Raw genomic sequence first — 85,773 nt, forward strand, 5'->3', positions numbered from 1 at the left:
TTCCCGAAGCGGGTCACCTGATTTCGGCGTATGCGTTCGGCGTGGTGGTCGGCGCACCGCTTTTAATAGGATATTCGGTAAAGTTTCCTCCCAAAAAAGTACTAATGGCACTGATGATGATTTTCATAATATTCAATGCCTTGTCTGCCATAGCACCGGATTATGCGACAATGATGGTGATCCGGTTCCTGTCAGGTCTTCCGCATGGGGCCTTTTTCGGAGTAGGGACGGTGGTGGCAGCCAGAATGGCACCGAAAGGGAAAGCTGCGCTTTATATTTCATTGATGTTTACGGGGCTTACGGTCGCCAATTTAATCATGGTTCCTTTAGTAACTTATATCGGCCATACTTTTCACTGGCGGTGGTATTTCGCGATTGTCGCCGTAATCGGGCTGCTGGCTCTGCTCTTTTTGAAACTCTGGCTTCCTGTGCTGGAAACCAATAAGAACACCCATTTTATGGAAGAACTTAAATTCCTTAAAAGAAAACAGGCCTGGCTGGTTCTGATGATCACAGGGATCGGCTTCGGAGGACTTTTTACCTGGTTCAGTTACATTACGCCGCTGATGACTGTGGTTTCCGGCATACAGGAAAACCAGATGGCATATGTAATGATTCTTGCCGGTGCCGGAATGGTGTTGGGAAACCTTGCCGGAGGGTATATATCCGACCGGCTGAGCCCTGAAAAAACCTGTGTCCTGCTGATGTCTTTAATGCTGGTATCACTCGCAGGGGTATTTTTTCTCTCAGAATATCAGGGCATTTCACTGGCACTTACCTTCATCTGCGGTGCTTTATCCATGTCTGTGGCGGCACCGATTAATATCATGATGATGAAAGCCGCTCCGAAAAGCGAGATGATGGCGGCAGCATTTATGCAGGCGGCTTTTAATATAGCCAATGCGATGGGGGCTTTCCTTGGAGGGATTCCTTTGGAAAAAGGTTATCCTTATAACTATCCGTCTCTGGTGGGGGTAGGGATGACCCTGATCGGGCTGGTCATCGCTTTCCGGTATAAAAGTGTATACGGTGGCGGTTCCGGAGATAAAAATAAAATAACTGCGGAAAGTATTTCGTGAGGCTAATAAAAATATCGGCGGGCTCGAAGAGCCCGCCAATATTTTTTAATATGGGTTTTGACTAAGATTCTACCTCATCTCCGTTTTTGCACCAGTATAATGCATTATAAAGGTTTTCTTTAGGAAAAGACTTGAACTCTCCCGGCATCAGCACACTGAAAATATCTGTGAAGTTCTGTACGCCTTCCTTATCGGTGACAATAGCCGCTCTGTTCCATTTGGTCAGGTTTTTCAATCCTAAAAGCACATCCTGAAGCCATGCACCCATCGTGAAATGATCAAGGTCGGTATCCAGGTACAATAAATAATTAAGCTCATTATACTGTTCTACCTTTTGCTTTACATGAGGAATGACCAAGTTTTCAAAATCTTCTTTTGTTATTTCTCCCGTTGCGCTGAAAGCGGCAACATTTTCCGGGGCTTCTGGAATAATCGTTATCATATTGTTATAGGTGTTGTGGTTTGATTTTACGTTGATAACAAAAATTAAACCATTGTAAATATGATAAAATCATTTCAGCAGTGCTACTTTCAATAAGCATCTTGAGTAATACAATACCGGACAGATAATTACATCTAAAGGATTTCGTACCTTGTTTTGATGCTGTATTTGATCTTGATATTTTCAATATTATCAAAAGAATAATCAATTCCTGTATCTGCGGCTTCCATCTGGATATTGCTTACCCGGGCAGATTTATAGGCCATGGGTAAAACCGTATCGCTGGTATAATCTTCAATCTCTGTGATTTCAAGCGGAGTCCCTGCTTTTTTGCCGATGCTTTCCATCAGATAGTCCGCTTTCTCTTTCGCTGCCTTCAGGGCATTGATTTTAACGGTTTTTCTGAATTCTGCAATTTTGGTATTTTTGATTTCCGCAATGTTGATATTAGTAACCCATTTCTGGTTAAGGTTTTCAAACAGGCCGGACATGTCTGCTTTTTTAGTGATTTTAAACTGAAAGCTTTTGGTAAATACTTTCGTCTTGGAATATAAATTCTGGTACATTGATTTGAATTTGATGTCTTCGTTTTTTATTCCGTTCTCCTTCAGAAGGTCAAATAATTTTTTCTCGTTACCGGCCAGGTCGTTTTTATTATCTCCTTTAATTCCGACATTAAAGATGATTTCATCCGGTTCTACTTCCATCTCGGCTACTCCGGTTACTTCAATGGCATTTTTCTTTACTTCCTGAGCGTTGGCAAAACCTGTCAGTGCAAAGAATCCGATCAATAAAAAATGTTTCAGTTTCATAATTTCCTTTTTTAATTCTGAAGTAAAACTATGAAATATTTACAGTGGGAAGCCGGCAGACTTGGTGAACGGGAAGTTTCACTTGGTGAAATGGTTGAAACAGCGGGATTCCTATGGAAATTTTGATCAATGGGTTAAAATAACCGATTTTCCACCTTGGGTAACCAGCTTTTTCACCTCGGTAAATAATTTCGTTTTTATGATAAGTTCATCTGCATTTTCGGAAATGGAATAGATATTTGATGTCAGGAGCGCGTAATCGGACGAGTGACCGAATAATTTAGTTGAATCCGATTGGCGGACGGAATAAAAATCAACTTTATAGTCACCGCGGCTGTCCCCGTAATATTTATAGATGATCTTTTCATTGTTATCGCTGGAAATAATCTTGGTTTCCATAAAATGAGGTTGCTCAAGGAATGAACAGCTGTGCAAAAGCATTACAGGGATCAGCAGAAGAAATAGATGGTTTTTCATGAGATGGTAGGAGATATGGTGATTGTTTTTACAAATGTAGCCTATGTTAAACCACTGATTGTTAACACAGTTTCAATTAATATTAAGGATTTGTATTCAGGTTTAGGTCCTTGACTTCTCCGTTAGGTGTAATTAAGATATAACGGCTGGTTTCTTTCGCAGGCTGAACAGTTTCCTGTTTCTTTTCTTTTCCCCGGTTTACCGTCAATTTGACTTCATACATTACCTGGATAACGGGCTCATGGATCACCGGATTGATGACAAAATCAAATTCCTTATCCAATACCGGATGGTAATAGGATGTGGTGGATTTAGCAGCCTGAGTAACATTTGTAAAATTATTTAATGCCAGTGAAGAACTGTTGTATGCTTCATAAGATGTATACATTTCCGTTGGCAGGCAAGTTCTGTACCCGTCACTGATGCTTTTGGCAGCGGCCGCAAAGTTTTCTCCCAACAGGCTCTCTGTATTTTTTATTTTTTCCTGTAAGACAAGTTTTGCTTTGTTCATCAGCTCTTTCCGTATGTTTTCCATATTGACGGCAAAATAATCGACCCGCACCAGATCATAGATTTCATTTTTCGAAAGAATGGCAATAAAATCATTGAGCTGGGACGGATCGGTAAATTTAAGATGGAGGTTTTTCTTCAGCTCAAACCCGGCAGGAACTTCGTTATATGTTTTTTTGCTGAATGTTTTTTTCTCGGCATGATACTGATAAACCGGGACGAAAGAAATCATATCCACATAGATTCCAACACTTTTATTAAGTCTTATCCGGTCTAAAGCAGAATTGATCCGCTGATCCATTAACTGGTTGACTTCCTCCGCACTCTCTCCGGTCTGTGTAACACTGAATATGGCGACATACTGTTCTGCTTTTACATTTGCGAGCCCTTTCACGCTGATAAAGTTCTCATTCGCAACAGGTGTTGCAACACTGATATTGGTATCACTGTACCGGACCTGATTCCGGTAATTGATATTTCCGGAAACCTGTGAAAACGAAAGGTTAAAAAATAGAACCGACGCGGTTAATAGAATGCTTTTCATAGTTTTATATTTAAATTATGTCGCAAACTTAGCCTCAAAAGTTCAGTAAGAAACGCAGGACTTGGTAAAAGCGCAGTTCCACTTGGTGAATAGTTTTTGGCAGACTGCAGATATATATATCTTTGTTTTATGAAAACGGGTAAATTTTTATTGTTGCTGTTATTGATGCTTGCCGGGGGTACAATGTATTCCCAGGCGATTACTGTGGTACAGGAAGTTCAGACACAGAGCAAAAAACTTCAGAAAGCCGTTGATACGAAGGACGAATCTGCCCAGGCTGATTCTTATTACCGGATTGGCGAGGCATTTTTCAATGACGGTAATTTTTCAAAAAGTGAAGGCTATTTTTCAAAAGCGAAAATCATCTATGAAAAGCTTAAAGACAATCCCAATATAGAAAAAGCAAGCCGGAGATTGGCCCAGTCCCAGGAAAAGCAGGACAAAATTTCACCTGCGATCAGCAACTACAGCAGGGCGGCAGAAGCAGAACCCGGACCTTCCAAAACCCGCTCGGTCAATTCCAATGATGCGGCAAGGCTTTCATCAGCTTCACCAGAAATTAAAGCAGAGGCCATTCAGGACAATATTCGGATCAATGAAAAGGAAAATGACCAGGCAGACCTGGCCATGAGCTACAGCCAGATGGCGGATGTGAATATCAGGAAGAAAAATATCAAAGGAGCAGAAGACAATTTAAATAATGCCTACAAAATTTCTAAAAAAGACGCTCCTCAGCAGGCTTTGGAAATCAATAGAAAGCTGACGGATTTTTACGTTAAAAATAAAAAATTCGACAAAGCCATTGAAACCAAAAAAAAGGTCTTAAAAGAAGATTTTGTTAGAGAAAATTCCCGGGAGGAAGTAGAGCAGATCCAGGAGCTGGCTGATATCTACATCAGGAAAAACGATACCCAGGGAGCCATTGATCTGTTTAAAAAGTCTTACGGTATGGCACTGAAAAAAGGGCATACCCTGGAAGCACAGAAAAGTGTCAGGAAACTGGACAGCCTTTTTGATGTTTCCGGAGATACCGGCGCTTCCGTTCAGCTATACCGGGATTTTTTCGTGAAACTGCCTGATCTGATAGCCAAAGACAGAAGCCTGGTCGATAATAAGATCCTCGAGGATACGGAACAGAGGATTATCCAGCTGGAAAAAGAAAAAGAGCTTAAGGATGAATTGATCCGCAAGAAGAGTATTTTCAATTACGGACTGATCGGTGCCTTAATCATCCTGATGATTCTGGTCCTCTTTATTTTCAGGACTTTGAAAAAGGTGCAGGTCAGGAACAAAAAAATTGCATTACAGTCGCTGCGCCGTGAGATGAATCCGCATTTTATCTTTAACAGTTTAAACAGCGTGAACCATTTTATTGCGACCAACAACGAACTGGAGGCCAACCAATATCTGACCAGGTTCTCAAAACTTATGCGTGGCGTCATGGAAAATTCTGCCGAAGATTTTATTTCTTTCCACCAGGAACTAGACCTGCTTCAGAATTACCTTGCCCTGGAAAAGACACGCTTTACCGATAAATTTGATTATGAAATTAATGTCGGTGAAAGTTTAAATACCCAAAACCTGAAAATTCCCGGCATGCTCGTGCAGCCGTTCCTGGAAAATGCCATATGGCACGGGTTACGTTACAGAACCACAAAAGGATTTTTGAAACTGAGTTTTGAAAAAGATCAACAGCATTTAAAAATCAGCATCGAAGACAATGGAATCGGGATTGAGGAAAGTAAGAAGCAAAAAACACAGCATCAGAAAACACGCGAAGGCCGCGGCATGAAAAATACACTGGAAAGGATCTCTCTTCTCAATGATCTTTACAAACAGAATATTGAATGCAGCATCACAGATAAAAAAACAGGACAGGGAGTTTTGGTAGAAATAAGTTATAAATTGTAGAAAAGCTAATTTTAACATGAATTATAAACTAATCCCTGAAATCTAAACCCTAATAGAATGAAAATACAATCCGTCATCATAGACGACGAAAAAATGGCGAGGGATGTTTTAAGGAACTATCTCACAAAATACTGCCCGCAGGTAGAGATTGCGGGCGAGGCTGAAAATATTAAAGAAGCCGTTCCTCTGATTTCCGGAAAGCGCCCGCAGCTTGTTTTCCTGGATGTGGAAATGCCCTTCGGGAATGCTTTTGACGTATTGGAAGCAACTAAAGAATTTTCATATGAAACTATTTTCATTACTGCATTTTCACAATATTCACTGCAGGCTTTAAATAAGTCTGCAAGCTATTATATTCTAAAACCGATCGACATTCAGGAACTTATTGTAGCTGTGAATAAAGCCGCGGAAAGCATTGAGAATAAAGAGGAACTTAACCGTAATAAAATCCTCCTCGAAAACCTGAAGCTGAAACCTGAAAAGCAGCAGCTGATCCTTCCTACCCTGCAGGGTTTTGATGTAGTCAAAACAGAAGATATCATCAGGCTGCAGGCAGATGGTAATTTTACGCAGGTTTACCTTACCGACGGTTCAAAGAAAATGGTCTGCCGTTTTTTAAAGCACTTCGATGACCTTCTGGAAAAACCGTTTGTCAGAGTTCACCGTTCGCATATCATCAATACCCGTTTTGTGAAATCCTATCATAAAAGCGGAACGGCAACCCTGTCAGACCATACGGAAATTGAAATATCCGGAAGTTTCAAAGAAGATTTCCTGAAAGTCTTTTCCTGAGTTCACAAAAACATTGCAAATTAATATCGTATGAAGCTTCAAATTTAAGGCACCATTTTTGAAGCTTACGGTACCACATCAACAGATCTATTATGAAAACGCTACAGAAAATCGCAATTCCCGTTTCCCTGGGTATTTTGGGGCTGGTTATCTTAAACTCATGTTCCGTAGGAATTCCCAAGGGCGCAACAGCGGTACAGGATTTCGATGCCGAACAGTATCTGGGAAAATGGTATGAAATTGCCCGTTTTGATTACAGGTTTGAAAAAGATATGGATAATGTAACGGCTACTTATTCTAAAAATGAAGACGGAACCCTACGTGTTGCCAACAGAGGCTATAATTATGTGAAAAAAGAATGGAAAGAATCCATAGGTGAGGCCAGGTTTGTAAATGATCCGTCAGAAGCAAGGCTGAAGGTCTCATTCTTCAAGCCGATCTGGGCAGGATACAATGTCATTGACATCGATGATCATTACCAGTATGCTTTGGTTGTAGGAAACAGTGTGAAATACATCTGGATCCTTTCAAGGACAAAAGAGATTCCCGAAAATATCAGACAGAGATTCCTTGAAAAGGCAAAAAGTCTTGGTTATAATACCGGCGAGCTAATCTGGGTAAAACATAATTAAGTCTTACAAAGAGCAAAGCATCTCGTACAACAATAACACGAAGTCTGTCATTCCAACTGGATCTAATGCAAAGTTGTCTTAGATTTTTATGGAATGACGGACTTTATTTTTTCAGTTTAATCGCTTATACTCTTTCCATTCCTCAAACCGGTAATCAATTACCGGTTTCATCAGATCGTAATTTTCGTATGTATCCTCGATGTGGTAAAAGGTTTCATATTCATAGTCGTTTTCTTCAGCTTTGGTATCGAAAAGGTTTACATAGTCATCAGCAAATGAGCTGAACCGGGTCCCGAAATCCGTATCATCTTTATAATAGTCTTTCGCAAAGCTGTTTCCCATCGTATTTAAATCATGCTCGGAAAACTTTCCGTCCAGGAATTCCATTACAAACTCTGCACCGGTCATTTCCCTGCGCTTTACTGTTTCTATTTCCTCTTCGGCATCTTCTTTCAGTTCATCAGAAATTAGATCCTTATGGATACACCATTTCAGGAACATACCCGTGTGAGTAGCCCCGTTTTTCTCAGGAAGCCCTTCGGGAAAATCGCCTCCGTAATGCCAGGAAGCATCGTCATATTTAGACATACTTTAATTATAGTTTTAAACAATTTCATTCAAAAATATAAAAAATCAATTTATATTGCCCGGCAAAGAGAATTTTCCGTCATTTGTAAAAGAATTTTTTCGAATACTGACATATGAAAAATGCTGTTCTGATTACCATTGGCGACGAAATCCTTTCGGGGAATACAGTAGATACCAATTCAAATTTCATTGCTGCGGAGCTTAAAAATATAGGCATACAAGTTTCACAGATCTTTACTATTTCAGATGAGGTAGAAACCATTATAAAAACGATAAAAGTTGCTTTTGAAACGGGGGATGTGATCATCACCACAGGGGGGTTGGGCCCGACCAGGGATGACAAAACCAAGAAAGCCATTGCTGAATTCTTCAATGATGAGATTGCCCTGGATGAGGTCACCTTCAATCATCTGAAAGCTTACATGGAAAAGCGCGGCCGCCTGGAAATTCTGGAGCGCAACCGCGAGCAGGCTTTTGTTCCTACACGGTCTACGGTGTTTCAGAACCATTTCGGGACAGCACCCTGTATGATGATGGAGCAGGACGGGAAACTGCTGTTCAGCCTTCCGGGAGTTCCTTATGAAGTGAAGCCACTGATCAAAGACCAGATCATCCCTTATCTGCATAATAAATTCAGCCTGCATTATATTTCGACAAGAATTGTATCGGTAGTAGGGATTCCGGAAAGTATCCTTGCCGATACCATTGAAAGCTGGGAACTGGCTTTACCTGAAAACATTGCCTTATCTTATCTTCCCTTGGGAACCCGTGTCAAGCTGAGGCTTACAGCTACCGGAGAAAATGAACCCGTTCTGGAACAGCAGCTGGAAGATGAAATTCAGAAACTGCTTCCTTTGATCAGTGGTCATGTGATCGCCACCTCCGGTGATAAAATTGAAAAGATCCTGGCGGAAATCTTGGCGGAAAGAAAGCTGACGGTTTCTACGGCAGAAAGCTGTACCGGCGGCGAGCTGGCGAAAATGCTTACTTCAAACCCCGGCAGCTCGTCCTATTATATCGGTGGCATCGTGGCGTATGCAACAGACCGGAAAATCGATATTTTAAAAGTTCAGAAGGAAACCATTGATGAGTTTACTGTTGTCAGTGAGCAGGTGGCCACAGAAATGGCGGAAGGCTGCCAAAAATTATTCGACACCCGTATTGCTTTGTCTACCACCGGAGTGGCTGGCCCCGGAAAAGGGGAAGACGGCAAAGACGTCGGAACGGTTTTTTACAGCATCAGGATTGATGATCAGGTGGTGACTTCAAAATTGTACCTGCCGCATCTCGAAAGGCCGGATTTTATGTATTTTGTTTCACAGAAAATCCTTCAGGATCTGGTATCGCTTCTCATCAGCCACTGAGAATATATAGCCGGATCCAGAGCTGAACTTGATCATATTCAACACCGGAATCAATCCTACCGGGATAACGGGAGTGAAGCAACGCAATATGAACCATAGCCTCAAAGATTAAGGTTGACTGAATAGAAACGGACAGGCAAAAGAAATCAAGTTTCCTGATATTTGTGTAAAATTGTATTTGCTAAACGTAACAAATTTTAAAAATTATATACTTATTATATAAATTGTAATTAATAATGAAAAAATTAACGCTTTCTCTGCTTTTACTGGCAGGGATCTGTTCACAGAATGTGAGCGCACAGGCTACTGACAACGGCCTGGATCTTAGCCTGATGGATAAATCGGTTCGTCCGCAGGATGATTTTTATAACTATGTAAGCGGAACATGGATGAAAACCGCTAAGATTCCTTCCGACAAGCCAACCTGGGGAAGTTTCAATAAGCTGGCAGACGATACGGACAACAACTCCATGACCATTCTGAACTCTCTTCTAAAAGATAAATTCGCAGACAAAACGGAAGGTAAGAAAATTCAGGACCTGTACGCGACGTACATGAACATGCAGAAGAGAAATGCCGACGGGATCAAGCCTATCCAGGCAAACCTGAATAAGATCGATGCCATTAAAAACCTTGCTGACCTTCAGAATTACTTGATTTCCGTAACCAAAGACGGTGAAAATACATTCTACGGATGGGGCGTGGATGCCGACCTGAAAGACTCTAAAATGAATGCGGTGTATCTGGGTAACGCATCGCTTGGATTAGGAAGAGATTATTACCAAAAGGTCAATGAAAAAAATACGGAAGCGCTTGCAGAATATACGAAGTATGTAGCTTCTATGCTTAAAGAATTAGGCTATAAAAATGCTGATGCCGCTGCAAAAGGAATCGTGGATTATGAAAAAAGCATTGCACAGACCTATCTGACAAACGAACAGAGCCGTGATAATACCCTTCAGTATAATCCTGAAACCATGGCACAGCTTTCGGCATTGGTTAAAAATATTGACCTTCCGGGCTATCTTAAAAAAGTCGGGGTAAATGAAAATAAAGTAATCATCGGGGAACTGGGGTATTACAAAAACCTGGATAAATTTATCAGTACGCAGAACCTTCCGGTTATCAAAGATTACCTTAAATTTCATATGGTTCACGGAAGCGCTTCTTACCTGAGCGAAAAGTTGGGTGACATGAAGTTTGCCTTCTACGGTAAATATCTTAGAGGCCAACAGGAGCAGAGAGCCCTGAACAAAAGAGGATATGAACTGATCAACGGGACTTTAGGGGAAGCATTCGGAAAATTATATGTTGAAAAATATTTTCCGGCAGAGGCTAAAGCGCAGATGGTGGAGTTAATTGACTATTTAAAGAAAAGCTTTGCCGTCCATATCAATGGTTTGACCTGGATGTCTTCTACAACGAAGGTAAAAGCTATGGAAAAGCTGAATAAGTTTACGGTAAAAGTAGCCTATCCGGATAAATGGAAAGATTATTCCAAACTGGATATTGTTTCAGAAGCGAAAGGAGGAAATCTGTATTCCAATCTTCAGAACATCACAGAATGGCAGTATAACAAAGACCTTGCTAAGATCGGGAAGCCGGTAGATAAAACAGAATGGGGAATGACTCCTCAGACGGTTAATGCTTACTACAATCCGGTAAACAACGAAATCGTTTTCCCTGCTGCTATCCTTCAGCCGCCGTTCTTTAACCCTAAAGCAGATGCTGCTGTTAATTTCGGAGGCATCGGAGCGGTAATCGGCCACGAAATGAGCCACGGATTTGATGATTCAGGAGCACAGTTCGATGCAGACGGAAACCTGGTAGATTGGTGGACTCCTGAGGACAAAGCCAACTTCGAAAAAGCAACAAGAGCACTGGCTTCTCAATATGACAAATATGAGCCGGTAAAAGGTACCAACGTAAACGGAACTTTTACCAACGGTGAAAATATCGCTGACTTAGGAGGCGTAAACATTGCTTACGATGCCTTACAGATGTATCTTAAAGATAAAGGGAATCCGGGATCAATCAGCGGTTATACGCAGGATCAGAGATTCTTCCTGAGCTGGGCAACCGTTTGGAGAACATTATCAAGTGAGAAATACATGGTGAACCAGGTAAAAACAGATCCGCACTCTCCGGGTTATTTCAGAAGTTTCGGTCCTTTGACCAACGTTGATGCCTTCTATAAAGCATTTGATGTGAAAGAAGGAGACAAACTGTATAAAAAACCGGCAGACAGAATCAAAATCTGGTAATATAATATCTGTCAGAAAATAATAAACCGTTCAGCAATGAGCGGTTTTTTTTGTAAAAAACAAAGGATCAAAGATTTGGCAACCTGTGTGAAAAACGATAAAATCTTTGTTTTAGATACCAGACTTTTACCATTAATCATTTATCGGTGATAACTAATCATCATATTTCGTATATTTGATAAGTTTGTGTAAATCAAAAACAGTTCAATGAAAAAGTTAAATATCGGAATACTTGCCTTTTCCGGGCTTGTATTTTTAAATTCATGTGGTACAACGAAAACTGCAGGTACTCAGAAGCCTGAACCGATGAAAGAAGCAGTTGCAGAGCCGGTGAAAAAACAAGAAACAAGAGAAGAAGGGATCAATTTATCATATATGGATAAAAGCGTTCGTCCGCAGGATGACTTCTTTAGCTATGTCAATGGAAACTGGATAAAAACCACACAGATTCCTTCCGATAAAGCAAGCTGGGGATCTTTCAATGCATTAAGGGAAAATGTGGATGATGCTTCCCTGGATATTTTAAATAAAATTTTATCTGAAAGTTATACGGCAGGTTCCGAAGGAGAGAAGATCCAGAACCTGTATGCCTCTTTTATGGATACCGGTAAAAGGAATGCAGAAGGTCTGGCTCCGATAAAAACAGACCTGGCAAAGATTGATGTGATCAAAAACCTGAACGATCTTCAGAAATATCTGCTGGAAGCCACAAAATTGGATGACAATTCATTCTACGGATGGAGAGTGGGCGCAGATATGAAAAACTCCAAAATGAATGCAGTATATCTCGGCGGTCCGGACCTTGGCCTGGGCAGGGATTACTACCAGAAAGTAAACGAGGCCAATACGAAAACCTTAGCGGAATACCAGACATATGTCGGGAAATTATTCAGGGTTTTAGGATACAAAAATCCTGATGCTGCTTCAAAGAATGTTGTTGATTTTGAAAAGCAGCTGGCTAATTATCTTCTGACGCTGGAACAGAATAGGGATGCGAACTTAAGGTACAACCCGAAAAATGTATCCGAACTTTCCGCTTTGGTTAAGAATATCAATCTGGCACAATACCTGAAGGATGCTGGTGTGAATACCGATAAGGTCATCGTCGGGGAACTGAAATACTATCAGAATATGGACTCGTTCCTGACGCAGAAGAACCTTCCTTTGCTGAAAGATTATCTGAAATACCATCTGATCAACAGGAGTGCCAGCAATCTGGATGAAAAACTGGAACAGATCAGATTTGATTTCTATTCCAAATACCTCCAGGGGCAGAAAGAGCAGCGTCCGATGAACAAAAGAGGCCTTTCTCTCGTCAACAGTGTTCTCGGGGAAGCTTTCGGAAAACTCTACGTTGAGAAATATTTCACGCCTGAAGCAAAACAGCAGATGGAAACTTATATTGACTACATCCTGAAATCATTCAAAGCCCATATAAATGATATGGACTGGATGTCTCCGGCTACCAAAGTAAAAGCGCAGGAAAAATTGTCAAAGTTCACGGTTAAAATTGCCTATCCTGACAAATGGAAAGACTACAGCAACCTGAAAGTAGATGCCCCGAAACAGGGGGGCACATTATATTCCAACCTGCAGAATGTTTCCGCATGGCAGTACCAGAGAAGCCTTGATAAAATAGGGAAACCGGTGGACAGAATAGAATGGGGCATGACACCACAAACTGTGAATGCCTATTACAACGGATCCAATAATGAGATTGTGTTCCCGGCAGCGATCCTTCAGCCTCCGTTTTATAATCCGAAAGCTGATGCTGCCGTGAATTTCGGCGGAATCGGGGCGGTGATCGGCCACGAGATCTCCCACGGTTTTGATGACAGCGGGTCAAGATTTGATGGCAACGGTAACCTCAATAACTGGTGGACCGATGAAGACCGTAAAAACTTTGATGCAAAAGTCGGCCAGCTGGCAGCACAGTACAGTGCTTATGAACCGGTAAAAGGAAGCTTTGTCAACGGTAAATTCACCAGCGGTGAAAATATCGGGGACTTGGGGGGAGTAGCCGTGGCATATGATGCGCTTCAGATGTATCTCAAAGATCACGGGAATCCGGGATTAATCAGCGGCTTCACCCAGGACCAAAGATTCTTTATGAGCTGGGCAACGGTCTGGCGCACAAAATCCACCGATCAGTACATGACCAACCAGGTAAAGACGGACCCGCATTCTCCGGGTGCATTCAGAGCTTTCGGGCCATTGGTGAATCAGGATTCGTTCATCAAAGCATTTGATATCAAGCCTGGAGACAAAATGTATAAAGCACCTCAGGACAGAATAAAAATCTGGTAAACCGGACTGAAATTTACAGAATTTAAAAACGCATCAGAAATGGTGCGTTTTTATTTTATTTTCCCTAGCTTAGTAAGAGGTAAAAATATTGATATGATTGATATTTTAACGAATTATTAAATATTTTAATAAAAACCTTGACAAAATTTTTTATGTTACAGTTTTTTTTTAAATTTAAACATTGGATTGGTCAGCTATTTGATGCTGATAAAAACAATTCACACCAACATATAACATCTCAAAATAACAATAATATGGCAATGTTTAATTATGGCGTTGGCGGAAACGAAATAAAAGTGGACGCTAATGAAGCTATTCAGAACATACAGGAAAATAAATCGCTGATTGTAAGCCAGCTTACCACCGACGAATCTTATGTACCTGAAATTGTGACCGGATTAAAAACGATGGATGACGTCTTCAGACATTTCCAGCCTTCTGTGAACGTACAGCACGAAACGGAAGACGGCAATGTGGTGCAAGAAGAATTCCGTTTTCAGAGTCTTGGCGACTTCACCCCGAAAAGTCTAACCCAGAAATCAGATTATTTACAGCAGCTCAGCATGGAACAGGAACAGTACAATAAAATTGTCCGCCAGCTGAAAACCAATAAAATTCTTCGGAATATGCTGGAAAATGATCAGACCAGGGCTGCATTTGTCGAAGTATTAAAAGAAGTGGCACAAGAACTTGAAAAATAATCTAAAGACGTTACATTAATCATGGATAGTAAATTACAGGCAGCTGAAAACCAGCAACCGCAGGGACAGCAGCAACATGCAGGTCAGCAAAAAGGTAATCCGGTTGCCGAACTCAATAAAATAGGAGGTTTCGGTTTTGTGGAATCCGTTGTAGACGGGATCGCCAATATGAATCCGACGAGAAAAGCCAGGAAAGAAATTTTCCTTACCGACAGCAATAAAACAGAAGAACGAAAGGAACTGCTTCAAAAAATAAATCTTTGGGTAAATCTTCTGGAAGGAAACGAATCTGCAGATAAAATGGCAGACCTATGCAAAAGCAAAGCACATTCCGCAGAGCAGAATTTAAAACTTAATTTAAAAAATACACTTGATACCGTTCGTGATCTGGAAACCAACTACAGAACGGTTGCTCAGTTTTACAAAAATACCGAACTGGATAAAGTTGACAACGTAAGTATTGTCAATGCAAGCCTTAATCAGGTTGCAGACCTTGATAATCCTGTTTTCATTGACGCAATCGCAGAAGAGTTTAAAAATTACTATGACCGTCTGGATCTTAGGGATAATTATTCTATTCTTGCGATTCCGGGATATCTGGGATCCAATAAAGTAATCGAAAAATGGGCGAAGATCTGTAATGAGAACAAAGTGATGATGGTCACGGATTTCGCTAATCTTGATAAGCCGGATGATGTTGTAGACTTATTCCATTCAGCAAACCTTACAGGCGGTGAACTGCACAGAAGTAATGTTATTATGACGTGTAACTGGCTGGTAGGACGTGGTAGAGCGGAGGAAATAGGAGAAGAGGAAAACGTAGAGCTTCCGCCTTCCACCTCATTGGCCGGAAAAATCCATAAAACACTGATGTCCCAGGTGGCAGCAGGTAAAAAGCACGGGAATATCAACGAAGTGGATGCTGTAAAATTTGAACTTAAAAAGAGCGAAATCTCCCAGCTTGAAAAGATGGGATTGGTCCCTATGGTGAACGAATACGGGAAGATCATGGCTTTCTCTGCGAAAACATTATTTACAGGGGATAACATCGGTCTTCAGACTTATTCCGTAGTCCGCGTATTCGATTATGTAACCAAAGTATTGCTGGACTTCCTGAACAGAAGGGCGTTCGAAAACTGGAACGCAAAAAATGAGGATGATTTAAGAAGACAGGTGGTTCAGTTCCTGGATAATATCAAAGGACCGGATAAACTGATCGAGAAATTCAAGATCGTCCGTTTCGAGCAGGACAGGGTCAACAAAGACAGAGTATGGCTGGACATCCGCCTGACCCCTTATTTTCCTACAAAAAGTTTTGTCATTAAACTTGACGGACACAAGGGAGATGACGGCAACGAATGGGATGCAGAATATACACAGGAATAAAAAAATATTTATCAATAAAAACCGATGCATTTCAACATCGGTTTTTTTCTACCAAATCATTAAGATAATCAATATGAAAAGAGGGCTATTCTTTTTACCGATGCTTTTCATGACTTTTTCAATAAGCTGTGAAGATAAGAAGCTTCAGAATGAGCACAGGATCGACCTTTTCGCAGACGAAAGACACGAAGGGACCGCTTACATTATGAATGAGCAGGAATGTTTTGATGCAAGCGATATGGTGGTTTCCGCCTCAGATGTAAAATTGGTCGACAGTTCTTCCGGGCGCGGTCCGTCTGTTTTTATCTATAAAATCAATTCGGGAGAAGTATTGAAAACAACCAGGGATTCTATTGTGGCCTTTCCGGTTCAGATACTGTCTAACCAAAGGCTGAAATTGAAAACCGGGCCCATGTATATGTATCTTAAAAAGCTGCAGGGGTATCCCTTCATTGCCAAAGAGAAGCATCTTAAATACCAATGGCTGAAAGCTGCCCCGGTTTATTCAGTAAAAGAAAAAGATTAAATTTATCTTATCTTTGCGCATATAAATGAGATGGCTTTTTGGAAAAGATAAAAGAAGATTCGGGCTTTCAGCACATAGGAAATAAACTCCTGGTATGGTATAAGACCAATGCCAGGGACCTGCCGTTCAGGCAAACCAAAGATCCTTACAAGATCTGGATCTGTGAAATTGTTTTTCAGCAGACCAGGATCAGCCATGGTCTCAGCCACTACAATAATTTCGTCGGGAGGTTCCCGGATGTGAAAACTTTGGCAGAAGCTGAGGAGGATGAGGTTCTGCTTTACTGGAAAGGCCTGGGATACTATTCAAGAGCTATTAATATTCATAAGGCTGCACAACAGATCATGAATGAGTATCATGGAACTTTTCCGGATAAGTATGAAGAGATTTTAAAACTGAAAGGCATAGGAAAATATACCGCAGCAGCGGTTTCCAGTATTTGTTTTGACAGCAGGATGCCGGCCGTTGACGGTAATTTTTACCGTGTTCTGAGCCGTGTCTTTGCCGACGATTTTGATATTTCCGGCTCACGGGCATTTACTTATTTCTCAGAATTGGCAAATCTGGTTCTTCCCGAAAATGTCGGGGACTTCAATCAGGCCATGATGGATCTGGGCTCGGAAATCTGCAAACCGAAAAACCCGCTCTGCCATGAATGCCCTTTGCAGGAAGACTGTCTGGCCTTTTCGCTGAACCGGGTTTCGGAATTTCCGGTAAAAACAAAAAAAACACAGGCCAAGGACCTTCATCTCAAATATTATTTTGTCCACAGGAACGGGCAGTTTTTGATTCAGCAGAGAAAAGATGATTTCATCTGGAAAAAGTTATTTGAATTCCTTCCTGAAATTCCGGAAGCACTGATGCCTTATATCCGGAGTGTAAGAACGCTGGGCCACAAACTGACCCATAAGAATTTAACCATCGAAATTTTTAATGTTGAAGTGGATTCTGAATCGGTCTGGGAAAATTTCATTGCCGAAAATCAGTATATCATTACCGATGATGCCGGCTCACATCAGAAGTCGTTCCCGAAACCTTTGGAAAATTACATCAGGAGTAAGAACGAGGAATTGTTTTTTTGATCATAAATCTATAATCGGTCGCTGAACTGAAAATTTATTCAGGTTTAAAAATCAGAATATAATTTTAAATGCCGGGCAAAATTTACCTTAAAACGGGGCGTGGTAACTTTGGTTTGGCATTTAAACCCCCTGAAATCCTGAAATTTGTCCCGTGAAATCTGAAATCTAATTTGTACTTTTGCAAAATGTTTAAAAATGCCCTTTTTGTTTTTGCAGCCCTATTTCTGATATCCTGCGGAAAAGATCCTGTACCGAAGCCTTACGGGGAACTTCGTCTGGAATATCCGGCACCGAAATATCAGAAATTTGACAAAAACTGTTCTTATACTTTTGAATATTCCGATTTTGCAAAAATGACAGATGCCAAAAGGCCCTGCTGGTATTACCTGAACTACCCCAAAATGAAAGCTAAGATTTTTGTAACGTATTACCCGATACAGAATGACTTTGCCGATCATATTAAGGAAGCTGAAAAGATGGTGTATGAACATACCATTAAGGCCAGTGCCATCGATACCAAATCTTTTGAATACCCTGGTAAAAAAGTCTATGGGAACTTTTACGAGCTGAAAGGGCAGAGTGCATCGAACCTGCAATTCTATATTACAGACAGCACAAAACATTTTGTGACGGCTTATTTATACTTTAATACGAGACCAAAACCTGATTCCCTGGCCCCTGCAGTAAATTATATCAAAAAAGATATGATGCACCTGCTGGATACCTTTGAATGGAAAAATTAATTTACTTTTAATATACTTTGAAAAAAATATGAAACTTTTAGTTGTAGGAAGTGTTGCATTTGATGCTATTGAAACGCCGTTCGGCAAAACAGATAAAATTTTAGGAGGTGCCGCTACGTATATCGGGATCACGTCATCCGTTTTAGGCGTAAAATCAGGAATTGTTTCCGTAGTGGGAGGGGATTTCCCGCAGGAGCACCTTGATATGTTTACAGACAGAGATATCAACATTGAAGGAATCGAGATCGTAAAAGAAGGCAAGACCTTCTTCTGGTCCGGAAAATACCACAATGATTTAAATACAAGAGATACCTTAGCGACGGAAGTGAACGTTCTGGAAAACTTCGATCCTAAAATTCCCGAATCTATGCAGGATGCGGAAATTCTGCTTTTAGGAAACCTTCATCCGGGTGTGCAGCTTTCGGTACTTGAAAAAATGCACAGCCGTCCGAAACTTGTCATCCTTGATACGATGAACTTCTGGATGGACAGTGCCTGGGATATTCTGATGGACATGATTGCCAAAACCGATGTGATCACCATCAACGATGAAGAGGCAAGGCAGCTTTCCGGAGAATATTCTCTGGTAAAAGCAGCCAAGAAGATCCACACGATGGGCCCAGAATATGTAATTATCAAGAAAGGGGAGCACGGTGCTTTGCTTTTCCATGACGGTAAGGTGTTCGCCATTCCTGCGCTTCCGCTTGAAGAAGTTTTTGATCCTACCGGGGCAGGAGATACTTTTGCCGGAGGTTTTGCCGCTTACCTGGCTAAAAAAGGGAAAACCGATTTTGCAACCATGAAGTCTGCATTAATCGTAGGTTCTGCGATGGCTTCTTTTACGGTTGAAAAATTCGGGACGGAAAGAATTCAGGAAGTTAATGAAAAGGATATGTTCGAAAGACTGAGACAGTTTAAGGAACTGACAACTTTTGATATAGAACTCCAGTAAATGCCTCTTTTTAAGAAATATTTATAATAAAAAATTTAGTGTAATTCATTAAGAATTCTAAATTTGCAACTTGTTTAAAATAGTAAAATGACAAATAAACTTAAGATCACTTTTCTTTTTGGAATTTTCATCATGATGATGGGGGCCAATACCATGAAAGCCCAGCTGAAGCAGGGAGATCTCATCGATGGTATTGCTGCAGTAATCGGTGATGAAATTGTTTTGGAATCTGATGTGAACGAGCAGATGAATTATGCAAAACAGCAGGGAGCGTCCAATATTGATAAGTGTGAGTTTCTGGAAAACCTTCTGAACAATAAGCTTCTGGTCTATGAAGCCAAAAAAGATACTTTAATTGATAACCGTTCCGCAGCAATCAAGGAACAGGCCAATGCAAAATACCAGCAGCTTCTTTCCCAGTTTCCTGATGAGAAGGCAATGCTTACTGCCTATAAGTTCAGAAACGGCTATGAAATGAAAAATGCGATCGAGAAAATCGATACCGATCAGTATTACGGCCAGGCTAAATACCAGAGGATTACCGAGAAGGCAGATGTTACGCCTAACGAAGTAACCGATTTTTACAGTCTGTATAAAGCCCAGCTTCCTGAAATCAAGGATGAAGTATCATTGTCACAGATCATGATGTTCCCGAAGCTTACGGAGGCCCATAAGCAGGACCTGATCAACAGGCTTAATAAAATCAAGAAAGACATACAGGGAGGGGAAACTTTTGAAAGCCAGGCCAGAATTTATTCTGAAGATCCGGGCTCAGCTTCCAACGGCGGACTGATGAAGAATATTTCAAAGGGGCAGATGGTAAAACCTTTCGAGGCGGCGGCACTGAACCTTCAGGAAGGGGAAATGTCCGATCCTGTAGAATCTGAATTCGGTTATCACCTTATCCAGCTGGTTAAGAAATCAGGGAAAATATACGAAGCAAGGCATATTCTTCTAATGGCAACGCCTACCGATGACGAAGTGAAAACGGCAAGAATAAAGCTTGACAGTATCAGAGGACTGGTCCAAAGCGGAAAACTAACCTTTAAAGACGCAGCCTTTAAGTTCTCCGATGATAAAAAGACGAAGTTTAACGCCGGCGTCATTCCCGGATCTGACGGCTCCAATAAGATCGAAAGAGAAACCGTTCCCGGAACCATCAGCTACGAGCTGGCGGGCTTAAATAAAGGCGATATTACCAATGCTTTTGATGATGAAGATGAAAGGAAGAGGAAAGTGGTGAAAATCGTAAAAGTTGAAGATGTGATTCCTGCCCACCAAATTACTTTGGAAACCGATTATGACAGGATCAAGCAGATGGCACTCAATAAAAAAAGGAATGAAATGGTTGAAAAGTTTGTCAGTTCAAGACTGCCAACCACCTTTGTTTCGATTGACGGCCGCTACGATTCATGCAGCTTAAAAGGAAGCTGGAAGAAAGACTCGGTTAAAAAATAAAATCATAAACCTTCAGAATATCTGGAGGTTTTTTTATGCCTGAGCGTCCCGTTACGTCGTAGTTTTTAGTATTTTTACGGCATGAGCAATTTTATAGATTTTAATTCGGCTAAAAAACTTCATGACATGCAGCACAGTCAAAATAGAATTACCCGGCTGTTCAGTATTCAATATCCGGTGATTCAGGCGGGGATGATCTGGCATTCGGGCTGGAAGCTGGCTTCATCGGTTTCCAATTGCGGGGGCCTTGGCCTGATCGGCGCAGGCAGTATGTATCCTGATATCTTAAGGGAAAACATCCGGAAATGTAAGCAGGCTACCGACAAGCCTTTCGGTGTCAATGTCCCGATGCTGTATCCCAATCTGGATGAAGTCATTCAGATCATTCTGGAAGAAGGTGTAAACATTGTTTTTACATCCGCTGGGAACCCGAAGACCTATACAGAAACTTTACAAAAAGAAGGATTAAAAGTAGCCCACGTCGTATCTTCTACCAAATTTGCCATGAAATGCGAGGAGGCAGGCGTTGATGCCATAGTTGCCGAAGGATTTGAAGCGGGCGGCCACAACGGAAGAGACGAAACCACAACGTTCTGCCTGATTCCCAATGTTAAAAAGCATATCACAAAACCACTGATTGCAGCCGGTGGAATTGCTCTCGGTTCCCAAATGAAAGCTGCCATGATTCTCGGAGCCGACGGTGTGCAGATCGGTTCCCGTTTTGCCGCAACCGTTGAAGCCAGTGCACACGATAACTGGAAACAAAAAATTACGGAACTTCAGGAAGGCGACACCCATTTAACACTAAAAGAACTCGCCCCCGTAAGAATGGTGAAAAACAAGTTCTTTAATGAACTGGAAGACATTTATACGGCAGGAAGTAATAAAGACTCCCTGATCGCTTCTTTGGGCCGGGCAAGGGCAAAGCGCGGCATGTTCGAAGGCGATATGGAAGAAGGCGAACTGGAGATCGGGCAGGTGTCTGCTTTAATTGATGAAGTGCTTCCTGTGGACACGGTATTTCGGAATTTACTGAAAGAATTTAACGAAGCAGGCAATCCCGGATTATAATAAAGAGGTACTGAATGGAAGGGAAGATCATTGAGGTCAGAGGTGAAAAATTGTATATCGAGTACAGCCATTCATTTAAAAACAGGCCGGTCCTGGTCTTCCTGCATGATTCCTTAGGATGCACGCAGCTTTGGCGTGATTTTCCTGAACAACTGTCAGCAGCAGTGCAGTGCAATATCCTGGTCTATGACCGTCTGGGCTACGGGAAATCTTATCCGATGTTTACGCATGAAAGAGAAAACAATTACATGGAACTGGAAGCGGATGTATTGAATGACCTTTTGGGTGTCCTTGGCATTGAGGAAGCTATTTTATTCGGTCACAGTGACGGCGGTACCATCGCGCTCATTACCGCAGCCAAGTACCCTGAAAAAGTAAAAGCCGTAATCTGTGAAGCCGGACATATTTTTGTAGAAGATGTTACCATAAAAGGAATAGAAGAAGCCTTGACAGCTTATCAGACCACCAACCTTCTGGAACGTTTACGAAAATACCACGGTGATAAAGTGGAAACGCTTATGAAAGCATGGACTGGAATCTGGCTGAGTGACCGCTTCCGGAACTGGAATATTGAATATCTACTAAAAGACATAAACGCACCATTGTTATTCATTCAGGGTGAACAGGATGAATACGGCACCATCGACCAGGTTGAAAAAACGGTTTCTCAGGTAAGAGGAAATGCGGAGACATTCATTATTCCGGATGTGGGGCATACGCCGCATAAAGAAATGCCGGAAATGGTTCTGAGCAGAGTAGCCGGGTTTGTCAGAAGCCAATTGAAATATTAATCAGAGCAGGCCATAGCTGATTTATTTTATTAGGCCGGTCATACTGTAAATAAAATTTAAATCACAGGCTTTCCATTTCAGCCAGCATGTTTTCCCTCGCTTTAATTTCATATATATCCATAAAATCCTGAGTCTTAAAAATACGTTCCAGTGCCAAGAAATGTTTCAGCACCTTTTTCCTTCCCGGCTGATACAGCAAATCAGGATAAATGGAGTATTCTTTCCTAATCTTTTTGGCATAATCAATGTAGGTTTCCAAATCTTTTCCGAGAATCGAAAGGTCTGCGTCCAGGAAATAATTTGTATCGCGGTCACCAGATTTCTGATGAAGCTTGGTAGCAATGATCTGATCTGAAATCCTTTTAATCGTATCCTTAGGGATATTTAGTTGCTGTAGGGCTGATGCCGCGAATTCCGCACTTTTTTCCTCATTTGATTTTGAAGTCGCATCGTAAATCACATCATGGTAAAAAACAGAGAATGAGATTTCTGTAAAGTTTCCGATTTTGCTTCTTAAGGCTTCAAGTTCGGTAAACATATTCTCAAGATGTGAGAGGTTATGATAGTGCCTGCCTTTTTCAGTATGTTTCTTGTCAATATCAGACCATAGCTGCCCAACAAGGATTTTGTCCGCTGTGAATAAAAAGCAGTTGTCTGAAAATCTTTCCTTCAGATTCATAAGTACCGGTTTTAAATAAAAAAAGGAACTTTTAAAAAGTTCCCTGATTTGCTTCGATGGCCTGTTTCAGCTCAGCCCAGCCACCGCCGTTATGGCCGTCTTTTAAACCCTGGGCGTTTAAATATTCCAGTGCTTTCCCGCTTCTGTTTCCGCTTCTGCAGAAGATCACTACCGGCTTTTCAAGCGATAGGATTTCATCCTTCCGGTCTTCCACTTCGCCTAACGGAATATTTTTAGCACCATCTATATGTCCGTCCATTTCCAATTCTATGGGTTCACGAACGTCGATTAATTCATAATTTCCTGATTTTAAAACTTCTGATAAAGACATATTGTATTAATATTTAAGGTTAAAATTTAGCTTTAAGCCATAAAAAAGAGCGATATAGCAATTCAATGATTAAAGTCTAAACAAATTTATAAAATAATCTTAGTTTTGCAAGGTAAAATAATGAATTCAAACGCTGAAAAATATTCGCACCTTATAAAGTCTACGGCCAAACGCTTTGGGTTTCAGGACTGCGGTATTTCGAAAGCAGATTTCCTTGAAGAAGAGGCGAGGCCGCTGGAAAACTGGCTGAAGAACAATTTCCATGGTGAAATGAAATACATGGAAAACCATTTTGATAAAAGGCTGGACCCGAGATTGCTGGTAGAAGGTTCAAAATCGGTAATTTCCCTGTCGTATAACTATTTCCCTGAAGAGAAAATCTCCACATTAGACAACTTCAAGATTTCAAAATATGCCTATGCAGAAGATTATCATGAAGTGATCAAAGAAATCCTGCGTGAGATGGTCACGGAACTTGAGGAAGAGATCGGCGAATTCGGTTTCCGCGTGTTTGTAGATTCCGCTCCGGTCCTGGAACGAAGCTGGGCCAGGAAATCCGGGATCGGCTGGGTAGGAAAGAATGCCAACCTGATTACCAAACAAAACGGCTCGTTCTACTTTCTGGCAGAAATTATCTGTGACCTGGAACTGGTTGCAGACCATGAAACCACAGACCACTGTGGGACCTGCCGGAAATGCATCGATGCCTGTCCTACCGGTGCCATTGTTTCAGAGAAGCTGGTCGACGGAAGCAAATGTATTTCTTACGCCACCATTGAGCTGAAAAATGAGATCCCCGGTTATTTTCAGGATAAGATGGACGACTGGATGTTCGGGTGTGACGTATGCCAGGATGTCTGCCCGTGGAACAGGTTTTCGATGCCCAACCACCAGAGCAAATTTCGTCCGAATGAAGCATTGAAGCATTTTAAAAAAGAGGAGTGGAAAGAGCTGACCCAAGAGCTGTTCTCGGAAATATTCAGAAAGTCTCCCGTAAAACGTACTAAATTTGCAGGTTTGAAACGTAATATTGAGTTTCTGGAAAAGCCTTCAGATCCAGATTAATATTTCTGAACATAAACTTTATCCAGGCTCATGGGGATAACTTAACTGTTCTTTACATTCAGCGGTAAAGAAGTAAAGCATTATACAAAATAAAAAGCCTTTTTAAAAAGGAAAAATGACGTTCAGAAGGTAATATCCAAACTGAAAATCAACGTTTTTTCTGTGTTCTTTTCGGAGCTACTTTTACCCTCACTTTAAATCTTTTGCTTGATTTGTTGTTTTTACGCATATTTGTCAATATTTTGTACTTAAATTTAAATAAATTTCTGTTCGGAAAAAATACTTTATAAAAACTATATATTAATTTATTACTCATACTTAAAAACATGACGGTGAAAAAAATGGCAATACTTATTCTTAAAGCTTTAGGAATCCTGGTAGGAATTGTTGTAGTGTATGTCTCATTAGGGTACCTTGTTCCCTTTATCGAAGTTCCGGCAAAAGATGACGGGCAGAAGAAAGAGATTCCGGTTTACATCTATACGAACGGGGTGCACACCGATATCGTGATGCCCGTAAAAAATAACCTGCAGGACTGGAGTGCCAAAATTCCGTTTGACAATACAAAATCCAGGGAAACGGATTACAACTTCGTAGGCATCGGGTGGGGCGATAAAGGTTTTTATCTGGATACTCCGACCTGGGCAGATCTTAAATTCTCCACTGCTTTCAAAGCGGCATTCTGGCTGAGCGAATCGGCGATGCACTGCAGCTATTACCGCACGATGAAGGAAGGGGACGACTGTAAAATGATGATGATCAGCAGGGAACAGTATAAAAAACTGGTGGAATTTGTTGAGAAAAAATTTGATCGGGATTCAAAAGGGAATTTTATACTGATCCCTACCAATGCGGTATATGGCAACAATGATGCTTTTTATGATGCTCAGGGGACCTACAGCTTTCTGGACACCTGTAACACCTGGACTAACAATGCTTTAAAAGCCGCCGGACAGAAAGCGGCACTCTGGACACCGACCGATTACGGAATTTTCCTTCATTATAAATAATATAAAAGTGATTTCTCATTCTCAGATAAGAATGAAATAAAATAAGATCAGGTCAGGTCTTTACATTCTCTTTATGCAGAGGTTCAAAGGCTATGTTTACCTTTGTTTTACAAAACCATTTCTCGCTGATTATGGTGATTGCGCATACTTTTATGTGTATTTAAATATGTAAAATCTACAAAATTGTCAGGAATAGTTTTAATATAAATCTTCAGAAGTTTTTCTAAAGTTTCAGTACTGAAATTTAAACCGGCTAAATAAAATACGGACAATTCTTAATGTGGTATTTTTATTGTACTTCAACGTCATAAAAAATAATGAAGCACCGCCTCTTCCGCGAACAGCAGCTCAACTGCGATCTGGATACTGCATGGAAATTTTTTTCCTCCGCCAATAACCTTTCTGAAATCACCCCGAAAGAAATGAAATTTGTTGTCTTGACCCATTTTGAAAATGATGAGATTTATGAAGGGATGATCATTGATTATTTTGTTTCCCCTCTATTAGGCATTAAAATGAAATGGAAGACAGAAATCATCCAGGTGGATTTAAAGAAAAGCTTCACCGATTTCCAGAAAAAAGGCCCGTATAAGCTCTGGCACCATCACCATGAATTCATAGAAAATGAAAACGGTGTTCTGATGAAAGATATGGTAGACTATGAGCTTCCGTTCGGGTTCCTGGGAGAAATTGCCCATACGCTTTTTGTAAAGTCTAAACTGAACCATATTTTTGATTACCGGTTTAAAATCCTCGAAGAACGTTTCAACAGATCATAAAAGATATGGCGACAACACAGAATACAGTCAATATTTTTTGGTTCCGCCGGGATTTGAGGTTGGAAGATAATACGGGCCTTCACCATGCTTTGGAATCAGGCAAGGATGTACTTCCTGTTTTTATTTTTGATAAAGAAATTCTGGATAAGCTGGATAACAAATCCGATAAAAGAGTCGATTATTTTCATCAGGTCTTAAGCGGAATCCACAAAGAACTGAAAAAACATAAAAGCGGGCTCCGTATTTTTATCGGGAAGCCTCTGGAGATATTCAGGGAAATAGTAAAAGATTATACGGTTGGTACTGTTTTTACCAATACGGATTATGAACCGGCAGCGGTGAAACGCGATAAGGAGATTAAAGATTTTCTTGAAGAAAAACATATTGGCTTTGAAAGCTTTAAGGATCAGGTGATTTTTGAAAAAGAGGAAGTCGTAAAAAAGGACGGGACACCATACACAGTGTATACACCGTTTTCCCGGAAATGGAAAGAGGTACTGGGCCCGGATACGATTAAAAGCTACAAGACAGATTTTTCACGGTTCCTGACCTATACCACCCCGAAATTCCCCGAACTTAAAGATCTTGGGTTCAAAAAAACGGATATTGAATTTAATAAGCCGGTTTTAGAGAAATCAATTATAGATGATTATGACCGGTACAGAAATTTTCCGGGCCGTGACCATACCACCCGTCTTGGCTTGGCCTTGCGTTTCGGGACCATCTCTGTTCGGAAATGTGTACAGTTTGCCCGCGAACATAATGAAACTTGGCTGAACGAACTGATCTGGCGTGAATTTTTTATGCAGATCCTCCACCATTTCCCGAAAGTAGTTAACCATCCGTTCAAAGAAAAGTATGAAAATATAGAATGGCGAAATAATGAAAAGGAATTTGCCCTGTGGTGCGAGGGAAAAACCGGTTATCCTATTGTGGATGCAGGCATGCGCCAGCTCAATGAAACCGGCTTTATGCACAACCGGGTAAGAATGGTTGTGGCCAGCTTTCTTACCAAACACCTGCTGATCGACTGGCGTTGGGGTGAGGCTTACTTTGCGGAAAAACTGCTGGATTATGAGCTGTCTTCCAACAATGGGAACTGGCAGTGGGCAGCAGGTTGCGGCTGTGATGCAGCCCCTTATTTCAGGGTATTCAATCCTTATGAACAGACTAAAAAGTTTGACAAAGACCAGAAGTACATCAACGAATGGCTCAGTGAAGAAGACCGGAATATTGAGCCGGTTGTAGAGCACGTGTTTGCCAGGAAAAGAGCACTGGAAGTATACGGCAAAGCGGTGAAACGTTAAATGGTCATCGGTTTTTCGCCATTTTATTATGTATTGGTAAGCCCGAGTTTTTTCAATGCCGTATCGTTCAGGTAGATTTCATCAAAGTAGGTGAGTGACTCCACATCTTTAAATTTCTGGAACAGCCGCTCGTTTTTATTGAAGGAAAGCTCAATGGATTCATCGTATGCAGCAGTGATCCTGACTACGGAATACCCGTTGTAGGCAATCCTGAATCCTTCGAAAAGGCATTTCTGCTCTGCTTTCTGATATAACTTGTATTCGTCAAAAGAGAGGCTGCTCGCAGGCTGCTCAGACTTTTTTCTGTTATGCTCAAGGGATTTCCAGGAAATATAATTTTTAGGTTCCTTCAGGATATTTCCCTTTTGATCTACCGGCACAAACATTCCCAGAGTCAGCGGTTTTTTCAGGAAATTGGCATAATTGTTCATCAGTTTTAAGGTCTGAAGATCGGCATATCCTTCATGTGAATAATATTCAATAACAAAATCCGTCATCGGAATCAGTCTGTGAGAGGCATTGATGGACATACGTGCTTTTCTTGAGGAAATTAATGATAATCTTTTAAAAAAAACGAAGATAAGTAAATTGTTAAAAAGGATAAAATTATTTTAGGGTTCCTGACCGGCGGCCGGCTGAAATCTTCAAAACAGGCTGCATAAAAAAGTAAACATAATTTGTTACGCAGTGCCATTTTAAAAAGCTTTTGAAAAAATATCTTATTTTCCTGCTATTAATTATACTCTGCTATAATATCATCCACATAACAATACATCCATCGCTCACCGGTCTCTGATGAGATGACAACAGGGTGTAATTCTTTTTTACAATGGTGTGACATATGCTGCATAGGAGAGGAGTCACAACATAATGTTAACCCACAAGTTTGGCAGGTACGTAAATGAACCCATTGAGTACCTTCTTCTACACAGCTACTGCACACCTGTTCCTGAGCTGTCTTCAGCTTTTCTATTGCTGTGATATGATTACATACATTATTATTTTCCATAACTATAGTTTTGATAAGTATTGGTGCACCTGTGTTACTGCCATTGCTCCTTCCCCGACGGCGGAAGCAACCCTTTTTACTGAATTAAACCGTACATCACCTGCAGCAAATGATCCCGGAACACTTGTTTCCAAATGGTAAGGATGCCTTTCTTCTTTCCAGCAATCGGTAAATTGATCAAGTCCAATAAGATCACTGCCGGTGTAAAGATAACCATTGGGATCCCGACAGATAGCGGTTTCGGAAGCCCATTCCGTATTTGGTCTGCCTCCAATACAGATAAATAATTTGGACGTTTCATGCCACTGCTCTGTTTCTTCTTTGGAATTGGCAATTTTGATTCGCTGCAGATAATCATCACCATCCAGTTCAATAACCTGAGAGTGATATAAAACATGTATATTACCCACAGTAGAAATTCTCTTAATAAGGTAGTCTGATAAGGTGTCTGAAAGATTGCCTTTTCTGATGACCATGAATACACGTTTTGCAAAACCTGAGAAATAAACGGCAGCCTGACCTGCGGAATTGCCTCCTCCTACAATATACAGATCTTTATCCTGACAAAAATAGGCTTCGCTGGCACCGGCACCATAATAAACACCCTTGTGAAAAAACCGGTTCTCATCCTGAAGATTTAGCCGGGCATATTCCACTCCCGTAGCACAGATATTGGTCTTGGCAACAAGCTTTTCACCTGTAGCAAAATCTACGTGGATTTTTTTATCGTAAAATGAACCTTTAACACCTTCTTTCAGAAGCAGTATTTCTACACCGAACTTTAAAGCCTGCTGCCTTGCGCGCTCCGCTAAGTTTGCGCCTGATATGCCGTCAGGGAAACCTAAATAATTTTCAATCATCGAACTTGTCCCGGCCTGCCCGCCGACTGCCTCTCGTTCTATCAAAATCGTTTTAAGGCCTTCGGAAGCGGCATAAACGGCAGCACTTAAACCAGCAGGCCCTGCACCGTAAATCGAAAGGTCGTATTCTTTGTATTTTGGTTTAGTAATCCACCCAAGAATGTTGGCAATCTCCTCCAGTGACGGGTTGACAATCACTTTTCCATCAGGAAATTCTATCATGGGATGTGCCTCGGGATTTAAGGCCGACATCTTTATCTGTCCAGAATGATCAGGTGTTAGGTCAACCCATTCAAAGTCGACAACACTTCGGTTTAAAAAGTCTCTTATTGGATAAATTTCCGATGAGTCTGGCCGACCGTACAATTTTAATTTATTCATACGTTAATTTATTTAATAGGCTCGGATACCGTTAATTTATAAAAATTAACCGGATTTAAACCTCATTTATACTGATAAAGGATCACAATATTTCCTTCGCATGAAATGCTTCTGTCATGTATTATTTTATAACGGCTGACTTTTTTAATGATATGGACTATTATCGTCAGCGCTGATATATTTTTTCAGCATTTCCAGAAGGTCTGCCTGCCTGAGAGGTTTGGGAAGGAAGTCAGTCATGCCGGAGGCCAGGCATTTTTCTTTTTCACCCAGTACATTTCCGGCTGTAACCCCTATGATGGGTACATTTTCATATCCCGGCAGAATCCGTATCTGTTGCGTCGCTTCGATACCGCTCATGACAGGCATCTGTACATCCATAAGGATAATGGAAAACTGTTTTTTCCGGCATTGTTCCAAAGCTTCCAGACCATTGACCGCTTCTGTTAAATGTGCATCGGGAGTAAGGGATTTCATCATCCTGTTATTCAATACCATATTTACCGGATTGTCATCCACCAAAAGGACTTCAAGTTCCGAAGCAAGTGAATAAGAAGCTTTCCCGGGCTGGTCCTGAGTAATTTCCACTACATTACTTTGGGCTGCCATTTGCAGGGTTTTATACAAATCATCTGATGTAATGGGCTTCAGCAGTAAATAGGCATTTTCTCTTTCGCGAATTGAGGTAATGACATCTAATTCTTCCGAAGAAGAAGAAAGCATGATAACCGGTGAATTACCTTGTTGCTTATCAAACAATTTTCTGATTTTATCCAGTGTTTCCAATCCTGAAATAAGCGGCATATGATAATCCATCAGGATTACATCGAACCGCCCTCCTGTCAGCAGGATCTGCAAAGCTTCCATTCCGTTGGCAGCCAGCGTGGATTCGATATTTTTATAGGCAAGCATGTGCTGGAGGATGATCCTGTTGCTTTCATTATCATCCACCACCAAAGCTTTTTTAATGGCCATATCGTTGTCTTCCCCCGACTCAGAAATTTCATAAGGAATTTCAATATCGAAGAAAAATACGGAGCCTTTTTCCGGTGCGCTGGTCAGCGAAAGGTGACTATTCATATATTTCAGGATATTGTTTGAGATGGTAAGTCCGAGACCTGTTCCGCCATATCGTTTGCTGATTGAACTGTTCTCCTGGGTGAAAGCATTAAAAATATATTTCTGTTTTTCGACAGGAATACCAATTCCCGTATCTCTTACAGAGAAGCGCAGGGCAATATTTTTATCATCCATCCGTAATTTTTCCACTTTCAGCTCAATCTCACCCTTTTCTGTGAATTTCACAGCATTACCCAGGAGATTGATCAGGATCTGTTTTAATCTTGATTCATCGGTGATAAGCGTTTTCGGAAGCCCCGATTCGATATTGAGAAGAAGCTCTATATTTTTTTTCTGGGACTGATAGAGAATGACATTAATGACCTGGCTCAGCATGTCATAGAGATCGCTTTTTTCAATTAAAAGCTCCATTTTTCCGGATTCTATCTTTGAAAAATCCAATATATCATTGATGATAATCAGCAGGTTCTCCCCGGATTCATTGATATATTTCAGGTACTGTGTCTGTATTTCATTTAGCGGTGTCCTGAGGAGAAGATCCGAAAATCCTATGACTCCGTTCAAAGGAGTACGGATCTCATGACTCATATTGGCCAGAAATTCTGATTTTGCCTTGTTTGCCATAACGGCTGTTTCCTTGGCGGTTTTCAGTTCCTCATTTACCCGTACGGCATTGGTAATATTCTGTACGGTAATAATGACACCTCCTACTTCATCTTCTGTGAGATACCAGGGTCCGACTTTAAGGTCGTAATGCTGAATTTCTTCCTGACTGTCCACCTTCATCGCAAAATCCCCATTTATATAAGTTTTCCCCAGCAGGGCATTGTTATAGATTTCTGTTCTTGCTTCGGGAATATCCGGGGAGATCGTAAACAGATTATTTCCGATAAGATCTACATCATTCATATTGAATTCCTCTCTCCATCTGCTGCTTACAGAAACATAATTAAGGTCTTTATCAAACATGGCCAGAGCAATAGGAACATCGGTTACGAAAGATTGCATCATGGCTTCTTTCCTGGTTATTTCAAGAAACATTTTTTTGAAGGCATCAATATCCTGAATGATTCCGAAAACCCTGTTGCAGACCTCGCCTTCAAATTCCGGAATTCCTTTTACCCTTACCCAGATCGTAACGCCGTCATAACGGACAAGCTGCAATTCTTCATCAAACGAAATTCCTTCTGTTACGGCCCTGTCGAAAAGATATTTCATTCTTTCCCTGCTTTCTTCTTTATAGAATCCGATGGCATTTTCGAAATCCGGCTGGAAATCATTTTTTATTTTATGAATTTCTTTTGTACTCTGAGACCAGAAAAGTTTGCCGGTCTCCATGTTGGCTTCCCAGCCTCCGACCTGTGCTACCGTGCTCGTTTCTTCAAGAATTTCTTTAGTGTAAAACAGATCTTTTTCTAATTTATCCCTGCGGATAAGGTCAGATTTTAGTTGTTTATAGAAAAAAACGGTAACCACAATGGCTGTAACGGCAGAGAAAATGATGAATAGAACAGTCCATTTGGAAGACCGGTTCAGATCTTTATTTTTCACAGCCAGCTGAACTTCCTCATATTTTACAAATTCCTGAACCAGTATACGGCACCTGTCCATAGCGGTCTTGTTTTGTACAAGTTCTTTTGGGGTCATTAATATTCCCTTTCTACGCTTCTCAATCAGCAAGACATCCCCTTTCATCATCATGTCCGAAGTACGCAAGAGTTCATTGAGAAGTCCCAGTTGATGCTTATCTTTAATATCCAGCCTGTTCTTATTGGAAATAAGCGACGGGTATTTCCTCAAGCTTTTATTGAAGGGTTCAAGAAAATTTTCCTGACCTGTAAGCTGATAGCCCCGGTTGGCTGTTTCTGCATCCAGGAGAGAATTTAAAACATCTTTCACCAAACTGATAGATTCCTTACTTTTTAAAAGGCTTTCCCTGTTTTCCATCTGCCTCTGTATGCTCACATAGGATGCTATAGAACTCACAATCAGCAGTAATAAAGAAAGTACCACTCCAATCTGAAGATTTCTTATAATTTTTTTCGGCATTGAAAATTAGTTTAATGGTAATGTAAAATAAAAGTAAGTCGTTTTTACTTTACTAAAATACTAATATTTCCCGCATTCTGTTTGATAATTTCTGAATAGATAAACAAGACTATGATGATTTATTGAACAGAAAAAGAAAATTTCTCCATATGGTAAAATTATAAAAACCCTTTAAATCCAATTTGGCAGGTTTATAATCAGTCCTGCCTTATAAGCTTTCTCTATATAACTTTGTTAATTGATTTTCCCAGGATACAGACCACTCGAGCAGAGCCATCAGAGGATTTGCCGTGCTTCTCCCAAATTCAGTTAATTGGTATTCTACCCTTGGCGGTACCTCCGGAAATGCTTTGCGCGTTACCATCCCATAGCCAATTAAAGTTTTAAGAGTCTGGGTGAGCATCTTGGGTGATACCCCGTTGATTTGTTTTTGCAGTTCACTATTCCGTTTGGTCCCCTGCATCAATGCCATTAAAATAAGCAAAGTCCATTTATTGGCGATCAAAGTTAGAGACTGATTAAGGATGCAGCTTTCATCCAGATTGGATTTTAAATGCAGTGCCTGCTGAAGTTTAAAATAATTATCCTCTGTTTCTACGGGTTTCTTAATCATTGGGTCCATTTCTAACTTTTAAGTGGCTACAGCACTTTAGGGTGCCTTATTGCAAATATATAGAAATGATCATAGATTTGTTATTAATAAAAGGATAATCACAATGGAAAATAACGAAGGTTTTACTATTTTAAAGAATTTGCTGAATGCATTCAATAAGGATGCAGAGACGGTATTGGAACTATTTACTCAGGAATCAAATGTTGAGTTTCCTTATGCAAAGGATCTGGGTCTTCCTTACCAAATGAACAAAGAGGATTATGGTAAACACCTTAATAATATGTTGGGACAGATGCCCGATATCCTGTTCACCGGCATTAAAGTGAATGCCTTACATGAAGCAGACTGGTATTGGGGTGAGTTTCAAGGTGAGACCACAGTACCCCGAACAGGCGCAGCATATAAGCAAAATTACGTCGTCAATTTTAAACTGGAAAATGGAAAGTTCAGTTTCTATAAGGAGTATTGGAATGTCCTGCCGGTCTTACAATCACTGATGGCAAAAGAAGAAGCTCACCGTATCATCGATAACCCTATAAAATAATAGTATGAAGAAAATAGCAGTTGCCACCGCGACAGGAAATATAGGTCGGAGAGTAGTACAGCAGATTGCTCTGAAAGGAGCAGAAACAGTCTTGCTTGGTCAGAACCATGAAAGGTTGACTAATTTAAATATCAGTAATTCAATCCCGATGGTTGCAGATATTGGCAATAAGGAACAGATGATCGAAGCTACGAAGGGAGTGGATGCATTATTTTTACTCGTCCCGCCTGTTACTGGCGCACCCAGTTTGGAAGAATGGTATCAGCAAGTCACTAATGCCGGTATTGCCGCCGTGAATGAAAACAAAATCAAGAGGGTTGTTCTCATTTCATCTCTTGGGGCTTCAACGGCTCCAACCCTTGGAACTGTGAGTTATTGTGGAGCTATGGAAATAGCATTTGATAATCTCAATGCCAATGTACTGGCATTAAGGCCGGGATACTTTATGGAAAATTTTGTACAACAGGCGAAGGATATCAGGGAAAATGGGAAATTCAGCTTCCCTTTCGACAGCAAACATGACATTCCGTTTATCAGTACGGATGATATTGGTGATGCAGCAGCCCGTTACTTGTTGGATGAAACCTGGGCAGGACATTGGAAACTGAATCTGATGGGTCCTGAGAATATTACCCTGGAGGATGTGGCAGCGCGGCTGTCAACTTTAATCAGTAAACCTATAAAGTATGTACAACAATCCTTTGATGAATTAAAGATTCAATTGAGTACCTTGGGAATTACAGGGAAAGTGCAACAGGAATTAGTGGATTTACATCATGCTCTGGGAGATCCAAATGGCGCCTATGCAACACCACGTACACCAGAAGTTTCAACGTCTACAGGCTTTGAACAGTTTGTAAAACAAAAACTTTTACCTTTAATGTAGGGTTGTAGAATCCGATACAATTAACAGTAAATAAAATTAATCGGAATCTTTAAAAATTTTCACTGATACCTGCATTTAGAATTGATTGAAGATAATATACCAAATAAATACCTATATTTAATAATGAAGAATACCACTGCACTTATACTCTGCCTATCATGCGCCGTTGTGGCTTTTCTGGTCTTGGGTTTCAATTATTTTGCCTTATATCAGTTACTTCCGATCGCTGTTTTTTACATTTTTCAACTGATGGTTTTTAAGAAAATAAAGCGTTCAGACACAGCATCTTTTATCTGCTATATTCTCGCCATATTAATATTGCTGATATTTCCGCTAACAGCACAGGTTATGTGGTATTTTGATATTAATAATCTGGCTTCAAAGTCTTCTACCAGCGGCTTGCTTTTCGTCTGGCTGCCAATCTATGCAATTCTTCCCGGAATACTAACATGTTCAGTGGCCTGGATCATTAACCGAAAACTTAAAAAATAAATTAGCATTCAAAAGATCCGGTATTTTGATGAATATTTGCAAGGCAAAATTATTTTTTTAAAGATTTCATTAATTTAAAATTATCGTCACATAAGCTTAAGAAAGCTTTTAAAGCAGGAGATAAAGGGACATCCTTCTTATAAATCAAAACGGTAGTCATCATGCCTAGTTCTTTAGGTAAGGCAAATGTTTTTATTTTTCGGTTACTGTAAAATTTGGAAATAATTTCTTTGGGAAGAAAGCTGAATCCGATACCCGATTCTATAAAATTAACCACTCCCTCAATTGAATTCATTTCAGTTTTGTGATATTTTGATATCCCTTTACTGACCAACCAAGAATCTAATCTCGCTCTGTAAACACAGCCTTGATCAAAAACAATGGCCTTCAACGGAATCTTTAAGAGTAAGTCATCCAGCTTTTTATGATTTGAAGGAACAACGGCAACTATTTCTTCTGTCTTTATTTGATATTGTTCCAGTTCGGGGATATCAATCGGTGAAGGAACAAAAGCAGCATCGAGTCTGTAGTTCAATACCGCGTGTATAAGATTTTCCCTGGTATCGGATTTGAAATCCAGATCAATATACGGAAATTGGTTTGCAAGTTCATTGACCAAATTTGGACCTTGTAAAGCAATCATGGTTTCCAAAGCACCGACTTTTATCTGACCTTTCACAACTTCATTTACGCCAATTGCTTGCTTTGCTTCCTCAATGATATGATTCATTTTTTTACTGTACATCATTAGCGTTTTTCCTGCCTGCGTTAATTCTACTTTACGCGAAGATCTGGAAAAAAGGGTTGCCTCAAATTCTTTTTCAAGATTTTTAATACGGGCGGTTACATTGGATTGTACAGTAAACATGGCTTCTGCTGCCTTTGTGAAGCTTTCATGAACAGCAACGGCTTCAAAAATTTTAAAATCATTTAAATTCATTAATCATTATTTATGATTATTAGTATTAGTTTAAATCGTTTTTACAGAACAAATATATGAGTTAATTTTGACAAAAAAAGAAATGAAGAGCATTAAATTACTGACAGCGATGTTGGTCTTAACTTTAACAAATTCAATTATGTCACAATCAAAATCAAATCTTAATAGTGAGATAGAACAATCAACTTCTCAAATTCACTTTCGTAAAATCAAAGCTAACGATCAAAATATTTTTTATCGTGAAGCCGGTCCCAAAGATGCGCCAACCATTCTCCTTTTACATGGATATCCCACTTCATCACATATGTTTCGAAATCTCATTCCCATTTTGAGTGATAAGTATCATGTCATAGCACCCGATCTTCCGGGTTTTGGATACAGCGACGCACCTGATAGAAAGCATTTTGACTACACCTTTGCTAATATGACGAAGACTATGCAGTGTTTTATTGATACATTACATTTAAAGCGTTTCGCTATCTATGTATTCGATTACGGAGCACCTACCGGTTACAGATTAGCACTCAACAATCCCGAAAAAATAACCGGAATTATTTCACAAAACGGAAATGCTTACGTAGAAGGTTTGAGCACAGGCTGGAATCCTATTAAAAAATACTGGGAAAATGATACTGAAGAAAACCGGGATGCCTTAAGGTCATCATTCGTCAGTTTTGAAGCAACGAAATTTCAGTATTTCGAAGGAGTATCCGACCCTTCACTAATTGCTCCGGAATCTTTTACTTTAGATCAATATTTTCTTGATCGCCCGGAGTCGAAAGAAAAACAGCTGGATCTATTGAGAGATTATAAATCGAATGTTGAACTCTATCCCAAGTTTCAGGAATATTTCAGAAAATACAAACCTAAATTTTTAGCAGTATGGGGAAATAAAGATCCATTCTTTTTACCTGCAGGCGCAGAAGCTTACAAAAAAGATCTTCCGGATGCTACCATAAAATTTTATGATACCGGGCATTTTGCATTGGAAACCCATGTAGAGGAAATAGGATACGAAATCATAGCGTTTTTAAACACACTTCCTAAGTAGATCTAAATGAAAACAGGAAATAATTTTTTTAACATTATAAGTAAAACCCATAATTTTAAATTGTGGGTTTTACTTAATGTTACATGCTTAATTTTTTAATAATTCGATTAAGAATATTTATTACAACGTTGCCAGGCATAGAGATGGTTCGAACTTCATACCTAAATACTATTCTTTTTAAGATGATAATCAATTTATATTTTACGTGTAAAAAATTAATTTCGTAATTATACCAGACTTTTGAAAAACTTCTTAATGTCATTTGCTAATAATTCTGGCTGTTCCATTGCTGCAAAATGTCCTCCCAGTGGCATTTCCGTCCAATGAGCAATATTAAAACCTTTCTCAACATAAGAGCGGGGTGGAGTAGGCAGTTCTTTAGGGAATTTTACGAATCCGACAGGAACTGTTACAAAGCTGTTTTCTCCGAATTGTAACGGATGTTTGCTGTTTTCACTGTACATCCGGATCGATGAATGAATAGTTTGGGTAATCCAATATAAGGTTACGTTCGCAAGCAGTTCGTCTTTTGAAAAAACATCATAGATATTGCCATCATGATCGCTCCAGGCATTAAATTTTTCGATAATCCAGGAGCACAATCCAATCGGCGAATCATTTAGACCATAAGCCAAAGTTTGAGGTTTTGTGCTTTGAATACTGGAATAAGCGCCTTCTTTGCAAGCCCAGATCTGAAAAAGTTTTTGAAATTCCAGGACTTCAGAAGTAAGTTGTTCCCCTTCTTTTAAATAAGGTTTGTAAGAACCTGGAATGTAATTCAGATGCAAACCAATTACGTTTTCAGGATATTTTAAAGCCAGCCATGTGCTTATTCCTGAACCGATATCTCCGCCCTGTGCTCCGTACTGTTGATAACCCAATTCCAGCATTAGTTTCTGCCAAAGACCGGCAACAAACTCAGAATTGCATCCGTCAACAGTACTTGCACTGGAATATCCAAAACCAATTATCGATGGTATGACCAGATCAAAAGAGAAGTTTTTATCTTCCGTTAACAAAGGGATCAGTTTTATCATTTCAATAAATGATCCCGGCCAACCATGGGTAATAATCAGTGGAATACAATTTTCGCTTTTCCCTTTTACGTGTATAAAATGAATGTCGTGATCATCAATATTTGCAATAAAATTTGGAAACGAATTTATCTCTGCCTCCACTTTTCTCCAGTCAAAACTGTTAAGCCAGTAATGGCATAATTCTTTTAAAAAAGATTGACGGGTTCCATATCTCCAATCAGAATCAGTTATCTCGTCTGTCCAGCGTGCGTTTTTAATTCTTGTCTTTAAATCGTCAAGAATATCTTCGGAAATATGTGCTGAAAATGGTTTTATCATTGTAATTTTGATCAAAATTTTATTGTTTTGCTCAAACGGCAGTGCGCACTATTTTAAAATTCCATTACACTGTCAAGCCCTCTTTTTAATCCTTTGAAAGTTCCCACTTTTTCAATTGCTAAAAGTCCGCCTTTTACGTAAGGTTCCGCACTTGCTCCGGAATCGTGACGAATGGACAGCTTTTCATCTTTTAGTCCGAAGATCGTTTCTATGGAAATAACATGACCCGGAAGTCTGACGGAATGTACCTGAACCTCATTTAGGTTTGCGCCACGACTTGCTTTTTCGCCGATCAGTTCTTCTTCGGTCACATATTGATTTGGTTTTTGAACTTTTGAAAGTCGATAGGCCAATTCTCTTGCGGTTCCACTCGGTGCATCGATTTTGTCTTCATAGGCATAATCTATAATCTCAAAGTTCGGGATGTATTTTGCTGCCATTTCAGAAAACTTTTGCAGCAGCACGACCGTAATGGCAAAGTTTCCCACAGCCAAAACAGAAGTATTGTTTTCCTCTGCTGTTTTTTCTATTTCCGAATAATCTTCATCGGTAAGTCCCGAAGTGCCGATCACTACATTTTTACCTTTTTTAAGAGTAGAAATGATATTCTTCATGGCAATGTCCGGCTTTGTATAATCCACCAATACATCAAAATCAACTTCTTTTAATGCTGTTTCGATATCACCAAAGATTGGAATGTTTGCTGAACCTAAATTTAGAACATCATCCAAAAATTCTCCCTTATGTTTTCTTGAAAGTGCGCCGACCAATTTCATATTGGGGTGGTTAAAAACGCCTTTGCTCAATTCAGAACCTGCCCAACCGGTGCCGCCTGCTATACATACTTTGATCATAATAGCTGTGTTTTGTTATTGTTATCTTTTTTAAATTTACTCAAATGATTCTTATGAATGATGCAGAACAGAATTCCTGCAGTAATTAAAATGTGAAACTGTTGAATGTCAGGTGTCAAAAATAAATAAAATATTCAAAAGAGGATAAATCCAAAATTAAGTTAGCAATGCCATTTGCCGGTTCTGTGTCATGGTCTGGCTTTATTTTATTTTAGAAACTAAATTTTCAATCATCCACTCTTTAATTGTTGTCGGTGTTGCGGTGGTCTCTGTTCTCGTTTCTGTGTCATAAAGGCCGTTACCAATTGCAGTCAACATCTCTGTCAAAGAGTTTGCAAATGCTTCGCTGGTATGATGTTCCCCCAAAAGCGTTTTTATGTAGTCCTTTTTTGAAACCTGTTGAAAACGAATAGGCTTTCCCGTTAATTCACTCATTTGTAGTGCAATTTCATTGTAGCTTATGTCTTCCGGACCTTGAACCGCAAATCCTTCAACGCCTGTCCAGGTTTTATCAATTAGAAACTCTGCCGCTTTTGATGCAATGTCTTTTACTGCGATTTGTGGCGATTTGTAATTTCCGTCAATGGGCAAAGAGAACATTCCCGTTTTTTTTAGTGATCCGATTTGGTACAAAAGGGTTTCGTAAAATACAGGGCAGCGCAATGCCCTTACCGATGCACCTGATCGGTTGATGATGTCTTCACTTTTGTGAAGTGCTGTTATAAGACCTGCCTGCAAATTGCTTTCTTTACCACTGCTTGACAAATAAACAACTCTTTCTGTACCTGCATTTTTAATTGCGTTTGAAGCCACGTTAGCAAAGCTTTCATAATAGGCATTTACGTCTTCTTGTGTGTTGCTCTGGGGCACACAAAAATAGAGCGTGTCGCATTCTTGCAGTGCTTCTGTAAATTCAGATTCATTAAGCAGAGAGCCCGTGGCGACTTCTACTTTTTCTAACATGCCGGCTGATATTTTTTCAGGGTCTCTGACAAAAATTCTAACCTGTTCTCCCTGCTCTACCAATTGTCGGAGAATCATTGCACCGGTGTTGCCTGTTGGCGTGGTTACTAAAATCATAATTGAACTTTTTTATTGTTTATTGAAGTACAAAGATGATAAGAGTATATTTTGTAAACATTGTCCTATGTTCACATTTTTAGAGCTTTGATTTTAATCTGCTTAACGTTTGAGGCGTGAGCCCCAGATAAGATGCAACCATTTTATTGGATAGTCTGGTCAGCCATTTTGATTGATTTGTCAAAACCCAGCGGACCTTTTCTATTGCTTCTAAACCTTGAAAACAATAAATACGTTCCTGGGATTTAATATAAGCTGATTCTAAAATTTGTCTGTAAACAAAAGCAAACTCTGGAACTGTGTCAACCAGATGAAAGTAGTCGTCACGGTTGATGACTAACAATTCCGAAGGTTCAATAGTCTGCATAAATTCAAATGATGCTTTTTGATTGATCAGACTTGGCAATGCGGTTCCGAAAGCATCCTCAAAATGAAAATACCTTGTTCCTTCTTCTCCGTCCTTATTAATGTTAAAAAGTCGTATGCAACCTTTATTCACAAAATAGAAATGTTTGCAAATTTCGCCTTCTTTCAACAGAAATTCGTTTCGCCTGGTCTTTTTAAATTTGAAATATGAGGAAATATAAGAAAGGGTCTTATCGTCAATTTCAGTCCTTGCCTTAAGATATTTTTCTAATGGTCTAAACACTTTATTTTTTCAGGGTTTCGTTAAAATGGCAGGTTAAGTTCCAAATTTACACCTTGCGTCAATTTGATTTATTTCAGTTTACGTGGATTGATCAAATATAATAATGGTAATCTATAACAAATTGTATGATACCGTAAATCTCCAAATAAAAAGAAATTTATAAATTCAGAAGTTCTGCTGCTGCACAATCTTCAAATCTTCAGGTTTTAAATTAATTTCTTCAGGAAGCGGTAAATTCTATTATACTTTTAATTTTTTATGCCGCTCTCCCCATTGTTCCATCTGAAGGATGATGGGCTTAAGTTCATAGCCTATTTCAGTTAATTCATAGATAACTTTAGGAGGAACTTCCGCATAAACAGTCCTTGTAATAATCTTATGTTCTTCAAGTTTGCGCAACTGTACGGTCAGCATGCGTTCAGTAATATTGGGAATTGATTTTCTTAATTCTCCAAACCGCATTTTACCATTTGTTAACCAGGAACAAATGACAAGTGACCATTGTCCGCCGATAATGCCTGCTGCATATACTTCAGAACATTCATCAGCCAAAACTTTTTTATTTTCAAAATTTGTTGACGTTTCCTTTATTTTTCCCATTACTTACCTTTTTTATAGTACCATACAATTAGCTGCTAATATACAAAACCGTATGTTAATACCCTACTTTTGTATACGAATTTAAAGAAATCGTCATATGAAAATTAAGAATTTAAATGAAAATAAGGTTCACCTAATGATCGAAAAACAGGTAAGAATTAATGAACATTCTTTTCGGATATTAGAACAGGGCAGGGGGCCTGCCGTATTATTTCTTCACGGTTTTCCGGACACCGCAGAAACCTGGAAATACCAAATGAACAGTCTCGCGGATGCAGGTTATCATACCATAGCTTTGGATTTACGGGGATTTGGGGACAGTTATGCACCTTTGGACTATCAGCTTTACAGTGCTCGGCATATTGTTGATGATCTGACAGGGCTTTTAGATTCTTTAGGGATTGAATCGGCGGTTTTAGTAGGGCATGACTGGGGAGCAGATCATGCACAACGAGCCATGTTGCTACAACCGGAACGTTTCAAAGGTTTAGTGAGTCTAAGCATTCCATTTTCCCCCAGGGCAGAAATGAGTCAATGGGATCTTTTACGTAAAAATGGTTTTGGTGAAAAATATTATGCCATGGAAATGATGGATAATGATCGGGAAGAGGATTATTTACCTGCTGAAAAAACAATTAAAAATGTTTTTTATTGGCTTTCTGCAAGTCCGGCAAAAGGCACCGGCTGGGATCCTGTTGATGCCACAAGAAATATGTTTAGATCTTCGCCCGTTGAAATTCCAGAATGGACGACGAAAGAATATATAGAAAAGACGGTAGGCTGGTTTGAAAAGACGGGTTTTCAAACAGGAATCAATCATTACAGAGCTAATCAGACCACATTTGATGAAACCTTGTATCTGAAGGGTAGAAAGATTGAACATCCAAGCCTTTATATCTGGGGCAGAGAAGATGGTTTATGCAAATTTTTTCATCCTGAAGTTTTGACACTTGAAGAACTTCAAAAAAATCATCCGGGGTTATTAAAACAGGTAGCGCTAGAGAACGTCGGGCATTGGCCGCAACATGAAGCTTCACAGGTTGTAAGTGACGAAATACTGGACTTCTTATATAAAATAGATTTTACCAAATAACCAACATGTTCCGATTATTTAGCACGATAGTATTCATTATAATGACTTCCATCATGTATGGACAAAAGAAAAATTACCAAATAAAAAAACAAATCAAAATGGACAATGCAACCATATTACACAAAGCCAACGAATTTGTAAAAAGGGGAGAATATGAAAGTTTTCTGGCTTATTGTACAGAAGATACCCAGTGGGTTTTTATAGGAGAGCGTACTCTTAAAGGAAAAGGGGAAGTACGGGAGTATATGAAAGAGTTCTATTGGGAACCGCCTTTTTTTACCGTCGAAACGACGATCGAAGACGGTAATTTTGTAACCGTGACAGGTGAAATAAGCTTGAAAACCAAAAATGGAATCCTTAACCATTATGAGTATTGTGATATCTGGCGGTTCGAAAATGGAAAGATTGCCGCTTTGAAAGCCTATGTTGTAGAAAAGAAGGTACCCACTGATCACTCTTTGCATCAAACCGGATTTAATTTGGAAGATGCTATTTATAAAAATGACTTACGTTTGGTTGAAGCGCTTTTAAAAAATGGTAACAATGCAGAGGTACCCAATTCTAAAAGACTTACGCCACTGATGATAGCTTCCGGTCTCGGACACCTTGAAATAGTTAAGCTTTTAACGGCCCATGGAGTGAATATCTTAGCCGTTGATCCTGACATGGGATCTACGGCTTTACATAAAGCGGCTCAATCAGGACATCCGAAAATTATCCAATGGTTATTGGAGAAAGGGGCTTTTATTGATTTTCAGAGCCCTGTCATTGGAAATTCACCGTTGATGGATGCGATACTTTATAAACAGGAAGCAGCTGTTAAAATATTGTTGGAACATAAGGCCAGAATTGAACTTCGGAATAATTTTAATGAATGTGCTCTGGATATTGCCCACCAAATTAATCATGCTTCAATGATCAGCATCATTAATAACCACAAGAATAATTTAGAAAAAGAAATCCAATCTCAAAAATTAGTCCGGGCCATTAAAGATCATGATATTAAGACGGTAAAAGATCTTATCGATAGAGGAGGAGCCCATATCAATGAGCGGATACCAAGGACGGGGAATTATAATGATGATTTTACGCCGCTCAGTATGGCAGCAAGTATGGGCCATGAGGAAATTGTTCTTTTATTACTCGGTGCCGGAGCCGATATCACAATGCTCAGCGGATTAATGGGAGCTACCGTATTGCACGAAGCGGCGTACGCGGGTCATGCAAAAGTAATTGATGTATTGATGCAGTATACAGAAGAAAAATCATTGGAAGGCTTAGATATAAATGCGCAGGGTCTGTATAATGGAATGACTGCCCTTCACGATGCAGTATGGCAAAATAAACCGGAAGCAGTAAAAATCTTAGTTGATAAGGGAGCCGATGTAAACTTAACTTCCCATTCCGGACTAAAGCCTTTGGAGCTTGCAGAACTTTTTAACTACAGCGGAATCATCCGTCTTTTAAAAGATGCTGAGAAAAATAACCATAGTGAAGTGCCTGATTCTGTATAGGAAATATTTTTTAAAGAACACTTTAATAAAACTCATGTTACCCACATACAATGACAAAAGCAGGGAACCGAAAAAAAAATGAATTTAAAATTAATATTCTATCTCCTGTTAAATTATTTTTTTTATACTGTAGCGGAGGCAGAGCTTATTTAGTGCTGGAAGTCAATACTGCCGTTTATTCGCAATAATTGAAAATATACAGTTGGTTTAAATACAATATGGTATCGCTTTTAATTATATAATTTATCTTTTCGCTGATTGATTTCAGGATAAGCCGGTGATATATTTATAGTGATTTATTAAAAAAATGAAGTTTTTAACAATAGGAAAATCATTTTTTATGCAGGTGAAAGATGATTTAATTTTTCAAAGCTTGAAATAAACACGACACGTGTTGTCGTTGTAGAGTTTGGTTTACCTACTTTAGCATACAACCTAAGAAAGAAAGTTAACTTTTTCTATGTCAATTGAGCCTAAATAAAAATCCGCCTCACCAATTTCCTGTGAGACGGATTTTTAATCTTGATAAAGCAGATCCGGAAAAGCGGTTAAAAATCTATTTTAAGTACTTTCCGATATACAATTTAAAACTTATAAACAAGTGCATTAATGTTCATCCCTGCACCTACAGAAGCAAACAATACGACATCATTCTTCTTGATGTTATGATGTTCCAGTTCATCCTTCAGGATCATGGTCAGTAAAGTAGGGATTGTGGCTACGCTGCTGTTTCCGAGCTTGCTGATGACCATAGGCATGATGTTTTCAGGCGTGGGAACATCATAAAGCTGGTAAAACCTGTCAACAATCGCTTCGTCCATCTTTTCATTGGCCTGGTGGATGATGATCTTACTCAGGTCATTGATCGAGTATCCGCTGCTGTCGAGGCATCTCTTCATTGCATCCGGCACATTAATCAGTGCGAATTCATATATTTTTCTCCCGTCCATCTTAATATATTTGGTGTCTGGGCAGCTTTCAGTATTATAGGATTTTGCAAAAAACAGGTAATCCTTTTCATTAAGGGTATGGGAAGCCGACAAATGGGACCTGATCCCGGAATCATCGTCAGGATTGGCCTCCAGGACTACGGCACCGGCACCATCAGCATAAATCATGCTGTCTCTGTCATGCGGGTCTACCACACGGGACAGGGTTTCTGCACCGATCACCAGGCATTTTTTGGCAATACCCGACCGGATGAAAGCATTGGCCTGGATCACGCCTTCAAGCCATCCCGGGCAGCCGAACAGTACATCATAAGCCACACAGAAATTATTCTTTATTTTCAGCATATGCTTCACTCTTGAGGCAAGGCTGGGAACCGCGTCCGACTGGATCGTACCGAAACGGACATCTCCGAAATTATGGGCGAAGATAATATAGTCCAGGGTTTCAGGATCCACTCCCGAATCTTCTATGGCAGCCCGGGCTGCTATAAGGCCGAGGTCTGAAGTTACCTGGGTATTGTCTGCATACCTTCTCTCCTCTATGCCGGTAATTTTCTGTAATTTGCTCGTAATAGTAGCGTTGTCATCTTTTAACACAACTCCCTGTTCATTTAGGAAAATATGGTTGTCAAAAAATAAACTGGTGATGGTTTCTGAGGGTATGTAATTTCCTACACCTGTGATTTTGCTTGTCATGTTCAAATAAGATCTAATCTTTTTCTGTAAAATAAAATAGCTGAATATGAGTTCAGCATGATGTCAGTAAATCTCCTTCATATAAAAAAACAAAAGCACATTAATGATATCGGTACGGCAGAATAAGCCATTCATGATATCATCAGATTCTGATTATATTTCACCAATTCGTACTGTTTCTGAAATTAAATAACAGATCCTTAAGAATGATAAAATATCAGAAATTTTTGTGTTTTCGCAATTCCCGATAAAGGTAATCATTAAAAATAAATAAATTCCATAAAAAGCCGGTATCATAAAAAAATTAACATAATTAACAAGGGAATGAATACAATAATAGAATCCGGATGTAATTTCAGAATAGATAGGAATACATTCTGTTGCAGAACCGATTAATAAACATCAACAAATATATATGACCAGTAATTACCTGAAAATATCATGTTATTGGAGTGGAGTTCGATAGAAACCGAAGAATGCCTTCCCCACAGAATTGATCCTGAAGCCAATTGATATTTTGTAAATATCAGCATCGATTAAATGCCTGTTTAAATTTAATATAGGAATTTTAAAAAACTTTTAAAGCTGTTTCCAAATCTTCTTCCGCTGATTTTTAGATTTTGGATATGAGTGAAAATTGTGTAATCACCATCATCTGCGGGAAATTAATTATGAAATAAATTTAACAGGCTCTGAGACATCACCAACTTAGCCTTTAAAAAATAAAAGACGTTTTGCAATCCGGTATAGGGTGCTTATGTACACTATATTAAATACAGAGGTCCTGCCTTCCGTCAGTATTAAAAATAAAAACCAATGGCAGTAAATGATATTTTCCCTCTGCCTGTATACAATGCAATTATCCACCGTTTTCATTGGTATCCGGACAAACGGTATCTGAACTTACAGCTCTTTTTCCAGAATCGCTATAATCCTGTCGATGACATCACGTTTTTTGGATTTCTTAGTGTATTCGGCTTTGGGTTCAGAAACAATAGGCTGTTGTTCTTTACTGAAGAGGGCATACAGATCGATATCCGGATGCGTTTCAATATACCATGACAGAAAATTAAGAGGCATCGCGTTCTTTCCTGAAAAATAAAGCTGGATGGATTGTGGTGTAACCCCGTAAGCGTCGGCTATATACTTCATGGTTTCTCCTCTTTCCCTACTGTACTCCCGTATCTTCTCGTAAATTTTCATTATGAATAAAGGTTTTTCTCTCGTTATTAAAAAAATAAAACAATAATTTATTGTAAAATATGCAACAATATGTTGTTTTTCAAATATATAATCGTATATTTGCTTTACTATTGTGTTAAGAAACACAGACACAAAATTACGAAAAAAGGTTTAACAAAATTATTCATTTATATGAGCAAATTGTCGACCCCAAAAAATCAGAAGGTGAACGATGAAAAATTTGATTTCATTGATCAGTGGTTACCGGCGCGTTACACAAGTTCAGTAAATTTGATCCTAAAAGAAGATAAGAAAGACCCTGCCTACATAAGGCAGGTAAAAAAAACAAGAACTGATGACAAGAAAACGATAGATGCGCTTTACAGAGTGGCACAGCTCAATAAGCTACAGGTAGAAGACTGAAATCCTATATTAAATACAAATTTTACAGACCAGGAATGACCGCACGGGCAAATCTGCCATCTGCCGATCAATGCAGTGCGGCCATCAGGCAACAGTACAGCTCAGTTTCTGAGTGTGGTTATTAGTTTTTAACCGGCCGGCACCTGGCCGGCCGGTTTTTCTGCAACACAATATGAATTATGGAAAAAAATGACATCATGATCACGGAATGCTTCAAATGTGGAGCCCGTTATGAAAACTATTTCAGAGCATCACCCTGCTGCAGGTCCATCATCCTGAAAGTGGATGAACAGGGAAACCGCACCACCATAACTTTTCTGAGCGCCCTTTCCCTGCCCGGATCAGACTTTGTTAAGCTGGAAAAGACGAAAGCCGAAGTTTCCTAAACCCCTGTAATCCGGATACTATTGGCTTTTCAGCTCATCGATCAGTAAGGTTCGCCAGTCAGCAGGATATTGGCGTTGAAGTGAGATGCCCAATGTACCGCTATATTGATTCAAGAGATAACATAGCTGTAATGACAGAAGGGTAGTGCTGGGATCATAGGCCATCAGAACTGGTTGAAATTTAATTATGAAATTAAGATCCGTTTCAATATATCGGTCTCAGTAAGTATTCCTGCGGATAGGAAAAGTATGCGTTGTTAACAAATCAACAGCAGCCTATATTCGCCGTCATTTTCATCCGGTGCCCGGTGGATACAGGGCAAAACCGTCTGGTTGGGATGGTCCACGGCCAATCTCCAGAGATGGCCCCGTCCTAAATTAAGCGGCTGTGCATCGGGCTTGGCCTGATAATGCAGGTCGAAATAATTTTCCTGCAGAAAGGTGTCGAAATCTGATTCCGGGCCGTTATGCAGCTCTTTAAGCTTTTCCCGTATTTCAGGAATCAGGATTTTCTGCGTTGCCTGTGCGTTAGGCAGGATATCACTGGCAGCACCATGGTAGGTGCATAAAAAAGTATCCGCTCCAACAGGCGAGCGGTCAACATGATAGGAATACACATCGGTGGAAATGAAACCCAACTCCTCATCCCGCTCATAGTTCTTGAGTAAATTGAGTGAAGGCGATGCTCCGGAATCCGCTAACAGCTCTAAATCATTCAATATAATTTCCCTCGCTATATTTCCTTGTTCCGATAACTCCAGTCCTGAAAGGTCTTCAACAGAAACTTCTGTGATGTTCTCTTTTAACCGGAGCTTACTCACAATTTCTTTGAAATCCCCGGCTAAGTTCCGTTCCCAGCACAGGGCATTCACCGTTTCCTGAAAACGGGTGCTGACAAGTTCGGAAAATGTAGAAACCGTTCCGGTTTGGGAGGTGGCAGAAAATCTATGGCTCATTTAGTAACGGATATTCGGGTCTGTTTATTATGTAACGCTATGCAAAAATAATGAACAAGCGGGAGATTTGCAGGGAGACCGGAATTTTTTTTCACAAAATACCATGAATGCATCCTGTGCCTCTTTTCTACCTTAATCAAAACGGCATATCTCTCCCGACTGCTGCAAAGTCTAAATTCCCTCATTTTTCTGCTTTTTTAAGATAGTATCGGGAAATATAACCTATTTTCTCCGGGTGTTCTTCGGGTCTTGTTCGGTAGTTCTTCGGAAAAATCCCCTGTTTTCCGAAGCCGATCCGTAGAAAACCCGAAGCAGACTCGAAGAAATGCAGGTTAATACCGGTCATAGGCTGCCAAAACCTGCCAAAACCGGACACAAGCTGCCAAAACCTGTGCAGGCTATTGAAAATTAAAAATCCTGTGATACCTTTGTTCCGTTAACCCAAAAAAACAATACCATGGCAAGAATCACAAAAGAAATCCTTTGGCGGTCTCAGGCAAAGCAGGAACGGTAGAGCAGGTACCTATTGGCAAGGCAGGATATCATCGGAAACAGTCCAGGTAACTGCGGTTTTCATACCATTTGAAGAATAGATTATAAGATACAAATACCTGACATACCTATTTTGCCGTTCATTTTCTAATCCATTTTGAAGTTCAGCTGATCTTCGGTTAAGGTAATGGGATCAGTCATTATCTGTCGCAGTTTTGCGTCGGTTGCCGCTCTGAAAGAATTGACGAATTGGTTAAGCCGGTCCTCATTTTCAGGAATAAAAGAGGCCGCATTATTTTTTGCATTGTCCTGGAATTTTTTAATGACCGGTTGCATTAATGAATTGTAATTTCTGCAGGCGAGCTTTAAGTTGTGAGGCGTTTTACCGATGAAATGTGCCAGTGCTTTCGCTCCATAGATTGATAAGGAAGCGCCCATACCTGATAAAGCGGTCGGACAATAGCCTGCATCACCCAATAAAACAAGATTTCCATTCACCAGGTCAGGCGAATTGACCATCCCCATTTTATCAACGAACATGATTCCTTTATCAGCAAAACGGATCAGCAGCTCCTGTACGTCGTGGCTGTATTGAGTGAAAGAATCCTGTAGCATGCTTTGGGCATTCTTTTTTACGGTCGTTAGGTCACCGGTATGATGGATATAGCATTGAATAGCGATTTCATTATGCGCGACCGGATATATGGAAAGCATTTTATTGACATCAATATAGATTTTGAAAGAACCGACTTCATACGGGTGCTCCAAATGTAATTTTCCACCCATATACAACGTATTGAAATCTTCCAACCGGGAATCTTTAAAATACCGTTCACGGCTTGAAGAACGCAGCCCTTCCGATATGATCACCAGGTCAGCCTCCATCTCTTTTCCATCTGACAATGTGGCGATGGCGGTATCTTCTTTTTGAACAATACCGGAGACCGTTGTATCGAAAATCAAGTTCACGTCATCTTTAATATCTTCATACAGGACATAGTGAAGTGCGCCTCGGGAAATCAGTAGCGAAGGATCGATATGTTCATTCATTTTTTCATAGCTTATGCACTGAATAATCTTATCGTTCTTTTCCATGAAACTTACCAATTTAGACGGAGAAGATGTTTCTCTGAGTTTTGCCGTAAGCCCCAGCTCATCCATAATCCAGACCCCAAAACTTTTAAGTGAAATAAGAAAGCCCGCCTTGGTAAAGGATGATACCCGGTCGGTCACTGTGACATCAAACCCTTGTCTGGAAAGACACTTTGCTGCTGTTAATCCTGCAATGCCGCCTCCTGATATAAGAATCTTTTTTTTCATTATAATTTTTTTTTAGGTTATGCTGCAAATTTATTTATACATTTAGGGATAAAATAGTTTCATAAATAGTAAAAATAGTCCATAAAGAAATGAGTGCATCAGAAAACAAGCAGCAAATGCTTCATCTGGCGGGCAAGCTGGGAATCCCTGTGTCTGAATTTGACAAAGAATTTCATTTTTTGCAGCTCAACGAAATCCATATCGTTGATATGCTTCCTGAAATGCTGGTCATGGTCCGGTCACTGGTAGCAGATAAAACCTTTTCTTACAAAAGAAAGCCAATTGATGCCGTTGAAAAAGGACTGATGTTTTCTTTTCAGAACATTATTAATCTACCTATGTCTGAGAAAACACAGGAAGAAAAGCCCTTACAGGCTCGTCCGCATGTCCGCATAACACCTCTTGACTTGGAAAGCGAAGTCTTATTTACAAAAGGGATCAACATTACCCAGATCACGATTTTGATCGAACTCAATTATCTCAAAAATTTCATTGGTAACAGCCAGAACAAGTTCGGCTATCTTTTTAATGATGAAAAAACATTTTTCATTGAGGAATTTATGTCGCCGGAAATGGCGGAGGTCGTCAATGAGATCGCAGATACGTCATCAGTGGCAATCCTTCCTGAAGCCTATTATAAGTTAAAGGTCTTACAGCTGCTCTATTTGCTTTTTAAAAATCTTTCGGAGAGGCAGGATATGACCCATCAGAGCCTGCGGGGTGATGAAATAGAAGCGGTGTACAGGGTACGTGACAGAATCGCTTTGTCTTTGGACCATCCGTTACAACAGAATGAACTGGTTGCTATTAGCGGAATGAATTCCCTCAAGCTCCGAAAGCTCTTTACACAGGTTTTCGGAAAAGGGATTTACGAGTATTACCAGCATTTGCGCATGCAGGAAGCAGCCCGACTGATACAACAGGAACACCTGTCTGTCTCAGAAGCCGGATATCAGTTAGGATTTTCAAATCTCAGTTATTTCGGAAGGCTGTTTGAAAAGCATTTCGGGCTGAAACCCAAAAAGTGGAGTGCGCAATATAGATTAAATAAAACTTAGGATCTGTGATAGTATACATAGCGGCCATCTAATTTTTGTGACATCCGATTCCCGTTAAAGGGTCGTTTTTAAAATTTGTTTTTTATCAATGTTTTGGGGCTTTGCGATGGGTGTGTAATCGAAGTATAAATATTCAATTTCGTATGAAAGTTCACTATGGAGAAACTCCTGTTGAATTTGGTATTAAATCCGCCATTTTGCCAAACTGCTGTTGTATGCTGGCTTTCTGTCTATTTCTGTAATATCAGGTCTTTTAAATTAATACGGCCGCAATTGATTTCTTTATCACCTGATTTACTATGGCTTTTTGAGCCATCAGCTTTTATTCTGTAGAAAAGATTTTGTACATTTAAACTCAGTTCTGTTCTCATCGTTCCGTGTGCCCCTTCCGTTAAGCAAAGTATAACCGTATAAAAGCCATTTGATTCTTTTGGCTTGATTGTCCTGTGTAAAGATGCCGGTTTGTGAATGTTGTTATCTAAATAAGATTCTACATTCGTCAGACCGTAAAGAAATAACGGAAATTTCTCAAAAGTCATCGTCTCATCAGGAACTAAAACTTCGTAATATTTACCGGGTAAAGACGGAATTTCATACGACTTTAAAGGAAAATCTATTGTTAATTCGAGTGGATGATCTGTTTCATTTATGATTTGTGTCCAAAAAACAGCATAATTATAATGATCGCCATTTTTGTCCGTATATTTTAATCCGCCTCTTGGAAAACCATTCTTTATTATAACGTTCTTACCATCACGGTCAACATATTTATATCCGGTGTAGAGGTCTTTGTCATTAAATGTATTTTTATTGTGGATCTTTTTGATCGGATCTAAAGCTTTGGTTTCGATAATATCACTTTTTGAATGGTCAGATTGTTTACAGGAAAAAAGTCCCGCTGTTGCTATAATAAACGTTAATATAATTTTTTTCATCTTCAGTATTTTTCCTACGGTTGAAAGCTGAGCTTTCGTACAGCATGCAAATTTATATATGGTGTTAATATAAACCGGCTTAAACTTTTTTGAGAAAAAGAGTTCCGTGAAAATCAGCATTTATAGGCTAACGATGATAGAAAAACGAATTGTAATCTTCAATTTTGCATTCAGGTTTATTGGGATACAGCCGTTGATGTTTACAGTTTCACCATACTTTTGTAACCTCTTTAGCCGTAATTTATTTTATTTTTACGAAAGTGATTATATTTTCATTTTTGGAATGGTCTGAAAAACCAATTTTTATAGTATCAAGTTTATTCCGCACCGCATAATTCCCATAATCAATGGACAGATTGCTGCTTTCAATTCCTCCGTTTTCAGAATAAAAATTAATATAGTCGTAAAAATCATCTTTAAAATCATATTCAAATTCTTTTCCTGTTTTAGAATTTTTCAATTTAAATATAAAATTAAAGACATTTTTATTAAAGGTTTTGTCCCTTTTTGAATTGAATTTTGTTGAAGTGAATGCTTCATCAATGATGTATTCAGTATTATTTACCAGTACGGTCTTTTTATCTGGTTTGTAGATGTCAAATAAAAGCCGGCCGGCTTTAGCTTCAGCAATAGTCTGTGGTAAAAAGGAAGTATCTGACCCAGCACAAGATATTAAGACTGATAAAGACGAAATATAAAAAAGTATGTATTTAATTTTCATATCGTTTTTTGGGAATTATTCTTTACCGTTTGAATTTTTTGACGGTCAGGGAACGTATGGTCTTTAGTATTTAACAGTCATTTTGAAGACCTTTATCTTCTCACCATTTTCAGATGTTACTTCTAACAGATAGTTCCCGATGACCAGCTTGCCCTGTAAGTTAAAGTGATTGGTTTTCTTCTTTTCAAAGGGAGCCTGATACACTAATTTTCCGGACATATCAAACACGGAAAGGACTGTCTTCTGCTTTTCCAGAACGCTTCCTGAAACAGCAAAATTGCCGTTATTAGGGTTATCGTACAATTGGAGATCTCTGTTTTTAATGGCATCATCAGAGGCCGATAATTCACGTTTCGAACTGAATTTGGCAATAAAGCCGAAAGGTAATGACGGATAAGGATTAGTCATATTCGGGTAGGCAGCGCCATTGGTGCCTATTCCGGTAGGTGATCCCGTAACTCCCCACAAAATAAGGGCGCCGTTGCTTAAGAATCTTGCATTGATGTATTCTCCAAGATTACTACTTCCGGCCCCGCCATAATAGGAAGCCCATTGCCTGTTTCCGTTACCATCAAATTCTGCGAAATACATATTGGTAAGCGCCGGGGAAATATTGGGAACTGTAGTGAGAAAAGCCCCGGGAGTTGAGATATTACTGCCAGCGCCATAATGAGTTCCTGTAATGACAATTCTATTGTCTAGTATGGTTAAGTTGTCAGTTCCGTTAATCAAATCATACCCGTTACTGCCAAAGTAGGTACTCCAGACACGGTTTCCGGTTAAATCAAACTTGCTTAAAAATAAATCTCCGTTGGCTACCTGCCCTTTAAATGCACCCGGAGTGGCAAAATAGGTAGGGTAATCATCATCTTCATTTTGTCCGCTGACATAGATGCCTGTAGCATTGACTTCAATAGCACTGATGCCTGAACCGGTATACCACATTGGGTTAAGCGGGGTCCCGTAAAACGTTCCCCAGACTTTTTTACCGGTATTCGCATTCCATTTCATGATCATATTCTGCGCCGGTGAATCAGGCTGAAATGTACCCGGATTGGTAAAGTTCCCCTGCATAAAAGAAGCATACTGAGCAGCAAGATACAATTCGCCATTGTAAAATTTAAAGTCAAGGATTCCCGGGGTTGAAAACGTGCCCCATAATTTTTGTCCTGAGGAATTTAATTTAACAACATAGGAATTATTCTGCAAAATTCCCGAGATGAGGTAGGGCTCGAAATTTTCCTGAAAAACACCAGGTGTCCCCAATCCCGGAATATCATATTGTGTTTGACCCAGCAGATAAATATTCTGATTTGAGTCAAATCTCATACTTAGCGCTTCATTATTACTATTATTGGGAAGATAAGTAACCCAGATCACATTATTATTTGAATCCCGTTTTGTAAGAATCCGGGTCAGATTACCAACTGTATCCGTGTTTTGTGTAAGCCATACGCCGGGAGTCGCTAAATTTGAAACCTGTGCCGGTATATTTTTCAAAGTATAGACATTATCGAGTGCATCAATTCCCACGACACGCTCAAAATTATTTATAAGCCCATTATAGTCTCCCCTAAGCATCTGACCGGCAGATGAAAACTTGGCCGAATAATAATTTGACGGTCCTGTAAGCACTACCGGATTGCCTCCGCCTGAAACAAACTGATTATAGTATGATGCGCTGTAACCGCTTTCAAATGTTGTCTGGCCTATGACATGGATATTGTTTTGAGAGTCTTTAAATAAAGAGGTTCCGATTAAAGAAAAATCTCCCAGGTAGGTGCCGGAGCCTCCTACATAAGTTCCCCAGTCTCTTTCATAAGGAAAAGTGGACTGTGCCTGATGATAGCTGCCAAAACAGATCGCCGATAATAATATTAAGAGTTTTAATTTCATGGTATGATTAATTTTTTCAAATATACTTAAAAATTTTACGGCCTGAAAACTTGAATCAACCCCGCAAACTGACATATATTATATCCCAGTATTGGTTGTTGTTGTTGTTGTTGTTGTTGTTGTTGTTGTTGTTGTTGTTGTTGTTGTTGTTGTTGTTGTTGTTGTTGTTGTTGGGGAATTTAACTATGATTCGACAAAAGATCATTCTGGAATTTAATTGTCCACTTTATGTTACAGGGTTATTTTCCGCATAAATTCAGGAATCTATCGTATCATTTTTTAACTTTATTGATTTCAGTAATGTTAAAATCTAAAGATTGGATAAGCTATATTCAACCCTTTAATTTTATTGATTTATAAATTTTACAGTGAAACTTTCTTATTCAAGGGATATTTTCAGAAAATGGATTACAGGTTCCTTTGATGAAATTTTAGCTGATAATCTTTTACTTCAGATAGGAAAAAATAAATATTTTAACCATGAATTAATAAAAGACTGGAAAAAATTATATCATTTGTTTCTTCACTTTTTTATTTTATAAATCATACCTTCTTAAGCACAAATAAGATGATGAATTTACATTTCTATGCTGCCAATTATATTTGTATCTTTTATTGAGATTCAGCTTTTATTAATGTTTTGAGGCTTTGCAATGGAGAAGCAGTCGAAGTATGGATCTTTAATTTTTCACAAAATTCAATAAAGGAACTACCGTTAAATTTAGTATTGAACCTGACATTTTTTCAAGTTGATGTTATATGCCCTCTTTGTGTTTATTTCTGTAATATCAGGTTTTTAAATTAATATTCCGCAATTGATTCGTTTATGGCTTGACTTACTATTGCTTCTTGAACCGTCAACTTTTATTTCATGAAAAGATTCTGTCTTTTTAACTAAGCTCTGTTTTCATCGTTCCGTGTGTTCCTTCAGTTAAACAAAGAATTATTGTATAAAAGCCATTAAATTCTTTAGATTTGAAATGTTGATTTATGAATGTTGTTAGGTTAAACTGTAAATATAACTTGGAGAGATCTACATTATTTGGCTTTTACTGTTTTATCTCAGGAAAATAAAATTTTAAACAAGTTTTTTATTTAACAATTAATTTTTCAGTATAATTTCCCCCATTTCCGGTATAGGTTTTTACAAAATATACTCCTTTGACCAGATTCTCAATATTGATTTCCTGAGTATTTCCTTTTTTCAAAATCAAACTTCCTTTAGCATCATAAACTTCAACTTTCTGAGCGGTATCACTCAAATAAACCACAGAGGTTGCCGGGTTAGGGTAAATTGATTTTTTCCTGTCCTTAAAATTTTCAGAAGTGCCCAGCTGGAACGGAGTGGTACTGATTTTAAAAAGCCCTTTCTGTGTTGCTGTTTCAGCATGAATATACAAATGGTTGTTATACGCGATCATAGGAGCCCCATATTGATTGATTTCGGTGAATGTATTATCCGGCAGAATAGGGATTGTATTGGCAGATGTTCCATCCGAAGTATAAATATTCAAGTCCCAGTTACCCGGATTGTTATTGTTCACTTTCACAGAATAGATAGTATTGTTGAATACAATAGGAGACCAGCGGCTTATTCCTTCAGGTCCCGGGTTGATATCTTTCAGCAGGCTTGTTCCAGCAACGGTTCCGTCTGTTTTCCATACTTCGCCTCCATAAGCTGAAGTATATACAATATCATATGCTGCATTATTATATACTAACGGAGATGAAGAAATAAAGGGAATACTGGTTAAGGTCGGTGCATTGGTTCCGTTTGATACATGCAGGCCATTGGTATTGGCCATATAGATATTCCCGTTCAGTACAAAAGGTAATCTTACCTGAGAATTGTAAGTGGTAAGGGCATCAAACAGAAAACCTGCATTGGCAGTATTTGAGGTCAGGTTTACAGAAGCGAATTTAAAAGTATTATTGGCTACCAGAAGATAAACCAGGTTATCATTGATTTTTGTAACGTTATGGATGAATATGCTTACATTAATCGGTGTGTAAGGGGCTGTATATAAATTCGTACTCACAGCAGGATCGGTAAGCTTTTCAATCCTTCTGTAATTGGCTAAGAAATATAACTCGTTATTGTATTCATAAAAACCTCCCATATCATAAACGTCAATGGTATTGCCTGCTCCGATTTTGAACTCGCTGACTACTCCTGTTGTTAAATTCTTCACATACGTTTTTGATGAATTGTAATTATAGAACAGATAATTTTTGAATATATAAAAATTCTCACAATAAGGAGCTTCGGCAGTAGTAATATTGGTGGTAAGATCAAGCTTAAACAAAGAGCTACCGCAATTGAAATAAATAAAGTTCTGGTAAAACATCAGATTACGCGGTCTTGCGAAAAAATAGCTAGAAGATGCCATTGCTGAAGACGTAAATACAAACACCTCATTATTATCAAGATTTACCCTTGTCAGCTGGTACCTTTGGATACCGTTGATTACCTTTGTGGTATAACAGTATAGAAAATTATCTTTCTTCAAAATAGGAATCATAGCCTGGTCTGTTCCGTCAAGTCCGGAGTCTGCAGGTGAAGGTATCCAAGTTATGGATTGAGCAAAAATATTCAGTGAAAAAATAATCAATAAAAGGAATAATTTTTTCTTCATTTTTTTTAGTTTTATCGTTATATTATATAGAATCAGCTAATTTATACATTTTCACGAAAAAACAAACCCGAATAGGTATTTCATTATTTTTTATCGTTTTTTGAAATTTTTTATAATTACATAGATGAGATATTTAATTAATTTTATTGCTTTGCGTTAATTACCACTCAGACATTCAGTAGTTTATTTTAATAAAAAAGGAATCTGACTATTCAATCAATAATAAAACGCGAATGAACTGAGAAGGAAGATTTTAAAATTTATATTTTTGATTCATCTCAATTCGTAATATACACAGCCGCTTGAAATTTGCGAGGGGGTATACATAGTTTAAATTATAAGCCCGGAAACAAAAGCTCCAAAGCCACGGGACTTTGGAGTGCGTTTTTAAAAACTGACCCTGATGTCGGCAGGCGTTTCCATCCTGATGGTAATCCTCGTAGACTCGTCAATAAGCTCAGGGTTTGCTGCCGCAAAGGTACCGTCTTCTTTCTTTTCCTGTACTTTAATGTCCCCGAAGTCGACTTCGTCTTTGGGAATCTCGATGAAGTAAGCATTTGTTTCCTCATCATGGGTAAAATGTTCTTTTTTGAAATCAATAAATTGCATAGTGATAGGGTTTGTTTAAAATTAATGTTAGCAATAATTGTGACATTCTGTAATATCCATGATATAAAGAGTTTTTAGCCGGATCTGTTTTTACACAAATTTTCCTGCTCTATCATTATCTAAAATGTATTCAGTACCGGTTTAGTATATGGCGTGATGTCGTTGCCTGTATACAGAATTAAACAAAGAGAAGAACATCTGCATAAATGCATCAAAGCACCTTTACAGGATTTCATTAAAGAGGCAGTGCTGCTGAAAATATTAAATTTTTATGATATGCTTATAAAGTTTTAATACGTTCTTGATCCGGCGTTTTACCATCATCCTGTGGTTGGCCTTAAGGATTCTGGTGAAACAGTATTCAGAAGCAATCCCTGAAAGCAAAGCATATTCAGAAGCTATGATTTTAATGGTTTCCGGATCATGGGTCAGCCTTGCAAAATTTTTAAGACGCTTATCGTTCTCAATATGCTCGTAAAAATTCATCCGGTTTAAATCTACAAGATAGATATGGTAGTCAGTGTTTTCCTTTATGATTAAAAAATTACCGGGGGAATTATCAATAAATTCTATGCCACCGTTGTGCAGGCGGTACATCACTGAAACATATTCTTTAATGATTTTTTCCCGGTCAGGAAAAGAATAGTCCCCGAGGACGTCAGCTAAAGTGAATGCATCTTTTAACTGTTCGCTGATGTAATAGCTGGATGTCAGGCCGATAAAATCATGGTTTTCAACATATGCTATGGGTTTCGGGGTATGGAAATTCTTACTGATCAGCATCTGTGCATATTCAAAAGACCGCCTGGCTTTGGATTTCCGGTAGAATTTATAAACATGCCGGTTGATGATATTGTGCTGCTTGAATGACTTGAAATTTAACGTAAAACCGTTGACCTCAAAAAATTTGATCACATTCCTGGTGCCGGTGCCTATTAAGGTCCCGTCATTTTTAAACCGGTTTAAAATAGCCATGATGTCTTGTCTGTATTGCGGTACGTCTCCGGCAAAAATCACTTTCATAACGCTTCTTATTTAAGGTTTAGGATCATTAAGGCTTTTAAGGATCAGTTCTGTGATACCTTGATGATCAACCCTGTTGGTATTGACCGAAAAGCTTTTATGGTTATAGGGTTGATAGCCTTTTTCATCCGTTACTGAAAACAAGCCGACGGTAGGCGTTCCCGAAGCGCTTGCCAGGTGCATGACCCCGTTGTCAGCAGCAATAAAAAGTGAGCAGGCTGCAATAAATGCGCCCATCTCACGGATATCCGTGCTGTAGAAAGAAGAGATGGTGAAATTGAGTCTGGATATGTTTTCCACCGGCAAGAGTTCAATAATATTATAATCGGGGAAAGCCTGTGCCAGCTTTCCGTAAAATCCTGCCCACCAGTCTTCCGGGTAGCATTTGTCTCCGGTAGCATTCGTAAACAGGCAGATTGTTTTTTTGTCGTTTTTTACCAGGTTGAATAATTTTTCCCTGCCGGCTTTTATTTCTTCATGATCCAGTTTAAGGTCAAGAGAGGGGAGCTGATGGGTAGGGCCATTGATTCCCAGCTGTACCAGATATTGTCTCAGGTTATAGATTGAATTTTTGGCAATATGCTGGTAATCGGCATGCCCTGAAGACAAGCTTTCATCAAAATCTCCGAACATCTTGTATTTTGAACGGGCAAAAAGGGTGGACAGTCTTCCGGATGACGACCCGTAATTGGCATTAATCACCAGATCGTAATTTCTGGTCTTGATCACTGCCCAGCCTTTGACATAGTTGAAAATATTTTTAAACGGCTTTTTGGGAAGCTGGATGATTTTGTTGATATGGGTATAGTTTTTATAGATGTCAGGAGTGATCCCGCCTTTTACGAAAAGATCAATCTCACTGTCGGGGAACGTCGCAATCACTTCCTGTACCAGCGGCGTCAGCAATACTAAGTTACCTAACCGGTGATTAGGCCGGGTAATTAATATTCTCCTGATCGCAGTGTTTCCTCCATTACCTGCTTCTTCATTCGATTTTCCTATGTTTTTAGTCAGATTGCGCATTACGGATCTTCTGACCCCGTTAATTCTCTTGTGAATGTTCATGAACTGCAGGTTGATTTAAAGCTTATTATCAGGGAGTAAATTTAATCTTAAAATGGCAAAAATTAATCAATCGATTGATTATAACCATTTATGATGATGATAGATGAAAGCAATAATACAATAAGTTTCAATCTATAAAATATAGCTCAGAATTTTTGGTCTTACAGAACATAGGATAATTGATTATCCGTAATTCGTCATCTCTATTAACTTGACGACACATAGAGCCCGGCTTGCATTTTTGATAATTGTTGAAAGTCATTCGTTTATTATTTTAAATGAATAATATCAGACCGGTTTGACCGGCAGATCCTGGAAACTCCGAGTGGCAATTCCGGGCTGAGCTATGCTGAGATTGGCCGGATGATTTCCCTTTCGCCATCTGTAACAAAAGAGAGGATCCGGAATCTGACCGATGTGGGTAATCAAAAAGATTCGGTATAGAAGCAGATTACCGGAAACTGGGCTGCGGCTTACACGTGGTTATTAACCTGATGTTCATTCATGATGCTTTAAAGGTTCATCAATAACCTGCCAAAATTCCCGGAGATCATACACGGTAAAAAAATGACCGGTGGGTATTGCATTATGACAGACTGTGCTGCGGGACAGTACCCATCTGGCCGAAATGATCGACCGCCTGATCCTGTACGGAATACCGAGTATTTTCATTCAGCTGTCAGAAATAGAAGCCGGGAATTCTTTAAGGATTGAAAATCATCATTTAATGGAAGGCGAGTTTTTCAGTTAAGGATACTTCTGAGCTGTGCGACATCGGTCCTATGAAATTCATGTATGATCATATCGGCTTCATGGGCACAGATCCCTGTATTCCCAGGTGCATAGGCTGCGACTTTCATTCCTGCCGATCTGGCAGCAGCCATTCCCGAAGAAGAATCTTCAATGGCCAGGCATGCCGGATGGGCTACCCCGAGTTTTTCTGCAGCCAGAAGATAGACTGCCGGGTCAGGTTTTCCTGCGCCTACCTCATCTGCAGATGTTACCGCATCGAAATAATGGGCAATTCCCAATTTATTTAAAACCACCGGAATAATCCTGGCCGGAGAATTTGTTGCCAGGCCGATTTTGATGCCGGATTGCTTTAGCGAGTCTATAAATACTTTAACGCCTGTTATTTCGGAATGTCCGGTATTGATGAGTTCAATCACCCTGTCAATGACCTGATCTTCTACCGCCTGATGATCGGCCTCATTCCATGGGAATTTCTCATACCAGAATGCGGTAACTTCCTTGGTCGTCATCTGCTGGGTCAATGCGGTGAATTCTGCCGAAACCCGTACACCCAGTGATCCGAATACTTCTGATTCTGCCTGTTTCCAGAATTTTTCAGAATCTATCAGGACACCGTCCATATCGAATATGACCGCTTTAAGATGTTTCATTGTTTCCAGATTTTTAAATGGTAAGCCGCTTCCCAAAATGAGTATTCCATTCGTGAAGAAGTTATGAATGCTTCCGTCATTCGCTCTCTTATGGCAGGAGTGGTCTCTGAAGCAACCCGGTCACAGATGCTGACTGCCTGCTCTACGGCATTGGCAAAGTCTTCCCCTCCGTACGTGTCAATCCATTTCTGGTATGGGTTATTACCAGACTGATGGCGGCGGCAGATATGGTCTCCCACTTTTTTATAGATCCAGAAGCAGGGGAGCAGGGCTGCCATAGCAATCTCTACGGCGTCCAAAGCCGCTGTACTCTTGAGGAAATGGACATAATGATGGCAGGCAGGCTGCATAGTTCCTTTATCAGTTAAGCCGAAATCCCTGAAATAGGATTCATGGAGCGCATTTTCAACGATTATGGCAGTTTCAGCATACTTCAGGTAGTTTAATGTATCCTTTACATCGTGTGCCCTTGCTGCAATTAATGCCAATGCCCTTCCGAAATGCTCAAGGTATAAAGAATCTTGGCCCATATAAAAACGGAATTTTTCTTCAGGCAGGGTGCCGTCAGCCAGTTCTTCAATAAAAGGCATCTGAAGGATAGATTGGTAGGTACCTTCAATGGGTTTCCAGGCAGATTCAGACCAGTTCATTTTTAATTAGTTTTTGCGGGTTAAAAAAGTGGTTCAGCGGGCCGTTTCCTTTTCCGGTCACGACATCTTTTCCGGTGCTGATGGCTTCAAATACGTAGTCCTGTGCAAGCGCAACCGCATTGTATAATGCTTCACCTCTGGCAAGATAGGCAGCGATCGCTGAGGAAAGCGTACAGCCGGAACCATGGGTATTGACGGTTGCCAGTTTTTCAGTTTCAAAAGAATACTGCTTTCCGTTTTCGTCAAAAAGTAAAGAAGTAACGGTGGATGAGTCCTGATGCCCGCCTTTCAGCAGTATATTTTTGCATCCGTATGCTAAGATCTTGTCTCCTGCCGTCCGCATTTCTTCAAGGGTCTTTACATTCATGCCGGCCAGTATGGAAGCTTCGTCCATGTTAGGCGTGATGATGTCGGCAATGGGGAATAATTTTTCGGTAATGGCAATGATGGTTTCCTCTACGATCAGCCGGTCACCGCTGGTCGCCACCATCACGGGATCGAAAACAACGGGGATTTTCGGATATTTGCTTAAGGTCATTACAATGGTTTCTACCAGTTGCGGGGTATGCACCATCCCGATCTTGACGGCCTGCGGGAAAATATCATCCAGCACAGCTTCGATCTGATCGGAAACGGCTTCGACCGGGATAGGGTATATCTTTCTTACGCCCGTTGTGTTCTGGACCGGAAGCGCGGTAAGTACCGAGGTGGCATAACATCCAAGCGCCGAAAATGTCTTGATGTCGGCCTGAATTCCGGCACCGCCGCTGCCGTCAAAACCGGCAATCGTCATGACGGAAGGATAGGTATATTTTTTCATTTCAGTATTTCATTTTTAAGTTCGTACGCTGCTTTCTCAGGATTTTCTGCACCGCAGACCGCCGAAACCACAGCTAAGGTGTCGGCTCCCGCTCTGATGATGGCCGCCGCATTGGAAGAATTGATATTTCCGATGGCCACCAGCGGCTTATGGGTGAGGGAGCGTATTTTCGACAGGCCGTCCAGTCCCCATTCCGTAACGGTATCTCTTTTGGTATCCGTACTGAATACGGGGCTGATGCCCAAATAATCTGATACGGCTGTATTTTCATTTTCCAGCTGGCTGAGGTATTCAATGGAATACCCGATCATTTTATCTTTAAAATACGGCTGGTTCCTCAGTATATGCGGTGCCGTATCATGATTTCCGACATGAATCCCCTTACATCCGGCTTCCCAGGCAACTTCAGCATGATCATTAATGATCAGCGGGATATTGTATTTGTCCGTTACCTCTTTTAACTTTAAGGCTTTATAGAGAAACGCGGCAGTCGAGTCATTTTTTTCGCGCAGCTGAATCACATCCACGCCTCCTGCAATCGATTGTTCCGCAACCTTGAGAAAATCTTTCCCCCGGCAGTCTTTTTCTGAAATCACCAGATACAACAGGTAAGGAAATTAAGAGTTAACCTTCATGGTTATCCAGTTTTAAACGGTCAGAAAACTCTTCCTGCGTAATGGAATACAGATGATCAAGAAGGTAAACCTGCAGGCTTCCGGGGCCATTGCTTTGTTCAGCTGCCAGTTCTCCTGCAATGCCCAAGAGGCTCATAGCAGCCACCACCGCTTCCGTTTTATTTCCGGTAACGCCGAGAAAAGCGCCGATCATTGCTGATGCCGTACAGCCGAGCCCGGTTACTTTTGTCATCATAGGATGGCCGTTTTTTAAAGAGATCTTTTGGCCTTTGCTGATAACGATGTCGGTTTCCCCTGAAATGCAGACCACCGAATGATGCTTTTCTGCAAGAGATTGTGCCGCCTCAACGGCTTCATTGCTTACGGCTGTACTGTCAACGCCTTTGGTAACGGCCCTGTTTGCTTTTGTCAGGGCGATAATTTCAGAAGCATTCCCGCGGATTACCGGAGGGTCTAAAGACAGCAGCCTGCTCAGGACCTGATCCCGGTAAGGGGTTGCGCCTGCCCCTACAGGATCCAATACCCAGGGTTTTTGCAGGTCGTTGGCCTTTTCTGCAGCAAGCAGCATGGCTTCTTCCCAGTATTCATCCACTGTGCCGATGTTGATGACCGATGCATTTGCAATAGCTGTCATATCTTTTACCTCTGATTTTGCATGGGCCATTATCGGGGATGCACCAATCGCCAGCAGTGAATTGGCGGTGGTATTCATCACCACATAGTTGGTGATATTGTGAACGAGGGGAGCTGTACTCCTTACGCGGAGTATATGTTGCCAGAGTATAGTTTTCATTTCTTATATTGTATGAATAAAAGCTTTAGGATACATCCGGAACAACGGCCACAGCGAATGTATGGCATGTTGCTTTTCCCTACGCCGGTGTAAGCCGTATCAGGTTCAAAGGGACTGTCTCAATTCTTTTTCAGAATACCCCTAAAGCGTCATGTAAAAGTATTGAAAAATTTTCACCTGATCGGTAAAGCACGTTTAAATTTAGCATTGAAGCATATAAAATTTTTTAAAGGTTGTTTTTTTGAGTTTAAACGGGTTAAATGAAGGTAAGATCTGAGCGATTAAGTAATCTTCAGAAAATTATTTTTAAAGTAAAGTTGAACAGGCTCTTAAAGTGATGCAAATCACAAATTATCACTGAATTTAAAGACCTAAATTAATTCCCGAAACGGTTATTAATCTTCTATTATTATAGAATTGTTGTAAAAATCGTATGTTACAATATTTTGATTGTCAGTGTTTTGTGAATTTTTATTTCTTGTGGTATGGGTACCACAAGATGGTCCGTGGCATAAACTTTGCGAACTTAAATCAATATGACACCAACCACAACCACACAAAATACAGATCAGGCACTGATCGCAGAAGATGCTTTTAAGGCATTTGTAGATGATGCGTCTTTTCCCTGTGTAGCTGCCAAGGCTGCATTGAATAAAGATCAGATGAAATTGTTTGTAGCAGGTCATATTGCCTGTCCGAAAGACGACCGGCAGATTCTGGATTTCATTTACGAATTTGTAGACGGATACCGCAATGCAGATAATCATTTCCATACCGTATGTATTATCTTTCCGGAAGCGGAGGGGCTTAATGAAGCTTTATTTGAACAGTTCATGTGGATGCGCCTTCAGGCATTATCTGACCTGGATGCTAAAGATTACCCTTATGACCGCAGGGTAAGCGCAGATCCCCAATCCGATCTGTTCAGCTTCAGCTTAAAGGAAGAGGCTTTTTTTATCATCGGCCTCAACCCGGACAGCAGCCGGCCGGCACGCCGTTTTAAATATCCCGCTCTTGTATTCAATCCCCATGCCCAGTTTGAGGAGTTAAGGGAGCTGAAGCGTTATGACAAGATGAAAAATATAGTCCGCAAAAAAGATGTTGCCCTGAGTGGCTCCATCAATCCGATGCTCCAGGATTTCGGTGCGGCCTCGGAAGTATACCAGTACAGCGGCATGCAGTATGACAACAGCTGGAAATGTCCTTTTAAACCTAAAAATATATGAATACCATACCACCGCGCAGCGGGGCTGCATTTACCCTGAAGAAAGGGGAGCGACTCATGATTACCGATATTCAGGGAGAGCAGGTCTCCGATTTTATCTGCTTCAATCTCCATGATACCAAAGAATATCTTTCCTCCGGAAGAACCATTGATTATGCCGAAACCATTTTCCTGACGAAAGGAAATCCATTTTATTCTAACCGCAGCAATATCATGTTCGATATCGTAGAAGATACCGTGGGGCGTCATGATTTTTTACTGACACCCTGTAGTGCCGATACCTTCCGGATCATTTATGGCGATACCAACCCGCACCGGGGCTGTTTCGGAAATCTTTGTGAAGCACTGGAACCTTACGGAATTACACCGGATGAAATACCGATCTGCTTCAATGTATTCATGCATGTGGCGGTAGACGGGGAAACCGGTAAAATCAGTGTGCTGCCGCCAAAAAGCAGGGCCGGCGACCATATTGTAATTGAAGCTAAAATGGACCTGATTGTAGGCATGACCGCATGTTCCGCAGAAATGTCCAATAATTATTCTTTCAAGCCCATCGGTTATGCGGTGGAATCCGATATTTAAGTAGCAGGATGCTAAACGATATTTGAAAATAAATTAAGTCTAAAAATCTTAATCTTACAACGGTGTCAAAGTTGAGTTCGAGGTTCAAGATCATTAATATAAAATAAGGTGTTGCAGATGCAACACCTTATTTTTTTGTCCGACGGTTTGTTAATGCTAAGAACCTTCTTTATCGTTTTGTTTTGATTTACAACCGGGAGGAGATCCTGATGGATATATTTCTACTGCAGGAAAGTCTTTAAATAATCCGTACCTGAAGTCCATGAAATTCCTTCATACCGGTCATTGGCCAACTCATCATGCTGTGCCTTAAACATCGAATACATATATTGTCCCTGCTGGAATTTAGCATACAGTTCATTTTCACCGGCCGGATCTTCCGCTCTCTGCTTTTTTATAGCTTCGGCAAAATGTTCCAGGCTCGATAGCTGATAGATTTTAAATTCCTGTCCGCTCACTTCTTTTACCTCTTCCAACAGCATGTTCGGGCTGATCTGAAAGCTGGCGATCTGCAGATTCCTCGGCGCCTGATCGCCCAGTGCTGCTTCCGCCGTAAAGGATGCGGTATTATCCATAGTGGTGAAATCCAGTTTCCAGTCGGCCTTATCTCCCCAGTAACCGATGCTTTTGTCTTTTATATTCAGGATCGGGGTATTGTATTTTAAAATATCCGCGAAACAGCCGTTAAAAACAGAAGAAACCTGTATGGGCAGTCCGTCGATGTATGTTCTGAAAGTCCTTCTAAGGTCGAAATTCCTGTTTTCGCCTTCCTTCAGTAACGTATAATCCGTACAGAAATCAGAAGTGATAAATCTCGGCACGCCTGCGGTTACAGCGGCGTCTGCAATTTTTTTCTGCAGGTCGATAATAACATCTCCTAAGCCTGCCAGTACGGACACGACACAGTGTACTCCTCTGCATGCTTCTACAATGGCTTGTGTATCATTAAAGTCAATACATTTAATTTCCACTCCCATTTTTTCAAGGGCGTCTGTCTTATCTGGGTCAGAGGAAGTGCGCACAATGGCCCGCACTTTGGCACCGCGCTGTATTAACTCCCTGCAGATCCTGTATCCCAGGTTTCCGGTTGCACCGGCAACTAAAATTGTTTTTTTCATTCTGATATTTTTTTAAGAGGCTAAAAAGGGCAATACGATATCCAGTACCTGTTGAGGCTGCTCTTCAAACAGGTAATGCCCGCTTTCTGTAATCCCGAAGACTTTAACATCGGCAGCTACGTAAGGCAGCCCCATATTCATATAATTGTAACTCATGTAACTGCCGATTCCCAATACTGGCATTGTCAATTGCTCGTAGTGTTTCGAATCCTCAATATCCTGATTAAAGGTCTGGTACCACGCGTTCGATGCCCTGATGCTTGCTTTGTCGTTATAGGCAGCTGCATACACGGCTCTTTCGAGGCCGGTCATTTTGCTTTCGTCGATCATGACATACTTAAAAAGCCATTCCTGCAACAGATGGAAACGCCCTTCCAGTATCTGTTCGGGCAGTCCTTTTACCTGGTTGAAACCCATCCACCAGGTGTACGGCATATCAGCATCCATCTTTTCGCTGAAAGTTCCAGGTGCAGGGATCAACGGCATCTGAAGCATCTCTGCACTTGGGTGTGAACCGTCCAGGACAATAAGCTTTTCGGTCATTTCAGGATAATTGAAGGCGAAGCTCATGGCCACCATTCCGCCGATATCATGACCCATGATATTAACTTTTTCGAGCCCGAGTTGAATGGCCAGCTCACGGATATCAGCAGCCATCGTTTTTTTATCATATCCCGATTCCGGCTTTTCAGAAGTCCCCATCCCCCTCAGATCCGCTATGATTACCCGGTGTTTTTCGGCAAGCTGCATGGCGACAGGCCGTAAAGAATACCAAGTCTGGGGCCAGCCGGGGAGGCATATCAGAGGCTTTCCGATGCCGCCTTCAACATAATGGATTTTCACCCCGTTGACGCGGATGTATTTATTTTCAAACCCGGGAAATTTTTTAATCAGTTCCTCATCGGAATAATCATGTAATGTAACGTCTGTATTTTCTTGCATGCCGTTCTTTGTTTTATAATACAAAGGTAAACGGCATTTGATGCGGCAAAACTACCATCTGGTAGAAAATATGTTTTACCGGATATTTTTTCTGATCCTGCTCAGCGCATTGGGGGTAATGCCCAGCACGCTTGCCAGCTGCTTCACCGGAATTTTCTGAAGGATTTCAGGAGTATTGATGAATTCCATGTACCGTTCTTCGGCCGTAAGCGTCTGAAACTTTAAGATCTGATCAATCATCCTCACGCACGTTTCTTCCCAGATTTTCCGGCCGAACTCATGCCATACCGGGACATAGCCATACAGGAAATCCATGTCCTTCTTATCGATGACGATAAGTTCGGTATCTTCTATGGCCATGATATTGAACCGGGTCGGTTTCTGTGGATTCAGGCTGGATATTTCCGTAAAAAATTCATTCTCGAAAACCACCCAGGTCGTGTTTTCACCATTCTCTGCTTCATAGAAAAACCGAAGGCCTCCTGACAGAATAAAAAAATACTGGCCGGCGATCTGCCCCTTTTTCAGGACCAGTTTTCCTTTCGGTACCGTTTTCTCCCTGCATTTTGAAAGGACCATGTTCAGTTCGGTTTCGTCAATACCGATCATTGTTTTAATAAACGTTACGAATTTTTCCACGGGTAATTTAGAATATTTTATTTTAAAAACATATCTGCCTGTTTCTGAGTAGTCCATTTGCAGGATCTCAGATCCTTTGAGCACTCCGCTACATCAGGATTAATAATAACTCTAAGGTAGAGGTTTCTTTTTATCTGCAGAAATTATATTCCTGATTATTGATGATCATCAAGGCTGATCTGACTAAATATGACAATGAAATAGGGTGATCTTCATTCAGGTTACAAAGTCCCGCGATTCCGTTATTTTATTCCCCGTGCTGTTTCACACCTTTGCCGTATAAATATACAGACATATGAATATTGTACTTACAGGATCTTTAGGAAACATCGGAAAGCCGTTAGCGGCAGAATTATTACAAAAAGGGCATCACGTAAAAGTCATAAGCAGCACACCGGAAAGAAGAGCAGACATTGAGGCATTGGGCGCTGAAGCAGCCATCGGGACCATGCAGGACGGCGTTTTTCTGACCGAAGCTTTCAGAGGGGCGGATATTGTATACCTGATGGAAGCCTGGGAAGGCATAGGCAGCATCTTTGATAACAGCGTTGATTTTGTGGCGGGGTTTGAGAATATCGGACACAATTACAAGCTTGCAGTAGAAGAATCGGGGGTTAAAAAAATAATACACCTCAGCAGCATCGGGGCACATACGGATCACGGCACCGGCAGCCTCTATCTTCACCACAAGGTGGAAAAGATCTTGGGCCAGCTTCCTGATAATGTATCGATTAAATTTATGCGGCCTGTCGGGTTCTATACCAATATTTTCAGGTATGCACAGACGATAAAGAAACAGGGAGCGATTATCCAGGGGTATGGAGGCGATCAGAAAGAGCCATGGGTTTCGCCGGTTGATATTGCAGCAGCAATCGCCGGAGAAACGGAGCAGCCGTTTGAAGGCAGAACTGTGCGTTACCTTGCCAGCGATGAAGTTTCTCCCAACGAAATTGCTGCTATGATCGGTGAAGCAATAGGCAACCCTGATTTAATGTGGAAGGGAGTCTCTGATGAGGAAATGCTCAGCGGAATGCTTGCCGCAGGAATGAACGAATGGATTGCCAAAGGCTTTGTGGAAATGCAGGCCGCCCAGCGAAACGGGAGCTTGTATGAAGATTACTACCGCAACCGGCCGGTTTTAGGAAAAACCAAAATGAAGGATTTCGCCAAAGAATTTGCACTCATTTATCATTCATTAAATTAATAAGATATGAAAAAAGTATTGATCACCGGAGCGAATAAAGGCATCGGTCTAGAAACGGCCCGTCAGATGCTTCGTCACGGATATTATGTTTTTATCGGATCCCGTACGATAGAGAACGGAAATGCTTCTGTGGAACAGCTTAAAGCGGAAGGTTTTGAAAATACCGAAGCCGTTCAGCTGGATGTTACGGATATTGAGTCGGTACAATCAGCCCGTGAAGTTATCGGGGGAAAGACAGCGGTGCTTGATGTCCTGATCAACAATGCCGGGATCAACGGCGGATGGCCGCAGTCTCCGTTTGACGCCACCATTGATCAGTTTAAATCGGTCTTTGATACCAATGTCTACGGTGTGGTACGGGTAACCCAGGCATTTATGGACCTGCTGAGAAATGCTGAACAGCCGAGGATTGTCAATGTATCGTCCAGCGGATGTTCATTAACGTTAAACAGTGATCCCGACTGGAAATATTATACGCACAAAGCTGCGGTGTATCCTGCATCAAAAGCTGCCCTGAATATGTATACCATAGATCTGGCATACGAATTACGGGATACGCCGTTTAAAGTAAATGCCGTCTGCCCCGGTTTCGTCGGTACCGATTTCAATAATTACCAGGGTACCGGAACGGCAGCGGAAGGCGGAGCACGTATTGCCAGATATGCTATGATAGGGGATGACGGGCCTACCGGAAAATTCATCAGTGAAGAACATAATCCGGAAACAGGGGATTGTCCCTGGTAGAAAACTTAACAAGCAGATAGATGGGAAGCTTCTCCGAAAGGGGAGCTTCCCATCTATCTGCGAATTGCTTACATTTACGCTATGAAAAAGGAAGAAACTGCCTTCTATAAATTTGAATCTTTAACGGACTTTCACCGTGTTTTCGGCTTGCCCAAACCATTGCACCCGCTGGTCAGTTATATTGATATCAAAGATATGACGATAGAAGAGGGGAAACTGCCGCCGTCCATTGTACTGCCTTTTTATAAGATCGTATACAAGACGCTTCTTTGCGGAAAAGCAAAGTACGGACAGAATCATTATGATTTCGGTGAAGGCGGGCTGGTATTTACAGCACCCAACCAGCTGTTTGAATCGCCTGCAGGCCAGCCGGGTTCCGGCCATCTGCTGCTGATCCATCCGGATTTTTTGCTCTCTTATCCGCTGGCGAAGAAGATCAGGGAATTCGGGTTCTTTTCATACGCGGCCAATGAGGCACTCCATCTGTCTGAAAAAGAAAAGTCAACTGTTTTTTCAATTTTCGGTATCATTGACGACGAATTAAACGGCAGGATCGACGATTTCAGCCAGGATGTCATTGTTTCCCAGATCGAGCTGCTGCTGAATTACAGCAACCGTTTCTACAAGCGCCAGTTCATCACCAGGAAAGCGGCCAACAGCGATCTGCTGCAGAAGCTGGAAGATATCATCGATGGGTATTTCATTGCCGGAACCCCGATGGCGGAAGGCACGCTGAGTGTTCAGAACCTTTCGGAGCAGCTGAATGTTTCGCCGGGTTACCTGAGTGATATGCTGCGTTCTTACACCGGGCAAAACGCCCAGCAGCTGATTCACGGTAAGATGATTGAAAAAGCCAAGGAAATATTGTCAACGTCCAATGCTTCTGTTGCTGAAATCGCCTACCAGCTGGGATTTGAGCATCCGCAGTCGTTCAGCCGCCTTTTCAAAATAAAAACAAGCCTTTCCCCTTTAGAATTCAGGAAATCGTTTAATTAATCAGTTATTACTATTGTGTTGGTGTCATCTTATTAATTTTAATTACGTCCTGTTTTACAAGAAATTTCTATGTTTTTTTGCATAAAAAACAGCATTCTCCTGTCTCGATCATAAGTTTTTAATCATATCTTTTCATTAAAGCGTTTCTTCGGGAATTACGGCATCCCGATTGATAATCAAAAAGGTATGGCAACGAATTATACAATAGAAAACCTGGATTCATATGATACCCCTCTTCTGGCAGTGTACCCTGAAAAAATAAGCAGGAATATTGATTTGATAATCAGTATGTTCGAAAGTAAAAACCAGATCCGGCCGCATGTAAAGACACATAAATGCCCTGAGGTCGTCAGGCTTCTTTTAGCCGCAGGGATTACCAAATTCAAATGTGCCACTGTTGCAGAAGCAGAAATGCTTGCCGCAACCGATGCTGAAGATATTTTAATAGCCTATCAGCCCGTCGGGCCAAAAGTAGGCCGGTTTATTAATTTAATGCTTGAATATCCTGCCAGCCGTTTTTCCTGTCTGGTTGATAATCTAACCTCTGCCACCCGGATCTCAGATGCTGCTTCTGCTTCCGGAGTGATAGCAGAGGTATGGATCGATTTGAATGTAGGGATGGACCGGACTGGTATTATTCCGGGAGATGAGACGGTAAAGCTGTTTCATAGGTGCAGCAGTTTAAATAATATTAAGATTTTGGGTTTGCATGCCTATGACGGCCATTTGACAGAACCCGATGAAAAGGTACGCCTGGCAAAGGCAGAGGCAAGTTTCAATGCAGTCCGTAAACTGGTATCGGAACTTGAACATGCCGGATATGATACCCCGTGTATTGTGGCGGGAAGCACACCTACCCTCAGGTTTTACGCCGGACATCCCGATGTAGAATGTAGCCCGGGAACATTTATCTACTGGGACCGGCATTATCAGGATTCTTTTCCTGAACTCGGTTTTGAAGCCGCTGCCGCTGTTGTCACCAGGGTCATTTCAAAGCCCTATTCAGGAACAGCCTGCCTGGATTTAGGCTATAAGTCAGTTTCCTCGGAAGGAAAACCGGATGAAAGGATATGGATGCCTGAGCTTCCTGAAGCAGAGGTTGTTTCACAGAGTGAAGAACATCTTTTAGTTTCCGGTACGCCGACGCTTCAGGTAGGCGATGCAGTGTACGGGTTTCCTTATCATATAGGACGTACCTGCAATTTGTATGAAGGCTGTGCTGTTGTGGAACAAGGACATATTGTTTCCCACTGGAACCATACCGCACGTTCCCGTCAAATCAATATTTAGCTGACTGTATTCCGGAAAATATATAAAGCTGCGTTCAAAATTACTGTAAGCCTTTATTTATTTTCAGTATTCGCATCGTTAAATTCTGAATCAGTTACCGGTTTCAGCCATGTGACCTGTACTTCATCTTTAAAATTGGTGATCGCAATATGTGTCATCATGGCATTTGCGGTGGCTCCGTGCCAGTGTTCCGTGTTTTCCGGGATATTGACCACGTCGCCCCTCCTGATAGCCTTCGCAGGTTTTCCTTTTTCCTGATAAAGTCCTGATCCCTCCGTTACTAGCAGAACCTGGCCCTTCGGATGCGTATGCCAGTTTGTTCTTGCGCCTTTTTCAAAGGTAACGGCTCCGGCGGAGAATCCGTTATTTTTATCTTTCGCTACCAAAGGCGATAAAAAAGCGTTACCGGTAAACCAGTCATTCGATAATTTTTCTCCTTTCGGGAAAAGAGAAGCTGTAGGTTCTTTGTCCATGATTTCTGAATTTTTATTATTGCACGATAGAAGGGCTATTGATAAGACGGAGATGGCCCATGCTCCGCTTAGGTTTTGTCTAAGCTTTTTCATTTTTAATCTTTCTGATGATTTTTGCAGGAATTCCGCCCACGACAGTATGATCGGGAACATCTTTTGAGACAACTGCTCCGGCAGCTACAATTGCATTTTCACCAACCGTGACGCCGGGAAGAACGGTGGCTCCGGCACCGATCCATGCTCCTTTCCTGATGACAATGGGTTTGGTAATTAATGCCTGCCTTTCATCAGGATTCACCGGATGGTTTTCTGTGATAAGATTGACCTTCGGACCGATCAGGACCTGGTCTTCAATGGTAATTCCACCCATATCCAGAAACGAACAGGCGTGGTTGATGAACACATTTTTCCCGATGGCGGTGAACTTCCCGAAATTGGTATAAAACGGAGGGAATATAGTAGTACTTTCGTCAATCGCATGTCCCGTAATTTCAGATAAAAACTGCCTGACATCTTTAACGTTACCAGAAGAATTTAACAGTTGGGAAAGCTGCAGCGTTCTTGTCACGATTTCATTGATTTTATCATAGCCGGGATCGGAAGCATACAATGCTCCACCTGATTTCAATCTTTCAAAAATATCTTTTTCAGGTAAGCCGGCAATGGTATTGTTTTGTGAATCCTTCATCTTGATTGGGTTTAATCATCGGGTACAAAGGTATAACCGCCTGAAGAGAAAGCAGTAATGATTATCAAACCAAAAATTAAGAAATTCAAACTTCAGTAACCCGGAATGATTTAGGATTGGTCCCTGTTGATTTTTTAAAGAAATTATTGAAATAGGTAGGATATTCATAGCCCAGTGCATAAGCGATTTCTGAAATACTCCAGTCCGTATGCTGAAGCAGCGCTTTCGCTTCCGTAATGATGCGTTCGGTAATGTGGGCGGTGGTGGATTTTCCCGTCACTTCTTTCACGGCACGGTTCAGGTAATTGGTATGCACGTTCAGATGCTGCGCGTACTGCTGTGCTGTTCTTAAGATAAGCGGGTTTCCGGCGGTCTCTATCGGGAACTGCCTTTCCAGCAGTTCAAGGAAAACGGATGATAATCTGGAAGCTGCATTCCTGTTCCGTTCATACTGTTCAGAAGGTTCCATCTTTAGGGATTCATGAATGATAAGGCTGATGTAATTACGGATCAGTTCATCTTTAAATACATAATCGCTTTCCTGCTCGGCAATCATCTTCTGAAAAACAGTATTGAGAAAAGCCCGCTGTTCTTCCGTGATTTTTAAAACCGGCGTGCCTCCTATTTTAAAGAAAGAAGATTGCTGCAGGCTTTCGGAACGTTCTGAATTTTTAAAGAATTCTTCCGAAAAAAGGATGGTATATCCTGCATACGAAGTAGAAATGGTTTCCCACGAATAGGGAATATACGGGTTGCCGAAGAAGAGAATGGTGCCTTCCTGTTCAAATGTCTTATCCGAATAGTGAATTTTGCTTTTACCGGTGGTGAGGCATATTTTATAAAATTCTTTCCTGCTGTAGATACGCGTGTCATGGCTGTCATTTTCAATTTGAAATGCCTTGAATCCCCGGAGCTTCAGCTCACTGTTAAATTCGGAAATGACCCGTGCTGCCTTTTCTTTCATGAGGTAAAGTTAAGAATTTCAAATTTCTATGGTTCATATTGTCTTAAAGGCGGTAAGAAGCCCCTATAAAATAATGTTTTTCCGCCGTGTGCTGTATCCCGTAATTGAGTCCTGCATCAAGCTTAAAATCCTTTGCTACTTCCATCTGAACGGCTGCATTGATAAAATTAGAAAACTGGTGGGCTTTAAAATCATATGTATAATACGTTTCTGCTATCCCTTCAATATCTTTCAACAGAGGATGGCTGACGGTCAGCGATTGTAAAAATTCAGTATGCATGGCGTGCTGGTCTTTGTCTTTCAGCCGGTCTGCCTCCACCTGAAATCCAAGTTTCCATTCCCCGGGGAATTTGTACAGCATAGGGACAATCAGTCCGCCTTCAAAGCGACTGTCATCTTCATATTTCGAAGTCGGAAACTTTACATAAGGCAGCAACGCCAGCACAAAATTCCCATGATCATTGCCTATCAGGTTCTGCTTAATCCTGATGTTCATATCACCATAGCCGTCCTGGGTTGTTTTGCTTCCGGAAGCCGGTTCTTTTTCTTCCTGCCTGCCGTAGGTTTGAAACCCGATTTGTATAGCCGTACTGCCGGTAAGCCCGATTTTAAGGTTGAACTGGTTGATCAGCAGGGTATGGGTCTGTTTTGATTCACTTGTTTCTCTGATCAGCCTCACCAGGTCGGTTTCAAACTGAAAATGACCGGCATCCACCGTGAAAGGAGATTCCGTAACGTCGGGGCGGTCCGTTTCCATTTCCCGCATCTGGCCCTGCGGAACAGGGTGGAATAAAGAATAGTTTTCCTGATGTGCCTGCTGTCCGGAGCATAAGGAAGAAAGGAATACTGTACAAAAAACGGGTATAGAAAAATTAAAATAACGGGTCATAGATCTGCTGGGTGTTTGCCTGTAAAAGTACTTAAAGATAGCATAAAAATACCTGTCGATAAAAGAAATTTACCAACAATATGGAACGGAACAGACCAAATTGAGAGATCAATATATTGCTGATCAACCAGTTCAAGACTAAAATTTAAACCGGCTTTAAAATAGAGATGATCCCGATTCCATTCGTTTTCTACCGGATAACAGAATTGCCCAGACATTCGGTGGGAGCCATGCCGAACTTCTTTTTAAAAGAATAAGAGAAATGTGACTGGCTTTGAAAGCCCAAGTCTAAATATATTGCTGAAGGCTTCTGCTGTTTTGTTTCTATAAGATATTTTGCGGTGCTCAGCCGTTTGTCCTGCAGCCATTGGCGTGGCGGTGAACCGAAGGTCTTTTGAAAATCCCGCTTGAAGCCTGCCAGGCTGCGGCCGGTAAGCTGCGCAAATTTTTCGACAGGGATATTGAAATGAAAGTTACTCAACATGAATTTTTCCAGGTCGATTTTATAAGGTTCTGAAAAGTCGAACAGGAAGTCCCGGAGCTCAGGCAGGGCAAGCAGCAGCAGCTTAACGATTTCTTTTACTTTCAGGATGCCCATTTCATCTGTTACAGCAGTCCCCGATCGGCGGGCATACGGAACAACGGACTGAAAATACCCCTGCAGGAATTCATTGGATGGGATTAACATATTCATAGGACCGGTATATTTCCGGTATGCCTCCAGTTTTTCCTCTAACGCGATCTTACGCAGCAGGTCTTCCTGAAGCGATATGACGATTGTCTCATAGGTGCCTCCCGGCAGCGGTGTTTTGCTAAGCTTGCCCAGCTGGTTCCTGCCGATCAGCAGCAGTTCCCCTCCGCTCATCGCGATGGTCTGCTTGGAAGTTTCCAGGATAAGCCGACCTGAAACCTGCAGGATCAGGGTGTGATGGTTCCAGATACAGGTTTTCTCTTTCCGCTCTTCGGAGAGGTAAGAATAAAAAATGACTCCCGGAAGGATTTCTGCTGGACTGGTATTATTCATTTATCGCTCTAGATAAGTGCTTCCTTGTATGGCACCTATGGCAAAGGTAGTGTTTAATGTATTCATTTCTTCCGAAGTCAGTGCGATATCCATTGCTGCAATATTTTCAGGTAACCGCGATCTGCGGCTCATGCTTACCAGAGGCATAATATAATCGCCCTGTTGTTTTACCCAAGCGATGGCAAGCTGTGCGGGCGTACAGCCTTTATGGTCGGCTAATGCTTTTAATACCTCCACTTTTTTAAGGTTATTGATTAAGTTTTCATCCTGAAAACGTGAAAAATGATTACGGTAATCGTTTTCGGCAAGCGGTGCTCTCATTTCGCCGGTGAGTAAACCTTCTGCCGTGTTGGCAAAAGCCACTACCGCAATGCCTAATTCTCTTGCTGTAGGCAAAAGTTCATTTTCTATCTGGCGATCGGCAAGCGAATAACCGATTTCAAGGGCGCTGATGGGGTGGATACTGGCAGCTTTCTGAAGCTGGTCAGCCGAAACCTCCGATACGCCGATGTGGCGGACTTTACCTTCTTTAACCAGGTCGGCTACCGTTCCGATAATATCTTCCAGCGGTACGCTGTTGTCCATACGGCTCGGCTGGTAAAGGTCGATGGTTTCTATACCGATGCGTGTGAGCGAGTAATTGATGAAATTCTTGATTGAAGCAGGGCGCAGATCCATACCCAGCCATTGGCCGTTATGGAAGATGGCCCCGAACTTTAAACTGATAAAAGCATCATCACGCCTGCCTTTGACGGCTTTGCCTATAAGCATCTCATTATGGCCCGCGCCGTAAAAATCTCCGGTATTTAAAAAATTAATGCCCTGGTCCAGTGCCTCACGGATAGTTGCTATACTTTCTGCTTCATCGGGAGTAGGGCCGCCCCAGATCGAAGACATGCGCATGCAGCCTAAACCAAGCCCTGACACGAACGGGCCGTTAGGGCCCAACTGAATTTTTTTACTGTTTTTCATTATACAAAAGTACACGTTGATAAAAGATAAACGTTTCTCCCACGGCTCAAAAATATGGCCTGTACGGCTCAAATTGTGAGATCATTTTGTTGTAATAATTCCAATAGGAGTTTCGCTGGCACATCTGAAAATAGTTTTTTAGCTCCTTGTTTTGAAAATAATTAAAGATGATTAACCTAGATTTCCGTTCTATTGCAAGAGTGTTTTTTCTCTGTACGGTACAGGGATAATGCCTGTAATCCTTAAAAAGCGTTGTCAAGCAGGAAGTTCTCTCAAAACCCAGATCGTAGGCAATGCCGGATACGTTATTTTATGAGCTTAATAACAGGTTTTCAGCTTCTTTGATTAAGAATATGAATATGATGATCTCTTCAGATGCTGCCCGGAAAATAACAGGATGAAAGAAATAAACGGTAAAGCCGGGCCCAGTTTCGTTAATAAGTTCATTGCATCATGCAGGTATTGAAGACTATTCTATTGCAATATAACCACGCAGATTGCATGTTACTATAGAACAATTTATGCAATCTGCAGTCTATTACTTTCTCATTTTGAGCAATAAATATTTTTTGCATTAATTAAACTAGTTAAATGTGTGGCACTTCAAACTGCTGTAATTTAGCATCAAAATAAAACAACATGCAAAACAGAATTTTAGGATTGCACCACATTACCGCAATCGCAGACAACGCAAAAAGAAATTTAGATTTTTATACTCAGGTTTTAGGCGTAAGACTGGTAAAGAAAACCGTGAATTTTGATGATCTGGGAACGTATCATTTCTATTTCGGGAACGAAACCGGAACGCCGGGAACCATTCTGACCTTCTTTCCGTGGGAAGGAATCGGGCAGGGAACCAACGGAACAGGGCTGGCCACCCACATCGGATATTCGGTACCGAAAGGAAGCCTTGAATTCTGGAAACTCCGTTTGCAGCAGTTCAGCATAGCTGTTGAAGAAGGCGAAATATTCGGGGAGAAAATGATTTCTTTTAAAGATCCGGACGGGCTTCAGTTACAGTTTATAGAATCATCAACCCCTGACAACCGGAAAGTCTGGACTACCGATGATATTAAAGATGAAAATGCTTTGAAAGGTTTCCACAACGTCACTTTAACGCTGAAAAAAGCGGAGCCGACAATTAAGGTTCTGACGGATATTTTAGGATACGATCTTCAGAAGCAGGAAGAAGGCCGTTACCGGTTTGCTACGGATGCCATTGATACCGCCAACCTGATTGACATCATCGAAAATGATAAAATCCCGGCAGGAAGGAATGCGGCAGGAACCAATCACCATATTGCTTTCCGCGTAGAAAATGATGATATTTTAATGGAATACCGTGAAAAAGTAATGTCAGCGGGATTAAGCATTACCCCTAAAGTGGACAGGGATTATTTTTATTCCTTATATTTCCGGGAGCCGGGCGGCGTTCTATTTGAGATTGCAACCGATAATCCTGGGTTTACAGTGGATGAACCGTTGAACGAACTGGGACAAAACCTGAAACTTCCGAAACAGTACGAAGCCATGCGCAGCCAGATAGAGGGAGCATTGCCGAAATTATCATAGATCATTCATTTTAACTAAAGAATATTTTAATTTAGATCATTAAAACCAACGTCCAACAATTTTCAAACAACACATTATGGCACTTATCACAGGACTTCATCATGTTACCGCCATGACAGGCGATGCACAGGGAAATATAGACTTTTACACAGGTGTTTTAGGGCTCAGGCTCATTAAAAAAACCGTCAATTTTGATTATTCCGATGTCTATCATTTCTATTTCGGGGACGAAACCGGAACTCCCGGAACTATTATGACCACTTTTCCGTATGGAAAAGGGCTGGCCAACGGGCGTCACGGAAAAGGAATGCTGAACACCACCGCTTTTTCAGTTTCCATGGAAGCACTGGATTACTGGCTGGAACGCCTGACGCAGTTCAATATCCCTTACAAGCAGCCGCAGCAAAGGTTTTCAGGCGAGGTGTTTATTTATCTTGAAGATTTTGACGGGCTTGGCCTTGAGCTGGTGTTCAATGATAAAGATGACAGAAAAGGATACAGCAACGGATTGATCCCGAAAGAGTATACGGTCAAAGGGTTTCATCATGTGGAGATCTGGCTGGATGCCTATGAAAGGACAGCAGCTTTGCTGACCACGAAAATGGATCATCAGCTCATTGCGGAAAGTTCGGACAGGTTCAGGTTCGGGACGGAAAACCAACCGGGAAAATATGTGGATCTCGTATGCGCCCCCAATGCGCTGAAAGGACTGGCGGGGAAAGGGACCGTTCACCATGTGGCATTTGCAACGCCTGATGTGCAGTCGCAACTGGAAATGATCGACCGGCTGAACGCTTTCGGATTGCAGCATACTGAAGTGAAAGACCGTAAGTATTTTACGTCCATTTATTTCAGAGAGCCGGGCGGTGTCCTGTTTGAGATTGCCACTTCAGGCCCGGGATTCGATGTGGATGAAGAACGGGCATCGCTCGGGGAAGATTTAATGCTGCCTGAACAGTTTGAAGAAAACAGGGAACATCTGATCGATGTTCTTCCGAAAATTAATTATCCAACAGAAAAATTCAGATAAAATGACTCATACCTTAGATATAAAAACTTCCGGAACCCCAATTGACAAAGCCGAAAAAGCGTTGATCATGATCCACGGAAGAGGCGGAAGTGCAGAAGATATTCTGAGCTTATCCCAACATCTGAATGTGAAAGACTATGCTTTGCTGGCACCCCAGGCAACAAACGGAAGCTGGTATCCTTTATCTTTCACTGCTCCTGCCGCGCAGAACGAGCCCTGGCTGTCATCAGCCATTGAAACCATCGGGAAAACAGTAAAAACCGTTTTGGATGCAGGAATTAAGGCTGAAGATATTTACTTTTTCGGATTTTCTCAGGGAGCCTGTCTTACGGTGGAGTTTCTGGCAAGGAATGCCCGGAAATTCGGCGGGGCGGCGGCTATTATCGGCGGCGTTATCGGAGAAAAAATCAACCGTGACCATTACAGTGGGGATTTTGCACAGACGCCGGTTTTACTGGCCACCAGCAATCCGGATTTCCATGTGCCGGTAGAACGGGTCTATGCTACCGCCAATATTTTCAGAGAAATGAATGCCGATGTTACGGAAAAAGTATATGAAAACTTCGGGCATTCCATCAATCAGGAGGAAATCGAACTGGCGAATACTTTGATTTTTAAATAAAAACCTGATGAAGATTACAAAAATACTCAGTGACGAAAACGGCGAATCTCATTTTGAAGATCTTGAGATTCCATTAGTCAACCAGGGTGAGATCGGCTTCCTGTCAGAAGATATCCAGGTTAAAAAATTACAGTTCAGAACGGTCTCTGCAGATTATGACTACAATTTTCATTGTGCTCCGCAAAAACAGTATATTGTTCTTCTGGACGGCGGTGTTGAAATAGAAACTTCGTCCGGTGAAATCCGAAAATTCCAGACCGGAGAAATCCTTTTGGTAGAAGACACTTCAGGAAAAGGCCATAAAACAAAAAATCTCGAAAAGAAAAAACGGACCTCCCTGTTTATTCATATTTAAAATGAAATGGGTATCTGACACTTTAATGTACAACCTTAAATATCAATATGTATGAAAACGCTAAACTTCCTGGTTATCGGAAAAAATCAGGAAATCCTTGATGTTTTAAAGAGGATCATCGAAAATAACGAAGGCTGGAAAGCGGAAATCCGGACTGATGAAAGCTCATGTTACATGTATATAGAAGAAAATCAGGTGGATATTGTTCTTTTAAGTTCCGGTCTGGAAGACCGGTTTGAAAAAGAGATCAAAGCCTTTTGCGGAAATTTGGATAAGGAAGTGAAGGTCATTGATCATTATGGCGGCGGAAGCGGATTGCTGAAGAACGAAGTTTACAGTCTTTTTCCTAATTTGCAGCCGTAAATTTATTGTATGTTTGAAAATATCATCAGAAATGTAACCCGGTTTATCAGCCTTACCCAGAAAGAAGAAAAATTTTTCACGGATCTCCTGGTCTGTGAATCGGTGCCCAGGAAAACAGTTTTATTGCGGGAAGGCGAGGTCTGCCATTTTGAAGGCTATATCCATAAAGGCTGCATACGGGTGTATTATCTTGATGATAATGGTTTTGAAGTTACCATCCTGTTTGCCATTGAGGACTGGTGGATAAGTGACATTGCCTCATTTCAGGATCAGAAGCCTTCCAATTTATACATAGAAACCATTGAAGATTCAGAAATATTCATGCTGAATCCTATTACCAAAGAACAGCTGCTGAAGGAAATCCCGAAATTTGAGCGGGTGTTCAGAATGCTGGTGCAGAGAAACCTGTTCACCTTACAGAACCGCCTGGTCAATACCATTTCAAAGAGTGCCTCAGACCGGTATCTTGAATTTATAAAGGTTTACCCTACGATTCCGCAGCGGGTGGCGCAGTATTATATTGCTTCCTATCTGGGGGTCTCAAAGGAATTTGTGAGCACCATCAGGAAACGTCTGGCCTCTAAAGAAAAATAATTTACGAATAAAAAATATAAGATTCCTCTCCCAGAAACGGGGCGAAAATTCAAAGATTTTTGACAGGTGTGGTTAACGATCAATGCCGGATATGAAAATATGCGGCATTTTTTTTTTCCGAAAGTCATTTATTAAACCAGTTAAATGAACAGCGGTTTCTATCACCATACATTTGTCTTATTAATAACAAACAGATAAATAAAAATATGGACAGAAAAGATTTTTTAAAGAAAGGATTGCTGGGAACCGGAATGTTTGTAGCATCGTCAGCATTAGGCAATACCCTGAAAAATGATATCGACGAAATCGAACCGCTAGAACCGATCGGATACAATCATCTACCCAATCCTGAATCGAAAATTAAAGATAATTCAGTTATTCACAAAGCAGATTCAAGAGGGAAAGCAGACCATGGCTGGCTGGTAAGCAATCATACCTTCAGCTTTGCCAATTACCATAATCCCGAAAGAATGCATTTCGGCGTTTTAAGAGTTCTTAATGATGACATCGTAGAAGCCGGAAGAGGTTTCGGTACCCATCCGCACGATAATATGGAGATTATCAGCATTCCTCTCGAAGGTGATCTGGAACATAAAGACAGTTTGGGGAATTCGGCGGTTATCCGAAGCGGGGACATTCAGGTCATGAGTGCCGGGACCGGGGTTATGCACAGCGAATTCAACAAAAACAGCGACAGCATCGTAAAATTCCTTCAGATCTGGGTGTATCCGAATAAAAGAAACGTAGCACCGAGATACGACCAGATTACTTTAGACAAAACAAAAAGCAAAAACAGGTTTCAGCAGATACTTTCCCCGAATGCTGATGACGAAGGGGTCTGGATTCATCAGGATGTATGGTTTCACCTGGGGAATTTTGATAACCTAACCGAAACGCATTATCAGATCAGGAAAAAAGGGAACGGCGTATATGCTTTTGTTTTAAAAGGAAGCGCTGAAATCGGAGGCCAGGCCCTGGAAACAAGAGACGGGTTTGGAGTCTGGAATGTTGCAGATCTGGAAATCAAGACCACTGCTGCCGATACAGAGATTCTTCTGATGGAAGTTCCGATGACGCTGTCTTAATACTATTGTTTTCCCTAAGAGCCTGTTTGTATTTATTTCAAAAATAATTCTTTACAGATGATTGCAATCGCAGGTTTTTCTGTGTATTTAAACCTGCTGAATCTGAAAAATCGGTATAAATAGAGCTACAACAGGCTTTTAAAACTTCTTGTATTTTATCAAAATTCATATAATTTATTATAATGCTTTCATAAAATTACGAAATACCGTAACTAAAATAAATCGATTTATTTATTAAGTAATTGAAAGTTAATTAATTGTGTTTTTGGGTGGATTTTTGAAATTAATGTTATGAATTTAAATATTAATTAAATAAAATCTACAACAATGAGTACACTGCAATTAAAAGACGGAACCGAAATTTTTTACAAAGATCAGGGAAAAGGACCGATATTGATGTTCCACCACGGATGGCCGTTGTCATCAGACGACTGGGATGCCCAGGTCATTTTCTTCTTACAAAAAGGGTACCGAGTAATCACGCATGATAGAAGAGGTCACGGAAGATCAAGCCAGGATATCTACGGCCATACCATTGAACAATACGCTTCTGACGCTGCGGAACTGGTAGAATTCCTGGACCTGAAAGACGTAGTTCACATCGGGCACTCAACAGGAGGTGGCGAAGTGATCCGTTATGTAAATAAGTATGCCAACGGAAGAGCTAAAAAAGCCGTATTGATCAGCGCCGTTCCACCCGTTATGGTGGCAAGCGAAAGCAATCCGGATGGGGTACCGATGGAAGTTTTTGACAACATCAGAGACCAGACGCTGAACAACAGGCAGCAGTTTTATATCGATTTGACTTTCCCTTTCTATGGCTACAACAGAGAGGGTGCCAATGTGAAAGAAGGGATACAGAGAAACTGGTGGAGACAGGGAATGATGGGCGGAATCGTTGCGCATTACGAAGGCATCAAAGCGTTTTCTGAAACTGATTTCAGAGAAGACCTGAAAGCAGTTGATATTCCTGTTCTGGTTCTTCACGGGGAAGATGACCAGATCGTGCCTTACCAGAATGCCGCATTAAAATCAATTAAACTACTGAAAAACGGGACGATAAAAACCTATCAGGGTTTCCCACACGGAATGCCGAC

The 85,773-nt window shown here is 40.7% G+C and carries 88 protein-coding genes and 1 riboswitch (1 of these 89 cut by a window edge); of the genes, 45 read left to right on the top strand and 43 right to left on the bottom strand.

Annotated features, from left to right (window positions below; translation table 11 throughout):
* Positions 1–1,079, top strand: partial view of an MFS transporter gene (locus H561_RS0114935; RefSeq protein WP_027387748.1) — the 3' portion only. 115 nt of this gene lie to the left of the window's left edge; the window shows 1,079 of its 1,194 coding nt (coding positions 116–1,194); its start codon lies off the left edge, out of view; it ends in the stop codon at positions 1,077–1,079.
* A gap of 61 nt (positions 1,080–1,140) precedes the next feature.
* Here the strand turns inward: H561_RS0114935 and H561_RS0114940 are convergent, their stop codons facing one another.
* The 4 genes from H561_RS0114940 to H561_RS0114960 form a co-directional block, all read right to left on the bottom strand.
* Complete coding sequence (locus tag H561_RS0114940) at positions 1,141–1,521, bottom strand: SpoIIAA family protein (protein WP_027387749.1); 381 nt, start codon at positions 1,519–1,521, stop codon at positions 1,141–1,143.
* Positions 1,522–1,655: 134 nt separating this feature from the next.
* Positions 1,656–2,333, bottom strand: a complete 678-nt coding sequence (locus H561_RS0114945; protein WP_027387750.1) for an SIMPL domain-containing protein — start codon at positions 2,331–2,333, stop codon at positions 1,656–1,658.
* Between the two features lie 126 nt (positions 2,334–2,459).
* Positions 2,460–2,810: a hypothetical protein gene (locus H561_RS0114955; RefSeq protein ID WP_027387751.1), complete on the bottom strand. Its 351-nt coding sequence runs from the start codon at positions 2,808–2,810 to the stop codon at positions 2,460–2,462.
* Positions 2,811–2,892: 82 nt separating this feature from the next.
* Positions 2,893–3,864, bottom strand: coding sequence for an SIMPL domain-containing protein (locus H561_RS0114960; protein WP_027387752.1), 972 nt, complete (start codon positions 3,862–3,864; stop codon positions 2,893–2,895).
* Positions 3,865–3,993: 129 nt separating this feature from the next.
* Between H561_RS0114960 and H561_RS0114965 the strand changes: the two genes are divergently transcribed.
* The 3 genes from H561_RS0114965 (at position 3,994) to H561_RS0114975 (ending at position 7,199) form a co-directional block, all read left to right on the top strand.
* A complete protein-coding gene (locus H561_RS0114965; protein WP_027387753.1) occupies positions 3,994–5,775 on the top strand; it encodes a histidine kinase in 1,782 nt (593 codons plus the stop codon).
* Positions 5,776–5,832: 57 nt separating this feature from the next.
* Positions 5,833–6,567 carry a LytR/AlgR family response regulator transcription factor gene (locus tag H561_RS0114970; protein ID WP_027387754.1) on the top strand — a complete coding sequence of 245 codons (735 nt, stop codon included), beginning with the start codon at positions 5,833–5,835 and terminating at the stop codon, positions 6,565–6,567.
* 92 nt (positions 6,568–6,659) lie between these two features.
* Entirely contained in the window at positions 6,660–7,199 is a 540-nt protein-coding gene (locus tag H561_RS0114975; protein WP_027387755.1) for a lipocalin family protein, read from the top strand.
* 111 nt (positions 7,200–7,310) lie between these two features.
* On the opposite strand, the gene H561_RS0114980 is transcribed toward H561_RS0114975, so the two are convergent.
* A complete protein-coding gene (locus H561_RS0114980) occupies positions 7,311–7,787 on the bottom strand; it encodes a DUF7832 domain-containing protein (protein ID WP_027387756.1) in 477 nt (158 codons plus the stop codon).
* 113 nt (positions 7,788–7,900) lie between these two features.
* Here H561_RS0114980 and H561_RS0114985 point away from each other — a divergent pair, with 113 nt between their 5' ends.
* The 12 genes from H561_RS0114985 to H561_RS0115040 all read left to right on the top strand — a co-directional run bounded on the left by H561_RS0114985 (position 7,901) and on the right by H561_RS0115040 (position 22,432).
* Complete coding sequence (locus H561_RS0114985; RefSeq protein ID WP_027387757.1) at positions 7,901–9,151, top strand: CinA family nicotinamide mononucleotide deamidase-related protein; 1,251 nt, start codon at positions 7,901–7,903, stop codon at positions 9,149–9,151.
* 236 nt (positions 9,152–9,387) lie between these two features.
* Complete coding sequence (locus tag H561_RS0114990) at positions 9,388–11,415, top strand: M13 family metallopeptidase (RefSeq protein ID WP_027387758.1); 2,028 nt, start codon at positions 9,388–9,390, stop codon at positions 11,413–11,415.
* 207 nt (positions 11,416–11,622) lie between these two features.
* A complete protein-coding gene (locus tag H561_RS0114995) occupies positions 11,623–13,722 on the top strand; it encodes a M13 family metallopeptidase (RefSeq protein ID WP_027387759.1) in 2,100 nt (699 codons plus the stop codon).
* A gap of 254 nt (positions 13,723–13,976) precedes the next feature.
* Positions 13,977–14,423: a type VI secretion system contractile sheath small subunit gene (locus H561_RS0115000; protein WP_027387760.1), complete on the top strand. Its 447-nt coding sequence runs from the start codon at positions 13,977–13,979 to the stop codon at positions 14,421–14,423.
* A 21-nt stretch (positions 14,424–14,444) separates the two neighbouring features.
* Entirely contained in the window at positions 14,445–15,809 is a 1,365-nt protein-coding gene (locus H561_RS0115005) for a DUF5458 family protein (RefSeq protein ID WP_027387761.1), read from the top strand.
* A 73-nt stretch (positions 15,810–15,882) separates the two neighbouring features.
* Positions 15,883–16,335, top strand: a complete 453-nt coding sequence (locus H561_RS0115010; RefSeq protein WP_228372279.1) for a hypothetical protein — start codon at positions 15,883–15,885, stop codon at positions 16,333–16,335.
* Positions 16,336–16,373: 38 nt separating this feature from the next.
* On the top strand, positions 16,374–17,417 hold the full coding sequence (gene mutY, locus H561_RS0115015) for an A/G-specific adenine glycosylase (RefSeq protein ID WP_027387763.1): 1,044 nt from the start codon (positions 16,374–16,376) through the stop codon (positions 17,415–17,417).
* Positions 17,418–17,602: 185 nt separating this feature from the next.
* Positions 17,603–18,160, top strand: coding sequence for a gliding motility lipoprotein GldD (gene gldD / locus H561_RS0115020; RefSeq protein ID WP_027387764.1), 558 nt, complete (start codon positions 17,603–17,605; stop codon positions 18,158–18,160).
* 28 nt (positions 18,161–18,188) lie between these two features.
* Positions 18,189–19,112 (top strand): PfkB family carbohydrate kinase, encoded by a 924-nt coding sequence (locus tag H561_RS0115025; protein ID WP_027387765.1) that lies wholly within the window; start codon positions 18,189–18,191, stop codon positions 19,110–19,112.
* Positions 19,113–19,199: 87 nt separating this feature from the next.
* A complete protein-coding gene (locus tag H561_RS0115030; protein WP_027387766.1) occupies positions 19,200–20,570 on the top strand; it encodes a peptidylprolyl isomerase in 1,371 nt (456 codons plus the stop codon).
* An 81-nt stretch (positions 20,571–20,651) separates the two neighbouring features.
* Complete coding sequence (locus H561_RS0115035) at positions 20,652–21,641, top strand: NAD(P)H-dependent flavin oxidoreductase (RefSeq protein ID WP_228372280.1); 990 nt, start codon at positions 20,652–20,654, stop codon at positions 21,639–21,641.
* Between the two features lie 14 nt (positions 21,642–21,655).
* Positions 21,656–22,432, top strand: a complete 777-nt coding sequence (locus tag H561_RS0115040) for an alpha/beta fold hydrolase (protein ID WP_027387768.1) — start codon at positions 21,656–21,658, stop codon at positions 22,430–22,432.
* A 61-nt stretch (positions 22,433–22,493) separates the two neighbouring features.
* On the opposite strand, the gene H561_RS0115045 is transcribed toward H561_RS0115040, so the two are convergent.
* Complete coding sequence (locus tag H561_RS0115045; protein ID WP_027387769.1) at positions 22,494–23,111, bottom strand: HD domain-containing protein; 618 nt, start codon at positions 23,109–23,111, stop codon at positions 22,494–22,496.
* Positions 23,112–23,142: 31 nt separating this feature from the next.
* On the bottom strand, positions 23,143–23,442 hold the full coding sequence (locus H561_RS0115050) for a rhodanese-like domain-containing protein (RefSeq protein WP_027387770.1): 300 nt from the start codon (positions 23,440–23,442) through the stop codon (positions 23,143–23,145).
* A gap of 120 nt (positions 23,443–23,562) precedes the next feature.
* On the opposite strand from H561_RS0115050, the gene queG reads away from it, so the two are divergent.
* From queG to H561_RS0115075, 4 genes are all read left to right on the top strand, one after another.
* Positions 23,563–24,507, top strand: coding sequence for a tRNA epoxyqueuosine(34) reductase QueG (gene queG, locus H561_RS0115055; RefSeq protein ID WP_027387771.1), 945 nt, complete (start codon positions 23,563–23,565; stop codon positions 24,505–24,507).
* A gap of 332 nt (positions 24,508–24,839) precedes the next feature.
* On the top strand, positions 24,840–25,517 hold the full coding sequence (locus tag H561_RS0115065; protein ID WP_027387773.1) for a TIGR02117 family protein: 678 nt from the start codon (positions 24,840–24,842) through the stop codon (positions 25,515–25,517).
* 317 nt (positions 25,518–25,834) lie between these two features.
* Positions 25,835–26,296 carry an SRPBCC family protein gene (locus tag H561_RS0115070; protein ID WP_027387774.1) on the top strand — a complete coding sequence of 154 codons (462 nt, stop codon included), beginning with the start codon at positions 25,835–25,837 and terminating at the stop codon, positions 26,294–26,296.
* A gap of 5 nt (positions 26,297–26,301) precedes the next feature.
* Positions 26,302–27,603, top strand: coding sequence for a cryptochrome/photolyase family protein (locus H561_RS0115075; RefSeq protein ID WP_034762391.1), 1,302 nt, complete (start codon positions 26,302–26,304; stop codon positions 27,601–27,603).
* A 26-nt stretch (positions 27,604–27,629) separates the two neighbouring features.
* On the opposite strand, the gene H561_RS0115080 is transcribed toward H561_RS0115075, so the two are convergent.
* The 5 genes from H561_RS0115080 to H561_RS0115100 all read right to left on the bottom strand — a co-directional run bounded on the left by H561_RS0115080 (position 27,630) and on the right by H561_RS0115100 (position 33,604).
* Positions 27,630–28,133, bottom strand: coding sequence for a hypothetical protein (locus tag H561_RS0115080; RefSeq protein WP_027387776.1), 504 nt, complete (start codon positions 28,131–28,133; stop codon positions 27,630–27,632).
* 203 nt (positions 28,134–28,336) lie between these two features.
* Entirely contained in the window at positions 28,337–28,612 is a 276-nt protein-coding gene (locus H561_RS23675) for a UBP-type zinc finger domain-containing protein (RefSeq protein ID WP_081411670.1), read from the bottom strand.
* Positions 28,613–28,614: 2 nt separating this feature from the next.
* Positions 28,615–29,694: an NAD(P)/FAD-dependent oxidoreductase gene (locus H561_RS0115090; protein WP_228372281.1), complete on the bottom strand. Its 1,080-nt coding sequence runs from the start codon at positions 29,692–29,694 to the stop codon at positions 28,615–28,617.
* A gap of 303 nt (positions 29,695–29,997) precedes the next feature.
* The gene (locus H561_RS22575) at positions 29,998–32,982 is read right to left on the bottom strand and encodes a response regulator (RefSeq protein ID WP_228372282.1); all 2,985 of its coding nucleotides are present in this window, start codon (positions 32,980–32,982) and stop codon (positions 29,998–30,000) included.
* A gap of 208 nt (positions 32,983–33,190) precedes the next feature.
* Positions 33,191–33,604: a winged helix-turn-helix transcriptional regulator gene (locus H561_RS0115100; RefSeq protein WP_155845802.1), complete on the bottom strand. Its 414-nt coding sequence runs from the start codon at positions 33,602–33,604 to the stop codon at positions 33,191–33,193.
* Between the two features lie 94 nt (positions 33,605–33,698).
* Between H561_RS0115100 and H561_RS0115105 the strand changes: the two genes are divergently transcribed.
* Together H561_RS0115105 and H561_RS0115110 are read left to right on the top strand one after the other, a co-directional pair.
* Positions 33,699–34,139, top strand: coding sequence for a nuclear transport factor 2 family protein (locus H561_RS0115105; RefSeq protein ID WP_027387779.1), 441 nt, complete (start codon positions 33,699–33,701; stop codon positions 34,137–34,139).
* A gap of 4 nt (positions 34,140–34,143) precedes the next feature.
* Positions 34,144–35,025 (top strand): NmrA family NAD(P)-binding protein, encoded by an 882-nt coding sequence (locus H561_RS0115110; protein WP_027387780.1) that lies wholly within the window; start codon positions 34,144–34,146, stop codon positions 35,023–35,025.
* Positions 35,026–35,566: 541 nt separating this feature from the next.
* Here H561_RS0115110 and H561_RS0115120 read toward each other — a convergent pair.
* Positions 35,567–36,457, bottom strand: coding sequence for a LysR family transcriptional regulator (locus tag H561_RS0115120; protein ID WP_027387782.1), 891 nt, complete (start codon positions 36,455–36,457; stop codon positions 35,567–35,569).
* Between the two features lie 82 nt (positions 36,458–36,539).
* Between H561_RS0115120 and H561_RS0115125 the strand changes: the two genes are divergently transcribed.
* Entirely contained in the window at positions 36,540–37,508 is a 969-nt protein-coding gene (locus H561_RS0115125) for an alpha/beta fold hydrolase (RefSeq protein ID WP_027387783.1), read from the top strand.
* Between the two features lie 227 nt (positions 37,509–37,735).
* On the opposite strand, the gene H561_RS0115130 is transcribed toward H561_RS0115125, so the two are convergent.
* From H561_RS0115130 to H561_RS0115150, 5 genes are all read right to left on the bottom strand, one after another.
* On the bottom strand, positions 37,736–38,863 hold the full coding sequence (locus H561_RS0115130) for an epoxide hydrolase family protein (protein WP_034762395.1): 1,128 nt from the start codon (positions 38,861–38,863) through the stop codon (positions 37,736–37,738).
* Between the two features lie 53 nt (positions 38,864–38,916).
* Entirely contained in the window at positions 38,917–39,717 is an 801-nt protein-coding gene (dapB, locus tag H561_RS0115135; protein WP_155845803.1) for a 4-hydroxy-tetrahydrodipicolinate reductase, read from the bottom strand.
* 201 nt (positions 39,718–39,918) lie between these two features.
* On the bottom strand, positions 39,919–40,797 hold the full coding sequence (locus tag H561_RS0115140; RefSeq protein ID WP_027387786.1) for an NmrA family NAD(P)-binding protein: 879 nt from the start codon (positions 40,795–40,797) through the stop codon (positions 39,919–39,921).
* 79 nt (positions 40,798–40,876) lie between these two features.
* Complete coding sequence (locus H561_RS0115145; RefSeq protein ID WP_027387787.1) at positions 40,877–41,446, bottom strand: Crp/Fnr family transcriptional regulator; 570 nt, start codon at positions 41,444–41,446, stop codon at positions 40,877–40,879.
* A 240-nt stretch (positions 41,447–41,686) separates the two neighbouring features.
* A complete protein-coding gene (locus tag H561_RS0115150; protein WP_027387788.1) occupies positions 41,687–42,046 on the bottom strand; it encodes a winged helix-turn-helix transcriptional regulator in 360 nt (119 codons plus the stop codon).
* Between the two features lie 97 nt (positions 42,047–42,143).
* Between H561_RS0115150 and H561_RS0115155 the strand changes: the two genes are divergently transcribed.
* Together H561_RS0115155 and H561_RS23680 are read left to right on the top strand one after the other, a co-directional pair.
* Positions 42,144–43,139: an alpha/beta fold hydrolase gene (locus H561_RS0115155; protein ID WP_027387789.1), complete on the top strand. Its 996-nt coding sequence runs from the start codon at positions 42,144–42,146 to the stop codon at positions 43,137–43,139.
* 98 nt (positions 43,140–43,237) lie between these two features.
* The gene (locus tag H561_RS23680; protein ID WP_155845804.1) at positions 43,238–44,653 is read left to right on the top strand and encodes an ankyrin repeat domain-containing protein; all 1,416 of its coding nucleotides are present in this window, start codon (positions 43,238–43,240) and stop codon (positions 44,651–44,653) included.
* 584 nt (positions 44,654–45,237) lie between these two features.
* Here the strand turns inward: H561_RS23680 and H561_RS0115175 are convergent.
* Together H561_RS0115175 and H561_RS0115180 are read right to left on the bottom strand one after the other, a co-directional pair.
* On the bottom strand, positions 45,238–46,299 hold the full coding sequence (locus H561_RS0115175; protein ID WP_027387790.1) for a 3-oxoacyl-ACP synthase III family protein: 1,062 nt from the start codon (positions 46,297–46,299) through the stop codon (positions 45,238–45,240).
* Between the two features lie 903 nt (positions 46,300–47,202).
* A complete protein-coding gene (locus H561_RS0115180) occupies positions 47,203–47,502 on the bottom strand; it encodes a helix-turn-helix domain-containing protein (RefSeq protein ID WP_027387791.1) in 300 nt (99 codons plus the stop codon).
* Positions 47,503–47,673: 171 nt separating this feature from the next.
* On the opposite strand from H561_RS0115180, the gene H561_RS0115185 reads away from it, so the two are divergent.
* Together H561_RS0115185 and H561_RS0115190 are read left to right on the top strand one after the other, a co-directional pair.
* Positions 47,674–47,904 (top strand): hypothetical protein, encoded by a 231-nt coding sequence (locus H561_RS0115185; RefSeq protein WP_155845805.1) that lies wholly within the window; start codon positions 47,674–47,676, stop codon positions 47,902–47,904.
* A 179-nt stretch (positions 47,905–48,083) separates the two neighbouring features.
* Positions 48,084–48,290 carry a hypothetical protein gene (locus tag H561_RS0115190; RefSeq protein WP_027387793.1) on the top strand — a complete coding sequence of 69 codons (207 nt, stop codon included), beginning with the start codon at positions 48,084–48,086 and terminating at the stop codon, positions 48,288–48,290.
* A gap of 257 nt (positions 48,291–48,547) precedes the next feature.
* Here H561_RS0115190 and H561_RS0115195 read toward each other — a convergent pair whose 3' ends face one another.
* Both H561_RS0115195 and H561_RS0115205 read right to left on the bottom strand, forming a co-directional pair.
* A complete protein-coding gene (locus H561_RS0115195) occupies positions 48,548–49,246 on the bottom strand; it encodes a DUF1826 domain-containing protein (protein WP_027387794.1) in 699 nt (232 codons plus the stop codon).
* 639 nt (positions 49,247–49,885) lie between these two features.
* Positions 49,886–51,058 carry an FAD-dependent monooxygenase gene (locus H561_RS0115205; RefSeq protein ID WP_027387795.1) on the bottom strand — a complete coding sequence of 391 codons (1,173 nt, stop codon included), beginning with the start codon at positions 51,056–51,058 and terminating at the stop codon, positions 49,886–49,888.
* Positions 51,059–51,147: 89 nt separating this feature from the next.
* Here H561_RS0115205 and H561_RS23385 point away from each other — a divergent pair, with 89 nt between their 5' ends.
* Positions 51,148–52,116: a helix-turn-helix domain-containing protein gene (locus tag H561_RS23385; protein WP_051349402.1), complete on the top strand. Its 969-nt coding sequence runs from the start codon at positions 51,148–51,150 to the stop codon at positions 52,114–52,116.
* 230 nt (positions 52,117–52,346) lie between these two features.
* Here the strand turns inward: H561_RS23385 and H561_RS0115215 are convergent, their stop codons facing one another.
* The 3 genes from H561_RS0115215 to H561_RS0115225 all read right to left on the bottom strand — a co-directional run bounded on the left by H561_RS0115215 (position 52,347) and on the right by H561_RS0115225 (position 55,668).
* Positions 52,347–53,051 carry a hypothetical protein gene (locus H561_RS0115215; protein ID WP_155845807.1) on the bottom strand — a complete coding sequence of 235 codons (705 nt, stop codon included), beginning with the start codon at positions 53,049–53,051 and terminating at the stop codon, positions 52,347–52,349.
* A gap of 241 nt (positions 53,052–53,292) precedes the next feature.
* On the bottom strand, positions 53,293–53,772 hold the full coding sequence (locus tag H561_RS0115220) for a hypothetical protein (protein ID WP_027387797.1): 480 nt from the start codon (positions 53,770–53,772) through the stop codon (positions 53,293–53,295).
* A 63-nt stretch (positions 53,773–53,835) separates the two neighbouring features.
* Entirely contained in the window at positions 53,836–55,668 is a 1,833-nt protein-coding gene (locus H561_RS0115225; RefSeq protein ID WP_027387798.1) for a T9SS type A sorting domain-containing protein, read from the bottom strand.
* 91 nt (positions 55,669–55,759) lie between these two features.
* Here H561_RS0115225 and H561_RS24395 point away from each other — a divergent pair, with 91 nt between their 5' ends.
* Complete coding sequence (locus H561_RS24395; protein WP_262486245.1) at positions 55,760–55,885, top strand: hypothetical protein; 126 nt, start codon at positions 55,760–55,762, stop codon at positions 55,883–55,885.
* 874 nt (positions 55,886–56,759) lie between these two features.
* Here the strand turns inward: H561_RS24395 and H561_RS0115235 are convergent.
* The 4 genes from H561_RS0115235 to H561_RS0115255 form a co-directional block, all read right to left on the bottom strand.
* Positions 56,760–58,304 carry a T9SS type A sorting domain-containing protein gene (locus H561_RS0115235; RefSeq protein WP_027387799.1) on the bottom strand — a complete coding sequence of 515 codons (1,545 nt, stop codon included), beginning with the start codon at positions 58,302–58,304 and terminating at the stop codon, positions 56,760–56,762.
* 387 nt (positions 58,305–58,691) lie between these two features.
* Positions 58,692–58,913 (bottom strand): hypothetical protein, encoded by a 222-nt coding sequence (locus H561_RS0115240; RefSeq protein ID WP_027387800.1) that lies wholly within the window; start codon positions 58,911–58,913, stop codon positions 58,692–58,694.
* A gap of 261 nt (positions 58,914–59,174) precedes the next feature.
* Positions 59,175–59,936, bottom strand: a complete 762-nt coding sequence (locus tag H561_RS0115250) for a BUD32 family EKC/KEOPS complex subunit (RefSeq protein WP_027387801.1) — start codon at positions 59,934–59,936, stop codon at positions 59,175–59,177.
* Positions 59,937–59,948: 12 nt separating this feature from the next.
* The gene (locus tag H561_RS0115255) at positions 59,949–61,001 is read right to left on the bottom strand and encodes a glycosyltransferase family 9 protein (RefSeq protein ID WP_027387802.1); all 1,053 of its coding nucleotides are present in this window, start codon (positions 60,999–61,001) and stop codon (positions 59,949–59,951) included.
* A gap of 285 nt (positions 61,002–61,286) precedes the next feature.
* On the opposite strand from H561_RS0115255, the gene H561_RS24510 reads away from it, so the two are divergent.
* Positions 61,287–61,445 (top strand): winged helix-turn-helix transcriptional regulator, encoded by a 159-nt coding sequence (locus tag H561_RS24510; RefSeq protein WP_394330853.1) that lies wholly within the window; start codon positions 61,287–61,289, stop codon positions 61,443–61,445.
* Between the two features lie 154 nt (positions 61,446–61,599).
* Positions 61,600–61,752, top strand: a complete 153-nt coding sequence (locus tag H561_RS23990; protein WP_155845808.1) for a hypothetical protein — start codon at positions 61,600–61,602, stop codon at positions 61,750–61,752.
* Here the strand turns inward: H561_RS23990 and hxpB are convergent.
* From hxpB to thiM, 5 genes are read right to left on the bottom strand one after another with little or no spacing between them, the layout of a single operon-like run.
* Positions 61,745–62,404 (bottom strand): hexitol phosphatase HxpB, encoded by a 660-nt coding sequence (gene hxpB, locus H561_RS22595; RefSeq protein WP_051349403.1) that lies wholly within the window; start codon positions 62,402–62,404, stop codon positions 61,745–61,747. The genes H561_RS23990 and hxpB overlap by 8 nt on opposite strands.
* The gene (gene tenA, locus H561_RS0115270; protein WP_027387803.1) at positions 62,401–63,054 is read right to left on the bottom strand and encodes a thiaminase II; all 654 of its coding nucleotides are present in this window, start codon (positions 63,052–63,054) and stop codon (positions 62,401–62,403) included. The genes hxpB and tenA overlap by 4 nt, the downstream gene beginning before the upstream one ends.
* Positions 63,041–63,874 (bottom strand): bifunctional hydroxymethylpyrimidine kinase/phosphomethylpyrimidine kinase, encoded by an 834-nt coding sequence (gene thiD, locus H561_RS0115275; protein ID WP_027387804.1) that lies wholly within the window; start codon positions 63,872–63,874, stop codon positions 63,041–63,043. The genes tenA and thiD overlap by 14 nt, the downstream gene beginning before the upstream one ends.
* Positions 63,871–64,470, bottom strand: coding sequence for a thiamine phosphate synthase (gene thiE / locus H561_RS0115280; protein ID WP_316929425.1), 600 nt, complete (start codon positions 64,468–64,470; stop codon positions 63,871–63,873). Before thiE ends, thiD begins: the two co-directional genes overlap by 4 nt.
* 28 nt (positions 64,471–64,498) lie before the next feature.
* Positions 64,499–65,302, bottom strand: coding sequence for a hydroxyethylthiazole kinase (gene thiM / locus H561_RS0115285; RefSeq protein ID WP_027387806.1), 804 nt, complete (start codon positions 65,300–65,302; stop codon positions 64,499–64,501).
* Between the two features lie 59 nt (positions 65,303–65,361).
* A riboswitch (TPP riboswitch) is annotated at positions 65,362–65,455 on the bottom strand.
* A 383-nt stretch (positions 65,456–65,838) separates the two neighbouring features.
* Here thiM and gntA point away from each other — a divergent pair.
* A complete protein-coding gene (gene gntA / locus H561_RS0115290) occupies positions 65,839–66,528 on the top strand; it encodes a guanitoxin biosynthesis heme-dependent pre-guanitoxin N-hydroxylase GntA (protein WP_027387807.1) in 690 nt (229 codons plus the stop codon).
* Positions 66,525–67,112 carry a DUF1989 domain-containing protein gene (locus H561_RS0115295; protein ID WP_027387808.1) on the top strand — a complete coding sequence of 196 codons (588 nt, stop codon included), beginning with the start codon at positions 66,525–66,527 and terminating at the stop codon, positions 67,110–67,112. Before gntA ends, H561_RS0115295 begins: the two co-directional genes overlap by 4 nt.
* A 221-nt stretch (positions 67,113–67,333) precedes the next feature.
* On the opposite strand, the gene H561_RS0115300 is transcribed toward H561_RS0115295, so the two are convergent.
* From H561_RS0115300 to H561_RS0115310, 3 genes are all read right to left on the bottom strand, one after another.
* Entirely contained in the window at positions 67,334–68,230 is an 897-nt protein-coding gene (locus tag H561_RS0115300) for an NmrA family NAD(P)-binding protein (RefSeq protein WP_027387809.1), read from the bottom strand.
* Between the two features lie 12 nt (positions 68,231–68,242).
* On the bottom strand, positions 68,243–69,172 hold the full coding sequence (locus H561_RS0115305) for an alpha/beta fold hydrolase (RefSeq protein ID WP_027387810.1): 930 nt from the start codon (positions 69,170–69,172) through the stop codon (positions 68,243–68,245).
* Between the two features lie 75 nt (positions 69,173–69,247).
* Complete coding sequence (locus H561_RS0115310; protein ID WP_228372283.1) at positions 69,248–69,868, bottom strand: Crp/Fnr family transcriptional regulator; 621 nt, start codon at positions 69,866–69,868, stop codon at positions 69,248–69,250.
* Between the two features lie 238 nt (positions 69,869–70,106).
* On the opposite strand from H561_RS0115310, the gene H561_RS0115315 reads away from it, so the two are divergent.
* The 4 genes from H561_RS0115315 (at position 70,107) to H561_RS0115330 (ending at position 74,045) form a co-directional block, all read left to right on the top strand.
* Positions 70,107–71,015, top strand: coding sequence for an NAD(P)H-binding protein (locus H561_RS0115315; protein WP_027387812.1), 909 nt, complete (start codon positions 70,107–70,109; stop codon positions 71,013–71,015).
* Positions 71,016–71,021: 6 nt separating this feature from the next.
* Complete coding sequence (locus tag H561_RS0115320) at positions 71,022–71,759, top strand: SDR family NAD(P)-dependent oxidoreductase (protein WP_027387813.1); 738 nt, start codon at positions 71,022–71,024, stop codon at positions 71,757–71,759.
* Between the two features lie 81 nt (positions 71,760–71,840).
* Positions 71,841–72,755 (top strand): helix-turn-helix domain-containing protein, encoded by a 915-nt coding sequence (locus H561_RS0115325; protein WP_027387814.1) that lies wholly within the window; start codon positions 71,841–71,843, stop codon positions 72,753–72,755.
* 186 nt (positions 72,756–72,941) lie between these two features.
* Positions 72,942–74,045, top strand: coding sequence for a D-TA family PLP-dependent enzyme (locus H561_RS0115330; RefSeq protein WP_027387815.1), 1,104 nt, complete (start codon positions 72,942–72,944; stop codon positions 74,043–74,045).
* Positions 74,046–74,098: 53 nt separating this feature from the next.
* Here the strand turns inward: H561_RS0115330 and H561_RS0115335 are convergent, their stop codons facing one another.
* The 6 genes from H561_RS0115335 to H561_RS0115365 all read right to left on the bottom strand — a co-directional run bounded on the left by H561_RS0115335 (position 74,099) and on the right by H561_RS0115365 (position 79,031).
* Positions 74,099–74,611, bottom strand: coding sequence for a (R)-mandelonitrile lyase (locus tag H561_RS0115335; protein ID WP_228372284.1), 513 nt, complete (start codon positions 74,609–74,611; stop codon positions 74,099–74,101).
* Positions 74,598–75,206, bottom strand: a complete 609-nt coding sequence (locus H561_RS0115340; protein ID WP_051349404.1) for a sugar O-acetyltransferase — start codon at positions 75,204–75,206, stop codon at positions 74,598–74,600. Before H561_RS0115340 ends, H561_RS0115335 begins: the two co-directional genes overlap by 14 nt.
* Before the next feature lie 85 nt (positions 75,207–75,291).
* Entirely contained in the window at positions 75,292–76,170 is an 879-nt protein-coding gene (locus H561_RS0115345) for a helix-turn-helix domain-containing protein (RefSeq protein ID WP_027387818.1), read from the bottom strand.
* A gap of 43 nt (positions 76,171–76,213) precedes the next feature.
* Complete coding sequence (locus H561_RS0115350) at positions 76,214–77,059, bottom strand: transporter (protein WP_051349405.1); 846 nt, start codon at positions 77,057–77,059, stop codon at positions 76,214–76,216.
* 190 nt (positions 77,060–77,249) lie between these two features.
* Positions 77,250–78,083 carry a helix-turn-helix domain-containing protein gene (locus H561_RS0115360; protein ID WP_027387821.1) on the bottom strand — a complete coding sequence of 278 codons (834 nt, stop codon included), beginning with the start codon at positions 78,081–78,083 and terminating at the stop codon, positions 77,250–77,252.
* Positions 78,084–79,031 (bottom strand): aldo/keto reductase, encoded by a 948-nt coding sequence (locus H561_RS0115365; RefSeq protein WP_228372285.1) that lies wholly within the window; start codon positions 79,029–79,031, stop codon positions 78,084–78,086.
* Positions 79,032–79,694: 663 nt separating this feature from the next.
* Between H561_RS0115365 and H561_RS0115375 the strand changes: the two genes are divergently transcribed.
* The 8 genes from H561_RS0115375 to H561_RS0115410 form a co-directional block, all read left to right on the top strand.
* On the top strand, positions 79,695–80,627 hold the full coding sequence (locus tag H561_RS0115375; RefSeq protein ID WP_027387823.1) for a ring-cleaving dioxygenase: 933 nt from the start codon (positions 79,695–79,697) through the stop codon (positions 80,625–80,627).
* 76 nt (positions 80,628–80,703) lie between these two features.
* Positions 80,704–81,657 (top strand): ring-cleaving dioxygenase, encoded by a 954-nt coding sequence (locus tag H561_RS0115380; protein WP_034762405.1) that lies wholly within the window; start codon positions 80,704–80,706, stop codon positions 81,655–81,657.
* A 1-nt stretch (position 81,658) separates the two neighbouring features.
* Positions 81,659–82,279: an alpha/beta hydrolase gene (locus H561_RS0115385; RefSeq protein WP_027387825.1), complete on the top strand. Its 621-nt coding sequence runs from the start codon at positions 81,659–81,661 to the stop codon at positions 82,277–82,279.
* A 7-nt stretch (positions 82,280–82,286) separates the two neighbouring features.
* Positions 82,287–82,634 (top strand): cupin domain-containing protein, encoded by a 348-nt coding sequence (locus tag H561_RS0115390; RefSeq protein WP_027387826.1) that lies wholly within the window; start codon positions 82,287–82,289, stop codon positions 82,632–82,634.
* A 51-nt stretch (positions 82,635–82,685) separates the two neighbouring features.
* On the top strand, positions 82,686–82,997 hold the full coding sequence (locus H561_RS0115395; protein WP_027387827.1) for a hypothetical protein: 312 nt from the start codon (positions 82,686–82,688) through the stop codon (positions 82,995–82,997).
* Positions 82,998–83,006: 9 nt separating this feature from the next.
* On the top strand, positions 83,007–83,591 hold the full coding sequence (locus H561_RS0115400; protein WP_027387828.1) for a Crp/Fnr family transcriptional regulator: 585 nt from the start codon (positions 83,007–83,009) through the stop codon (positions 83,589–83,591).
* Between the two features lie 206 nt (positions 83,592–83,797).
* Positions 83,798–84,676, top strand: coding sequence for a pirin family protein (locus tag H561_RS0115405; RefSeq protein WP_027387829.1), 879 nt, complete (start codon positions 83,798–83,800; stop codon positions 84,674–84,676).
* Positions 84,677–85,003: 327 nt separating this feature from the next.
* Positions 85,004–85,773 (top strand): alpha/beta fold hydrolase (locus H561_RS0115410; RefSeq protein WP_027386299.1); only part of this gene is annotated, 770 nt, incomplete at its 3' end.

Origin of the sequence: Chryseobacterium gregarium DSM 19109, assembly GCF_000430845.1 — a bacterium.
GTDB classification, from domain to species: Bacteria; Bacteroidota; Bacteroidia; order Flavobacteriales; family Weeksellaceae; genus Chryseobacterium; species Chryseobacterium gregarium.

Coding starts and splice junctions, on each gene's coding strand:
- H561_RS0114940 (WP_027387749.1), bottom strand. CDS start 1,521: ATGATAACGATTATTCCAGAAGCCCCGGAAAATGTTGCCGCTTTCAGC.
- H561_RS0114945 (WP_027387750.1), bottom strand. CDS start 2,333: ATGAAACTGAAACATTTTTTATTGATCGGATTCTTTGCACTGACAGGT.
- H561_RS0114955 (WP_027387751.1), bottom strand. CDS start 2,810: ATGAAAAACCATCTATTTCTTCTGCTGATCCCTGTAATGCTTTTGCAC.
- H561_RS0114960 (WP_027387752.1), bottom strand. CDS start 3,864: ATGAAAAGCATTCTATTAACCGCGTCGGTTCTATTTTTTAACCTTTCG.
- H561_RS0114965 (WP_027387753.1), top strand. CDS start 3,994: ATGAAAACGGGTAAATTTTTATTGTTGCTGTTATTGATGCTTGCCGGG.
- H561_RS0114970 (WP_027387754.1), top strand. CDS start 5,833: ATGAAAATACAATCCGTCATCATAGACGACGAAAAAATGGCGAGGGAT.
- H561_RS0114975 (WP_027387755.1), top strand. CDS start 6,660: ATGAAAACGCTACAGAAAATCGCAATTCCCGTTTCCCTGGGTATTTTG.
- H561_RS0114980 (WP_027387756.1), bottom strand. CDS start 7,787: ATGTCTAAATATGACGATGCTTCCTGGCATTACGGAGGCGATTTTCCC.
- H561_RS0114985 (WP_027387757.1), top strand. CDS start 7,901: ATGAAAAATGCTGTTCTGATTACCATTGGCGACGAAATCCTTTCGGGG.
- H561_RS0114990 (WP_027387758.1), top strand. CDS start 9,388: ATGAAAAAATTAACGCTTTCTCTGCTTTTACTGGCAGGGATCTGTTCA.
- H561_RS0114995 (WP_027387759.1), top strand. CDS start 11,623: ATGAAAAAGTTAAATATCGGAATACTTGCCTTTTCCGGGCTTGTATTT.
- H561_RS0115000 (WP_027387760.1), top strand. CDS start 13,977: ATGGCAATGTTTAATTATGGCGTTGGCGGAAACGAAATAAAAGTGGAC.
- H561_RS0115005 (WP_027387761.1), top strand. CDS start 14,445: ATGGATAGTAAATTACAGGCAGCTGAAAACCAGCAACCGCAGGGACAG.
- H561_RS0115010 (WP_228372279.1), top strand. CDS start 15,883: ATGAAAAGAGGGCTATTCTTTTTACCGATGCTTTTCATGACTTTTTCA.
- gldD (WP_027387764.1), top strand. CDS start 17,603: ATGTTTAAAAATGCCCTTTTTGTTTTTGCAGCCCTATTTCTGATATCC.
- H561_RS0115025 (WP_027387765.1), top strand. CDS start 18,189: ATGAAACTTTTAGTTGTAGGAAGTGTTGCATTTGATGCTATTGAAACG.
- H561_RS0115030 (WP_027387766.1), top strand. CDS start 19,200: ATGACAAATAAACTTAAGATCACTTTTCTTTTTGGAATTTTCATCATG.
- H561_RS0115035 (WP_228372280.1), top strand. CDS start 20,652: ATGAGCAATTTTATAGATTTTAATTCGGCTAAAAAACTTCATGACATG.
- H561_RS0115040 (WP_027387768.1), top strand. CDS start 21,656: ATGGAAGGGAAGATCATTGAGGTCAGAGGTGAAAAATTGTATATCGAG.
- H561_RS0115045 (WP_027387769.1), bottom strand. CDS start 23,111: ATGAATCTGAAGGAAAGATTTTCAGACAACTGCTTTTTATTCACAGCG.
- H561_RS0115050 (WP_027387770.1), bottom strand. CDS start 23,442: ATGTCTTTATCAGAAGTTTTAAAATCAGGAAATTATGAATTAATCGAC.
- queG (WP_027387771.1), top strand. CDS start 23,563: ATGAATTCAAACGCTGAAAAATATTCGCACCTTATAAAGTCTACGGCC.
- H561_RS0115070 (WP_027387774.1), top strand. CDS start 25,835: ATGAAGCACCGCCTCTTCCGCGAACAGCAGCTCAACTGCGATCTGGAT.
- H561_RS0115075 (WP_034762391.1), top strand. CDS start 26,302: ATGGCGACAACACAGAATACAGTCAATATTTTTTGGTTCCGCCGGGAT.
- H561_RS0115080 (WP_027387776.1), bottom strand. CDS start 28,133: ATGTCCATCAATGCCTCTCACAGACTGATTCCGATGACGGATTTTGTT.
- H561_RS23675 (WP_081411670.1), bottom strand. CDS start 28,612: ATGGAAAATAATAATGTATGTAATCATATCACAGCAATAGAAAAGCTG.
- H561_RS0115090 (WP_228372281.1), bottom strand. CDS start 29,694: ATGATAGAATTTCCTGATGGAAAAGTGATTGTCAACCCGTCACTGGAG.
- H561_RS22575 (WP_228372282.1), bottom strand. CDS start 32,982: ATGCCGAAAAAAATTATAAGAAATCTTCAGATTGGAGTGGTACTTTCT.
- H561_RS0115100 (WP_155845802.1), bottom strand. CDS start 33,604: ATGGACCCAATGATTAAGAAACCCGTAGAAACAGAGGATAATTATTTT.
- H561_RS0115105 (WP_027387779.1), top strand. CDS start 33,699: ATGGAAAATAACGAAGGTTTTACTATTTTAAAGAATTTGCTGAATGCA.
- H561_RS0115110 (WP_027387780.1), top strand. CDS start 34,144: ATGAAGAAAATAGCAGTTGCCACCGCGACAGGAAATATAGGTCGGAGA.
- H561_RS0115120 (WP_027387782.1), bottom strand. CDS start 36,457: ATGAATTTAAATGATTTTAAAATTTTTGAAGCCGTTGCTGTTCATGAA.
- H561_RS0115125 (WP_027387783.1), top strand. CDS start 36,540: ATGAAGAGCATTAAATTACTGACAGCGATGTTGGTCTTAACTTTAACA.
- H561_RS0115130 (WP_034762395.1), bottom strand. CDS start 38,863: ATGATAAAACCATTTTCAGCACATATTTCCGAAGATATTCTTGACGAT.
- dapB (WP_155845803.1), bottom strand. CDS start 39,717: ATGATCAAAGTATGTATAGCAGGCGGCACCGGTTGGGCAGGTTCTGAA.
- H561_RS0115140 (WP_027387786.1), bottom strand. CDS start 40,797: ATGATTTTAGTAACCACGCCAACAGGCAACACCGGTGCAATGATTCTC.
- H561_RS0115150 (WP_027387788.1), bottom strand. CDS start 42,046: ATGGGAAAAATAAAGGAAACGTCAACAAATTTTGAAAATAAAAAAGTT.
- H561_RS0115155 (WP_027387789.1), top strand. CDS start 42,144: ATGAAAATTAAGAATTTAAATGAAAATAAGGTTCACCTAATGATCGAA.
- H561_RS23680 (WP_155845804.1), top strand. CDS start 43,238: ATGGACAATGCAACCATATTACACAAAGCCAACGAATTTGTAAAAAGG.
- H561_RS0115175 (WP_027387790.1), bottom strand. CDS start 46,299: ATGACAAGCAAAATCACAGGTGTAGGAAATTACATACCCTCAGAAACC.
- H561_RS0115180 (WP_027387791.1), bottom strand. CDS start 47,502: ATGAAAATTTACGAGAAGATACGGGAGTACAGTAGGGAAAGAGGAGAA.
- H561_RS0115185 (WP_155845805.1), top strand. CDS start 47,674: ATGAGCAAATTGTCGACCCCAAAAAATCAGAAGGTGAACGATGAAAAA.
- H561_RS0115190 (WP_027387793.1), top strand. CDS start 48,084: ATGGAAAAAAATGACATCATGATCACGGAATGCTTCAAATGTGGAGCC.
- H561_RS0115195 (WP_027387794.1), bottom strand. CDS start 49,246: ATGAGCCATAGATTTTCTGCCACCTCCCAAACCGGAACGGTTTCTACA.
- H561_RS0115205 (WP_027387795.1), bottom strand. CDS start 51,058: ATGAAAAAAAAGATTCTTATATCAGGAGGCGGCATTGCAGGATTAACA.
- H561_RS23385 (WP_051349402.1), top strand. CDS start 51,148: ATGAGTGCATCAGAAAACAAGCAGCAAATGCTTCATCTGGCGGGCAAG.
- H561_RS0115215 (WP_155845807.1), bottom strand. CDS start 53,051: ATGAAAAAAATTATATTAACGTTTATTATAGCAACAGCGGGACTTTTT.
- H561_RS0115220 (WP_027387797.1), bottom strand. CDS start 53,772: ATGAAAATTAAATACATACTTTTTTATATTTCGTCTTTATCAGTCTTA.
- H561_RS0115225 (WP_027387798.1), bottom strand. CDS start 55,668: ATGAAATTAAAACTCTTAATATTATTATCGGCGATCTGTTTTGGCAGC.
- H561_RS0115235 (WP_027387799.1), bottom strand. CDS start 58,304: ATGAAGAAAAAATTATTCCTTTTATTGATTATTTTTTCACTGAATATT.
- H561_RS0115240 (WP_027387800.1), bottom strand. CDS start 58,913: ATGCAATTTATTGATTTCAAAAAAGAACATTTTACCCATGATGAGGAA.
- H561_RS0115250 (WP_027387801.1), bottom strand. CDS start 59,936: ATGAAAGTGATTTTTGCCGGAGACGTACCGCAATACAGACAAGACATC.
- H561_RS0115255 (WP_027387802.1), bottom strand. CDS start 61,001: ATGAACATTCACAAGAGAATTAACGGGGTCAGAAGATCCGTAATGCGC.
- hxpB (WP_051349403.1), bottom strand. CDS start 62,404: ATGAAACATCTTAAAGCGGTCATATTCGATATGGACGGTGTCCTGATA.
- tenA (WP_027387803.1), bottom strand. CDS start 63,054: ATGAACTGGTCTGAATCTGCCTGGAAACCCATTGAAGGTACCTACCAA.
- thiD (WP_027387804.1), bottom strand. CDS start 63,874: ATGAAAAAATATACCTATCCTTCCGTCATGACGATTGCCGGTTTTGAC.
- thiM (WP_027387806.1), bottom strand. CDS start 65,302: ATGAAAACTATACTCTGGCAACATATACTCCGCGTAAGGAGTACAGCT.
- gntA (WP_027387807.1), top strand. CDS start 65,839: ATGACACCAACCACAACCACACAAAATACAGATCAGGCACTGATCGCA.
- H561_RS0115295 (WP_027387808.1), top strand. CDS start 66,525: ATGAATACCATACCACCGCGCAGCGGGGCTGCATTTACCCTGAAGAAA.
- H561_RS0115300 (WP_027387809.1), bottom strand. CDS start 68,230: ATGAAAAAAACAATTTTAGTTGCCGGTGCAACCGGAAACCTGGGATAC.
- H561_RS0115305 (WP_027387810.1), bottom strand. CDS start 69,172: ATGCAAGAAAATACAGACGTTACATTACATGATTATTCCGATGAGGAA.
- H561_RS0115310 (WP_228372283.1), bottom strand. CDS start 69,868: ATGGACTACTCAGAAACAGGCAGATATGTTTTTAAAATAAAATATTCT.
- H561_RS0115315 (WP_027387812.1), top strand. CDS start 70,107: ATGAATATTGTACTTACAGGATCTTTAGGAAACATCGGAAAGCCGTTA.
- H561_RS0115320 (WP_027387813.1), top strand. CDS start 71,022: ATGAAAAAAGTATTGATCACCGGAGCGAATAAAGGCATCGGTCTAGAA.
- H561_RS0115325 (WP_027387814.1), top strand. CDS start 71,841: ATGAAAAAGGAAGAAACTGCCTTCTATAAATTTGAATCTTTAACGGAC.
- H561_RS0115330 (WP_027387815.1), top strand. CDS start 72,942: ATGGCAACGAATTATACAATAGAAAACCTGGATTCATATGATACCCCT.
- H561_RS0115335 (WP_228372284.1), bottom strand. CDS start 74,611: ATGAAAAAGCTTAGACAAAACCTAAGCGGAGCATGGGCCATCTCCGTC.
- H561_RS0115340 (WP_051349404.1), bottom strand. CDS start 75,206: ATGAAGGATTCACAAAACAATACCATTGCCGGCTTACCTGAAAAAGAT.
- H561_RS0115345 (WP_027387818.1), bottom strand. CDS start 76,170: ATGAAAGAAAAGGCAGCACGGGTCATTTCCGAATTTAACAGTGAGCTG.
- H561_RS0115350 (WP_051349405.1), bottom strand. CDS start 77,059: ATGACCCGTTATTTTAATTTTTCTATACCCGTTTTTTGTACAGTATTC.
- H561_RS0115360 (WP_027387821.1), bottom strand. CDS start 78,083: ATGAATAATACCAGTCCAGCAGAAATCCTTCCGGGAGTCATTTTTTAT.
- H561_RS0115375 (WP_027387823.1), top strand. CDS start 79,695: ATGCAAAACAGAATTTTAGGATTGCACCACATTACCGCAATCGCAGAC.
- H561_RS0115380 (WP_034762405.1), top strand. CDS start 80,704: ATGGCACTTATCACAGGACTTCATCATGTTACCGCCATGACAGGCGAT.
- H561_RS0115385 (WP_027387825.1), top strand. CDS start 81,659: ATGACTCATACCTTAGATATAAAAACTTCCGGAACCCCAATTGACAAA.
- H561_RS0115390 (WP_027387826.1), top strand. CDS start 82,287: ATGAAGATTACAAAAATACTCAGTGACGAAAACGGCGAATCTCATTTT.
- H561_RS0115395 (WP_027387827.1), top strand. CDS start 82,686: ATGAAAACGCTAAACTTCCTGGTTATCGGAAAAAATCAGGAAATCCTT.
- H561_RS0115400 (WP_027387828.1), top strand. CDS start 83,007: ATGTTTGAAAATATCATCAGAAATGTAACCCGGTTTATCAGCCTTACC.
- H561_RS0115405 (WP_027387829.1), top strand. CDS start 83,798: ATGGACAGAAAAGATTTTTTAAAGAAAGGATTGCTGGGAACCGGAATG.